Origin of the sequence: Streptomyces sp. NPDC046203 (assembly GCF_040646255.1) — a bacterium.
Classification (GTDB): Bacteria; Actinomycetota; Actinomycetes; order Streptomycetales; family Streptomycetaceae; genus Streptomyces.
This window is the reverse complement of record NZ_JBEYZX010000006.1, coordinates 55124-169446: the sequence shown is the minus strand read 5'-3', so window position 1 is coordinate 169446 and position 114323 is coordinate 55124. Positions and strand designations below refer to the sequence as shown.

The window sequence follows — 114323 nt, the reverse complement described above, 5'->3', positions numbered from 1 at the left end:
GTCGCGTCGGTGCGGGCCACGACCACCAGGTCGCGCCGGGTCTGGAGCACCATCTCCAGCTTGGTCAGGTACTCGTCCAGCGGCAGCACCTGCTTGCCGTCCGCGTGCCCGCAGCGGCGCGGCCGCTTCTGGTCCTCCAGGATCACGCCGGAGGCGCCGATCCGCTCCAGGCTCTCGACGACGTGGCAGGCGACCTCGGGGTCCACGTACCCGTCGTCGATGTCCACCAGCAGGTGGTGGCGGGGGAAGGCGCCGCGCAGCCGCTGTACGAAGCCGAGCATGTCGGGCCAGGCGATGAACCCGATGTCCGGCAGCCCGTAGTACGAGGCGGCGAAGCCGAACCCGGACACGAACATCCCGTCGTAGTGCTCGGCCGCGACGGACGCCGAGTACATGTCGTACACACCGATCAACGGGGTGGTCCCGGGCCCGGCGATCCGGTCGCGCAGGGCATTGCCATAACTCATGGTCCGACTCCTCAGCAGGTCTTCGACACAGGGGCTTTGCCAAAACCTGATCTTTTCTGGGGAGAAGGAGGAATGTCTCGTTACGTACGCTTTACTCACTCTCTCGGTGGACGGGATTCACCGCAGAAACGTCACTGGAGGGTCGCTGGAGGGTCACTGGAGGAAGGACAGCACCGTGGGCACGAGGAGCGGCGAGAACATCAGGTCGTAGTGCGAGGCCCCCGGGATGACACCGAGCCGGGAGGCGGGGCGGCCGGCGCCGTCCACGTCCGTGACTCCAAGAACGTCGACGGCCCCCAGCTCGCCGTCGCGACGGCGGCTTGGTCCGCCTTCGTGACCGAGGCCGCGTCCGCGTCCGCGTCCGTCTGACGATGACGCCGCCCACGGCAGCATGTGCTGCCGTGGGCGGGCAGGCGGCGGGGCAGGATTCTGCCGGGGTACGGCATGGCCCCGCCGGACCGTTGCTGCGAGCATGGTCGTAGCAACGGTTTTCGGGGGGAAACACCATGATGATCTACACGGCCGTCATCACGCTGATGGCGCTGATTCTCGCGACGATGGGTGTACTGGCGCTCGTGAACGACCGAGTGCCCGTCGCCCGGTTGGGCCGCTCCGTGAACCGGCCCCGCGTCTGGGGTGCAGGGGCACTGCTGCTGGCAGCGGCGGTCGGATCCGCCCGCTTCCTGCCCATCGACGTCGACGTCACCACCCTCATGCTCGGCCTCGCACTGATCGGAACGTCCCAGGTCCTGACGGCCCCGAAGGGCCGGCGGACGGCGTAGCCGCCGGGGAAGCCTGCTGGGGGTGGGCGGGGGCGTGTCATAGCGCGAGGTACGAGTGGGGTGTGGCGTGGTGTCCGCCCTCCTTCCGAGAGTCGCGCCTTCCACCACCGCGTCAAGGGCGCTCCTACGTCGCGTCGCTGCGCGATGGCCTTCGGCCACCCTTGACCCGGCGCTTCCAGGCGCGAAAAACACTCTCGGAGGGCGGCCCAGGGGAAAGGTCCACGCGGGAGCGGTGCTGTTTGCCGACCGCCGTAGGCGGGTGGAGGGCCGGTGGTCGGGGCCCGGGTATCGCTCCGGTCGGCCTGATGTCCGTCCGCCGGTGGGGTGGGGCTGAGTTCGCGGCCCGGGCCGGTGGGACCGTCTCCGCCAGCCGGGGTACGCACCAGTGAAATGGGGCGACCCGGCACGGCTCAGCGAATGACTGCCGTCGGCAGGCTGGGATTCATGCCCCGCTGGTCACTGCCCGTGGACTGAAGAATCGCCGAGCGCCCGCACGGGCACCACCCCCGCGTGCGCGGGGACCACCTCTACTAGGACCCGGCCAACGACGACACCCCGGGACCACCCCGCGTACGCGGGGGTGTTGTGAAAGTGCTGGTCTCCTTGCTGCGCGGCCACGCCGCCCAGCTCCACAGCCCCGCCGGAAGCGGCGCTGACCACGTATTCGATCTGGCCGTGGCCCGCCCCGGCCGGGCCCCGTGGCAATGAGCCGGGGCAGGTGCTCAGTACAGCTTCTTCACCGCGGTGTTCAGGGTGTTCTTCCACGGGATCACGGGCGGATCACCCCAGTAGCTCTGCCACAGGACCAGCGTCACCGTGTCGCCGTCGCGGCCCACGCCCCACAGGTAGTTGTAGTCGGGGCGCTCGGTGGCGTTGGAGTCGAAGGTGTGCATCCCCTGAAGGGTGGCGCCCTCCTCGACGTTGATCACCCCGTGGTCGCGGTAGGTCGCGGTCACGCCGGGCCGCTGCGGGGCGTGCGCGCAGGCGATGTAGTCCTGCCGGGCCTTGTCCGCGAAGGCGATGGCCTCGGCCTCCGTGTCGAAGACCGCCACCTTCTGCTGGGCGAGCGCGGTCTCCGCAGTGGTGAAGTCCCGGTGCCATACGTTGACTTCGGCCGGCTCGGCGGGCCAGCCCACCGGACAGTCGAAGTCGTCGCCCCACCCCCGGACGGTCGGCCTGGCGCGCCACGACTCGGTCTTCGGCAAGTCGGAGATGTACAGGGTCCCCGGCTGCGGCCGCCACTGGTCGGCAGCCGCCGCCTGCCCCGGAGCCACCCCGACCCCCAACGCCCCAACCGCCAACACCGCAACCCCCACCGCGACCGCGCCCCCGCGCAGCCGTGCACGTACCTCCATGGCGTCCCTTCCTCAGCGCTCTTCGACCACCGCGTTCCACCCCGAACTGGGACAGACTCCCCTCAACGGTGGGGCGTCCACGCCCGCACGGAGGGCCTTTCGATCGGAATGACCGAAAAATCCACGAATGTTGACCGAGAACATGGCCAGTGCGGCGATCGTCACCCGGACCGGGTGCGGGCCGACCAGGCGCACGACTCCCGCAGCAGCCGCGCCTACCTGCGCAGCCCCGGAATCGAGGCGACAATCCCGGTTCCGACGGACCGCCTGCGCGTGAATCACTCCGCCATGCCCTGACAGAAGACGCCAGAGCCGGCCCCACCCCGCGCGCGCGGGGACCACGCCTCCATGGCGGCGAGGGCTTGGGCGAGGTAGGGACCACCCCCGCGTGCGCGGGGACCACATGATCACTGGCTGGTCATCTCAGACCGAATGGGGACCACCCCCGCGTGCGCGGGGACCATGTCTCGTAGGCGGGCTCCAAGGCCGCGGACGCGGGACCACCCCCGCGTGCGCGGGGACCACCAGTTCGCCGGTCACCTCTTCATCACCCGCGGGGGACCACCCCCGCGTGCGCGGGGACCACGGCGTGGTGATGGTCATGGGGTTGTGCCCTTCGGGGACCACCCCCGCGTGCGCGGGGACCACAGGAGCCGACCTGCGGCTTCCCATCGTCAGACCCCGGATTTTACCCACTTTACCAAGGTGCGACTTAAGCCAAGATTACAGCCCAAAATAGGGCAATTATGAACTCCTGTGACTCCAAAGGCGATCCAGGCGGGCCCGGTCCACCCCACCCCCTACGCAGGCACGGCCCCGGTGCGGACCGCGAACTCTCTCAGCCCCTGCACTCGGGCCGGGCCGTAGAACAGGTTCGCCGTCAGCGCGCGCAGCGCGGGGCGTCGAACCTCCTGCGCCGCTTCCTGTTCGACGTGGCGCAGCGCGGCGAACGTCTGCTCGCCGTTGCCGAGCGTGTGCCACATGCGGGCCGTGTCGGTCCAGGCACGGGCCCGGCGTTCGGCGGTCGGCATGAGGTCGACGTTCAGGCCGCGTGCGATCTCGACGGCCTCGTCCGGGGTGCCGAGGGTGGTGTGGACACCGATGCGGTAGACAGCGGCCTGGTTCATGGTCGCGTCGACCGTGAACAGCCCGCCCGGGGTATGCGGGCGGCGCTTGATGTCCTCGTCGGCCTGGTCGAGCAGGGCGAGGGCTGTCGTGCGGTCGCCTCCGACGGCCGCCGAATAGGCGCCGGTCAGCAACAGCGTGGCCCTGACGGCACCGGTGCGGGCCTCGGACGGGTCAAGCCCGGCCGCCTCATGCGTGAGGAGCCGGACGGCGGAGGAACAGCGGCCGGACCGGCGCATGCTGATGGCGAGCACCCGGGCGGCTTCGCCGACGGGTACCGGCATGCCGCTGGCTCGTGCGGCGGCGAGGGCGCGGTCAGCCGCGACCCATGCCGCGTCGGAGTGCGTTTTCGAGGCCAGTTCGGCGGCCAGGACGTAGGCGCGGGCGAGGATGCCGTTCGCCTGTTGGCGGGCTCGGCCGCCGGCGGCGTCCCGGGTCGCCTCGGCGGCGGCCAGCAGGCTGGGCAGGACGGTGGCGAGGTGGCTGTAGCGGGCGGTGGTGAACGCCTCACGCGCGGCGGCGGTCCGGGCCGCCAGGGTCTGGAGCTGTGCGGGCTCGGCGGCCGGAAGGCGGAACAGCACGTCCTCCAGACTCGCGGACGCCGCTGCACCAGGACCGGCGGCAACGACCGACGCACCGACCGCGAGGGCTCCGGCCACTAGGTTCCGTCGACGCATTGCGTCCTCCTCGTCCGGCATCGGGGCGGTCACCACCGTATCGATCACAGGGTCCGCAGGAGCAGGAAACCCGCCCACCCTCTCGGGCGGAATGCCCAGGACTCGCGCCAAGCCCAGCCGCGTGTCGAGGTCTACCCACATCCGGGCACCACCCCCGCATGCGCGGGGACCACACCACGGCCACGATGCCGAAGAGGTTGATGAAGGGACCACCCCCGCGTGCGCGGGGATCACCAGGACCAAGCCCTGGCCGAGGGCCACAGCCTGGGACCACCCCCGCGTGCGCGGGGATCACCGCCGACGACGTACGGACGATGCTCAGCACCTTGGGACCAGCCCCGCGTGCGCGGGGATCACTCACTCCCGATCGTTCCGGAGATCTGTGAGCAGGGACCAGCCCCGCGTGCGCGGGGATCACAGGAGCCGACCTGCGGCTTCCCATCAACAGACCCCGGATTTTACCCACTTTGCCAAGGCTCGACGTAAGTCGAAATCCCCGCCGGAAATGGGACGAGGATGAACTCCTGTGACTCCAGAGGCACCCTCAGGTGCTCGCTGGCGCACTTACTCACCCAGCCCGGGGTGGAAGGCGCTACTCCGCACCCGCCGTGGGGCGGGTGTGAACTGGTGTGACTTCAGAGGCGATCCAGGCAAGCTCGACCGCCGCGCGAGCGGGGTTTCCCCCGCCCCCACCCACCGGGAGTGACCAGCGGGGCATGAATCCCCGCCACACGACGGCGGTCATCCGCCGAGACGGCCCGGGCCGCCCCACTCCACGACCGCGCACCCCGAACCGGCGGAACACCGTCCCTCCCACCCGGGCCACAAACCGAGCCCCACCCCACCGGCCCGCAGACAACGGAACCACCGGAGCGATACCCGGACCCCACCCCTCACTCCGCCACCGGCCGCCCCACCACACCCCCGGCCCCGGCCCCACCCTCGAACCGGAACACCCTGCCCGACTAACCGCCCTCCAGCACCCCGCCGTCGTCGAGAGCCTGGCCGATCGCCCGTTCCTCGTAGCCGAAGTGGGATTCCATGATCGCGGCGAGACCGTCCAGCTCCCCGCCGATCGCTTCCAGGGCCGGACCCTGCGATCCAACGGCCCGGTCGGCGAGTTCGCCGACGCGGGACAGGATCGAGGAGATGAAGCCGTGGTCCTCGACGAGCTTCTCGATCGTCGGGGCGAGGTCCGGCCGTGCCCTCACCAGCTCGGCGAACAGGCCCTCGTCCTCGCCCTCGTGGTGCGAGGTGAGGGCGGCGCAGAAGGCCAGGCAATGGGTGAGAAGCACGTCGTCGTCCAGCCGGCGACGGCCGAGGTGGGAGCGGATCTCGTGGAGCCGGCGCAGCAGTTCTTCATGCGCTTGGGAGAGTTGAAGGCTCAGGGCGACGACACGGTCGCCCTCGTTACGGGAGGCCACGGAGGGCAGTCCCTTCGGTTCCGCACCTCCATGCCTGACGCAGACCGTCACCGGCACGCGATGCTGCCGCCAGCAGACCACATCTCCCCGTGAACCACCAAGGAAATTGGGGACGGACAGCCGATAGCCCCGCAACCCGGCGCCCTCCAACCCTTGTTGGCAGGGTGGGCAACACATTATTGTCCACCCTGCCAACAACGGGGAGGGCTCATTCGGCATGACCACGGATCCACCGCGCCGCCGCAGGCGGCGCACCCCCGAGCAGGCCCGCGCCGAGATCCTGGACGCCGCCACCGAACTCGTCGCCCGCCACGGGCCCGACGGGGCCGGACTGCGCAAGGTCGCCGAGGCGGCAGGGGTGACGCACGGGCTGGTCACGCACTACTTCGGCACGTACCGCGCACTCGTACGCGCCGTGCTGGACCGTGAGAACGAACGCAAGCGGGACCTCGTACGCGACCGCATGCGCGCGGACGGGCAGGTGCCGTACGCGGACGGGATGACGCGGGTCCTCTTCGAGATCCTGGCCGACGAGCGGTACGTACGGCTGTGGGCGTGGTCCCAGCTCCACGACGGGGACACCGACCAGACCCCCGGCACCCCCACCCATCTCTCCCGGCTCGTGGACGCCATCGAGGACGGCATCCACACCGTGCTCCCGCCACCGGAGGGACCGGACCGGGCGCGGATCGAGACGGTCGTCCTGCTCGCCATGTCCGGTGGGTACGGCTACGCCCTCGGCCGGCGCTCCTGGCAGACCGACCTCGGACACGACCCGGACGAACCCGGCCGCGACGACGCGTTCCGTTCCGCCCTGGCCGCCATGCTCGCCGACTACCTCGAAGGACGCACGCAATGACCCTGCCCCAGCCCGGACGCCCCGACTCCGCCCCCGGCACCGACTACGCCCCCTCCCCCGGCCTCGACATCCGCGTCTCCGACGCCGAACGCGCCGCCGCCGAAGAACGCGTACGCGCCGCCGTCGAGACGGGCCGGCTCGACCTCGCGGAACTCGACTCCCGCCTCGACCAGATCCACACCGCCCGCACCCGCGGCGACCTGGAGACCGCCTGCCGGGGCCTGCCCGTCCCCGGCCCGCGCGACAGCCTCGTGGTCGACCGGCCCGCCACCTCCCGGGGCTTCGTCGCGGCCGTCTTCGGCGGCTTCGAGCGCGCGGGTTCCTGGATCGTCCCCGCCCGGATGACCACCTGGACCATGTGGGGCGGCGGCCGGCTCGACCTGACCAAGGCCCGTTTCACCAGCCACGACACGGTCATCCACGCGTTCGCCCTCTGGGGCGGCACCGCGATCGTCGTCCCCGCGGACATCGACGTCGACATCCGCGGCTTCGGCCTCTTCGGCTTCTTCGACAAGCGCGCCAAGAACCACGTCACCACCCCGGGCACCCCGCGCGTGGTGATCAAGGGGCTGGCGCTGTTCGGGGCGGTGGTGACGAAGACGAGGAAGTGAGGGAGTGGGGGAGTGGGGGAGTGGGGGCGGCGGACATCCCCGCACACGCGGGGAGCACTGGACCTCGGTCTGCGGCCAGTTCCCGACCCAGGGACCACCCCCGCACACGCGAGGACCACGCCGAAGATCACCTCCACCCCATGTCCCGCCCCGAACCCCGCCCCCGTCCCGCCTCGCACTCCCCCGGTGTGCCAGCACGCCGCCACTCCAGCGCGCTGGCACACCGACCGCGGCCCCTCCCTCAGCTCAGCACCGCCTCCGCGTACACCGTCATCGCCGCCCGCTGGTACTCCGCGAGCCCCGGGGCGACGCGGTCGAAGTCGGCACGGAAGCGGGGGTCGTCCACGTACGTCGCAGCAAGGCTCTTGTAGGCCTCGGCGTTCGGGGTCCAGAAGCGGCAGACGTCCTGGTAGTGAGCGGCGATCTCGGTCTGGACGGACGGGGCGTCGGACGGGGTGCCGGCGGTCATGAGGTCGGCCAGGCGGACCATCCGGGCGGTGGCCTCGCGCTGCCACTGCTCGGCGGTCTCGGGGGTGAGGGTGTCGAGGGTCTGCCGGGACCGCTCGTACTCCTCCGGCCAGCGTTCCCGGGCCTCCGCCTCCATGGCGGGGTCGGGGCGGAAGCCCTCGAAGAGGTTCTCGGGCCGGTTGATGCTCGTCATGTCCTTCTCCTCGTTCTCCTCCAGGTCGGCGAGGGTGCGGGCGACCGTGCGGGCCAGCGTGCCGAGCCGGTCCCGCTCCGCGAGCAGCCGGGTGTGGTGCTCGCGGAGGACCGCCGCGCGGTCGGCCCGGCTGTCCAGGACGGCACGGATCTCGCGCAGGCCCACGTCCAGTTCCCGCATGAGCAGGATCTGCTGGAGCCGGAACAGCTGGGACTGTTCGTAGTAGCGGTGTCCGTTGCTCGCGGTCCAGGCGGGCGGCAGCAGGCCGATGTCGTCGTAGTGCCGCAGGGTCCGGGTCGTCACCCCGGACATCCGGGCCACGTCCGCGATCGACCAGGCCATACCGGCCCCCTCCTCGCCGGGGCCGGTCCGTCCGACCCCATGTCCAAGACCGTAGGAGTTGACGCCGCGTCAACCGCAACCCCGATCCGTACCCCGCGCCCCGTACCCCGCGCTGCCCCGCACCCCGCACTCCGTGCCCCGTGCCCCGCGCTGTCGCACGCTCCGTGCCCCGCGCTCCGCGCCAAACCCCTCGACAGCCACCCCCCTCCCCGCCCATCCTCGCCCCATGGAATTCCTCTGCTACCACCACGACCGGCCCGGCTCCCTGCCGGTGCGCATGGATCTGCTGGAAGCGCACTGGTCGTACATGGACGGCTTCGAGAAGGAGCTGATCGCGCGCGGGCCGACCGTCGCCGAGGACGGGGAGACCCCGACCGGCAGCGTGCACATCGTCGACCTGCCGGGCGGGCCGGCCGCCGCGCGGGCGTTCGCGTTCGAGGAGCCGACGTACCAGGCGGGCGGCTACCGGGACGTACTGCTGCGGCGGTGGCGGAATCTGCTGGGGCGCACGATGTGGGAGTTCCCCGGCGGGCTCGGCAGTCTCGGTGAGGACAGCACCCTCTTCCTGGTCCTCGGCCTCGGCGTCCCCCTCCCGCTGGACGCGGAGAGGGCGCCTGACCTGGCCGTTCCGGCCGATCCGGGCGGGGATCTGATCGCGTACGGTCCGATGCTGTCCGACGACGGGACCACCTGGCTCGGCACGGCGGCGATCCTGCGGGCGCCGGACGCGGAGGCGGCGCGCTCCGTGCTGACGGCGTCGGACGAGCGGTACGCGGCGATCGAGGCGCATGCCTGGGGACCCGGCGGGCGTCGTTAGCCGGAGCGGGGCCTGAACACCGGCACCGCGAACTCCCCTTCCGCCCCCTCCGGGCGGAAGGTCAGCGTCAACTCCATCCCGATCCGCAGCCGTTCCTCCGGGCAGTCCACCACCTCCGTCATCAGCCGCGGCCCCTCGGCGAGGTCGACCACCGCCGCCACGTAGGGCACACGCTCGCCGAACGGCGGGAGGTCGTTGCGGTGGACGACGGACCAGGTGTAGAGGGTGGCGTGGCCGCTCGCCGGGTACCAGGTGACGGCTTCGCTCCAGCAGTACGGGCAGAACTCGCGCGGGTAGTGGTGACTCCGGTCGCAGTCCGCGCAGTGGCGGAGCAGGAGCCGGCCCTCGGCCGCGGCGTCCCAGTAGGTGCGGCTGAAGGCGTCGGCTTCCGGGGTGGCCGTCATGTGAAGAGTCCGATCGCGTGGTCGAGGGACCAGGTCTGCCAGGACACGGCGAAGAGGGCGACGAGCGAGATCAGCGCCATCATCGCGTTCTGCCCCTGCTCGGCCCAGTCGTGGATCATCAGGGTGAGGTAGAGCAGGTTGAGGAGCAGGCCGGCGGCGAGGGCTACGGGAGTGAGCAGGCCGCCGATCAGGCCCAGGCCGAGGGCGAGTTCGGCGTAGACGACGAGGTACGCCATGAGCCGGGGGCGCGGCGCCACCACCTTCCGGAAGCCCGAACCGACCACCGGCCAGCGGTGCTTGGCGGCGACGTCGGCGGCCCAGGCGATGCCCGTCCCGCGCTCGAACCAGCCCTTCTTGTCCTTGTGGCGCCAGCTCTCCAGCCACCACAGCCCGAGGCCGATCCGCAGGACGGCGAACCATTCCGCCCCCGTGAGTCCGATCGCGCGCATGGCCGCTCCCCCCTCCACCCACTCGATCTGACGTTACGTCAGATTCCCTCAGTGCAGCGGAAGGCGGCCCCGGCCGCAAGACCCCGGGGCCCGGCGCCCGTGATCGATTCGCAACCGAACCCCCTCGCGACCGCAACCCCAAGGCGTGTACGCGTCATTACGCTCGGCATTCATGACCACCCCCCTGCCCCATCCCGTCTACGTCATCGGTGGCGGCCCCGGCGGACTCGCCGTCGCCGCCGCGCTCACTCGGCGCGGTGTCCGGACCGTCGTGCTGGAGCGGGCGGACGCCGTCGGCGCGTCCTGGCGCGGCCACTACGACCGGCTGCGGCTGCACACCACCCGCCGGCTGTCCGCGCTGCCCGGACTAAAGATGCCGCGCTCGTTCGGCCGCTGGGTGGCACGCGCGGACGTGGTCCGCTATCTGGAGCGGTACGCCGAGTTCCACGACCTGGAGATCGTGACGGGCGTCGAAGTCGAACGCGTCGAGCGCACCCCCCAGGACGACAACGGCGCCGGCGCCGGCGACGGCAGCCGCGCCGGCACCGGTGCCGGCGCCAACCCCCAAAGCGGCAACGGCACCTGGACCCTCCACGCCACCGGCGGGCGGCAACTCGTCGCGTCCGCCGTGGTCGTGGCGACCGGGTTCAACCACACGCCCCGCATGCCCGAGTGGCCGGGCGCCGAGGCGTACGCGGCGACCACCGGGCGGGAGTTGCTGCACGCCTCCGCGTACCGCACCCCGAAGCCGTACGCGGGCCGCGATGTCCTCGTCGTCGGCGTCGGCAACACCGGCGCCGAGATCGCCGCCGACCTCGCGGAGGGCGGCGCCGCCCGGGTGCGGCTCGCGGTGCGCACCGCGCCGTACATCGTGCGCCGCTCCACGCTGGGCTGGCCCAGCCAGCGCAACGGCATCCTGGCGCGCCGGCTGCCGGTGTGGCTGGTGGACGCGGGGATGCGGCTGTTCGGCCGGTTCCTGACCGCCGACCTGTCGGCGTACGGCATGGCCCGCCCCGCCGGCGGGCTGTACGCGCGGGCGCGGGCGGGCGCGATCCCGGTGCAGGACGTGGGCCTGGTCGCGGCGGTACGGGCGGGCAAGGTCGAGCCGGTCGGCGCCGTGACCGGCTTCGAGGACGGCGAGGTGCTGCTCGTGGACGGCACCCGGATAGCCCCCGACACCGTGATCGCCGCGACCGGCTACCGGCGGGCCCTGGAGCCGCTGGTCGGGCACCTCGGCGTACTGGACGGGCGCGGCCGGCCGAGGGTGCGCGGCGGGCGGTGCGCGCGCCAGGCGCCCGGGATCTACTTCCAGGGCTTCACCAATCCGCTCAGCGGGATGCTGCGCGAACTGGGCCTCGACGCCGACCGCATCGCGCGCCGCATCGCCCGGACCGCCCACGCCCCCTCCCGCACGGGACAACCCCTGACGGCACAGAGGAACCTGAAGACCTCCAAGCCCCAAAGGCCCCCGAGGACCCAGAAGCTGCCCAAACCACCGAAGACCTCCAAGGCCCCGAGATCGCCCAAGGCATCGAAGGCGCGCGAGACGGGGAGCGCAGGGAACACGGGGAAGGCGGAGAAGGTGGAGAAGACGGAGAAGGCGCTGGAGCACGGATAGCGGAAGCCTGGAAGAGGGAAAGAGGGCAACGGAACGGGGTCGCGTCACAAGCATTCCTGACTCTCCGTCAGTTCTGTAATCTGACGGAGAGTCAGAGCGGTTCTCGCCACGATCGGCAGACGGGCGGAGCGACACGATGCTTGGATCGACCCACGGCACCTTCACCTCGGACCTCCACGCCCGCGTCGTCGCCTGCGGCGAACAGCCCGCCGGCGCCCGGGCGGCCGTGCACGGCACCGCCGCCGTCGAGGGCGACACCGACGTCAGCGGCCGCCCGCTGCACGCACCCGTACCCGATCTGGACCGGTTCTTCCGGCCCGAAGTCGTCGCCGTCGTCGGCGCGTCCGACACCGAGGGGCGGCCCCACACCGGGATCACCCGGCAGCTGATCGACTGGGCCGGGCGGGTCGGCGCGCGCGTGGTGCCGGTGCATCCGACCCGTACGACCGTGTTCGGGATCGACTGCGTGCCGTCGGTCACGGAACTCGAAGCACGCGGCGCGTCCGTCGATCTCGCCGTCCTCCTCGTCGCCGACCCGCTCCCCGTCGTCGAGGAACTCGCCGCCACCAAGGTGAAGTTCGCGGTCGCGTTCGCCTCCGGATTCGCCGAGACGGGCGCGGAGGGCGCCGCGGCGCAGGAGCGGCTCGCGGCGGCTGTCGCACGGACGGCCGAGGCCGGCTCCGGACTGCGGTTGCTCGGCCCGAACACCAACCTCAACGCCTTCGAGAAGTTCCGCGACGACCTCGAAGGACCGGCGATCGCGCTGATCACCCAGTCCGGACACCAGGGCCGGCCCGTGTTCGCCCTCCAGGAACTCGGCGTACGGCTCTCGCACTGGGCGCCCACCGGTAACGAGGCCGATCTGGAGACCGCCGACTTCCTCTCGTACTTCGCGCACCGGCCCGAGGTCGGGGCGATCGCCTGTTACGTGGAGGGGCTCAAGGACGGCCGTTCGTTCCTGCTCGCCGCCGACCAGGCCGCCCGCCGGGGGGTTCCGGTGGTCGCGGTGAAGGTCGGGCGCACCGAGACCGGGGCCCGGACGGCCGCCTCCCACACCGGGAAGCTGACCGGCGCGGACCGGGTCGTCGACGCGGCCATGCGGCAGTTCGGGGTGATCCGGGTCGACGGGCTCGACCAGCTCCAGGACACCGCCACCCTGCTCGCCCGCGCCCGCCGGCCGGTCGCCGACGGTGTCGTCGTCTACTCCATCTCCGGTGGCACCGGCGCCCACTTCGCCGACCTGGCCACGGCCGCCGGGCTGCGGCTGCCCACCCTCTCCCCGGCGCGGCAGGACGAGCTGCACCAGTGGATCCCCGAGTACCTGAACGTGGCGAACCCGGTCGACAACGGCGGTCACCCGGTGGGTGATTGGCGCGGCCCGAAGATCATCGACGCGATCCTCGCGGACCCCGAGGTCGGCGTGCTGATCTGCCCGATCACCGGGCCGTTCCCGCCGATGAGCGACAAGCTCGCGCGGGATCTCGTCGACGCCGCCGAGCGGACCGACAAGCTGGTCTGCGTGGTGTGGGGATCGCCGGTCGGGACGGAGGACGCCTACCGGACGACGCTGCTCGGCTCGTCGCGGGTGGCCACCTTCCGTACGTTCGGCAACTGCGTCGCCGCGGTCTCGGCGTATCTGGACCACCACCGCTTCAGCACCGGCTACCGCTCCCCCTTCGACGAGGCCCCGCGCACCCCGTCACCGTCGCTGCGCAAGGCCCAAGCGCTGCTGCGGCCCGGCGAGCGACTGAGCGAGCACGCGGCGAAGCAGCTGCTGCGGGCGTACGGAATCCGCGTCCCGCGCGAGCAGTTGGTGACCAGCGCGGCGGCGGCCGTCCGCGCGGCCGGTCTGGTGGGCTACCCGGTGGTGATGAAAGCGTCCGGCACCCGGATCGCACACAAGACCGAACTGGGCCTGGTACGGGTCGGGCTGACCTCCGCCAGCCAAGTGCGCGACGCCTACAAGGAGTTGACCGACATCGCGCGCTACGAGGAGATCGACCTCGACGGCATCCTGGTGTGCCAGATGGTCGGCCGAGGGGTCGAGATGGTGGTGGGCGTCGGGCGCGACGAACTCTTCGGGCCGACCGTGACGGTCGGACTCGGCGGCGTCCTGGTGGAGGTCCTGGACGACGTGGCCGTACGGGTGCCGCCGTTCGGGGAACGGGAGGCCCGCGACATGCTGACCGAACTGCGCGGCAGGACCCTGCTCGACGGGGTGCGGGGCGCACCGCCGGCGGATGTGGACGCCCTGGTGGAAGTGGTGCTGCGGGTGCAGCGCATGGCTCTCGAACTCGACGGCGAGCTGGCCGAGTTGGACATCAATCCGCTGATGGTGCTGCCGCGCGGGCAGGGGGCGGTGGCCCTGGACGCGCTCGCGGTGTGCCGCTGAGGAGGCGTACGGACATGACGGAGGCACAATCGGACGCGGCGGAGGAGCCGCGGACGCCGGACGTCCTGCACGCCGTCGAGAACGGCGTCTCCTGGATCACCCTCAACCGGCCCGAGGCGATGAACGCGGTCACCTGGGACCAGCGGGAACGGATCATCGCGCTGCTCGCCGACGCGTCGGCCGATCCGGGCATACGGGCGGTGGTCGTCACCGCGACGGGGCGCGGTTTCTGCGCGGGCGCGGATCTGCGCGGCGGCCCCGCCTCGGCCGGGGAGCGGGTGCAGGGGGACGTGGCGCGGATGATCGCGCGCGGCGCGCAGCGCTTCATCGGTGCCGTACTGGACTGCGAGAAGCCGGTGATCGCGGCGGTGAACGGGACGGCGGCCGGGCTCGGCGCGCATCTGGCGTTCGCCTGCGACCTGGTGCTCGCGGCGGACACGGCGCGGTTCATGGAGGTGTTCGTCCGGCGCGGGATCGTGCCGGACGGCGGCGGGACGTACCTGCTGCCCCGGCTGATCGGTCCGCAGCGGGCGAAGGAGCTGATGTTTTTCGGCGACGCCGTGCCGGCGGCCGACGCGGCGGCGCTGGGACTCGTCAACCGGGTGGTCCCGGCGGAAGAGTTGGAGAAGACGGCCCGCACCTGGGCCGAACGCCTCGCCCAGGGCCCCACCCGCGCCCTCGCCCTCACCAAGCACCTGGTCAACACCTCCCTGGACGCGGACCGCAGCGCCGCCTTCGCGGCGGAGGCCGCCGCCCAGGAGCTGTGCATGACGACGCGGGACGCGCGGGAGGGCGTGGCGGCGTTCGTGGAGCGGCGGACGCCGACGTACGAGGGACGGTGAGCGGGGGCCGGGGCGCGGGGGTCGGTTCCGCCGTGCGGGCGCGGGCGCCGGTTCCGGCCTGGGTTCGGGTGCCCGTACCCCCGGGCCCGCACCCCTCAGGTACGGGTCGGCATCAGGCAGGCGCCGAGCGTGGAGGCATTCCTGCTCCCCTTCCCTCCCCGCGCCAACGGCGTGGCGGCGCGGCGCGAGCATCTCATGCGCAGGTCAGAGGGGGTGCGGGTGAGGTTTCGGGGGATTGTGGACGGGGGGTCGCGCGGGCTCTCGAGCGGGGTGCGGGCGAGGTGTGGACAGGGCATGGGCGGGGTGTGGGCAGGACGCGAGCGAGGTTCGGACGGGCCCTTCGGGAGGCCCGGGGCGGTGTGGACGGAATCCCGCGGGGCCGGCACAGGACTAGTCATCTGACAGCACTGCAGTTTCAATGGACGGTGTGATGGGACACGCGGAAATGGCGGCCACCGCCGTTCGATACCTCAGGTCGGCCGGTGCGCCCACGGCCATGGACGCACCGCCGCGCCACCGGCGCCCCGCGCTGCGGACGGTACGGGACGACGAGCGCGCTCCGGCGGTCGACGGCGCCGAATTCCGGCGTGTGCTCGGGCACTTCGCGAGCGGCGTCACCATCGTGACGGCACTGGACGAGGACGGACCGACCGGCTTCGCCTGCCAGTCGTTCGCGTCGCTGTCGCTGGATCCGCCGCTGGTGGTGTTCATGGTGGCGCGTACGTCGACGACTTGGCCCCGGATCGCACAAGCCGGGCGGTTCTGCGTGAACGTACTGGGCGCGGAACAGGACGAGTTGTGCCGGGCGTTCGCGGTGAGTGGGGCCGACAAGTTCGCGGGTGTGACGTGGGATCCGGCACCGGCCACCGGCTCGCCGCGACTGCCGGACGCGCCGGCCTGGGTCGACTGCGTGATCTCCGCCGTCCATACGGGTGGAGACCATCTGATCGTGGTGGGCCGGGTGGAGGCCCTGGGGACGGCAACCGGCGGAGCCGGGACGGCCGGAGGGTCTGGGACCGCCGGAGAGTCCGGGACCGCCGAGGGTCCTGCGACCGCCGGGGGCGGACCGCTGCTGTTCCACCAGGGCCGGTTCGGGCGGTTCAGTCCCCGATGAGGCCGGTGGCCTCGCCGAGGCCGCCGAAGACCAGGACGGCGACGACGACGAACAGGCCCCACAGGAACACCCGGAGGGCATAACGCTCGCCGGGCCGCGCGCGCCGGGCGATCAGCGCCGCGACGGACAGGCCGGCCCACCCCACGAGGCACTCCCGCCAGTTCCCGAACGGCTCGATCACGAGCCCGGCCGCCACCGCCGTGAGCAGCAGCTGCCAGACGAGCGGAGGCCCTCCGGCACGCCCCGCGAACCGCTCGCCGAGGAGCACCGACGGGACCACCAGTGCCGCCGAGACCACTGCCGGCGGGACCATGACCACCCCCAGCAGCAACGGCAGCAGGACGACCCCGAACACGATCCCGAAGCCGCCCCCACCGGTGTCCGGCCCAGCCCCGGCCCCTGTACCTGTCCCCCGCACGTCCCCGAACAGCACGATCAGGACCACGGCGAGCGCGGCCTCCAGGGTCAGCACCAGCGTCGAGACCAGCCACATCTCCCGAAAGGAACGCCGAGTCCCCGTCTCCGTCACAGCCGCCATCGGCCTCACCCCCACCTTCATCACGCTCCGGCCGGGGCTTCGCGTTCCAGGACGTAGAAATCCATGGAGTCCGGATCGCCGATGCTGATGAAGAGCTTGGGGCGTTCGCCGGTCCCGAACACCGACCAGGCGCCGAAGTCGGGGCAGCTCTCGATGACCGCCTCCACCGTCTGATCCCACGGCCCGCGCCCCTGGGAGAAACTCCAGGACCCGGTTCCGTCACAGGGCTCACCCGTTTCCCTGAAGCCCCCGTACTCCCGCACGCCACGCGCCGTGGCCTTGCCGTCCGCCATCAGGGTGAGCGTGCCACCCTTGCCGTCGGAGTACGCGCCGACGGCACCCGCCCGTGTCAGTCTCGGCGGCTCGTACGCCATCCCGGCCCACAGACCGATGCCGCCGAGCGCGGAGACGGTGACGACGGCGAGCGTTCCCCACAGCCCCACCCGCAGGAACATCACGCCGCCGGTCAGGTGCGGGCGGCCGGGAAGCAGCAGACGGCGGGCCACCAGCGCCGCGATCGCGATTCCGGCCGCGCCCACGAGCCAGGTCACCAGTGCCGCGAGGAGACCGGCCCGCAGCCCCAACAGCGCGCCGGGGACCGGCAGAAGAACGACGGCTGCCACCATCGGCACCCAGTACCAGGACTCGCGTCCGCCGAACCGGCGGCCCGCCCAGCCCGCGAGCACGACCACCAGGGGCACCACCCCGGCCGACAGCACGACATGCCCCAGGGGCACGATCACGGCGACGAACACCATGAGCAACACCAGGAACACCCAGCCGAGGAAACTGGCCGTGAAGGGCGGGACCGGACTCTCCTGGGTCAGGCTCCACATGACCAGCCCGATCCCGCCGATCACCGTCTCGGACAGCAGAACGAGCATCGACGCCGAGAAGATCGCGCCTGCCCGCTCGTGCACCCGTGCCCAGGTCTGCTTGGGCGCGGGCACGGCCCCCGCCCCCGTCCCCCGCTCGCCCCACCGACTCCTCGAATTTTCTGAACGCATTCAAATCCCCCTTCCGCCCCGCATCCTCCCCCGTGCGGGACGGGCCCATGCGACCGGGGGCCCTTTGGCACGTCCGGGGCGACGTCGGAGCAGGTCATGGGCCCCGCTCACCCCTTCACGAGAGCGCGGCGCCTCAGGCGCCCGCCCCCCGCACCGCGGACGCCTCCGGCGCGGGCAGCGCCCCGTCCCCTGCCGGGCGGCGGATCACCAGGGCCATCAGGGCCGCCACCGCGCACAGCGCGCCGGAGGCGTACCAGACCACGTCGTACGCGCCGAAGACGTCCCTGACCAGGCCGCCCGCGAAGGCGATCGCGGCGGCGCCGATCTGGTGCGACGCGAGGACCCAGCCGAAGACGATGGCGCTGTCGGCGCCGTAGTGCTCACGGCACAGCGCGATCGTCGGCGGGACGGTGGCGACCCAGTCGAGGCCGTAGAAGACGATGAAGAACACCATCGGCGGGTGGACGGACGGGGCGAGCAGCATCGGCAGGAAGAGCAGCGAGATCCCGCGCAGCGCGTAGTAGACGGCGAGCAGCCGACGGGACTCGAAGCGGTCGGTGAACCAGCCGGAGGCGATCGTGCCGATCACATCGAAGACCCCGATGACGGCCAGCAGTCCGGCGGCCGCCGTCATCGGCATGCCGTGGTCGTGGGCGGCGGGCACGAAGTGGGTCTTGACCAGTCCGTTCGTCGACGCGCCACAGATCGCGAAGGAGCCGGCGAGCAGCCAGAACGGGCCGGTGCGGGCCGCGCGGAAGAGTACGGTGACCGCGCGGCGGGCGGCGCCGGGCACGGGTGCGGGCTTGGGGACGAACTCGCCGCCGTACGGGGACAGTTCCACGTCCGCCGGGTGGTCGCGCAGCAGCAGCCAGACGAACGGGACGACGGCGAGCGCGGCAAGTGCCGTGGTGACGGCGGCGGGACGCCAGCCATGATGCTCGACCAGCCAGGACAGCAACGGCAGGAAGATCAGCTGACCCGATGCGGCAGCCGCCGTGAGGATGCCGGTGACGAGACCGCGCCGGGCCACGAACCAGCGGTTGGTGACGGTCGCGGCGAAGGCTAGCGCCATCGAGCCGCTGCCGAGGCCGACCAACACGCCCCAGAACAGGATGAGTTGCCAGGCGGCCGTCATCCACACGGTGAGCAGCGAGCCGAGCGCGATCACGGTCAGGGCGCACGCCACCACCCGGCGGATACCGAACCGGTCCATGAGCGCGGCGGCGAACGGCGCCGTCAGGCCGTACAGCGCGAGGTTCACCGACACGGCGAACCCGATCGTGCCGCGCGACCACCGGAACTCCTCGTGCAGCGGTTCGATCAGCAGACCGGGGAGGGAGGCGAACGCCGCCGCCCCGATGATCGTGACAAAGGTGACGGCCGCGACGAACCACGCCCGGTGCACCCGCGCGGGGCGGCCGGGGGCGGGGGTGGGGGCGGGAGAACGAAGGGACGGGGAGGGCGGGGAGGACGGAGAGGACGGGGACGGCGAAGCGGAGGACGAAGAGGTCCCGGTTGTCTGGGTCACATCACACAGCATCCGGCCCCGCGCCCCCGCGATCCATTGGCCCGGATGACAGCTTTCCAAAGGATCGGGCCAACGGTTCCGACAACCGTCGCCCCGGAATCCCCGCCTCGGTCACCCGCCCCGCCTCAGACCACCCGCCGCAGCGTACGGATCGGTCGCACCAGGAGCAGTGCCGCCACCACCAGCAGCGCGACCCCGGACCCGGCGAGGAGCACCCGCTCCGTGCCGACCTGGGCCGCCACCGGCCCCGACAGGGTGCGCCCGACGCCCATCATGAGCAGCGAGCCGGCGACGTCGTACGCGTGCATCCGGTTGAGCGCGTCCTGCGGTACGTGGGTCTGCACCGTCGTCGACCACATCACCAGCCAGAACGCGAAGGCCGCGCCCTCGACGAGCGCGCCCGCGTACAGCAGCGGCACCGGGGCACCCGTACCGAGCAGCACCAGGAACACCGGCAGGCCGAGCAGCGCCAACGCACCTGCGGCGAGCGGATATTGGGGACGCAGCCGGACCGCGAGGAGGCCGCCGACCGCGCTGCCCGCGCCCTGGACGGTCATGAGGATGCCGTACGTGGTCGAGCCGTGGTCCCCGGTCACCAGCGTCGCGGTCAGCGGGACCATCGGGCCGCCGACCATCAGACCGTGCACCGTCCAGATGGCGATGACACCCCACAGCCAGCTCCTGGAGCGGAACTCCCGCCAACCGCCGACCAGTTCGCGCCCCAACGACTCGCGCCGCACGGAATCGGCGGGGACGGCCGGCAGCCGCATCAGGGTGAAACAGAGGGCGCTGACGGCGAAGCAGGCGCCGTTGACGGCGAACACCGGGCCCGCGCCGGACAGCGCCACGAGCAGACCGGCGGCGGCCGGTCCCGCCATCACCATCAGCGCCTCGACGACCCGGATGACGGCGTTCGCGCGCTGCACGTCGGGCGCGATCCGCGGAATGGTGGAGGCGACGCCCGGCTGGAAGAGGGCCGAGCCGACACCGCTGAGCGCGGACAGCGCGTACACCGCCCACAGCGGCGGGCTGCCGAGGCTGAAGGAGACCGCGAGGACGGCGGCGCCGGGCAGCCGCAGCAGATCGGCGAGGATCATCATCCGGCGGGCCGTGAACCGGTCGGCGAGGACCCCGCCGAAGAGGACGAAGAGCGCGAAGGCGGCCGTCCACGCGCCGAGGGTGTAGCCGACGGAGGCGTCCGGGTATCCGGCGCCAATCAGCGCGGCGGCGAAGGCCACCGGGACCATGCCCTCGCCGAAGACGGCGACCGCTCGGGCAACGAAGAAGAGTCGGAAGTTACGGCCCCAGAGGGACGCGGGCGCCACGCCCGGCTTCCCGCCGGCGGCCCCGCCGGATCCACCGACCCTGCCCGAACCACCGGCCCCACCCGAACCACCGGGCTCGGCGTGGTCGGAGGATCCGGAAAGAGCGGAAGGATCGGAAGGGGCGGCGAGGGAGGAAGGGGCGCCGGGCGGGGCGAGCGGGCCGGACCGGGCCGGAAAGGGTCCGGTGGCCTCAGACTGGTGGGTGTTGTCCGTCACGAACAGACACACGTACCAGCGCGTGGTCTGGACCACCACTGAATTACGGAGGCCGTCCGCCATGCGTCCGCACCGTGTCGTCGTCCTCGCCCTGCCCGGCCTGCTCCCCTTCGAACTCGGCATACCGCACCGGATATTCGGCCGGGCGAAGGACGCCCCCGAGCCCCACGGCCGCCCGCTCTACGAGATCCTCACCTGCGCCGTGGCCGCCGCCGGACCGGTCGCGACCGACGCCGACTTCGCCGTCCACGTCGAGCACGGCCCCGAGATCCTGGCCACCGCCGACACGGTCGTCATCCCCGCCTCCTACGAGCTGGGCCCGGTGTACGAGGAGGGCAGGCTCACCCCCGAACTCGCCGCCGCACTCGCCCACATCAGGCCCGGCACCCGGCTCGTGTCCATCTGCAACGGCAGCTTCGTACTCGCCGCCGCCGGCCGGCTCGACGGCCGTCCCGCCACCACCCACTGGGCCCTCGCCGACCACTTCCAGCGACTCTTCCCCCGGACCCGGGTGGACGCCGACGTCCTGTTCGTGGACGACGGCGACGTGCTCACCTCCGCCGGCGTGGCCGCCGGGATCGACCTGTGCCTGCACATCGTGCGCCGCGACCACGGCGCGGCCGTCGCCAACCGGGTGGCCCGCAGCACGGTCGTACCGCCGCACCGCGACGGCGGCCAGGCCCAGTACATCGCCCGGCCGCTGCCCGAACCCGGCAGCAGCGGTACGGCCGCCGCCCGCGCCTGGGCACTGGCCCGCCTCGACGAACCGCTCCAGCTCCGCGACCTGGCGGCCCAAGAGGCGATGAGCGTACGGACCTTCACCCGCCGCTTCCGCGAGGAGGTCGGCCTCAGCCCGGGGCAGTGGCTCACCCAGCAACGCGTGGAACGGGCCCGTCACCTGCTCGAATCCACCGACCTGCCCATCGACCACATCGCCCGCGACGCGGGCTTCGGCACCGCCCAGTCGCTGCGCACCCACCTCCAGACGGCCATCGGGGTGACCCCGCGGGCCTACCGGCGCACCTTCCGCACGGGCGCGCCGGTCGGCTGACCGGCGCGGTCCAGCGCCGGCCGCCCGGTGCCCAGCCGCCTCACCAACCCACCAACCCGCCAACCCGCCGTCCGGCTCCGCTCACGCGGTCGGACGCGGCTTCTCCTCCTCGTAGGCCCCCTCGTGGACCCCCTCGTAGGCCCCCTCGCGCCCCTCCTCTTGCGGCTCCCCGCTCGCCTCGCTCTCCCCTGCCTCCTCTGCCACCCCCGGCTCGCGCTCCCCGCGCTCCCCGCGCGCCGGAAGCCTGCGCTCGCCCCAGAATCCGAGGACCGTCAGGGTCACCGTCAGCGCGACGCCGCACAGGATCGCCGTCGAGGGGGCGACGACCTTGAGGAGGCCGCCCGCGAGGGTGCCGCTGGCCGCGTAACCGGCGCCGACGGCCGCGTACATCACCGAGTACCCGGCCGCGACGGCCCCGGGCGGCAGGACCGCGCGCAGGGCGAGGTTACGGGTCAGCATGGCCGGGGCCTGGAGCACTCCGGCGACGGCCAGGGCGACGGCCATCGCGGCGGTCCACGGCAGGACGGCGACGAGCGCGACCCCGACCGCGACGGCCAGCGTCAGGGCGGCCGCCTGGGCCGGCAGCCGCCCGGGCCAGGAACCGCGCAGACCGTAGAGGAAGGCGCCGACCGCCGAACCGAGGGAGAAGCCGGCGAGCAGGGGCCCGGACCAGCCGATCGTGATGGCGCGCTGCTCGAGCAGGGCGGGCAGGATCAGCTCGGCGAGCGCGAGCAGGCTGAGCCCGGCGGCACCGGTGACGTACACGGGCCAGGCGCGGGCGAGCAGACGCCCCAGGGAGCTGTCGCTCTTCTCCCCCCGGCCCGCGCGCTTCGCCATGCCCTCGTCCTGCCAGCCGGCCGGCAGCAGCCACAGCCCGGCACCCCCGAGGGCCTGGAGCACCGCCTGGAGCAGCAGCGGTACGGCGGGGTCCACGCCGAGCGCCAGACCGGTGACGAGGGCGGGGGCGACGGACCAGGTGGCGAAGGTCAGCATCGACTCCATGCTCATCGCCTGGGTGACGGCCCGCTCCGGCACCAGACTGGTGAGCAGGGCGCGCAGCCCGCCCGGCACCGCCGCCGGACCGGCCCCGGCGAGGAACGCGAAGACGCCGAGCAGCACCGGTTGCCCACCGCCGCCCAGCAGCCCGAGCCCGCCGAAGCCGGTCGCTCCGGCGGCGAGTCCGGCCGCCAGCTGGGGGCGCGCCCGCTCCGGGTTCATCCGCAGGCCGAACAGGGGCGCGGCGACGATCTCGCCGATCACGTACGCGGCGGCGAGCACCGCGCCCAGGCTGTAGCCGCCGGGCTGCTCGCGGACGAGGAAGACCAGCGCGAGCGGGGCCATGGCGACGGGCAGCCGGGAGAAGACGACGACGCCGGACCAGGAGAGGACGGAACGCGTGGCGAGCTGTCGGTAGGACATGGGTGCGACCGTAGGGGAGGTGCGCCGGAGCGCGCATGCCGGAAAGGCCGTTCCCGCCGGATGGACCGCGTATGTCCGACCGCCCGGACCTCACGGACCGCACGGACCTTACGGACCACGCGGACCACCCAGACCGCACGGACCTGCCCGGACCGCACGAGCCACCCGCCACCGCGCGCCCCGCACTCCGCCCCCGCACGCCCCCTCCCTCCTCAGAACGTGAGCACCGCGCGCGCCACCCTCCCCGCCTCCGCGTCGGCGACCGCCCGCGCGAACTCTTCGACGGGATAGACGGCCGTGACGAGTTCGTCGAGCAGCAGCCGCCCGGCCTGGTAGAGGTCCGCGTACAGCGCGATGTCCTTCTGGGGGCGGGAGGAGCCGTAGCGGCAACCCAGGATCGCCTTGTCGAGGAACATCGCGGCGGGCGCGAACGCCGCCTCGTCGGCGGGGGCGGTCATGCCGAGCAGGATGGCCTGGCCGTGCCGGTCGAGCAGGTCTATGGCGGTCCGGACGAGTCCGGTGTGGCCGACGCACTCGAAGACGTGGTCGGCGCCGGTGGGCAGGATCTCCCGGACGGCGGCGGGGTCGGCCGAGGTCAGGAAGTGGGTGGCGCCGAAGCGGCGGGCGGTGTCCGCCTTGGCCGGGTTGGTGTCGGCGGCGACGATCGTCGTCGCGCCCGCGATCCGCGCGCCCTGGAGGACGTTGAGACCGACGCCGCCGGTTCCGATCACGACGACGGTGTCGCCGGGCGCGACGCGGGCACGGTTGAGAACGGCGCCGACACCGGTGAGGACACCGCAGCCGAGCAGGGCGGCCGGGGCGAACGGGATGCCGGTGGGGATCCGTACGGCCTGGACGGCCCGGACGACGGTGCGTTCGGCGAAGGACGAGTTGGAGGCGAACTGGAAGAGCGGCACGCCGGCTTGAGTGAACGGACGGCCCGGCCGCCCGATCGCCTTCCGGCACATCGTCGGCCGGCCCCGGTCGCAGTCGGCGCAGGCCCCGCAGTTGGCGAGGGTGGACAGGGCGACGTGGTCGCCGGGCGCGACATGGGTGACGCCGGGGCCGACGGCCGCGACGACCCCCGCGCCCTCGTGGCCGAGGACGACGGGCACCGGGAACGGGATCGTGCCGTCGACGACCGCCAGATCGCTGTGGCAGAGCCCGGCGGCCCGGATCGCGACCGCCACCTCGCCGGGGCCGGGCTCGCGAACCTCCAGATCGTCGACGATCCGCACCTCCGCGCCATCGAACACGACCCCTCTCACGACCCGTTCCCCTCAAGGAAGTTCGTGTGACCACTGCCCTCCGCGCCCTCCGCGCCCTCCGCGCCCTCCGCGCCCTTCGCACCCTCCGATCGCTCCGATCGCTCCGTACGGCCTCCCCCACGTCCCGTACGGTTCGGCCGCGCCCCGGACGCCGCCGCGCGGGCCATCGCCTCCACCTGCCGCAGCAGGGGCATCGGGTCCGTGCCCACGGTCCCGGGCAGGAAGTCCGCGATCCGTTCCGGCGTCCATGGGCCGCCCTCCGCGTACCCCGCCCGCAGCTCCCTGGGCTGCGCCCACACCGCGAGCTTGGGCCCGGCGATCGTGTAGACCTGCCCGGTGATCGGCTCGCCCCCGGCGTCCTTCGCACGGTCGGAGAGCAGATAGACGACGAGGGCCGCCACGTCCTCCGGTTCGCCGATCTCGGTGAGTTCCACGGGTACGTTGGCGGACATCCGGGTACGGGCGACGGGCGCGACCGCGTTGGCCGTGACACCGTACTTGTGGAGCCCGAGCGCCGCGCTGCGGACCAGGGAGATGACACCGCCCTTGGCGGCTGCGTAGTTGGCCTGGGCGACCGAGCCCTGGTGATTGCCGCTGGTGAAGCCGATGAGGGTGCCCGAACCCTGGCGGCGCATCACGGCGGAGGCGGCGCGGAAGACGGTGAAGGTGCCCTTGAGGTGGGTGGCGACGACCGGGTCCCACTCCTCCTCCGACATGTTGAAGAGCATCCGTTCGCGCAGGATGCCCGCGACGCACACGGCGCCGTCGATCCGCCCGTACGCGGCGAGCGCGACGTCGACGAGCCGCTGTCCGCCCGCCATGGTGGAGATGTCGTCGGCGACGCCGACCGCGGTGCCGCCGGCCGCCTCGATCTCCTTGACGACCGCCTCGGCGACCGCGCTTGTCGGCTCGCCGCCGTCGATCGAGACACCGTAGTCGCCCACGACGACCTTGGCCCCGTGGGCCGCGCAGGCCAGGGCGACCGCGCGGCCGATCCCCCGCCCCGCGCCCGTCACGGCGACGACCTTTCCTGCCAGGAAGTTCCCCACGCCGACCCCTTTCCGTACTTTCTGACGGACCGTTAGATTCATGCGTGGGCTGGATTCTACGACCCGTCAGATACCGGAGAACAAGACCCCGGAGCCGCCCGATGTCCTCCCCCGCACCCTCTCCCGCCCCTTCTCCCGAACCGCGCCCAGCGACGCCGCCCACGCCACCGCCCGCGCCACCGCTCGCACCGCCGCCCGCGGCCCTCCCCGCCGAGTTCCACGAGATCGCCGCACGCGTCAACAACTGGGGCCGCTGGGGCCGGGACGACGAGATCGGCACGCTCAACCTGATCACCGACGAGGCGGTACGGGAGGCCGCCGCGACCGTCCGCCTCGGGCTGCGCATACCCCTCGCGCTGGAGCTGAAGCAGGACGGCGTCCAGACCGGGGTGATCCCCGGCCGGATCAATCCGCTGCACGTCATGGTCCAGGTCAATCAGGAACTCTTCGGCCCCGGCACCATCGCGACCAGCGACGACATGGTGACCCTCGGACTCCAGGCGGGCACCCACTGGGACGCCCTCACCCACGCCTCGCACTCGGGCCGGATCTACAACGGCCGCCCCGCCGCGACCGTCACCGCCCACGGCCGGTCCGCGTTCAGTGGCATCCACACCGCCCGGCATGTGATCGGCCGGGGTGTGCTGCTCGACGTGGCCGCGGCCAAGGGGGTCGACCGGCTGCCAGGCGGCCACCCCGTAACCCCCGAAGACCTGGACGAGGCAGCGGAGTTCGGGCGGGTCACCGTACGGCCCGGGGACCTCGTCCTCGTACGGACCGGTCAACTGCGGTCCTATCTGGGCGGCGACCGGCACGGTTACGCCTTCCCGTCCCCCGGCCTGTCCGTCCGTACGCCCGAGTGGTTCCACGCGCGGGACGTGGCGGCGGTCGCCAACGACACGCTCACCTTCGAGATCTTCCCGCCGGAGATCGAGGACCTGTGGATGCCCGTGCACGCCCTCGACCTGGTCGAGATGGGCATGCTCCAGGGGCAGAACTGGAATCTCGAAGAGTTGTCCACAACCTGTGCACAGGAAGGCCGTTACGCGTTCCTGCTGTCGGCGACACCCGAACCCTTCGTGGGCGGCACCGGTTCACCGGTGGCACCGGTTGCCCTGCTGTGAACCGGCCTCCGTAGCCGCACGCCCATGCGTCCGCCGGCGCGTCGGCGCGCCGTGAACTGTAGCGCGCACACCGGGCGCACGGGCCGGACTCGCGGACCGGACGCGCGGACCGGACGCGCGGGCCAGGCGGAGAGACCGCGGGTGGCGGCGCACTCGCGCGCGCCCCGAGCACGGCACGACAGCCGCCACCCGTCACGACCCGCGCTCGCCGAGGGGACACACCCCTCGACTCCCCTCGCACAACGAATCGCTCATCCCAGGGTGATCAATGCGCCACGGTCCGTCAACAGCGCACCCGACCGGGTGACATCCACAACGCCGGTCCCGCGCCCGTCCCCTGGGCCGTCCCCGCGCTGGGGGCCGGCACGGCGGGCCGCTCGTCGCGGGGACCGGCGACGGCGGGCCCCGCTACGGGTCCGGCGGCGGGCCCGGCGGACGACTCGGTACGGCCGGACCCGGCCACCTCACCCTCCTCCGTCCCGACGCGACCGGACTCGGCACCGGCGGTCTCGGTACGCACGGGCTCCACCCGGTCGACCTCGCACCAGATGCTCTTGCCCGCGCCCTCGCGCTGCCAGCCCCACCGGTCGGCCAGACCGTCGACCAGTTCCAGACCGCGCCCGTTCGTCGCGTCGCCGTCCGCGCGCCGGGGTGCCGGCGGCCGGTCGCTCACATCGACGACCTCGACCCGCACCCCCGCCCCGCCGAACAGCATCCGCAGCACGGCCGGGCAGCCCGTGTGCACCACCGCGTTGGTCACGAGCTCGGAGATGAGCAACACCAGCGTCTCCGCCAGCGGCTCGTCTTCCTCTATGCCCGACCGGGCGAGCCGCGACCGCGCCCACCGGCGAGCACGCCCCACCTCGGCCGGGTCCGCCCCGACCTCCAACTGAACCTGAAGCACCTGCACCGTTCACACCATCCGAACCGGCGTCACCGACGACCTAACGGAACGTGATTCCCTTGTGGGACAGCATGGTTGACGTACAGTCACCGCAACAAGCGCTTCGGGCATATTCCAGCGCGAAGGAGTACGCATGGTCCATACTGTGCGACGCACGCTGCGGGGAGTCGAACGAGGGCGCGTAAACCCCCTCGAAAGGGCGTGAATCGCGGGCATCCCGGGATCCGGAGCCGCCTCGGTGGCGGCACCGGTGTGATCCGGGCCCACAAGCACTCGCATCCAACGGAGCGTACCGGAGCACGCCGCCGACTCCAGGCCGTGACGGCTCCGGTACGGGCCCCGATCGGGCGCGGACGCTGCGTGACGCCCGCTAGGAGGTGCCCGGCAGACTCGCCGCCACCGCCTCCTCCGCCGCCGCGCCGCCCCCCGGACGGGCGGTCCGCACCCAGGCCCGTTTCAGATGCAGATGGACCTCTGCTTCCCAGGTGAAGCCCATTCCTCCGTGCACCTGGAGGCAGTCGCGGGCGCACTCCACAGCGGCCTCGTCGGCGAGCAGCCGGGCGCCCGCGATCTCGACCGGGTCGGCGGTGACGGCGGCGGCGTAGACGGCGGCGCGGGCTACTTCCGTTCGGACGAGCATGTGCGCGCACATTTGCTTGACGGCTTGGAAGGCGCCGATCGGCTGCCCGAACTGCTCGCGTACGCGCGCGTGGGCGACGGCGAGGGCGGTGGTCCGGCCCGCGCTCCCGAGTTGTTCGGCGGCGGTGAGCAGGGACGCCTCGCGTGCCCGAGTCTCCTCGGCACCGGACTCTTCCCCGTACACGTACCCGTCCCCATACCCATCCCCGCACCCGTCCCCGTTCCCGTTCCCGGCATATGCCTCGCCGCTCCCGCAGCCCCCACCGCCCCCGTCCCCGCCGCCCGGCAGTCGGTGCAGGGGCGTGAGCGGGTCGACCGAGCGGATCGGCACCGTCTCACCCGTCGCTTCCCCATCCCCCGCGTCCCCCAGCACCACGTCCGCCGCGTCCCGCCACTCCACAAGCCCGCCGGCGGCCCGGGTCACCACCACCGTCCCCTCCGCCGCGCCCGGCACCCGCCCCGCCGCCAGGTGGGTCGCGACGAGCGGCCCCGGCAGCAGCGCCCGGCCCGCCTCCTCGAAGAGCAGCACGGCCTCGGGCAGACCGAGCCCGACCCCGCCCGCATCCTCGGGGAGCCGCAGCGCGAAGAACCCGGCCGCGCCCAGCTCCCGCCACAGCCCCCGGTCCAGCGCCGCGCCACCACCGCTGCCCGCTCCGCCGCCCCCGTCTGCGGACGCATCGACGGCGGCCCGTAGTGCCTCCGGCCCGAAACGGCGGCCGAGCAGTTCCCGTATCCCGCGCACCAGCGCCCGCTGGTCGTCGGTGAGCCGGAAGTCCATGGGGTGGCTCACCGGCCCTTCGGCAGGCCGAGCACCCGCTCGGCGACGATGTTCCGCTGGATCTGCGAGGTGCCGGCAGCGACCGTGTACGACAGCGAGGACAGCCGGTCCCGGTTCCACTCGCGCCCGAGGTCGAGCGCGTCGGGGCCGAGGACGGCGGCGGCCGCGTCGTACAGCTCCTGACGGGCGTGCGAATAGCGCAACTTGAAGACGGAGCCGCCGGTCCCGGGCCCCCCGCCACTGGCGGCGGCCTCGCTCACATTCCACTGGATCAGCCGCCACAGGGCCTGGAACTCGGCGCCGAGCCGGCCGAGCCGGCGGCGCAGGACGAGGTCGTCCCAGCGGCCGTTCTTCCTTGCCGCGAGCGCGAGTTGACCAAGGACGCGGCGGCAGGCGACGACCTCTCCGACGAAGGCGGTGCCGCGTTCGAAGGAGAGCGTGACGAGGGTGACGCGCCAGCCGTCGTTCTCCGCCCCGACCCGGTTGCCGACCGGGACGCGTACCTCGTCGAGGAACACCTCCGCGAACTCGGCCGTCCCGGCGAGGGTGCGCAGCGGCCGTACGGTGATCCCGGGGGCGTCCATGGGCATGGCGAGCCAGCTGATGCCTCGGTGCTTCGGGGCGTCGGGGTCGGTGCGGACGAGGAGTTCGCACCAGTCGGCGACCTCGGCGTGCGAGGTCCAGATCTTGTGGCCGGTGACGACGTAGTGATCGCCGTCGCGGACCGCACGGGTACGCAGCGCGGCCAGATCGGAACCCGCCTCGGGTTCGCTGAAGCCCTGGCACCACACCTCGTCGCCGCGCAACACCGGCTCCAGCCAGCGGTCTTGCTGCTCGGGGGTGCCCTCGGCGGCGATGGTGGGCCCGGCGTGGAGCAGTCCGACGAAACCCGCGCCGACGTACGGGGCGCCCGCCCGTTCGGTCTCCTCCAGGAAGATCAGCCGCCGGGTCGGGGAGGCGTCCCAGTGGACATGGCCGTATCCGGCGTCGTAGAGCCGCCGTTGCCAGCCGCAGTCGTACGCGCGCCGGGCGGGCCAGTCCGACGGGTCGGGGCGGGGCGGGAGTTGGGGCAGTGCGCGGCCGAGCCAGCGGCGCAGCCGGACCCTGAACTCTTCTTCCTCGGCGGAGTAGGCGAGTTCCATCAGACGGCACCCATCAGACGGCGCCGCATCAGACGTGGCCCATCAGACGAGGTCCAGACCGAGCATGCGGATGGCGTTGCCGCGCATCAGCTTGTGGATCGTCGCGTCGTCCAGACCGCGGACGTGGTCGAGGGCGACCTGCTTGGTGTGCGGGAAGGTGGAGTCGACGTGCGGGTAGTCGGTCTCGAAGGTGGCGTTGTCGCGGCCGACGACGTCGAGCGAAGCGATGCCGTGCTTGTCGCGGAAGAAGCAGCAGAAGATCTGCCGGTAGTAGTACGTGGACGGCGGCTCGGGGATCAGCTCGCGCACCCCGCCCCAGGCGCGATGCTCCTCCCAGACGTCGTCGGCGCGTTCGAGCGCGTACGGGATCCAGCCCATCTGGCCCTCGCTGTAGGCGAGTTTGAGCTGCGGGAAGCGCACCAGGACGCCGGAGAAGAGGAAGTCCATCATCGAGGCCATGGCGTTGTTGAAGCTGAGCGACGCCTGCACGGCGGGCGGGGCGTCCGGGGAGGCGGCCGGCATCTGCGAGGACGAGCCGATGTGCATGTTGACCACGGTCCCGGTCTCCTGGCACACCGCGAAGAAGGGGTCCCAGTAGCCGGAGTGGATCGACGGCAGTCCGAGGTGGGTGGGGATCTCCGAGAAGGTGACCGCCCGGACGCCGCGGGCCGCGTTGCGCCGGATCTCGGCGACGGCGAGCCCGATGTCCCACAGCGGGATGATGCACAGCGGGATGAGCCGGCCGCCGGAGTCGCCGCACCACTCCTCCACCATCCAGTCGTTGTACGCACGCACGCAGGCGAGCGCGACCTCCTTGTCGTGCGCCTCCGCGAAGGTCTGGCCGCAGAAGCGCGGGAAGGTCGGGAAACACAGCGACGCCTCGACGTGGTTGAGGTCCATGTCCGCGAGCCGGGCGACCGGGTCCCAGCAGCCGCGCCGCATCTCCTCGCGGGTGATGCCCTCCAGGGTCATCTCGTCGCGGTCGAAGCCGACGGCGGCGATGTTGCGCTTGTACGGGAACCGGAGGTCCTCGTAGATCCACCAGTCGGTGGGCGGCCCGTCGGGGTCCATCGTGATGCGGTACGCGCCGCCGACGTAGGCGAGTTCGCCGATCCCCGCAGTGAGCGGCCGGGGGCCGCGATCGCGGTACCGGGCCGGGAGCCAGGTCGCGAAGAGGTGGGCGGGCTCGATCACATGGTCGTCGACGCTGATGATGCGGGGCAGTTCCGTCATGACCCCTCCCGGGATCTGATGGAGCGTCAGATGGCAACGAAGTCAGGCTAGCCCCGCACCCCTGGACCGACAAGAACCCTCCCCCTACGCTCTCCCTCAACCGATCTGACGTAACGTCAGATCGGATGGGTGTGCCGTACGTCCGGGGCGAGGGGGACGGATATGTCCGAGAGCGACGGCGAGGCGGCCGGGGTGGACGGCGTAAACGGGGCGGACGAGGCGACCGGCGCGGCCGAGGTGACCGGGGCGACCGGGGCGACCGGGGCGGACGATCCGGTCGCGGAGGCGTACGCCCTCGGCGCCTCCCGCACCCTGTGGGAACTCGCCGTACGCCGCGCCGAGCTCACCCCCGACCGCCCGGCCCTGCTCCAGGGCGACCGCGCCCTCACCTTCGGCGGTCTGTGCGACCGTGCCGAGCGCGTCGCGGCCGGCCTGTACGGCAAGGGCGTACGCGCCGGGACGGTCGTCGCCTGGCAGCTGCCCACCCGTATCGAGACGGCGGTCCTCGCCCTCGCGCTCGCCCGCCTCGGCGCCGTACAGACCCCGATCATCCCGTTCTCCCGCGACAAGGAGACCGGCCACGCGCTCCGCGCGTCCGGCGCCACGCACTTCGCCGTCCCCGGTGTCTGGCGCGGCTTCGACCACACGGCGATGGCCCGGCGGCTCGGCGCGCGCGGAGTCTTCGAGGTGTACGGGCAAGGCACCCTCCCCGACGGCGACCCGGCCGTCCTCCCGCCGCCGCCCGCGCCCGCCGACGGCACGGCCGTGCGCTGGATCTACTGGACCTCGGGCACCACCTCCGACCCCAAGGGCGTGCTGCACACCGACCGTTCACTGATCGCGGGCGGCTCCTGCCTCGCCCACGCGCTGCGCCTCACGGCCGGCGACGTCGGCTCGATGGCCTTCCCGTACGCGCACATCGGCGGCCTCGACTACACGGTGATGCTGCTGCTGTACGGGTTCCCCGCCGTCATGGTCGAACACTTCGCGCTGCCCGGCGCCCTCGCCGAGTACCGCCGCCACGGCGTCACCACGGCCGGCGGCTCCACCGCCTTCTACGCGATGTTCCTGGCCGAGCAGCGCAAGCGGCCCGGTGAACCGCTCCTTCCCGCCCTGCGGCTGCTCGCCGGCGGCGGCGCGCCGAAGCCGCCCGAGCTCCACCACGCGGTGGTCCGCGAGCTGGGCTGCCGGCTGGCCCACGGCTACGGCATGACCGAGGTCCCGATGATCACCATGGGCGACCCGGCCGACACCCCCGAGAACCTGGCGACGACCGAGGGCCGCCCGCCCGCCGGCATGGAGATCCGGATCACCGCCGGCGACGGCAGGCCCCGCGCGACCGGCGAGGTGGGCGAGGTCCGGCTGCGCGGCGAGGCGGTGTGCCGGGGGTATCTGGACCCGGCCCAGACGGCCGAGGCCTTCGACGCGGACGGCTTCCTGCGCACCGGCGACCTCGGGCGGCTGACGCCCAGCGGTCATCTCGTCCTCACCGGGCGCCTCAAGGACGTCATCATCCGCAAGGGCGAGAACGTCTCGGCGAAGGAGATCGAGGACCTGCTGCACGAACACCCCGGCGTCGGGGACGTGGCCGTGATCGGACTCCCGGACGCCGAGCGCGGCGAGCGGGTGTGCGCGGTGGTCGAGCAGCCGCCGGGCGCCGCGCCGCTGACCCTGGAGACGGTCACGGACTTCCTGCGCGGGGCGGGCCTGTCCCCCGTCAAACTGCCGGAGCAGCTGGAGGTGGTGGCCGCGCTGCCGCGCAACGACACCCTGCGGAAGGTGCTCAAGTACAAGCTGCGCGAGCGGTACGGGACGGGGGCGGACCGGTCGGGCTGAGGCCGGTCGGGCTGAGGCGGCCCTCTCGACGCGGACCGAGCCGGACCGAGACGGAAGAGGCGCGAGGGTCAGGCCGACATCGGCCGGGGCCGGTCCTCGACCGCGACGGCCGCGGGGACGTCCGCGTACACGTCGAACAGGCGGCGCACCCCGAGCGCGGCGAGCACCCGGGTGATCTGCGCGCCGTCCTCGATGCCCGGCGCGGGCAGGATCAGCCGGAGCCGGCCGCCGCACGAGCGCATCAGCCGGCGGGAGGCGATCAGCACGCCGACGCCGCTGGAGTCGCAGAAGCGGACGGCCGACAGATCGAGGACCACGTCGTGCCGGCCGCCGGCGACGGCCGCGTGCACCCGCTTGCGGATCAGCGGGGAGGTGACGAGGTCGAGTTCCCCCCGCACGCGCAGCACGGTCCACGGTTCCTGCTCGTCCTCGTCGAGCTGGATCGTCACGAGCGGCACCTTTCGGGGTGGGGCGGCGGGGGCGGAGAAGCGGAGGAGGAAGAGCCCGAACAGGGGCAAACGGAGGCGAGTCTTCCCGTCCCCTCCCGCTGCCCGCTCCCGGCCGTCCGAAACCCCTGCGGTCGCCCTTGACGCGTTCCTTACCACCCCGTACCCCCTCAAGGGAGCACTTGCGACAAACCGGAGTGCGCCGCCCCGGAGCGCATTACTTTGGAAGGGACCAAGGCCGGACGCGCTGTCGGGAGGGCATCGGATGGCGGCGAAGGACACGCCCCTGCGCTGGGACCGCAGGATGCAGCAGCGACTGGCGCGCGGGGAGGCGGCGGCGCTCGGCGAGCTGTACGACAAGTTCGCGAGCCTCGTGCACAGCCTGGCCCACCGCGTCCTCGACGACGACGAAGCCGCCGACCAGGTCACCCGTGAAGTCTTCGGCTACATCTGGGAGAACCCCGACGCCTACGACCCCAAGGAGGGCAACCTCCGCGCCTGGGTGGCCCGGCTGACCCAGCGGCAGGCCGTGTACCGGCTGCGGGAGGCGGAGGCGCGGGCGTACGCGGAGCGCGGCGAGGGATCGGCGGAGGAAGTGGAGCTGAAGGTGCGCCGGGCCTCGGTCGCGGCCCGCGCCGACTTCATCGTGACCTCCATGCCGACGCCGCTGCGCCAGGCCCTGGAGCTGGCGTACTTCCAGCGCCGGGACTATCGGCAGACCGCCGCCGACCTCGGGGTGACCGAGGACGAGGCGCGCCGCCGGCTGCGGCTCGGCCTCCAGCTCCTGTCGACCGCGAACACCAGGCCGCTGGAGGGCTCCTCGCCGCCCGGCCACGGTGGTTACGGGCGGGCGCTGTGAACACCGGGCGCGACGATCACGAAGGGGTCGCCCGCGCTCCGTGGATACCGGGGCCGCGCCTGGCGGCCGACGACCACGCGGATCTGACCGCACCGTCGGTGCCCGGGGTGGCGGCGCCTGGGTCGGAACCCTCGTCGTCACCGGGACCGGGACCGGCGACGGCACCGGCATCGGCGCCGTCGGGCACGCCGCCGGGGACGCACCCGGACGCGGAACCCGAGCCGCAGTCGGAACCCGAACCGGAGCTGCCGCACCGGGTACTCACCTCACTGCTCGGAGCCTGGGCCCTGTCGGCCTGCTCGGCCTCGGAGACCCTGGCCGTCGAGGCCCATCTGACCGAGTGCGCGCCCTGCGCGGACGAGGCGCTGCGGCTGCGCGACGCCGTCGGACTGCTGCACGCCGAGCGCGATCTCGACCTGGACCCGCTGCTGCGCTCGCGCGTCCTGGAGAACTGCCTCGGCCGCCGCCCGGCCCGGATCCCGGTGCCCACGTGGGCGACACCGTACGACGCGGAGACCGCGCGGCTCGACGCGCTGCTGCGGGACATCGGCGAGGCGGAGTGGCACGCACCGCTGCGGCTGCGCTGGTTCGAGGGCGAGCGGAGGGTGAACCGGAAGACGACGGTGGCCGGGGTGATCGGCCATCTGCTCGCCGTCGACGGACTGGTCGCGGCCTCCCTCGGCCTCGACGACCCGCTCGGTCCCGGCATAGGCGAGCTGTCGCCGGCCGAGCGGACGGAGGCGTACTGGGGCGGCTCCACCGAGCCGCCGACCCGCGCGGTCCGCGAGCCTTGGCGGGAGCAGAGCCATACCCTGATCCGTACGGTGTCGTTCGCGGGCCGCGGGATAGCGGACCTGACGGTCACCTACGGGGACTTCGCCATGCCGCTGCGGGACGCGCTCCTGGAGCGGGCCTTCGAGTGCTGGGTGCACGCCGAGGACATCGCGGACGCGGTGGCGTATCCGTACGAGCCGCCCAGCGGCGCCCATCTGCACGGCATGATCGACCTCGCGGCGCGGCAGCTCCCGGCGGCCCTGGCCGGGCGCCGGCGTTCGGGCCTCGCGGCACCGGCCCGCGAGCTGGTGGCGGCGGGCGCGCCGGGGCGTTCGCTGCATCTGGAGATCGAGGGCGCGGGCGGCGGGCACTGGTTCATCGCGCTCGACTCGCCGGCGGCGCGGGGCTCGCGCGAGCACACGGTGGCGCAGGTGGCCATGGACGGGGTCGAGTTCTGCCAGCTGGTCGCCGGGCACGTACCGCCGGAAGAGGCGGCGGTGGGTCAGGACGGCGACCGCGAGGCCATCCGCGACGTCCTCTCGGCGGCGGCCGCCCTCAGCCGTATCTAGTGCCGCGTCTTCCCACTGCCGCCCGCCGGACCTGCCCTTATCCGCCGTGTCCGCCGTATCTGCCGGCCCCTCCGTACCTGCCGTGCGGGTGAGGGCGCGCGCGGGTGCCGCGCGGCGGTGGCCCGGCCGGTCCCGCCGCGCGGCATAGTTCTCCGCGCACACGGCCCGGACCGAGGCTCGACCGAGGCCGGACCGAGGGGGACCAAGGGGGCAGACCAGGAAGGCACCTCGTGGACACCTCGACTCTGGCTCGGATCGAAGCCGCCGTCGGCGGCGGCAAGGTCGTCGTCGCCGCGGACGACGACACGATCGTGGCCCTCGTCCAGCAGACCATCCAGAGCGGCAGGACCGCTTCCTTCTACCTCTCCCGCGCGCAGGCCCGCACCCTCCGGGAGCTGCACTGGACGCCCGAACTCGTCCGGGCCTCCCACCTGGAGGAGGTGTCGGCGGAGGAGAAGGCGCTGATCGAGGCGGAGCTGGGGGTCGCGGACCTCGGTACGTTCCGGTTCGGCCGCTTCAGCTGCAAGAACGGCCATGTCTTCACCGCGCTCGACTTCCTCCGGCACGGCGTACGGGCGCACGGCAGGGACACCGTGAAAGCGATCTTCGAGCTGCGCGACACGGCCTTCGTACGCGTCAACCCGCACTTCTCCGTCCGCTGCGCCACCTGCGACGAGCCGATGGACGGCGGCATCACCTACGAGGGCGACACCTACGGCGGCTGTTCCTACCCGGACCCGCCGGTCTGCCAGTGACCGGCCGCCCCGCCTCCCGCCCCCTTCCCCCTCCGTACGCAGGGGGAAGGCGGCGGGCAGGGGGACGTCAGTCGAAGACGACGGTGCGGTGGCCGTTGAGCAGGATGCGGTGTTCCGCGTGCCACTTGACCGCGCGGGCCAGCGCCTGGCACTCCACGTCGCGGCCGATCGCCACCAGCTGGTCCGGCGTGACCTCGTGGCCGACGCGGGCCACCTCCTGCTCGATGATCGGGCCCTCGTCGAGGTCGGCCGTCACATAGTGCGCCGTCGCGCCGATCAGCTTCACGCCCCGGGCGTGCGCCTGGTGGTACGGCTTCGCGCCCTTGAAGCTCGGCAGGAAGGAGTGGTGGATATTGATGATCCGCCCGGTCAGCTGCTTGCACAGGTCGTCGGAGAGCACCTGCATATAGCGGGCGAGGACGACCAGTTCGACGTTCTCCGTCCGCACCAGGTCGAGGAGCTCGGCCTCGGCGCTCGCCTTGGTGTCCTTGGTGACGGGAATATGCCGGAACGGAATCCCGTACGAGCCCACCAGTTCGGCGAACTCGGTGTGGTTGGAGACCACGGCGACGATCTCGACCGGCAGCGCGCCGATCCGCGAGCGGAACAGCAGATCGTTCAGGCAGTGGCCGAACTTCGACACCATCAGCACGACACGCATCCGGTCGTCGGCACGGTGGAGCTGCCAGTCCATCGCGAAGGAGTCACCCACCGCGGCGAAGCTCGCCCGCAGCTTGTCCACCGTCACCGGCGCCTCGGCGGAGAAGTGGACCCGCATGAAGAAGAGACCGGTGTCCCGGTCTCCGAACTGCTGACTGTCCTCGATGTTGCAGCCGGTGATGAAGAGATAGCTCGACACGGCGTGCACGATGCCCTGCTTGTCGGGGCAGGAGAGGGTGAGGACGTACTGGTCGGTCATTGGCCCAGCCTGCCACACCCGGTGGGCCGCTTCACCGAACCGTCCGTCAGATGGACGGTTCGGACGGATGTCGGAGGGACGGTACGGGCGGACGCCGGAACCGGCCGGAGGTGCGCCGGCCCCGGCCGGGGGGGCCGGAGGGTCGCTCCCGCCCCGCTCACACCCGGCTCGCGTACCTCAGCCGCGCCTCACGCCGCCCGCGTCATGATGCGGATGACGTCGAGCGAGTGCGGCGGCGCGTCCGGCTCGTCGCCGTCCGCCGCGGCCATCCGTATGTGTGCCTCGCGGGCGGCCTGGACGGCCTCCGGCCACTCGGGGTGGTCGAGGAACGCGGAGACCGGGGCGTCCGTACCGACCTGGTGCATGATCCGCAGGACGCGCAGCACGACCATGTCGACCAGCGCCGCCTCGCCGGAGTCGCGGAATATCGCTCCCACGTATTTCTCCGCGGACCAGTTGTCCAGCCAGGTGTCCTCCACCAGTCGGTAGACGGCGTCGGTGACGTCGCCGTACCCCTCCTGGCCGGTCCGCCAGGTCGTCTCGTGGAACCCCGGGTCCGAGAGCATGTGCAGCGCCGAGCGCACGTTCACGCGCCAGCGCCACCACGGCATGTCGTTGAGAGGCATGCCGCCCATGGTGGAGGAGCGACGGCCGCGGCGGGAAGGGTTCTCGGAAGGGGAGGTGGAGCTGGACACCGGTCGATCGTACGTTCCGGGTCCGACAGTCCCGGTGCCGACTCTCGCAATTCACCCCATGGTCACCCTGCGTTGGGTCCGCCTCACTCCCGCGTTACCTATCGGGAGGAATGGTGCGTGTCCATGACCGGCAGGCGACTCACCTCACTTCTCGCATATGCGACAACCATGGCGGCAGCGGCGTCCCTGCTGACCGGCTGTGGCGTACTCCCCGGAGTGACGGCGGGCTCCAAGGAGCCCGTCACCGTCATGACCTGGGCCCCGGACCGTACGCGCGCCACGAATATGCCCGGCATGCCGGCCATGGCCCAGGCATATGCCCGTTGGGTCAACGCCAACGGCGGCATCGACGGACACGAGCTGCGCGTCCTCACCTGCAACGAACAGAACACCGGCGCCGGGGCCGCCGCGTGCGCCCGCCGGGCCGCCCGCGAGGGGGCCGTCGCCGTCGTGGGCTCGTACAGCCAGCACGGCAACTCCTTCATGGCGCCGCTGGAGGCCGCCGGCATCCCCTATATCGGTGGCTACGGGGTCTCGGAGGGCGAGTTCACCAGCTCGCTGTCCTATCCGGTCAACGGCGGGGTGGCCGCTCTGGTCGCCGGCCACGGCACCCAGCTCGCCGCGTCCTGCCGCGAGGTCGCCCTGGTCCGCCCGGACACCATCGCCGGCGACCGGCTGCCCGATCTGCTGAACGCCGGGCTGCGCAGGACCGGCCACGACGGCGCGTTCGACATCCCGGCGCCCGAGGACGCCGACGAGTACACCCGGCAGGCCGGCCAGGCACGCACCCGCGCGGGCGGCACGGACGGCTGTGTCGCCGCCGTCCTCGGCGAACGCACCCAGGTGTTCTTCGACTCCTACCGGCGTCTGCCCGCCGATGGGCAGGGGGCGACGGACAGGCAGGAGACGGCCGGGCAGGCGGCAAACGGGCAGGAGACGGCGGACGGGCAGGCGACGGCAGGCGACGGGAGCGTGCCGCCGCCGGGCGAGGGCGCCACGCGGATCTCCTCCGTACTCGGCAGCGTCGACCAGCCGCTGATCGACCGTACGGGCGGCGCGCACGGCCCGTTCGAGGGCGCGTACGTCACCGGCTGGTACCCGCAGGCCGACGACCCGGCGTGGCAGCCGATGCGGAAGGTGATCAAGGAACACGCCTTCGCCGACAACCGGGTCGACCCGACCGACGCCGGTGTGCAGACGACCTGGATCGCGTACACCGTGCTGCGCCGGCTCGTCGAATCCCTCGACAGCGACCGGATCACCCCGCTCCAGCTGTCGCACGCGCTCGACCAGGGCGCGCGGATCGAGACCGGGGGCCTGACGCCCCCGCTGCGCTGGCGGTACGACGATCTGCTCGGCGCCCCCGACTTCCCCCGGATCGTCAACCACGCGGTGACGTTCCAGGTGGTCCGGCAGGGCCGGCTCGTCGCGCAGCGTCCGGGTTTCGTCGACGTCGGCAAGACGATCGTGGCCGGCCCGTCCTGACGCCCGGTCCGCGAAGGAGCGGGCGGGCGGACAGACAGACAGACCTACGGTTGGTCAGCCGGCCTCCGTACTGACGGACCGACCTACGAACGGACGCCCCGCCGCCCGCCCCACCCGCTCAGAGCTGGGACCACTCGCGGCGCGACAGCTGGTACTTGTCGGCGGTCGGGTTCCAGAGCCCGGATGCCTCCTTCTTGGCCGCGGTCGCCTCGCCGCTCTTCTTGTCCCCCGCCTTGGACTGACTGGTGGCGCTGGCATGGCCGCCCTTGCAGACCTTGTGGTTCTTCTTCGCCTGGACCGCCCACCCGGCGTAGTAGTCGTCGGCCGCGGCCGACGCCTGCCACGCCTTGATGAGGGAGACCTTGAGCGCGGCGTTGTTCGGGATCTTGTCCACCGGCAGCGCCTGGAGGCGGGTGACGAGACCACGCCGCTGGGCGGCGGCGCCGCGCAGATCGGTGGCGGCCTGGTCGAGGTCGTCGCACCGCTTGATCAGCTCGACCGAACGGATCACCGCGTCACGGCTGCTGTTGCTGTCCGCGAGAAGCTTGTCGAGCCCTTCCGCCTGGGTCTTCACGGGGTCGACGGGCGCCGGCTCCGACGGCTTCTCCGCCGCGGTGGTGGGCGGCACGGAAGAGCCGGAGGCCACGTTCTGGCTGTCCTGGGCGGCGGTGTCCTTCTTGTCGCCGCCGCCCCCGCCGCTGAGCAGCGCGCCCGCGCCGAGCCCGACCGCGGCACAGCCCGCGACGACGGCCGCGATCAGCTTCACCGGCGGCTTGCGGCGCGGCGGTTGGGGCTCGTCGTAGTGCGGGGGCTGGTAGCTGTCCTGGTAGCCGCCGTACGGCTGCTGCTGCGGCGCCGGGGCCGCGGCCTGCGGATGCGGATAGCCGTAACCGGGCTGCTGTCGCGGCGGGCCGGCGGGCGGCGCGGCCTGCGGGTGCGGGTAGCCGTACCCCGGCGGCGGGGTCTGCGGCGCCTGCTGCGGGGTGTCGCTGCGGAAGAGGTTGTCGAAGTCGGCGAGCGGCGGCCGTTCCCGCGTCGCGTGCGGCGGCGGTACGGCGCCGGGCGGCGGGCCCTGCGGCGGCTGCCCCTGCGGGGGTCCCTGCTGGGGTACGGGCGGGAGGTACTGCGTCGCCGCCTGGTTGTTGTCCTGGGCCGCGGGGACCGGCGGCAGGTACTGCGTGGACTGGTTGTCCGGGGTCGCCGCGACCGGCGGCAGGTACTGCGTCGACTGCGCGTCCGGGGCGATCGGGGCGGCCGGGTGCGGGTAGCCGTACCCGGGCTGCGGAGCACCCTGCTGCGGAGCTGCGTGCTGCGGCGGGGCGGCGTGCGGGTGCGGATAGCCGTAGCCGGGCTGCGGCGGCGCCCCCGCGCCCGGTATCGGCGGCAGGTACTGCGTCGCCTGGGCGTCCGAGGAGCCACCAGGGGTCACCTCAGGGGGGAGGGGCTGAGCGGCCGGATACTGCTGCTCCGGCCCCTGTCCGCTGTGCGTCACCGGGACTCCTACTACTGGACTGTGTCTGCGTCGGCCTACCTACGGAACCGTCGGCTCACGCTACCGGGTGGGCCAGGGACCCCGCACACACGTCCGACCCAGGTGTAACGGAGGTGTGACGTCGGTGATCTCCGTCACGCCTCCTTCTTCACAGCGCCTCCCCGGGGCCGCCTTCTCCGTGTCCCGCTCCTTCACGCGGCCTCCGCCCCGGCGCCCGGTACCCGCGCTTTCACTCCTCTTCACACCTTTCACCACCCCGGCGCGCCCCCTCCGGACATCTCCGGACGCCTCCCGGCGCATCCCCAGCAGCCCCTGACCATCCCTGCCTCTTTCCTTCCCCTTTCTTGTCCCTTCCTGATACGCCCCCCGGCGCCTCCCCGGCGCCCCCCACGACCGCGCGCGCCCCTCACGCCGCGTACAGATCCAGCCGGGTCCCGAACTCCCGTACCACCACCTCCCCCGCGAAGGGCTCCAGACGCTCCTTCAGATCGCCCAGGTACTCCATCCCGCGCGAGGACCGCAGCGAGCGCAGCAGCTCCAGCGCCCGGCCCCCGGTGTGCACCGCCTGTTCCACCTCGCGCTGCTGCACCTGCGCGGCGGCGAGCAGCGCGAGCCCGATGGCGCGCCGCCGGGCCCGCCCCTCCGGGTGGCCGGCCAGCGACTTCCGGGCCGCGAGCGCCGCCTCCCGCCCCCGCCCGAGGTCCCGGTGACCGTGCGCCAGCTCGTCCGCGAGATACGCCTCGTCGAAGTGCGCGATCCAGTCCGGGTCGTCGCCCTGCTCCGGATCGGCCCGCTCCAGCGCTTCCTCGGCCCGCCCGCCGACCAGGTCGAAGGCGTGCCCGTCGCCCAGCAGCGCGTGCCCGCGGGCCTCGGCGGCCAGGAACATCGCCTGGGCGCGCGGCGGCACCTGCCCGCGCGCCCCCTCCTGCGCCGCCCGCGCGAGCTGGGCGATCTCGCGCGGGTTGCCGAGCTGGGCGGCGAGATGGCTCATCGACGCGGCGAGCACATAGCCGCCGTACGCCCGGTCCCCGGCCGCCTGGGCGAGCCGCAGCGCCTGGATGTAGTAGCGCTGGGCGAGCCCCGGCTGCCCGGTGTCGACGGCCATGTACCCGGCCAGCTCGGTCAGTCGCGAGACCGCCGCGAACAGATCGCGCCCCACGGCCTCCCGGTAGGAGCCGGAGAGCATCCCCGACACCACGCTGTTGAGGTAGTGGACGACCACCGGCCGCACATGCCCGCTGCCGAACTGCCGGTCGAGCCGGACCAGCGCGCCCGTCATCGCCCGTACCGCCGCCACGTCCGAGGCCCCGACCCGCGCCCCGGCGGCCCGCGCGACCATCGGGTCGGGCCCGGTGATCAGCCAGTCGCGGCTCGGCTCGACGAGCGCGGAGGCGGCGACCGCCGAGCCGGACAGGAAGTCCCGGCGGCCGACGTCGCTGCGCCACAGCTCGCACACCTGCTCGATGGCGCCGAGGACGGTCGGCGCGAACTGGAGGCCGACGCCGGAGGCGAGGTTGCGGCCGTTGGCCATGCCCACCTCGTCGATGGTGACCGTACGGCCCAGCTTGCGGCCCAGCGCCTCCGCGATGATCCCGGGCGCCCGGCCGCGCGGCTGCTGCCCGCGCAGCCAGCGCGCCACGGACGTCTTGTCGTACCGCAGGTCGAGTCCGCGCTCCGCGCCGACCATGTTGACCCTGCGGGCGAGGCCGGCGTTGGAGCACCCTGCCTCCTGGATGAGCGCCTGCAGCCGTTCGTTGGGCTGGCGGGCGACGAGTGGCCTGACTGCCATGGTTGTAACCCCCTGAGGCCGGCGTACGGTTCGGGCCTGCCTGGTCGTCCCGGCGGTTCCGGGCCGCGGTCCCGGCGCTTCGGCCGGGCCCGTCGGTCGCGTTCGTCGGTCACGTTCGTCGATCCGGCCGGTCGGTCGGTCGCCTTCGTCGATCCCGTCGATCGACTGGCTGATCACTGCCCGGCCGAATTCCGGTCAATGCAGATGTGAACACGCGAAACCGGACACGCCGGCCGCGACGGTCTCCGGGGCTCCCGCGTCGGTGCCCCAGCACTGCGTACCCGCCCCACCGCCCCCACCTCACCACGCGCCCCCGCCCGTGCACCCGTGCGCCCCGTGCAGGGGAACGATGCGCCACCCACCGGAGCGTGACGCCCGTAACCCCGGGTGACGGCGGCAGTTGAGTCCGGTGTGGAAGAGACCATCGGAGTCACGAAATCCGCACAGATCCCCAAGGAACGACGAGAGTCGCTTCTGGACAACGCCGTGCGGTACGCGGAAGAGCGGCACTGGGACGTGTTCCCGGGGACCTGGCTGGAGGCCGTGCCAGGCGGCCGCGTGCGCTGTTCCTGTGACGCGGAAGCGTGTCGCATGCCCGGCGCCCACCCGGTCAGGCCCGACTGGTCGACCCAGGCCACGGGCAGCGCCGGCGGTGCGCGCCGCTTGTGGTCGAAACATCCGACCGCGTCCATCCTGCTGCCCACCGGCCGTACGTTCGACGCCATCGAGGTCTCCGAGACCGCCGGGCTGCTCGCGCTGGCCCGGATGGAGCGGATGGACGCGATGCTCGGCCCGGTGACCCACACCCCCGACCGCCGGATGTACTTCTTCGTCCTGCCCGGCTCCGCCGGCAAGATGCCGGACCTGGTGCGCAGCCTGGGCTGGATGCCGTCCGTGCTCGGACTCGTCGGCTACGGCGAGGGGCGGTACGTGGTGGCCCCGCCGACCCGGGTCGGCGGCTACGGCCTCGTGCAGTGGGCGCGCAAGCCGACCCCGGCGAACCGCTGGCTGCCCGACGTCGAGGAGCTGATCGCCCCGCTCGCGTACGCGCGCGGCCGGGAGATGTCGGACGCCCGGGACCGCGACGAGGAGGAAGCGCGGCGCGTCGACCGGGTCGAGCGCGCCGGGCGTACGTACGCCGCCGAGCGGGCCGAACGCGCCGAGCGCAGGGAGCACGCCGAGCGCCGCGAACACGCGGAGCGCAAGGAGCGCATGGAACGGATGGAGCGGGTCTCGCGCGCCGACCGCCGGGAGCACGCGGACCGGGCGGAGCGCGCCGAGGCCGCGCGGCGCCCGGGGCCACCGGACCGGCCCCGGCTGCCGCAGCGCCCCGGACCCACGACCCGGCACACGGGGCCCGCGACTCCGCACCTGTGACACCGCGCTTGTGACGCCGCACCCGTGACGCCCGGCCGGAGACGGCTCCCCTCGCCCGTACTCCTCCCCGCGCCCCGCCGTATCGCCCCCGCGGCTCCCCCGCCCCTCCTCACTCTCACCCTTCGCGCACTTCTCGACAAAGTGGCTAAATAGCCTGATCACACCCCGCCCGTAAGGTTGTCCCGACCATTGGGGCAACGGAGGGGGTAGACGCATATGGCACCTGACCAGGCATATGACGGTTCGTTGGGTACGGAGGGTGGTGCGCCGGAGACCGGCGCCACGCCCGCCGTCCAGGTCGAGGGGCTGTGGAAGCGTTTCGGCCAGCAGATCGCGGTGAACGGGGTCGATCTGGTCCTGCCCGCAGGCAAGTTCATCGGTCTCGTCGGTCCGAACGGGGCGGGCAAGACCACCACGCTGTCGATGATCACGGGCCTGCTGCGGCCCGACGCCGGACGCATCCGGGTCGCGGGGCACGACGTCTGGGCCGACCCCGAGTCGGTCGCCCAGGTCAAGACGCGCATCGGCGTACTGCCGGAGGGGCTGCGGATGTTCGAGCGGCTCTCGGGCCGTGAACTCCTCGCGTACAGCGGGCGGCTGCGCGGGCTGCCCGGCGCCGAGGTCGACAAGCGCGCGACCCAGCTGCTCGACGTCCTCGACCTCGCGGGCTCGCAGCACAAGCTGGTCGTGGACTACTCGACCGGCATGCGCAAGAAGATCGGCCTGGCCGCCGCGCTGCTGCACAACCCCGAAGTCCTCTTCCTGGACGAGCCGTTCGAGGGAGTCGACCCGGTCTCCGCGCAGACCATCCGCGGTGTCCTGGAGCGCTACACCTCCTCCGGCGCCACCGTCGTCTTCTCCAGCCACGTCATGGAGCTGGTGGAGTCGCTGTGCGACTGGGTCGCGGTCATGGCGGCCGGACAGATCCGCGCGCAGGGCCCGCTGGAAGCCGTACGGGGCTCGGCGCCGTCGCTCCAGGCCGCCTTCCTGGAACTGGTCGGCGCCAACGGGCGGGACAGCGGCGAGTCCCTGGACTGGCTGGGCGGGCCGACCCGATGACCACCGCCACTCCTCCCGTGTCCGACTCGGTGCCCTCTCCGGCGCCCTCTCCGGCGTCCGCCGCGAAGGCGCCGTCGCTGACCGCGGTCTTCGTCCGGCTCAAGCTGTCGATCCTGAAGAACGGGCTGAAGCAGTCCGGCGGCCGGACGGTCGCGTTCATCGCCTCGGTCGCCTTCGCCGCGCTCTTCGCCGTCGGCATGCTGCTCGCCTTCCTCGGGCTGCGCGGCCACACGGACGCGAGCACGGTGGCGGTGCTGCTCACCGGCGTGTTCGCGCTCGCCTGGACGGTCATGCCGCTGTTCGTGCCGAGCGGCGACGAGACGCTCGACCCCTCGCGTCTGGTGATGCTGCCGCTGCGGCCCCGGCCGCTGACCCGGGCCCTGCTCGTGGCCTCGCTGGTCGGCATCGGCCCGGTGCTCACCCTGGTCCTGATACTGGGCGCGGCGATGGCGCTCGCGCACGGCGCGGTCGCCACGGTCGTCGCCGTGCTCGCCGTCCCGCTGGCGGTCGTCGGCTGCGTGGCCCTGTCGCGCGCCGTCGCCGCCGCGAACATCCGGCTCCTCACCTCCCGCAAGGGACGCGACCTCGCCCTGCTGTCCGGTCTGATCATCGCGGTCGGCATGCAACTGGTGAACTTCGGCGCGCAGCGGCTCAGCCAGGCGGGCGGGCTCTCCGCGCTCCGGCCCGCCGCCGAGGTGGTGGGCTGGCTGCCGCCGGCCTCCGCGCTCTCCGCGATCGACGCGGCGGCCGACGGCGACTACGCGATCGCCGTCGTGAAGCTGCTGATCGCCGGGGCCGCCCTGGTGGGGCTCGTCGCCTGGTGGCAGCAGAGCCTCGTACGGTTGATGACCGAGCCGGACGGCTCGACGATCGGCGCGGCCGGGGGCGGCGCGGGCGCCAAGGACGCGAAGGCCGGCTCGGGCCGGCTCGGCCGGATGCTGCCGGCCGGACGCACCGGCGCCGTGATGGAGCGCAGCCTGCGCTACATCTGGCGCGACCCGAAGACGAAGGCGTCGTGGGTGACCTCGCTCGCCGTCGGTCTGATCATCCCGGTGGTCAACGCCGTGCAGGGCGTCGGCACGCTCTACTGGGCGTGCTTCGCCACGGGCATGCTCGGCATGCAGATGTTCAACCAGTTCGGCCAGGACACCTCGGCGTTCTGGATGGTCGCGCAGACCATCTCCACCAAGGCCGACGCGTACGCCGAACTGCGGGCGCGGGCGCTGGCGCTGCTGGCCATCACCGTGCCGTACACGCTCCTGGCGTTCGTGATCACGGCGTCGGTCCTCGGCGACTGGAACGGCTTCGCGCGGATCCTGGGCGTGGCGTTCGGGATACTCGGCGCGATGGTCGGTCTCGGCGCGCTGGCGTCGGCGAACTTCCCGTACTCGATCCCGCAGGACAGCGCCTACAAGAACGTGGCGCCGGGGCAGGGCGGGCTCGCCTGGCTGTCCATCTTCGGCAGCATGATCGCGGCGTCGGTGCTGTGCGGGCCGCTGATCGCGGCGTCGCTCCTGCTCGACCAGGACGCCATGACGAGCGTGTGGCTGCTGCTCGGCGGCGCGCTGTACGGCGCGTTGATCGTGTGGGCCGGGTTGAAGCTGGCGGCCCCGCGCGTCGCGAAGCGGCTGCCGGAGATCCTGGCGGCGGTGAGCAAGGGCTGACGGCGCCGGAGGCTGCCGGGCGGGTCCCGGCGGCCCTGTCAGTCGGTTTTCAGGAGGCCCCCGCTTCGGCGGGGGCCTTCGCGCTGTGCGGGGCGGGGCGGCGCGGGAGCGGGGGCGGGGGCACGCGCCGGGGTACGGGCTCGGGGACGGGCAGCAGGGGTACGGGCTCCGGGGGCGCGCGCTGTGTGCGTACGCCCCCGGCCCTGGCCCTGGCCCCGGCCCTGGCCCCGGCCCCGGCCCCGGGCTCAGACGGCGAGGACGCCGTTCAGGAACGGTTCGACGACCTCGCGCCACGCCTCGGCGTGCTCGTAGTGCAGCAGATGGCCCGCGTCGGGGATCTCGGCGTACTCGCCCCGGGGCAGGACCCGGACCATCTCTTGGGCCTCGGCGCGGCCGAGTGCGCCGTCGAGCCCGCGGACGACGAGAGTGGGACAGGCGACCTGCGCCAGCGAGTCCCAGTGCGCCTCACGTGCCCAGATCTCGCGGGACGTGAGCATCTGGGAGGTGTCGAAGACGGGCCGCCAGCCGTCGGCGTGCTCGGCCATCACCTCGGCGAAGAACGCGCCCCGGGCCGGCCGGGGCCGCTCCACCCAGGGGTCGTCCTCGCCGAACCAGCGGTGCACGGCGTCGAGCGAGGGGAACGGCACCGGCCAGTGGTGGAACCAGTCCTGCCACTCGCGCTGCGAGGCCGCGCCGAGCGCGGAGGGCCGCATGTCGCAGATGACCAGCGCGCGGACCAGGTCGGGGCGCTCGGCGGCCAGCCGCCAGGCGGTGAGCGCGCCCATGGAGTGGCCGACCAGGGTCACCGGGCCGATGCCGAGGTCTTCGACGACGGCGGCGGCGTCGGCCACGTACGCCTCGCAGGTGTACGGGCCCGTCGGCTTCTCGCTCGCGCCGTGACCGCGCTGGTCCAGGGCGATCGTGCGATGCCGCGGGGCCAGCCACTCGGCGGCCGGCGCCCAGTGGGAGGCGCTGCCCATCAGCCCGTGCAGCAGCAGGACGCCGGGGCCGCTCGCGGGCGCGCCCGGTTCCGTGAAATCCCAGGCCGCCAGGCGTACGCCGTCGGCTCCCTTGACGTCGAGTCGTCGCACCATGCCCCTCGACACCCCCTCTTTCCCCATGACCCCGCCTGATCCGTGGAACTGCACCAGATTATCGAACCCGTATTCGAAAACACTCTTCTGCCACGTGACACCCCACCTTCGAGTGACAGCCCTCAAGGGTTGACGACCTCGGCCAGGGGGAGATCTTGAACGGGGGGCGGACCGCTCGGGGAAACCGGTCCGCGGGGAATGACCTTGAGAGCTCGGGGCTCCGGGTCAGCACAGGGGAGGACGAACCCCGGCGCCATGCGGCGCCGGGGTTCTCTGTTGCGTCCGTGTCCGTGTCCGTGGTCGGGAGGGCGGCCCTCATCCCCTCAGCGTGGCACAAAAAGGGGCGTACGCGCGGCCGTTCCGCCGTGAATCGTGGCGGGAAGCACCGGGGTCACAGGAAAAACACTCCCCGGGGGGGGGCGGGTCGGCGGACGGTGTCGAGGCCCGGGCACGGGGTCCGGGTCGGGGTGCGACTCGGCCGACTGGAGTCGGGGGCGACTCGGGGTCGGCTCAAGTCGAGGTGCGGCAGCTCCGGCGCCGGCTCAGCGCTTGGCGACGAAGACGTGCGCCGCGATCTCCGCGTCCAGCTCGGCCGCCTCGCCGCTGCTGCCCACGAGGACGCCACCGGGCGACTCCGTCACCGACACCACGGAACCGGGCTGCACGCCCGCGCGCCGCAGCGTGTACATCAGCTGCGCGTCCGTCTGGATCGGCTCGCCGATCCGCCGCACGATCACCGTCTTGCCGTCGACGCCGGCCTCCAGGTCCGCGAGCGACACCATCGACTCGTCCAGGAAGGACTCCGCCTCGGACCGCTCGCCCAGCTCTTCGAGACCCGGGATCGGGTTGCCGTACGGCGACTCCGTCGGGTGCCGCAGCAGCTCCAGGACGCGGCGCTCCACGGCCTCGCTCATCACGTGCTCCCAGCGGCACGCCTCGGCGTGGACCTGCTCCCACTCCAGGCCGATGACATCCACCAGCAGGCACTCGGCGAGCCGGTGCTTGCGCATCACGCGCGTGGCCATGCGGCGGCCCTCGTCGGTCAGCTCCAGGTGACGGTCGCTGGCGACGGCCACCAGGCCGTCCCGCTCCATGCGGGCCACGGTCTGGCTCACGGTCGGACCGCTCTGGTCCAGCCGCTCCGCGATCCGGGCACGCATCGGGACCACACCTTCCTCCTCCAGCTCCAGGATGGTGCGGAGATACATCTCGGTGGTGTCGATCAGTCCGGACATACGTGCCCCTTGATGAGTCGTGCGCTGGCCCTGCCCCAATTCTGACGCATCACACCGACAACCGTGGCGCACCGGACGAGGCGGTATTGACAGAGCAATGGTCCGGACCGCACCGTGATCCGCGACCACAAGGGAGAAGGAGCCGCCGCCATGGGCGAGAGCAAGCTGGCCGGGCAGTTCTTCGACGCCGCCATCGGCCTGCTGGAGAAGGTACGGAACGAGGAGACGGCGTCCGTCGCCGCCGCCGGAACCGCCATCGCCGACACGGTCGCCGCGGGCGGCCGGCTCTTCGCGTTCGGCGCGGGCCACTCGTCGCTGGCCGCGCAGGACGTGGTCTACCGCGCGGGCGGACTGGCCCTGATGAACCTGCTCGCGGTGCCGGGCACCGTCGGCGTCGACGTCGTGCCCGCGACCCTCGGCTCGGCCCTGGAACGGGTCGACGGCCTCGCGGGCGCGGTCCTCGACTCCTCCCCCGCCCGGTCCGGCGACGTCCTGGTGATCATCTCCCTGTCGGGGCGCAACGCCCTGCCGGTCGAAATGGCGATGAACGCGCGCGCCCTCGGCCTCACCGTGATCGGGGTGACCTCGTTGGCGTACGCGACGAAGACGCGCTCCCGGCACTCCTCGGGCACGTACCTCATGGACCACTGCGACATCGTCCTCGACTCCAAGATCCCCGTCGGGGACGCGGAGCTCTCCCACGAGGCCGTCGACGCGCCGTTCGGCCCCGCCTCGACGGTCGTCACCAGCGCCCTGATGCAGGCCATGACGGCGGCGGCGGTCGAGGAGCTGGTCCGGCGGGGCATCGAGCCGCCGCTGCTGCGCTCGGGGAACGTGGACGGCGGCCACGAGTGGAACGGCCGGGTGATGACGGAGTACGGGGACCGCATCTTCTACCGCCACTGAGGCGTCGGCGGGACCGGAGCGGCGGACAAGGGGCGGCCGGTACCGAGGCGCCGGTCCTGGGGCAGTACCACCGCCGGGGTCGGCCTCGGCGGGCGAAAACTTCAGCCGTACGGGGGTCGTGGCGAGTATCCGCCACGACCCCCGCTCCCTTGCTCCCTTGTTCAGGTCTCGTCGGTCCGCGCAGCCGTCCCGGCCGCCAGCCGCGCCGCGACCTGGGCCGCCACCGTTTCGGCATATGCCGTGTCCTCACGGCAGAAGGCCGGCCGGAACGCCGCGCGCAGGAAAGTGAGGACGCCGAGCGTACGGCCGCCGGCCCGTAGCGGCAGGCACAGGGCGCGCACCGTGTCCGCCGGCCAGAGGTGGTCGGCGGCCCAGCGCGACGCGTCGGCGGTGGAGGCGCCGGGGGGACCGGGGGCAGGGGTTCCGGAGGCGGGTGTGCCTGATCTGCCGGGCGTGGCGGCGACGGGCGCCTCGGCGCGGGCCGGGGCCGGGTGGGCGAGCGCCAGGAGCGCGGGATGGGCGGCGGGGTAGCGGGTCGGGATGCCGCCGGAGGAGACAGTCGCGACGGGCCCGGGGGAGGCCGTGCCGGATTGACCGGCGAGGATCCGTACCAGCCGTCCGTCCGGGGTCGCGCGGTCGACCAGGACGTGGTCCGCGTAGCCCGTGAGCACCGTGTCGAGGAGCGCGGCGGCGGCCCGCTCCGGGTCCTCGCACTCGGCGGCGGCTGCGCACGCGCGGTGCAGCCGGGCGAAGCGCAGGGTCAGCCGGTCGGCGTCCCGGGCGGCCCGGCGGGCGTCGGTGACGTCCTGGAAGATCCAGCCCGCGCCCAGCGGTACGGGGTCGTCGGCCTCGGCGAACGGCGAGGCGAGCCGGACGAAGCCGCAGCGCCAGCAGCGGCGGCGTTCGCCGTGCGGGCCGCGCAGGGTCACCCAGACGTCGGCCGGTTCGGGCGCGCCGCCGGTGGCGAGGACGTGCAGGAGGGCGCTCTCCAGTTCGTCGACCCCCTGGCCGACGAGATCGCCGAGCGGGCGGCCGAGCAGGGTGGCGCGGGGCGCGCCGAACGCGCGCGCGGCGTGGCCGTTCAGCACGGCGGGCCGCAGATCCGGGTCGACGAGGACGACTCCCCAGGCGGCGTCCGCGAGCAGTGCCTCGCCGAGCGCGAGCGAGCGTTCCAGGTCGATCTGGACGTGTGTCTCGCCGAAGGCGCAGTACACCCCGGCCGGGCGCTCGTCGGCGCCGCGCACCCCGGTGGTCTGGGTGCGGACGAGGACCCGTCCGCCGTCCTTGCGCAGCAGGGCGAACTCGTGGACCTGCCGGCCGGGCGCCGACATCGCGCACATCAGCCGCGCCAGGATCTCCTCGGCGTCGGCGCTGCGGGCCGCCCATCCGTCGAAACCGCGCCGTCCGACGGCCTCCCGGGCGCTCCAGCCGAGGATGCGTTCGGCCTCGCGGTTCCAGTGGGTGATGGTGCCGGTGGCGTCCAGCGCGCAGAGCGCCGCGTCCATCCCGTCGAGCAGAGCGGCGAGAAGATCGACGCCCGGAACCTCCGGGACGCTCGCCGTGTCGGTCGTGTCGCGCATAGAGCCACTCATCAGGCCACCCCCTGTCTCATTCAACTCGAAACGTGACCCAGGACACAGCCCCTTCGGTGAAAGTTCGGCGTAAGGAGGCCACAAAAAATCCGCCGCCGGATCCACGGGGGAGGAAGGCCGCGAAAAACCGGTTGAGCCGGCCGGCGGGCGCTTCCTAGAGTGGGGCTACACGCGAAAGGAGGTGATCCGGAAAAATGATTTCTTTTCGGACTCGTGAGGTGACTGCGGGCTAAGGCCTGCCGTCGCACTCCTGTGCGGTTCGGCAGGCCATCTGCCGACACCACCGCAGTCACCCGACCCGTGGGCCGCCGGTCAGTCCGACCGGCTCCCGTCCGAACCTAGGCGGACGGGACCAAGGCCCACGGGTCGTTCGCGTTTTTGGGGCGGTCGCCCAAGGCCCGGCCGGCGGTCGCCCGGCCCGGTCAGAGCCGGGCCCGACCCGAGTCAGGCCCGACCCGAGTCAGGCCCGGTCCAAGTACAGGCCCGGTCGGGCGAGCGGCGGACCCGGCCAGGGCGAGACCCGGCCGGAGTCGGACCCCGTACGTCACGGGGCTACATCACGGGGCTACGTCACGGGGCTACGTCACGGGGACAGGCGCTCGACCCGCCAGGACCCGCCCTCAGCCACGTACCGCAACCGGTCGTGCAGCCGGTTCTCGTGCCCCTGCCAGAACTCCACCGTCTCCGGTACGACCCGGAAGCCGCCCCACTCCGGCGGCACCGGCACCTGCTCGTCCTCCGGGTAGCGGGCGGCCAGTTCCTCGTACCGCGCGAGCAGTTCGGCCCGCGAGCCGATCACCGTGGACTGGCGGCTGGCCCAGGCGCCGAGCTGGGAGCCGTGCGGGCGGGTGCGGAAGTACGCGACGGTCTCGTCCCGGCCGGTGCGCTCGGCGCGACCGCCGACGATCACCTGGCGGGCCAGCGGATGCCACGGGAAGAGCAGCGAGACATACGGATTGGCCGTCAGCTCGCGGCCCTTGCGGGAGCCGTAGTTGGTGAAGAAGACGAAGCCGGCCTCGTCGTAGTGCTTGAGCAGCACCGTACGGGAGGAGGGGCGGCCGTCGGCGTCGGCAGTGGAGACGATCATGGCGTTCGGCTCGTGGATCGCCGGATTGGCGGCGGTCTCCTTGAACCAGCGGGCGAACTGTCCGATCGGCCCGGGTGCGAGGTCCTCCGCGGTCAGCTCCCGGGTCCGGTACTGCTCGCGCATGTCGGCGGGATCGAGCGGGTCGAGGGAAGCGCGAGAGTCGCCGGAGCCGCGGGAATTCGGGGCATCGCGGGAATCGCGGGCAGGGCGGGGCGCGTCGGCGGGATCGAGGGCGTCGGTCACGTGCCCATCCTGCCGCAGCGCTTCATTCTGCCCAGTGGCACGCAGTGCCAATCCTTCTCCGCTGGATTGGCGCAGTGTGCCGGATGTCACGCTTCCCCGCATCGTCGGAACCGTACAGACTCGTCCCCTGAATCGCCCCGAATCACTGTCGCTCTCCCCCAAGCCGGGGTGAGTCGACGATCGAATGATTGATCATCGATCAAACGTTCTCGGCTGTCCGGCCGTCCGACGGTCCGTACCGTCCGCGCCGCAGCCCCGCCCCATCAGCCAGACCACCAGCCAGACCATCAGTCAGACCGTCAGTCAGCACCATCAGCCAGCACCATCGATCGACCGAGGAGCCGCCCCATGTCCGACTTCGTACCCGGACTCGAAGGAATCGTCGCGTTCGAGACCGAGATCGCCGAACCCGACAAGGAGGGCGGCGCGCTCCGCTACCGCGGAGTCGACATCGAGGACCTGGTCGGCCATGTCTCCTTCGGCAACGTCTGGGGCCTGCTCGTCGACGGTGCCTTCAACCCCGGCCTGCCGGCCGCCGAACCGTTCCCGATCCCGGTGCACTCCGGCGACATCCGCGTCGACGTCCAGTCCGCGCTCGCCATGCTCGCGCCCGTCTGGGGCCTGAGGCCGCTCCTGGACATCTCCGCCGAGCAGGCCCGCGACGACCTCGCCCGGGCCGCCGTCATGGCGCTGTCGTACGTCGCCCAGTCGGCGCGCGGCCAGGGCCTGCCGATGGTGCCGCAGAGCGAGATCGACAAGGCGGGCTCGATCGTCGAGCGGTTCATGATCCGCTGGCGCGGCGAGCCGGACCCGAAGCACGTCAAGGCCGTCGACGCCTACTGGACCTCGGCCGCCGAACACGGCATGAACGCCTCCACCTTCACCGCCCGCGTCATCGCCTCCACCGGCGCGGACGTGGCCGCCGCCCTGTCCGGCGCGGTCGGCGCGATGTCCGGCCCGCTGCACGGCGGCGCGCCGTCCCGCGTCCTCGGCATGATCGAGGAGATCGAGCGCACCGGCGACGCGACCGCGTACGTGAAGCAGACCCTCGACAAGGGCGAGCGGCTGATGGGCTTCGGCCACCGCGTCTACCGCGCCGAGGACCCGCGCGCCCGCGTCCTGCGCCGCACGGCCAAGGAGCTCGGCGCGCCGCGCTTCGAGGTGGCGGAGGCGCTGGAGAAGGCGGCCCTGGAGGAGTTGCACAACCGCCGCCCGGACCGGGTGCTCGCGACGAACGTGGAGTTCTGGGCCGCGATCATGCTCGACTTCGCCGAGGTCCCGGCGCACATGTTCACCTCGATGTTCACGTGCGCCCGTACCGCCGGCTGGTCGGCGCACATCCTGGAGCAGAAGCGCACCGGTCGGCTGGTCCGCCCGTCCGCGCGCTACATCGGCCCGGGCCAGCGCGACCCGCGCGAGATCGAGGGCTTCGCCGACATCGCCGACTCGGTTCGCTGAGCGGAGGGGCTGCCAGGGCGGGGCTGCCCGTAGGGGTCCGGCGGTAGGGAAGTGCCCGTAGGGGCCTGTGCGTACGGCCTACGCGTGCGAGGAACCGCCGGTAGGAGTGCGCCCGTACGGGATTGCCCGTACCGGCCAGGCCGTACGGGTCAGCCGCTACGGGTGGCAGGTGCGGGGCGTCCGTCGGGGGCGCCCCGCAACGTCGTCCCTCGGCCGGCGGGGGCCTGTCGCTCCCCCGGCCCCGTCGCCCCTCAGCCCAGGGCCTCGTCCAGAAGCCGGGCCCATTGCGCGACGACCCGCTCGCGGCGGGCCCGGTCGTCGGTGAGGAGGGTGGCGAGGCCCAGGCCCCGGGCCATGTCGAGAAGGCCCTGGACGGACTCGCGGACGCCGGGGCGGGACTCGTCGGCGCCGAGCAGTTCGACGGCTATCCGGTGTGACTCGCGGCCCACCCGGGCCTCCAGTTCGGCGACCCGGGGCCGCAGCTGCTCCTCGTCGGAGGCGGCGACCCACAGATGGAGCGCGGCGCGGAAGAGCGGGCCGGTGTAGAGGTCGACGAGGCCCGCGACGACCGTGGGCCGGTCCTGGGTGGGCAGGGTGCGCAGGGCCTCGGAGCGCTCCTCTGCGACGTACTCGACGGCGGCCGTGAACAGGTCCTCGCGGGTGGGGAAGTGGTGCTGCGCGGCACCACGCGAGACCCCGGCGCGTTCGGCGACGACGGCGACGGTGGAACCCGCCCAGCCGTACTCGGCGAGACAGGCGACCGCCGCTTCCAGGAGCCGCTGGCGGGTGGCCCGGCTGCGGTCCTGCTTGGGCCCGGCACCGCGGCCGGCGTGTCCCGGGCCCGGGGTTCCGGTGGAGCCCTTACGGCCCGTAGGGCTCGCGGAGTCCTGAGGTCCCGTAGGGGCCGTGGAACCCGTACGGGCCGCAGATCCCCTAGGGGCCGTGGAACCCTCAGGGGTCGCAGATCCCGTAGGGCCCGCAGATCCCGTAAGGCCCGTAGGGGCCGTAGATCCCGTAAGGCCCGGGGAACCCGTACGGGTCGCAGGGGTTCCCGGCTGTCCGGTGGAGCCGCCGCCACTCACAGTCGCCACGCGGGGTCCCGTCGCTCGAGGAAGGCCGTCATCCCTTCTCTCGCCTCGGTGGAGGCGAAGAGCGTGGCGGACAACTGGACCAGTTCCTCCGCGTCGCGCTCGAAGGTTTCCAGGACTCTAGCCGTGACCAGTCGCTTCGTCGCGCGCAGCCCCTGTGGTGAGGCCCGCCGCAGCCCGTCGAGGACCGGTTCGAGGTCGGCGAGCGGTCCGGTCACCAGGCCCATCGCCCGCGCCTCGGCCGTACCGAAGCGCTCGCCGGTCAGGAAGTAGCGAGCCGCGGCCCGGGGTTCGAGCTTCGGCAGCAGGGTGAGGGCGATGACGGCGGGGGCGACCCCGATCCGTACCTCCGTCAGCGCGAAGTCGGCGCCGTCCGAGGCCAGTACGACATCGCAGGCGCCGAGCAGTCCGAGGCCGCCGGCCCGGGCGTGCCCGTCGACCACGGCGACCACGGGTTTGGGGAGTTCGACTATCTGTCGCAGCAGATCGACGAAGGCGTACGGGCTGGGCGGCGCCTTCAGGTCGGCGCCCGCGCTGAAGGTGGTGCCGGTGTGGGCGAGGACCACCGCGCGGACGGCCGGGTCCTTGCCGCAGGCGGCGAGGGAGTCGGAGAGTTCGGTGACGAGTGCCGCGGACAGCGCGTTGCGAGCGGCTGGGGAGTCGAGCGTGAGAGTGGTGATCCCGCGCTCGGACGCCGTGCGGACGAAGCTCATGCGTGGTCCCCCTGCTCGCTCGTCACTCTTGCTTCCTGTGGTTCATACCATTCCTACCGTGCGCGCAGCTCCCTGCGGAGGATCTTTCCCGACACCGCCCGGGGCACGGTGTCGATGAACTCCACCTGCCGGACCTTCTTGTACGGGGCGGCCCGCGCCGCGACGAACGCCGCGACCTCCTCCGCGCTCAACTCCGCCGCGTGCGGCTGGCGTACGACGAACGCCTTGGGGATCTCGGTGCCGTCCGTGCCGTCGACCCCGATGACGGCGGCGTCCGCGATGCCCTCGTGGGTGAGGAGCAGGGCCTCCAGTTCGGCGGGCGGGACCTGGTAACCCTTGTACTTGATGAGCTCCTTGACGCGGTCGACGACGTACAGCCAGCCGTCCTCGTCGACCCGCCCGATGTCGCCGGTGCGCAGCCAGCCGTCCGCGCCGATCATCTCCGCCGTGGCCTCGGGCCGCCCCAGATAGCCCTTCATGACCTGCGGGCCCCGGATCGCGATCTCGCCCTCCGCGCCGGGCGGCGCGTCCTTCGTGGGGTCGTCGAGGGAGACGATCCGCATCTCGGTCGACGGCAGCAGCTTGCCGACCGTGCCGGGCGGCGGGGCGACGGCGGCGAGCGGCACCAGGTGGGTGGCCGGGGAGAGTTCCGTCATCCCGTACGCCTGGCGGATCGGCGGCAGACCGAGCCGCGCGGAGCACGCCTCGGCGAGCGCCGCGTCGAGCGGGGCGGCGGAACAGACGATGTACTCCAGGGACGACAGGTCGTGGTCGGCGACCGCCGGGTGTTTGGCGAGGGCGAGCACGATGGGCGGCGCCACGTACAGGGCGGTGATGCGGTGCCGTTCGATGGCGGCGAGAAAGCCGTCGAACTCGAAGCGCGGCTGGACGACGACGGTGGCGCCGAGCCGCAGCGGGGCGTTCATCAGGGCCGTCAGGCCGTACGCGTGGAAGAAGGGCAGGATCGCGAGGATCCGGGTGCCGGGGCCCATCGGCACGAGCGGTTCGAGCTGGGCCAGGTTGGTGGCGATGGACGCGTGGGTGAGCATCACGCCCTTGGGGACGCCGGTGGTGCCGGAGGAGTACGGGAGCGCCGCCAGGTCCGTGGCCGGGTCGACGGCGACGTCCGGGACGGGCTCCGCCGTCCCCAGGAACTCCTGCAACGACCGCACGCCGGGCCCGCTCCCGGCCTCGTTCCCGGCCTCGTTCCCCTCGGGCGCGCGGTCGCAGACGAAGATCTCCGCGATACCGCCCGCGAGCCGGGCCGCCTCCCGCGCTGTCGCGAGCAGCGGTGACACGGTCACGATCCAGCGCGCCGCCGAGTCCCGTAACTGCTTGGCGAACTCCTCGGCGGTGGCGAGCGGATGCACCGTGGTCACGGCGGCCCCGGCCCGGGTCGCCGCGTAGAACGCCACGGGGAACAGCACGCTGTTGGGGCTGTGCAGGGCGACCACGTCCCCCTTGCCCACCCCGGCCCCGGCGAGCCCGGCCGCCACCTGCCGGTGCAGAGCGTCGAGTTGGGCATAGCTGAGACTCAAAGCCCCGTCCCCGCCGCTGCCGTCGACCAGCGCCGGCGTCTCCCCGAACTCGGCGGCGCGCCCGAGGACGACGTCGTGGATGGGGAGGGAGAGAACCGGGACATCCGCGTACTCGCTGCGAAACACCATGCGTGGCCCTTCGAATGGGACGGTGACGGTGGTGGCGAAGGAGGGATCGGGTTCGAGATCGAGATCGGGTGCTGCGGCGGCTCGGTGAGACCTTGGCACCGGCGCCAGAAACAAGCAAGCACGCATGCATGGTTTGCTGACGGACACCTGTTCCCGTGCCGCCCGACCGGGCCGGAGACCGACCGGGGCCTCCTCACCTCCGTCAACACCCCGAAGGTCTACGGCCTCTACGAGCGCGACCTCGGCACCCTCGCCGACCTGCGCTTCGAGTAGGCCGGCGCCGCGCCTTCCGGGCGAGTTCACCAGGTGAGCAACCCCATCGACCCCCGAGCGAGCCAGTCCGTGAACGACACAGGCCGACCGTTCAGGTTCAGAGGAAGGATCTTGTCGCAGGTGGCCCGGGCGTCGAACCACAGCGAGCCCCGGTGGGGACCGGTGACGACAAGCAGGGTCGAGAAGCCGCAGCCGTTCTCCTGGAGGACGACAGCACCGGACGTCTTGCGCTCCTGGAGCACTCCGAATTCGCTGTCCCACTGATCCCAGGCTGCTTGGTAGGCGTCGCGGTCAGGAAAGTCCCGCTCCTTCGGTTCCCGCGCGTCCAGCTCGTCCTCGTAGGCACGGTAGGAGTCCGGATGCGGGAAGTCGGTGGTGAGCAAGTCGTAATTGGTGAGCGAATCCCCGCTCCAGCCCCAGCCTGCCGCGGACCGGCACAGCCGGTTCACCGCACCGCCGGCGCTCTGCCGGAGCACATACTCTCGGTACTGGTCAGGGAACGTGACGCCCAGTTCCGCCTCCGCTTCGGAGATCTCCGCTTCGGACAACGGAGGTGGGACGGGAGTTCCGTGCGCGAGTGATTGGCTGCACTCACCAAGGCGCCGCCCGTGAACAACGCGTCGCCATTCCGCCACCCAATCGGTCGTCATGCAGGTGAGTGTAAAGGCGGGCGATCCGACAGAATTCCTCAGCATCAGGGAGGTTTCCCTCCCCGGTAATTGCTTCCTTGGGGAGGAAAACGCCGGACGGGGAGGGAACACCGGGACGGGGCCCGGGTGGCCCCCGCCACCCTGGTCAGCGGCCGCGGACCAGGCGGGTCAGTTCCGCGTCCCAGTCGACGGCCGCGCGTTCGGACTCTCGGCCGCGGGGGACGAGGGCGAAGCTGCGCCCCCGGAGCCAGGACCGCACCGGCTTGGCCGGGACCTCGACCATCGCGGTGCCGTCCTCGCCCTGGAGCATGATCCGCAGCCGGCGCAGGCCGTGGGTGGGGCACGGCGGCCAGATCCGTACGTCCCCGACGCCCGCCGCCGTGTGCAGGCCCTCCCACAGCAGGTCGCGGGAGAACTCCCAGGCCCCGACGGCCGCGTCGAAGCCGGGGAACTCCATCACGACGGAGTACGGCGCCTCGGGGAGGTAGAGGAAGCGCACCGGGAGTTCGATGAACTTCCCCTCATCCAGGAGCAGTCGGCCCTCCAGGACGGGGGTCGCGCAGTCAGCGGGCATGGCGGGCTCCGGTCCCGATCCCGGTTCCGATCCCGGCCCCGGTCCCGCTCTCGGCCCTGGCTCCGTCCCCCGTCGCCACGCGGGCGGCGTCGTGGATGAACTCGGCCACCGCCGTCGGCTGGGAGACGGCCACGGCGTGGCAGGCTTCGGGCAGGTCGAGCACGGTGGCGTCGGCGCGGTCGGCCGTGAAGCGCTGCAGCTGCGGCGGCAGCGCCTGGTCCGCGCCGGTCACCAGGGCCCAGGCGGGCTTGTGACGCCAGGCCGCCACGGTCGGCACATCGCTGAACACCCTTGTCGCCATCGGGCGTTGGACCGCCGCGAGAGCGCGGGCGACTTCCGGGTCGAGGTCGGCGGCGACCAGCTCGCGGAACGCGTCGGCGGGCACGGTGAGTTCCGCCTCCGGCAGGGCCGTCGAGTCGACTGCCGCATCGGCGGCCGGACCGGACGCCAAAGCCGTCTCGCTCCTCCCGAGCGGCGTGCGCCGCAGGCACGCGAGGATCGGCGCGGGGGCGAAACGGCTCGCGAGCGCCTGGTAACTCTCGCCCTCTGCCGGGAGGTACGCGGAGACATAGACCAGCGCGACGACGCCGGGGGCGGCTCCCGCCTGGGTGATCACCGCGCCCCCATAGGCGTGGCCGACCAGGACGACGGGGCCGTCGATGCCCGCGACGACGGAGGACACGTAAGCGGCGTCGTGGGCGAGGCCGCGCAGCGGGTTCGCGGCGGCGAGGACGGTCAGCCCGCGCCGGTGGAGTTCGGCGATGACACCGAACCAGGTGGTGGCGTCGGAGCAGCCGTCGTGGACGATCACGATCGTGGGCCAGGTGGAGGGCATGGTGGTCTTTCGGGCGGTGCGGAGGAAGAGCACGAAGGAGGAGAGGGGAGGAGGGCGCGGGGAGGAGGGCGCGGGGAAGGGGAAGGGCGCGGGGTCAGGAGGCCGGGCGGTCCGGGGTGCCGTCGGCCCTCGTGGCGTACATCTGCCACTCCCTGGGCGACAGCCCGTACGCCGCCCTGAACGCCCGGCTGAAGTGCGACGGACTCACGAAGCCCCAGCGCTGCGCGATGGCGGCGACGCTGGTCCGCCAGCGGGGCAGGCGTTCCAGCTCCCGACGGCAGGCGTCGAGGCGTCGTTGCCGTACCCACTGCCCCACCGTCGTCCCGTCCTGCTGGAAGAGCCGGTGCAGATAGCGCACCGAGATGTGCTGCGAGCGGGCGATCGCGTCGGGCGAGAGATCCGGGTCGGCGAGGTTCTCGTCGATGTGGGCGTGGACGCGCGCCAGGATCCCGGCCGCGGCGGTCGGCGCCTCCGGCTGTTCCTTTTCGAGGAGTTCGGCCACCAGGACGGCCACGATGTCGCACACACTGCGCGCGAGATGGCGGCACGGCGGAGAGAGATGGTTCCGGCTCTGGGACGCGAGAGTCTTGAGGAACTGGGAGGCCAGCGAACCGACTCCCTCGCTTCCCCGCGCCAACAGCCCGCCCGTGCGCCGGATTTCGCGGACCCGTACCCCCAAGTAGAAGCAGGGGACCCGGAATCGGAGCATCCGCGCCTCGGCGTCCTGGAGCAGACCCGCCGGGTTCGGGGTCGTACCGATCAGCAGGTCGCCGGGGGCGAGGGCGGTGCTGACGCCGTCGCGCCGGAGGGAGGCCGCGCCCTGCACGTGGAGGGTGACGTACAGGCAGTCTTCGGGGTCGGTGCCGGGCGGCGGGGAGAGGACGTCGATGCAGCCGTTGCCGACGTCGTGAGTGGCGACGGCGGCCCGGTCCTGCTGGGGGAAGTCGATTTCGGGCATGGGTGAGGCACCCGACGGGATCATGGGAGGCTCCGATCGGTTCTGAGCGCGCGAGGGGGTACGGGGGTCGCCAAAGAACGGCTCGTCGCTCGACGACAGGGGAAGGGGAGACGAAGGGGGAGATCGCCGTGACGGCGGCAGATCAGAGGCGGATCTTGTAGCAGAGGAAGGTCAGGAGAGGAACTTCTCCACGACGGCGTTGAACTCCGCCGGGTTCTCCAGGAACGGGAAGTGTGAGCTCGCGACGCTCGACGGGAAGACATGGAGCCGGGCGCCGGGGATCCGCTCGGCGATGAACCGCTGCGAGGCGGGGTCCACATGGCTGCCCTCGCAGCCGAGCACCAGCGTCGGTACGTCGATCCGGCCGAGCAGGTCGCGCCAGTCCTGGGCGCAGTGGTCGAAGAGCAGCGGCACACCCGCGTACGCCGGGGTGGCGCGGATCTCCTCGGTCACGAACGCCAGCAGCTCCGGGTCGGTGTCCCCGCTGAACATCGAGCGGACGAAGTCCTCGCGGGCCTGCTCGCCGTCCGGGCCGGCCAGCGCGGCCCCCAGTTCCAGGAGCCCCGCCACGTCGAAGATGGCCCCGCTCGCCCGCTGTTCGTCCGGCGTCGTCCACGGCACCGCCGCCACCGCCGCCGGCTGGTCGACGCAGACGAGACGGCGGATGCGCCCGGTGCCGTACTGGTCGGCGAAGCTCCACCAGACCGAGGCGCCCATCGACCAGCCCAGCGCGTCGAAGGTGCCGAGGCCGAGGTGGTCGACCAGTTCGAGGACGTCACGGGACAGGCGCGCGATGCGGTAGCCGTGCCGGGGCTTGGCGGAGCGGCCGTGGCCGCGGAAGTCGACCGTCACGACGCGCCGGCCCGGTGCCAGCCCCTCGATCTGGTGACGGAACATCTCCTGCGTCTGGCCCCAGCCGTGGAGCAGGACCAGCGGGACTCCGTCGCCCCCGCTGTCCCGGTAGGCCAGGGCCACACCGTCGTTGGTGATCAGTTCGCGCATGGTGCTCGTCGTCGTCCGTTCCTTGTCGAAGCCGGGTGGCGGCTCGTAAGAATTCTTGCCGCGGACCCGCCCCGTTGACCACCGACCACCGTAGGAATTGCCCACCGAAGCTTCCTCGCTCTGTAGCAACGGAGGTCGGGACGGAGGTGGGTGGACGGGTGGACGGGTGCGCGGCGGCTCGGGGCTCGGCCGCTCGGCCGCTCAGGCCCGATCGGCTTCCCTGGGCGCCTGGATCAGGTCCCACAGCCGCAGCCCCATGTGCAGGGAGAGCCGGTGCGCGCCGTTGTCCAGGTCCATGCCCGTGATCTCGTGGATCTGCCGCAACCGGTAGTACAGCGAGGTGCGGTGGACCCCCAGGGCCTCCGCGGTCTTGGGTACGGAACCGGCGTTCTCCAGGAAGCAGCGCAGGGTCTCCTCCAGCCGGGAGCCGGAACCGCCGCCGTTACCACCGCCGTTGCCGCTTCCGCCGCCATTGCCGTTGCCACTGCCATTGCCACCGCCGCCCTCGTCCAGCAGCCTCCGCAGCTGCCGGGGTACGAGGGAATCGCCGAGCGCGCTGTCGGGCAGTTGGAGGAACACCGTGTACTCCCCCAGCCGTTCCCAGTCCGCGACACCCCCGAGCCGGGGCAGCCGGCGGGCGGCCCGCACCGCCACCCGGGCCTGATCGTCGGAGACCCACGCGTCCAGCAGTTCCGTCCGCCGTCCACCCACGCCCACGACGGCCGTCGACTCCGCGTCCAGGAAGGTCTCCAGGGAGCGCAGGACGGCACGGGACTGGACCTCCAGTTCCTCCTCCGACGGCTCCCGCCGGAAGACCTGCACCAGTACCGCCCGGTCCTGTTCGATCCCGACCAGACCGCGGGCCGTACGGGTCTGCCGGTACGGTTCCAGCGCGCCGCGCAACGCCACCGCGCCCCGCCCGGAGGGCCCCCGCCGCCCGGCGACGACCACCCGGGTCACCACGACGTGCGGGCCCGCCGGGAGCAGCCCGTCGTCCAGTACACGCTGGTGCGCCTCGCAGCGCAGCGCCGCGTCCGAGCCGACCAGCCGGTGCACGAGGTCGCGGGTGCGTTCCTCGTCGGCGTCCGAGGCCAGGTGCTCGGCGTACATCTCGGTGGCCACGGCACGGGCGGTCCCACCGATGGCCTCGATCTCGGCTTCCGTGAGGGGGGCGCCGGTCGCCACGACCATGAGGATGCCCAGTACGTGGCCGCGCTCGCGGATGGGAACGCAGTAGCGCGGCAGCAGCCCGAGATCGTCGCGCCCCGGCAGGATGCCGGGGGCGGTCCACTCGGCGACGCCCTGCGACAGCACGTAGCGGATGGTCTCGTCGTCGGCGATCCCCTGGAGCAGGGTGCGGACGCGCACCCCGTCCTCGTCGCCGAAGTGCCGGCTGGAACAGATGAGCCGTACCAGCGGGTCGTCGAGGACGACGGAACGCCCCAGGTCCTCGGCGAGACCGTCCACCAGCGACTGGAGCACCTCGCCTCCCGAGCGGGCGCGCTGTATCCACCTCTTCATCTTCGAATGCCTCCTTCCGGCATTCATACAAGACGCGGAATGGAGCACGACCCCTTTCTACAAACCGTGAAATCGGGCCTCCGGGCGGTGGAGGACCGCTGCCGTGCGCGGGTCCGGGATCCCTGGAGGGAGGTCGACGGATCCGGCTCCCGGACTCTCAACTCCCTTGTAAATAAAGGGAATTGAGAGCCAGCGGCGATACGGGGCCGAGCGGGCCGCCGGCCGGGGTGCGAGCGACTCCACGGCGCCCGCAGGGTGCGGCGGGGCCCGTCACCCCACCCCCTCAATAGTTGAACGATGCACGGAATGGCGCATCTCCGTGCACCGACGGAACATCGGTGCCGCCCCCGCTCGCCCTAACCTGACCGTCCCCGGCAGCCCCCCGGGCCCCGCGCCACACCCCACGCATCACACCGCACGCGTCACACCCCACGTACGGGACGGCCGCCCGGCCACCCCACCCGTTCGACCGTCCCTGGAGACCCCATGTCCGCCCCTCACCCACCGCCCGGCCCCCAGCCCTGCCCCGAGGCCGGCGGCACCGAGATCCCCGGCACCGGGAACCGCAGCACCGGGAACCGCAGCACCGAGATCCGCCTCGACGCCCGGCTCGTCCTCGGCGAGCACGACTCCGCCGACGTCCCCGTGCGCCTCGGCTACAGCGGCGACGACCCCTTCTCCGTCACGCTCACCTTCCTGGGGGACGCGGCCGGCGCCGGCGTCTGGCGGTTCTCCCGCGACCTCCTGTGGGACGGACTGCACCGGCCCAGCGGCCTCGGCGACGTACGCGTCTGGCCGCCCTGCCCCTGCCAGGGCCGTACCTCGCTGCGGGTCATGCTCCGGGGGCGCGAGCGGACCGTACTGATCGATCTGCCGGTCCGGGAGGTACGCCGCTGGCTCCGCCGGGAGAGCTTCGCGCTGGTCCGCCCCGGCACGGAAGGCGACGTGATCGACTGGGACGGTGCCCTGCGGGGGCTGGCCGCCGACTGACGCGTAGACCCCGCCCCCGGCCACACACATCACCCATCCCCGCTCGCCGTCACGCCGCCCGCGCGCCGCCCTCCGTCTGCCAGTCGCGCGGCGTCACCCCGTACGCCGCCCGGAAAGCGCGGCTGAAGTGGCTGGAGTTGGCGAACCCCCAGCGCCGGCCGATCCCCGACACCCCGACCTCCTCCGCCAGCGGCCGCAGCAGATCCCTGCTGCACCGCTCCAGTCGCTGCGCCCGGATCCAGCCGCCGACCGAGACGCCCTCGTTCTGGAACAGCTTGTGCAGATAGCGGACCGACATGTGGTTCGCCTCCGCGATCACGGCCGGGGTCAGGTCCGGGTCGCGGAGATTGCGCAGGATGTGGTCCTTGACCCGCTCGAGGGTGGCCTCGGTGTGCTGCCCGCGCGGCCGGGCGTTCCCGGTGCGGTCGTCGACGAGCATGGCCAGCAGATCGAGCGCCGTGGCCGCGGCCCGGCGGCCCACCGTGTCGCTCAGGCTGGGCGCCTGGCGCGCCATCCCCGCGAGATACGACATCACCAGCGCGGCGCTGCCCCCCGTCGTACAGAACGCCGTCGCGGTCAGGGCCCGCAGATCGCTCTCCCGTACGTCCAGCTCCGCGCGCGGGAAGTGGAAGGACGTGAACGCGAACTCCTCGGTGATCGCCTTCCGGAAGGCCCGGGAGGAGTCGCTGAGGGAGAACTGGCCGGGCCGGACGACCGTCTCCCGCCCGTCCTGTTCCTTGAAGGCGGTGCCGTGTTCCTGGACGCTGAGGATGAGCGTGGAGCGGTCGTCGGCGGCGATCAGGCGTCTGCTCCGGGTCACCACCTGCGGGCCCGCCTGGACCCGCGAGATCCGCACCGGGCCGAGCTGGTGGCTGACGATCGTCCCGGCCGCCGGCTCGTCCTCCAGGAGCTCCACCGTCATCGGTACGAAGGTGTGGGACACGGCCTCGTGCCAGCTCTCCGCCCGGTCGGAGGCGGACAGCTCCACCGTGGAGAGCGATTTCGCCGAGGGTGCGACGGCGGAGGGCACGACGGAGGAAAGCGCGACGGTCACGGGGTCCTGTCCTCCCGGTTCGAGGGGTCGTCGGGCCCGGACCGGCGCCGGTTCGCTGGTGTCCTGACGCACAGGGGTCCTGACGTGCCGGTGCCCTGACACGCCGGTACGCCGGTGGCGGGGGACGTCAGCATAGTGATCCGGTCCGGCGCACCGGACCGGCACCGATCGCCTACGGCACCGGCCCCTCGGCCCTTATGGGGCGCCCCCGATACGCCCACAGGGGCGCCCGAACGAACACCCGCGCCCCTCTCAGGGGCACCTCAGGGTCGTCTCAGACCCCCTCAGGACTCCCGCCGGAACCGTCAACCCGTACCTCTCAGTACGATTTCGGCAGCCCCAGCGTCTGGTGGGAGACGAAGTTCAGGATCATCTCGCGGCTCACCGGCGCGATCCGCGCGACTCGCGCCGCCGTGATCAGCCGGGCGAGACCGAACTCGCGGGTGAGGCCGTTGCCGCCCAAAGTGTGCACGGATTGATCGACGGCCTTCACGCACGCCTCGGCGGCGGCGTACTTCGCCATGTTCGCGGCCTCGCCCGCGCCGAGGTCGTCGCCCGCGTCGTAGAGGGCGGCGGCCTTGCGCATCATCAGGCGGGCGAGTTCGAGTTCGATGTGGGACTGGGCGAGCGGGTGGGCGATGGCCTGGTGGGCGCCGATGGGGGTCTTCCAGACCTGCCGGTCCTTCGCGTATTCCACCGCCCGCGCGAGGGCGTACCGCCCCATGCCGATGGCGAAGGCGGCCGTCATGATGCGCTCGGGGTTGAGGCCCGCGAAGAGTTGGAGGAGTCCGGCGTCCTCGTCGCCGACGAGCGCGTCGGCGGGCAGCCGGACCTCGTCGAGCGTCAGCTCGAACTGCTTCTCGTGGGCGTCGAGTTCCATGTCGATGGCGCGCCGGCCGAAGCCCGGGGTGTCGCGCGGGACGATGAAGAGACACGCCTTGAGCTTGCCGGTGCGGGCGTCGGACGTACGGCCGACGATCAGGGTCGCGTCGGCGATGTCGACCCCGGAGACGAAGACCTTGCGGCCACTGAGCACCCAGCCGTCCGCCGTCCGCGTGGCGGTGGTGGTGATGCGGTGGGAGTTGGAGCCGGCGTCGGGTTCGGTGATGCCGAAGGCCATGGTGCGGCTGCCGTCGGCGAGGCCGGGCAGCCAGGCGGCCTTCTGCGCGTCCGTGCCGAAGCGGGCGAGGACGGTGCCGCAGATCGCGGGCGAGACGACCATCATCAGGAGCGGTGCGCCGGCCGCGCCCGCCTCCTCCAGGACGATGGAGAGCTCGGCCATGCCGCCGCCCCCGCCACCGTACTCCTCGGGCAGGTTGACGCCGAGGTAGCCGAGCTTGCCGGCCTCGGCCCACAGGCCGGCGCGGTCGAAGCCGGGTCCGTGGCGACGGCCGAGGGCGGCGACGGCGGCACGCAGGGCGGTGTGTTCGGCCGGTTCGATGAGGGTGCTCATGCGGACGGTTCCTCCTGTGCATCGGTCGAGGTCGAGACGACGGCGAGCAGGGTGCCGACCTCGACCTGGCGGCCGGGGGCGGCGTGGAGCGCGGTGAGCGTGCCGGAGGCGGGCGCGATGACCCGGTGTTCCATCTTCATGGCCTCCAGCCACAGCAGCGGCTGCCCGGCCTCGACCCGTGCGCCGACGGCCAGGCCCTCGGTGACACGGACGACGGTGCCGGGCATAGGAGCCAGCAGGGAGCCGGGCTCCCGCTGGTCGTCGGGATCGGGGAAACGGGGTACAGGGGTGAGCCGGTACGGTCCGGCGTACGCGACCTCCCGCCCGCCCTCGCCCTCTCCGTACCGCGCGATGTCGAAGTGTCGTACCAGACCGCCCACTTCGAGACTGACCCGGTCGGCGGCGACCGCCACCACCCGGACGCCGGGCGGGCTGGTCACCTGATGGCGGCCGTCGCGGGTCGGGCGGTACGCCACCTCGTACGCACCCTCCGCCCCGGCACCCACCCCGACATACGTCCGGCACTCGTCCTGCGAGCGCACATTGCGCCAACCACCCCCGAAGCTAGAGGGGTTGTGGACGGCATCGGCGAGTGCGGCGGCGACCGCCGCGTACTCCTCGCCCGAGGGCGGGACGGTCAGCGCGTCCAGGTGCTCGGCGTAGAACCCGGTGCCGAGACGGGCCGGTTCGGTGAAGCCGGGGTGGCGGAGGGAGGCCACGAGCAGGTCGCGGTTGGTCGACGGGCCGTGCAGACGGGCGCGTTCGAGGGCGCGGGCGAGCAGCCGGGTGGCGGCGGCGCGGGTCGGGGCGTGGGCGACGACCTTGGCGAGCATGGCGTCGTAGTGGACGCCGACGGTGTCGCCGGAGGCGTAGCCGGTGTCGATGCGCAGGCCGGGCCCGCCGGGCACCTCGAAGGTGTGCAGCGGACCGGTCTGCGGGGCCCAGCGGGCGGCCGGGTCCTCGGCGTACAGCCGGGCCTCGACGGCGTGGCCGGACGGCCGAGGCGGCTCGGGCGGCAACGTCTCACCCTCGGCGACGGCGATCTGGAGCGCGACCAAGTCGACTCCGAACACCGCCTCGGTGACGGGGTGTTCGACCTGGAGACGGGTGTTCATCTCCAGGAAGTGCGCACGGCCGTCCGCCACCAGGAACTCGACCGTACCCGCACCCGTGTAGCCGACGGACTTCGCCGCCGACGCCGACCGCTCGTACAGCGACTCTACGAGCCCGGGCGGCAGACCGGGCGCCGGGGCTTCCTCGATCACCTTCTGGTGGCGGCGCTGGAGCGAGCAGTCACGGGTGCCGAGGGTCCAGACGGTGCCGTGGGTGTCGGCGAGGAGCTGCACCTCGACGTGGCGGCCGTTCTCCACGTACGGCTCGACGAACACCTCGCCGTCCCCGAACGCGCTCAGCGCCTCCGCCGAGGCCGCCGCCAACTCCCCTGCCAGATCGTCCAGATGACGGACGACCCGCATGCCCCGGCCACCGCCGCCCGCCGCCGCCTTCACCAGGACGGGCAGGTCGGCCTCGGTGACGGCGCCGGCGGGGAGCGGCGGCACGCCGAGGAGTTCCTTGGCGCGGGTCTTCGACGCCATGGCCTCGATCGCGGCCGGCGGCGGGCCGATCCACACCAGTCCGGCGTCGGTGACGGCCCGCGCGAAGCCGGCGTTCTCGGACAGGAAGCCGTAGCCGGGGTGGACGGCGTCGGCCCCGGCCGCGAGCGCGGCCTTCACGATCAGGTCGCCGCGCAGATAGGTGTCCGCGGGGGTGGCGCCGGGCAGCCGTACCGCCGTGTCCGCCTCCCGTACGTGCAGGGCGTCGGCGTCCGCGTCGGAGAACACGGCGACGGTCGCGATGCCCAGGTCACGGCAGGTGCGGAAGATCCGGCAGGCGATCTCGCCCCGGTTCGCCACGAGAAGAGTCGACAACATGGCGCAATGCCTCACCTTCGGGTCACAGGTCGCAGGTCACGGTCACGGGTCGTGTGCGGGATGCGGGTCGCGGGTCACACGCGGGGCGCTCGGGTCACATACGGAAGACGCCGAAGCCGCCGCGCGCGCCCTCGACCGGTGCCGTGTGGATCGCGGACAGGCAGAGCCCGAGGACGGTGCGGGTGTCCCGGGGGTCGACGACCCCGTCGTCGTACAGCCGCCCGGACAGGAACATCGGCAGCGACTCGCTCTCGATCTGCGCCTCGACCATCGCGCGCAGTCCGGCGTCCGCCTCGTCGTCGTACGGCAGGCCCTTCGCCGCCGCGCTCGCCCGCGCCACGATCGACAGCACCCCGGCAAGCTGCTGCGGGCCCATGACGGCGGACTTGGCGCTCGGCCAGGCGAAGAGGAAGCGCGGATCGTAGGCCCGGCCGCACATGCCGTAGTGACCGGCCCCGTACGAGGCGCCCATGAGAACGGACAGATGCGGGACGCGCGAGTTCGCCACCGCGTTGATCATCATCGCGCCGTGCTTGATGATGCCGCCCTGCTCGTACTCCTTGCCGACCATGTAGCCGGTGGTGTTGTGCAGGAAGACGAGCGGGATGTCGCGCTGGTTGGCGAGCTGGATGAACTGCGCGGCCTTCTGCGACTCCGCCGAGAAGAGCACGCCCTGCGCGTTGGCGAGGACGCCGACCGGATAGCCGTGCAGTCGCGCCCAGCCGGTCACCAGGCTCGTCCCGTACAGCGGCTTGAACTCGTCGAAGTCCGAGCCGTCGACGATCCGCGCGATCACCTCGCGCGGGTCGAAGGGGGTCTTGAGGTCGCCGGGCACGATGCCGAGGAGTTCGTCCGGGTCGTACTTCGGCGGCTGGACGGCGCCGGTGTCCGGATCGGCGTGCGCCTTGCGGTGGTTGAGGCGGGCGACGATCCGGCGGGCCTGGCGCAGCGCGTCGCGCTCGTCGGCGGCGTAGTGGTCGGCGAGACCGGAGACGCGGGCGTGCATCTCGGCGCCGCCGAGCGATTCGTCGTCGCTCTCCTCGCCCGTCGCCATCTTCACGAGCGGCGGTCCGCCGAGGAAGACCTTCGACCGCTCCTTGATCATCACGGTGTGGTCGGACATGCCGGGGATGTACGCGCCGCCGGCGGTCGAGTTGCCGAACACGACGGCCACGGTGGGGATTCCGGCGGCGGACAGCCGGGTCAGGTCGCGGAACAGCGCCCCACCGGGGATGAAGATCTCCTTCTGGGAGGGCAGATCCGCGCCGCCGGACTCGACCAGCGAGATCACGGGCAGCCGGTTGGCGTACGCGATCTCGTTGGCGCGCAGCGCCTTCTTCAGCGTCCAGGGGTTGGAGGCGCCGCCGCGCACGGTCGGGTCGTTGGCGGTGATCAGGCACTCGACCCCCTCGACCACCCCGAGACCGGTGACCAGGGATGCCCCTACGGGATAGTCGCTGCCCCAGGCGGCGAGCGGGGAGAGCTCCAGGAAGGGGGTGTCGGGGTCGACGAGGAGCTCGATCCGCTCACGGGCGAGCAGCTTGCCCCGCTTCCGGTGCCGGTCCACGTACTTCTCGCCGCCGCCCGCGAGCGCCTTGGCGTGCTCGGCGTCGAGCGCGGCGATCTTGTCGAGCATGGCCGCGCGGTTGCCCGCGTACTCCGGTCCGGCGGTGTCGAGGGCGGAGGCGAGGACGGTCACAGCAGTTCCTCCGGGATGTCGAGATGGCGGGAGCGCAGCCATTCGCCGAGGGCCTTGGCCTGCGGGTCGAAGCGGGCCTGGGAGGCGACGCCCTCGCCGAGGAGGCCGGTCACGGTGAAGTTGACCGCCCGCAGATTCGGCAACACATGGCGCTGTACGGGGAGTTCGGCCGTCTCCGGCAGTAGGGCGCGGAAGCGGTCGACGGTGAGGGTGTGGACGAGCCAGCGCCAGGCCGGGTCGGTGCGGACCCAGACGCCGACGTTCGCGTCGCCGCCCTTGTCGCCGCTGCGCGCCCCGGCGATCCGGCCGAGCGGTACGCGACGGACCGGCCCGGCGCCTTCTGGCAGCGGCTCGGGCGGGGGCTCGGGCAAGGGTTCAGGCAGCGGCGGTTCCGGTACGGGCTCCAGGGGCCGGGTGCGTGCCGGTACGGGGACGGGGACGCGGGTTCCGTCGGGCAGCACGGCCGTGTGCGCGACCTCGTCCGCCGGGACGTATGCGGTCTCGAAGACCCCGTAGGGGGCGCCCCTCCCGGGTGGTGCGGTGACATGGAAACCCGGATAGCTCGCGAGCGCCAGTTCGATGGCGGCGCCGGTGACCGCGCGGCCGACGGCCTCCTGGTCCGGGTCGCGGACGACGAGGCGGAGCAACGCGCTCGCGGTCTCCTCGGTCGGCGCGTCCGGGCGGTCGGTGCGCGCCAGTTCCCACGTCACCTGGCGGGGCCGGGACGTGCCGAGCGCGTCCTCGACCTGGGCGCGGACCAGAGCCGCCTTCGCCTCGATGTCGAGGCCGGTGAGCACGAAGACGACCTCGTTGCGGAAGCCGCCGAGGCGGCACAGGCCCGCCTTGAGCGTGGGCGGCGGCGCCTCGCCCCGTACGCCGTCGATCCGTACCCGGTCCGGCCCCTCCCGGGTGAGCCGCACCGTATCGAGACGGGCGGTCGCGTCGGGGCCGGCGTAGCGGGCACCCGCCGTCTCGTACAGCAACTGGGCGGTGACGGTGCCGGTGTCGACGAAGCCCCCGGTGCCGGGGTGCTTGGTGATCACGGCGGTGCCGTCGGCGTGGAGTTCGGCGAGAGGGAAGCCGGGACGGCGGAACACGGCCGGGTCGCCGAAGCCCTCACCTAACCGCTCACCTAACCGCTCGCCTGACTGCCCGCCTGGCTGCCCGCCCAACCGCTCGGTGAAGAAGGCGTAGTTGCCGCCGGTGGCCTGGGTGCCGCACTCCAGGACGTGCCCGGCGACGACCGCGCCCGCCATCTTGTCGTGCCAGTCCGGGTCCTCCGGCCGCCAGCCGAAGAACCACTGCGCGGGCCCGGTGACGAGCGCCGCGTCGGTGACGCGTCCGGTGACGACGACATCGGCGCCGGCGGCGAGCGCGGCCGCGATCCCGCCGCCGCCGAGGTAGGCGTTCGCCGCCAACACCCCGGGGCGGGACGGGAGTCGGTCGCCTTCGACATGGGCGATCCGGGCGGGGACGCCGAGCCGGGCGGCGAGGGCGCGGAGGGAGTCGGCGAGCCCGGCCGGGTTGAGCCCGCCGGCGTTGGCGACGATCTTCACCCCGCGCTCGTGGGCGAGCCCCAGACCTTCCTCCATCTGCCGCAGGAAGGTCTTGGCGTATCCGGCCGAGGGGTCCTTGAGGAGGTCACGGCCGAGGATCAGCATGGTCAGTTCGGCGAGGTAGTCGCCGGTGAGGACATCGAGCGGGCCGCCCGTCAGCATCTCGCGGACGGCGTCGAAGCGGTCGCCGTAGAAGCCGGAGGCGTTGCCGATCCGCAGGATCACGCGCCCTCCCCCGCGTCCTCCCCCACGCCCTTCCCTGCACCCTTCCCCGCGCCTGTCCCCGCGCCACCGTTCTGGGCCGCCCCGCCGGGTGCGCGGCCCGGCCCCGCCGGTCCCGCGAACGCCTGCGCGATGTCCAGCCACCGGTCGGCGTCGGCACCGTGGGCGACGAGCGCGGTGTCGGCACGGTGGACGCGCTGGGCGACCAGCAGGCAGAAGTCGAGGGCCGGGCCGGTGACGGTCTGGGGTGCGCCCTCGGGGCCGTACACCCACATCTCCCCTTCCGGAGAGGTGAGTTCGAGGCGGAAGGGTTCGGCGGGCGGGGTGAGGCCGCGTACGTGGTACGCGTAGTCGCGGGAGCGCAGCCCGATCCACGCCACATGTCCGAGCCGGGCCGTCGGCACCCGGACGACCCCGAGGGCGTCGGCGATGTCCTGCCCGTGCGCCCAGGTCTCCATGAGGCGCGCGGTCGCGAGCGAGACGGCGCTCATGGCGGGCCCGTACCAGGGGAACCGGGTGCCGGACGGGGACTCGGCGAGGACCCGGTGGAGCTTCTCGCGGCCCGCGCGCCAGCGGGCGAGCAGTTCGGCGTGCGGCAGCGCCGCACCCTCCTCGGCACCGTCGTCCACGAACCGGTCGGGCGCGTCGAGAGCCTTCGCCACCTCTCCGGCGAACGCGTCCGGGTCGGTCGCCGCGAGCAGCGCGGCGTTGTCCGTCCAGGCGAGATGGGCGATCTGGTGCGCGATGGTCCAGCGTGGCGCGGGCGTGGGCGACGCCCACTCGCGCTCGCTCAACTCCCGCACAAGCGAGTCGACTTCCTCACTCTCGGCACGCAAGTCGTCGAGCACGGCGGCAGGGTCGGACACGGAGCGCTCCCCTCGGGTCGGGGCGGGGACGGGCGGGTCACGGACGTGCGTGAGGAGCATGGCAGCCGCCATAGAAACAATCAAGCGTGCTTGCTTTGAGTGTTCGGGCGCACGGAAGCACGACGGCGCGAGCCCGGCGCCCCACCGCGTCATCCACGCCGGGCCCCGCGCCGGACTCCGCGCCGGACTCCGCGCCGGACCCGTGCGCGCGCCTCCCATCAGGCCGTCCGACCCGGCCGTCCCGCCCGGCCCCGCACCCCGAGTCGTACCCCCGCTCATCCCCGAGAGGTACGCCCCTGACCCCGGACCGCCGACTCCGGGATGACCCCGAATCGTGCCTGATGGGGCCGCCCTCAAGGCCCCTGCTCCCTAGCGTTATTGCCATGCCGCCCTCCCGCTCCTCCCGCTCCTCCCGCTCTTCCCGCTCACCCCGCTCCTCCCGCTCGTCCCTCCTTGCCTTCACGCTCAAGGACTTCCGCGCCCAGCTGCGCCGGCTCGTCCTCACGGGCGCCGCCGTCGCCGTCGGCGTCGCGTTCCTCGTCCTGTCCGTCGGCGGCGCGGGCGCGCTCGTCCAGTCGTACGAGCAGTCGGCGGCGAGCGACGTCGGCGACGCGCCCGTCCAGGTCACCCCGCGCGGCAACGTCCCGGGCGCACCGCTCCCGGCGGACGCCGCCGCCAAGGCCGCGCGCGTCCCGGGAGTGGCGGCCGTCGCCCCGCGCGTCGCCGGCCACGCGAACGTCCTCACCCCCGCCGGCCGCCCGCTCGACGACCGCGCCATGGTGACCTCCATCGCCGCCCGCCCCGAACTGCGCTGGCAACGCTTGGCCACCAGCGCCTGGCCCGAACACCCCGGCGAGATCGCCCTCGACGAGGACAGCGCGACCCGCGTCGGCGCCCGTACCGGCGACACCGTCCGCATCACCACCGCCAAGGGCGGCACCGCCCGCGTCCGCGTCACCGGTCTGCTCGACACCGCCTCGTCGCAGACCCTCGGCGCCCACCCGGCGCTCGGCATCCCCGAGGCCGCCGTCGCCACGTACGCCACCGGCTCGCGCACCACCCACCTCGATCTCGCGCTGCGCCCCGGCGCCGACCCCCACGACGTCGCGAAGGACGTCCGGCACGCGCTCGGCGACGGCGTCGCCGCCCGTACCCACGCCGCGTCCGTCGAGGAGGCGAAGAGCAGCGGCCGGACGATGTACGCGGTCGTGCTCACCGCCGCGCTGTCCTTCGTCCTCATCGCGATGGCGGTGGCACGGATGGTCGTCACCAACACCTTCTCCGTCGTCCTCGCCCAACGCGCCCGCCAGCTCGCCCTGTTGCGCTGCGTCGGCGCCGACCGCGACCAGATCCGCCGGATCATCCGCCGCCAGGGCCTGCTCCTCGGCGTGCTCGCCTCCGCCGCCGGACTCGCGGCGGGCGCGGGCGCCTGCGCCCTCGGCACGGCGCTCCTGAACGGGCTCGCCGACCTCGGACCGATCGAGATCTCGCTGATGCCGGGCCGCTGGACGTTCCTCCTCGGCGGGCTGTTCGGCGTCCTGCTCACCCTGTGGGCGGTGCGCCGCCCGGCGCGCGCCGCCTCCGCCGTACCGCCGGTCGCCGCCCTCGCCGCCAGCGGCGCGGCAACCCTGCCCGAGCCGGGCAGCCGGTCGGTGCGCGAGGGCATGTCCGTCCTGATGCTGGTCGCGGGCGGGGGCCTGCTGGCCATCGGCGCGTTCGGCGGGTCGGCGATCGCGCTGCTCGCGGTGACGCTCGGCGCGATCCTCACCTTCTTCGCCGTGCTGCGGTACGCGCGCCACCTGCTGCCGCCGGTCGTCGGGCTGATCGGACTCGCCCTGCGCCGCCCGTTCGGCACGGTCGGCCGACTGTCCGTGCAGCAACTGCGCGCCAACGGCGCCCGGACCGCGGCCGCCGCCTCCGCGATGCTGGTGGGCGTGACCGTCGCCGTGTCGGCGGTGACGGCCATCGGGATCACCAAGGGCGGCCTGGAGGAGATGCTGACGGACCGGATGCCGGCCGTCTTCGCCCTCGACCCTGACGACGCCACGATCCCGGCGGGCGCGCTCACCGCGCTGCGCGCCGAACCGCAGCTGACCGTCACCCCCGTCCGTACCACCACCCTCACCCTCAACGGCCACCACACGGTCGTCGCCACCGCCGACCCGGCGGGCCTCAACCCGCGCGCCGACGGCGTCGCCCAGGCGCGGGCGCTGCGGGACGGCGAGGCGCTCGGGCCGCTGCGCCGCGCCGGGGCGGGGCTCACGGTCGTACGGGGCGGGGAGACGCTGCCGATGGGGATCCACCCGGAGGCGTCGCTGTACGTGACGGGGGCGACGTTCGACCGGCTGGCGGGTGGGGGCTCGGGCGGGGGTTCGGATGTGGCGGCGGGCTCGGGGTCCGGGTCGGGGTCGGGGTCGGGGTCGGGGTCGGGGCCGGGGTCAGGGTCGGGGCCGGGGCCGGGGTCAGGGCCGGGGCCGGGGTCAGGGTCGGGGTCGGGGTCGGGGTCGGCCCGGGTGTCGACGGTGCTGGTCAACCCGGCGGACGGGACCGGCCACGACGAGGCCCGGGCGGCGCTGGACCACGCGCTCGCCGCGTACCCCGGCATCGGCGTCGCGGACACCGGCTCCGACGCGCGGCTCGTCCGCGCGATGCTGGACCGGCTGATGCTGGTGGTCACCGTGCTGCTCGGCTTCTCGACGGCCATCGCCGCGCTGGGTGTGGCGGCGACCCTGATGCTGACGGTGGAGGAACGGACCCGCGAGTTCGGAATGCTGCGGGCGATCGGCCTGCTCGGCGAGCAGCTGCGCCGCATGCTGACCCTGGAATCCGTCCTGCTCGCCCTCTCGGGCGCGCTCGCGGGCACCCTGCTCGGCCTGGTGTACGGCACCGTCGCCGCCCGCTCCGTCCTGGGCGGCCGGATCTCCCCGCTGGCCGTCCTGGGTTCGTCGGGCGGTACGGCTCTGACGATCCTGGGGCTGCTCGCCGCCACCGTCCTCACGGGGGTCGCGGCGTCGGTGCTGCCGGCCCGGCGGGTACGGCGGATGGTGATCGTGGAGGCGCTGCGGGAGGCGTGAGCGGGCGGGTGTTACGGGGCGGGCGGCACGGGCAGGGCGGCCTGGGCGGGGCCGCCGTACGTCCGTACATCCGTACACGAGAGCGGCGGCGGAGGGGCATCCCCTCCGCCGCCGCTCGGCGTTCGGTGTCCGGTGCTCGGTGCTCGGTGCTCGGTGTCCGGCCGGTCCGCGGGCGTTACGGGGTGGCGCGGGCCACCTGGGTCCGTACCGCGCCCATGCTCGCCGCGATGACGAGCGCGATCGCGAGGGCGTCCATCAGGCCGAGTGCCTGGTGCAGGACGAGGAAGCCGGCGGTGGCGGCGATGGCCGGTTCCAGGCTCATGAGGATGGCGAAGGTCGCGGCGGGCATCCGGCGCAGGGCGACGAGTTCCAGGGCGTACGGGAGGACGGAGGACATCAGCGCGACGGCGAGGCCGAGGCCGACGGTCGACGGGACGACCAGCCGGTCGCCGGACGCGACGATGCCGAACGGCAGGCTGATGACCGCGCCGACGGTCATCGCGAGGGCGAGCCCGTCCATCTGCGGGAAGCGGCGGCCGGTGCGGGCGCTGAAGACGATGTACGCGGCCCACATGGAGCCCGCGGCGAGCGCGAAGCCGGCGCCGAGCGGGTCGAGCCGGTCGAAGCCGCCGCCGCTGAGCAGGGCGACGCCGGCGAGCGCGAGCCCGGCCCACAGGAAGTTGACCAGGCGGCGCGAGGCGAAGACGGAGAGGGCGAGCGGGCCGAGCACTTCGAGGGTGACGGCGGCGCCGAGCGGAATCCGGGCGACGGAGAGGTAGAAGAGGATGTTCATCGCGGACATCGCGGTGCCGAACACGACGACGGTTCCCCAGTCGGCACGGCTGTAGCCGCGGATCTTGGGGCGGCAGGCGATCAGCAGCACGGCGGCGGCGAGGACGAGCCGGAGCGTGACGACGCCGAGCGCGCCCGCGCGGGGCATGAGGAGGACGGCGACGGCGGAGCCGAACTGGACGGAGAGCCCGCCGGCGACGACGAGCGCGACGGGCCCGAAGCGGCCGAACCGCCCGAGCGGGCCCGCGCCGGGGGCGGCGGGGGCCTGGGGCTCCGTGGGCGTGGCGGACGCCACGGATATGTCCTTGACCGGGCTGTCCACCGGCTCACTCCTCTGCCTGTCACCGACCGTCACGACGATCATGAGTTCAGTGAGCTGAACTCACCAGTGCAGAGTAGTGCACCGGTTGCTCACTCCTCCATCCTTACCGGCGAGAAGGTCCCGGGCAAAGGGGGTGGATCACTCTCACGAGTGGTCATATGCCAAAAGCAACCCCGAGCGGGCCGTCGGCTCCTAGCTTCGGCCTCATGGTCACCTCATCCCATGAGACCGCGCACCGGATCTTCCAGGACCGCCCGGAACTCCTGCCGCCGGTCTTCGACCTCCTCGGCATGCCGCTGCCGACGAAAGCGGAGATCGATGTCATCAGCCCGGACACCACCGAGATCCGCCCGCTGGAACGCCGGGTCGACACCGTGCTGCGCGTCAACCTGCCCGGCAAAGACGGCTTCCTGCTCGCGATCGAGGCCCAGGGCCGCCGGGACCGGGCGAAGGCGTCGAGCTGGACGTACTACCTGGGCTACCTGCGCGCGAAGTACGACATGCCCGCCCTGCTCCTGGTGGTCTGCCAGGACCGCCCCACGGCCCGCTGGGCGGCGGGCCCCTTCCGCACGGGTTACGGCGACTGGTCGGCGCTCACGCTCCACCCGCTCGTCCTCGGCCCGGGCAACGTCCCGGTCATCACCGACCCGGACACCGCCGCGAAGAACCTCGCCATGACCGCGTTCTCGGCCCTGACACACAGCACCCAGCCGGAGGCCCCGGCCATACTGGAAGTGCTGGCGAAGGCGCTCGGAACGGCGGACGAGGACTCCTTCCGGTACTACTCCGAAATCATGGAAGTCGGCCTGGTCGAGAGCCCGGTCAGGGACAACTGGAGGAAACTGATGAAGAACGGAAGCTACTTCCCGGGCCGCGGCACCCTCGTCGAGGAGACGTTCCTGGAGGGCAAGGACGCCGGCTTGGCCGAGGGGAGGATTGAGGGTCAGGCCGAAGCCACGGCCAACGCGGTGGTCAGCGTCCTGAAGACCCGAGGCATCGATGTCGACGCGGAAGCTCTTGAGCGCATCAAGGGCTGCACCGACACCGCGACCCTCGACCGCTGGCTGACCCTCGCCGTCACCACCCCCCAGGCGGCCGACCTCTTCGAGAGCGAGGCCGCGGCGTGACCGGAGCGGGGAAGCGGATCGGCAGCTTTTTCCCGGGCCGAGGCACGCTGGTCGAGGAGACCTTCCTCAAGGGCAAGGCAGTGGGCGAAGCCGAGGGCAAAGCTGCGGCCTTGTCAGAGGCAGTAGTCCGAGTCCTGAAGACCCGAGGCATCAGCGTCCCCGCAGAAGCTCTCCAGCGCATCCAGAGCTGCACCGACTCCGACACTCTCGAACGCTGGCTGCCCCTCGCCGTCACCACCGCTACCCGGGTCGAGGACCTCTTCGACCTCACCCCCGAGGCGGAGCCGAAGGACTGACGAATAGCGGGGCGGTCGAGAAGGGTTGCCCCGCAGGGAGTGGGCGGGCACGCGTCATAGCGCGAGGTGCGAGTGCGCTTGACGTGGTGTCCGCCCTCCTTCCGAGAGTCGCACCTTCCAGCGCCGCGTCAAGGGCGCTCCCTTCGGTCGCGTCGCTCACGCGATGACCTTCGGCCACCCTTGACCCGGCGCCTCCAGGCGCGAAAGACACTCTCGGAGGGCGGCCCAGGGGAAAGGTCCACGCGGGGGTGATGCTTGCGCTGGCCGCCGGAGGCGGGCGGCGGGCCGGTGGTCGGAGGTCCGGGTATCGCTCCGGTCGGCTTGATGTCCGTCCGCCGGTGGGGTGGGGCTCGGTTTGCGGCCCGGGCCGGTGGGACCGTGCCCGCCGGCCCGGGGTGCGCAGCAGTGAAATGGGGCGGCCCGGCACGGCATAGCGAATGACAGCCGTCAGTTGGTCGGGATTCAGGCCCCGCTGGTCACTGCCAGTGGCACTGAAAAATCCACGAGCGCACATACGAGGATCACCCCCGCGTGCGCGGGGATCACAGGAGCCGACCTGCGGCTTCACATCGCCAGACCCCGGATTTTACCCACTTTACCAAGGCGCGACTTAAGCCAACATCCCACTTCAAATAGGGCAATTGTGAACTCCTGCGACTCTAGAGGTCCTCCCGGGCGCTCGCGAGCACACTAACTCGCACGGTCGGGCAGAAGGTGTTGCTCCGCCCCTCGGCGGGGCGAGTGTGGCTCGCGTGACGGCAGGGGCGAACGAGGTTGCTCGCGTGCGCAGTTCCTTCGTCCGGCGGGTGAGTAAGTCGAAATCCCCGCCGGAAATGGGGCAGGTGTGAACTCCTGTGACGACTGAGGCACTCCCGGACGCTCGCGAGCGCACTTACTCACGCGGCCCGGGGCGGAAGGCGCGACTCCGCTCCCGCTGTGGGGCGGGTGTGAACTCGTGTGACTCCAGAGGCGAGACCTGGGGCACCCCGGACACCCACACCGTCACCGACACGCGCCTCTACGGCACTGCCCGAGCACGCTCGTGGGACCGAGGAGTATCAGGCGGGCGTTGTGGAGAGGGTGACGAGGATCTGGCCCGAGTAGCCCGTCGTCGATCGGATCGAGTCCGCGAACACTTCCATCGCCCACGCCGCCACATCCGTGGACCACTCCGGCACACCGCAGCGGAAGGCGAGGCCCCGGCGGAAGCCCTCCGCCTGCACCACTCCCGCGAGCGGGAGAGCGAGCCCCGGAGTCTTCGCACCGGCCGGTCTGAGGGGCTCGACGGTCATATGCCCGTACGTGCGGTCAAGCGCCGCCTCGCGGATCTCGGCGGACCGCTTGGCGAGGTGCGCCGACGGCAGCGCCGACACGGTGACCGTGAGCGAGGCCGCGCCGGACGGGTCGGCAAGGGCGAACCAGTCGGCCACTTCTGCGAGTTCGACCTGGGCGTCCCCGGCGCGGTGCAGCGGCACCAGCGCGTGTGCGCCGGTGAGCCGGACCGTGCCGACGCGGTGCAGCGCGTCCGAGAGGACCGTGATCACCGGCAGGAGCGGGAGCCGGCGGGCACGCTGCTTTCTGCCCGGGATGTTGACGGGGCGGGGGAGCGACGACTGCAGCCAGGCGAGCTGGCGGACTTGGCCGTCCTGCGTCCAGTCGCCGTCCGCGTCGTTGTGGTCCCAGAGGTTGTCGGCGGGCTTGTCCGTCAGCGCGGTGGAACTCCAGGCGTAGGCCGACGCCCGCTTCACGGCGAGGCTGAAGACGTCCTCGTCGAGGTCGGACTCGGCGCTCACCCTGTCGATCCAGGGATGCCGGGTCAGTACCCCGTGCAGTCCCACGATGAGCGTGGGGTCCGGACCGGTGTCACTCATGGCCGTACTCCTGGAACGAGGGGAGGGGGAGGGGGAAATCAGGGGACTGCCCGGGCAGACCCTAGGGAATCAGACGCCGCACTTGACCGTGACGGTCTCCGTGTAGGCCTTCTCCGGCGAGTCGGGCACGCCGATGAGGTCAACGTCGATCATGGTGCGCCACTGGCGCTTCTTGCTGTTCGCACAGGTCTTGCGTGCGACGACCCGGCGGGCACTGCCGCCGTTGCCGGACTTGAGGTTCTTCGCGTTCTTGGCGACCGAGTGCCACTTGCTGCCGGACTTCATCTGCAGCCAGATGGTCACCCTCGCCTTGGTGCCGGGGCCGCTGACATGAGTCCACCAGGCGTGGGCGGACGCTGTGCGGGGCGGGGTACTCGAAATGTGGACGCGGTCGCCGTTGGTGACGAAGACGCCGGGGCCCTTCAGGGCGGCCGGTGCGGGCGCGGCAGAGGCGCCGAGCAGCACGAGGGTCAGGGTCGCTGAAGCCAGGACGCGGGTGTACATGGTGGAGTGCCCTCCGTTGCTCACGATTCCGATTCGGGAGCATCACCGTGATCCCGGATCTCCGTGGGTTGGCGGTGCGAGTGGCGCTATCCGTGCATACCGGACGTTAGCGAGGAGACAAAGTGTGTCGCAATCGCATAATGCGCCATCGGCGAGGCGGGGCAGGGTGGCCCGGGTGCGGGCGGTGACCGGCGCGAGTCACGGTTCCGCGCCCCGGCTGTCCGGAGGGGGCGCCGAGGGGGTGGAGGGGAGTATTCGGCGGAGCGAGTGGTCAATTGAGTTCCGGGGAGGGTGAGTTGACTCGTGCCCTGCGGGTTCGCGTGCCGGTGGGAGAGAGTGGCGGGTGAATGGCGTGAAGTAGTTCAGGGTCGCGAGGGGCGCGGACGGGTGACGTGGGGCACCGGATGCGTGTGCCCGTAGGGAGTCGGGGTGGTGGGGCGCGGCACCTGGGCCTGGTCCGCTGGGGGCGGGCCGTGCTCGGGGTAGCGGCTGCGGCGAGGCGCTGTTCGGCACCTGGTCGGCGTACGCGCTCAGCGTCGCCCGGGGCCTGAGCTTGAGTTGAGACGGCCCGGGCCGCCCCATTCCACGACCGCGCACCCCGGGTCGGCGGACACCGTCCCACCCGCCCGGGCCGCAAACCGAGCCCCACCCCACCGGCCCCCAGTCGACAAACCAGCCGGAGCGATACCCGGACCCCACCCCGACGGCCCGCCACTCGCCTACGGCGGTGGGCAGAGCATCGCCCCGCGTGGACCCTTTCCCCGGCCCGCCCTCCGAGTGTGAAAAGGCTCCCGTAGCCGGGCGGTCAAGGGTGGGCGCAGCCCATCGCGCAGCGACGCGACGAAGGAGCGCCCTTGAGGGCCCGGCGAAGGGGGCCACACTCGGAAAGAGGGCGGGCCACCACCCGAACCCGACTCGGACCTCAGCCCGTAGTGGCCTCGTTCACGAAGGTGGACCAGGCTTCCGGAGTGACGGCGAGCTGGGGGCCGGTGAGGTTCTTGGAGTCGCGGACGTGGACGGTGACGGGGTGGACGGCCACCCCGACGCAACTGCCGCCTCCGGCAGCTCCGTTCGGCGGATCGCGGATCCATCGGTATCCGCACTCCATCACCGGTCAACGTAAGACCGCAGCGACCGCCCGCGACATCGCCGCACCCCACTCCACCCCGCCCCACCTCGGCCTCACCCGTCCAGCGCCTCCGCCACCACCTCCGCCAGATGCCGGGGCCGCCGGTCCGGCGAAAGGTGGTCGATCTGGGTGCGGCAGGAGAAGCCGTCCGCGAGGACCACGGCATCGTCCGGCGCGGCCCGCAGCGCGGGCAGGAGTTGGTCCTCGGCGCAGGCGCGGGAGACGTCCTCGTGGCCCGGTTCGAAGCCGAAGTTGCCCGCCAAGCCGCAGCATCCACCGGCCAGTTCGCCCTCCATCCCGATCTTCTGCCGCAGCCGGCGTTCCGCCCCATCCCCCAGGACCGCGTGCTGGTGGCAGTGGGTCTGGCCGGTCACGGTGGTGGTGTGCCGGAGGCGCGGCGGAGCCCAGTCGGGGGCGAGCTGTTCCAGCGCCTCGGCGAAGGTGCGGACCGAGCCGGCGAGGCGGGCCGCGCGCGGGTCGTCCGGGAGCAACTCCGGCAGGTCGGTGCGGAGTGTCGCCGCGCAGGAGGGTTCCAGGACCAGGATCGGGCGGCCGTCGAGAGCGCTCGGGGTGCCCGCCATGACGTCGAGGGTGCGGGTCATCACCCGCCGCGCCGCGTCGAGGCGGCCCGTGGACACGTACGTCAGCCCGCAGCACACCCGCCCCGGCGGCAGCGCGACCCCGAGGCCCGCCGCCTCCAGGACCTTCAGCGCGGCCATGCCCACCTGGGGCGCGAGGTGGTCGGTGAAGGTGTCGGGCCACAGGGTGAGCAGCGGCGGGCGGCCCGAGGCCCGTTCGGTGAAGAGCGAGGTGAACGTGCGCTCCGCCACCCTCGGCATCGCCCGCTCCGGCGTGACCCCCGCGAGGCGGGCCGCGAACGGCAGCCGCATCGCCCCGTTCAGCCCCCGCCCGAACACGTCGAGCAGATGGGGCAGTCCGCCCATCGTCCAGTGCGAGCGCGGGCGCTTCCACGCCCGCCGCCCGGCGTAATACCCCTCAAGGAAACGGGACTTGTACGCGGCCATGTCGACACCCACCGGGCAGTCGCTACGGCAGCCCTTGCACGACAGGCACAGGTCCAGCGCTTCCCGGACCTCCTCCGACCGCACACCGTCCGTGATGACCTCACCGAGCGCCATCTCGTGCAGCAGCCGGGCCCGGCCACGCGTGGAGTGCCGCTCCTCCCCCGTCGCGCGGTACGAAGGACACATCACCCCCGGCCCCGAACTCGGGCCGTCCACGCGGCACTTCGCCACCCCGACGCAACGGGCGGCCTCACGCCCCAGCTCGTCCTCCACCACCTTCAATTCCGTACGCCGCAGCCCCGTGAACCGCAGCCCCGAGTCCAGTGGTTCCGGTCGTGCCAGCATGCCCGGGTTCAGTCCGCCGTCCGGATCCCACAGATCCTTCACCGCGCCGAACAGGCCGACGAGTTGGTCTCCGTACATCCTCGGCAGCAGCTCCGCCCGCGCCTTCCCGTCCCCGTGCTCACCGGACAGCGAGCCGCCGTGGGCCACCACCAGGTCCGCGACCGCTTCCGAGAACTCCCGGAAGCGAGCGACGCCCGCCCCCGTCCACAGGTCGAAGTCGATCCGTACGTGGACGCAGCCGTCGCCGAAGTGCCCGTACGGCGTGCCGCGCAGCCCGTACTCCTTCAACAGCCCCCGGAACGCGCGGAGATAGGAGCCAAGCCGGGCCGGTGGCACCGCGCAGTCCTCCCAGCCCGGCCAGGCGTCCGTCCCGTCCGGCATCCGGGTCGCCGTACCCGCCGCGTCCTCGCGGATCCGCCACAGCGCCCGCTGCCCCGCCGCGTCCCGTACGACCGCGGCGTCCAACGCGTCGGCCGCCCGCACCAGTTCGGCCGCCGGGCCCGCGCCGTCCATCTCGACGAACAGCCAGGCCCCGCCGCGCGGCAGACCGGCCGCCACCCCGTCCGGCACCAGATCGGCGGCCATGCCCTCCACCGTCAGCGGCCGGTACGACAGCAGGCCCGCCGCCGCGTCGGCGGCGGCGCTCTCGTCCGCGTACCCGAGCACCACCAGGACGGGATCGGCCGGCAGCGGCACCAGCCGTACCTCCGCCTCGGTCACCACCCCCAGCGTGCCCTCGCTCCCGCAGAAGGAACGGGCCACGTCGGCGCCGCGCTCCGGCAACAGCGCGTCCAGCGCGTACCCGGAGATCCGGCGCGGCAGCCCCTCCGGGTAGCCGGTCCGCAGCGGCGCGAGGTGGGCCGTGACGAGTTCGCGCAGCCCGGCGGGCGCGCCCTGCCAGTCCTGCCCGAGGCGCGCACGGCGCCCGTCGTAGGTCACGATGTCCAGCGCCCGGACGTTGTCGGCGGTCGTCCCCCAGGCCACCGAGTGCGCCCCGCACGCGTTGTTGCCGATCATGCCGCCGAGGGTGCAGCGGCTGTGGGTGGACGGGTCGGGGCCGAAGGTCAGACCGTACGGGCGGGCCGCCTCCCGCAACCGGTCGAGGACGAGACCGGGCTGGACGACCGCCGTGCGCGCCCCCGGGTCGATCGACACCAGCTCGCGCAGATGGCGGGTGAAGTCGAGGACGACGCCGGTGCCGGTGGCCTGCCCGGCGATCGACGTACCGCCGCCACGGGCGACGACCGGCACCCCGTACGTCCGGCAGACGGCGAGGGCCGCGGCGACGTCGTCGGCGTCGCGCGGGGCGACGACGCCGAGCGGGACGCGCCGGTAGTTCGAGGCGTCCATCGTGGTCAGGGCGCGGGCGGTGGCGGAGAAGTCGACATCCCCGGCGACGGCGGCACGCAGCGCCTCCGCCACTTCCCGACCCGCCACGAGATCCCGGCGCGCCGTGGCCCCCGCGCCTCCCGCACCCCTCACGCCCTTCGCGCCCTTCGCGCCCTTCGCGCCCTTCGCGCTTCCCCGCGCCCCGGCGCCGCTCCCCCTCACCGCCTCGCTGTCCGAATTCTTGCGCGAATTCCGGCCTGATTCCTCGCCCGCTCGGTGTGCTCCCACGATCTCAGGATGTCCCACTCCTCATCTCATCGGGCGGACGTGCCGCATCCCCGCCCCTCTGGACCCGATACGCTCCGCCTCGTGGCCGATATCCAGATTCCCGCTGACATGAAGCCCGCCGATGGCCGTTTCGGCGCGGGCCCCTCCAAGGTGCGTACGGAGGCGCTGGACGCCCTGGCCGCCACCGGCACCTCCTATCTCGGCACCTCCCACCGCCAGCCCCGGGTCAAGGACCTGGTCGGCGAGGTGCGTGCCGGACTCCGCGACCTCTTCTCGCTGCCCGAGGGCTACGAGGTGATCCTGGGCAACGGCGGCTCCACCGCCTTCTGGGACATCGCGACCCACGGCCTGATCGAGAACAAGTCGCAGCACCTCACCTTCGGCGAGTTCTCGTCCAAGTTCGCGAAGGCCTCGAAGCTGGCCCCGTGGCTGGCCGAGCCGACCGTGATCTCCGCCGACCCGGGCCAGTGCCCGCAGCCGGTGGCCGAGGCGGGCACCGACGTCTACGCCTTCACCCACAACGAGACCTCCACCGGTGTCGCCGCCCCGCTGAAGCGGGTCGCCGGTGCCGACGAGGACGCGCTGGTCCTGGTCGACGCCACCTCGGGCGCGGGCGGTCTGCCCGTCGACATCACCGAGACCGACGTCTACTACTTCGCGCCGCAGAAGTCCTTCGCCGCCGACGGCGGGCTGTGGCTGGCGGCGTTCTCGCCGGCCGCCCTGGAGCGGGCCCGGCGGATCCACGCGTCCGGCCGGCACATCCCGGAGTTCTTCTCGCTGCCGACCGCGATCGACAACTCGCTGAAGAACCAGACGTACAACACCCCGGCGCTCGCCACCCTCTTCCTGCTCAACGAGCAGGTGAAGTGGCTGAACGGGCAGGGCGGCCTGGACTGGGCGGTCGCCCGGACCAAGGAGTCCTCGCAGGCGCTGTACGGCTGGGCGGAGGAGTCGAAGTACGCGACGCCGTTCGTCACCGACCCGGCGCTGCGCTCGCAGGTCATCGGCACGATCGACTTCTCGGACGACATCGACGCGGCCGCCGTCGCCAAGGTGCTGCGTGCCAACGGCATCGTCGACACCGAGCCGTACCGCAAGCTGGGCCGCAACCAGCTGCGGATCGCGATGTTCCCGGCGATCGACCCGGCGGACGTGCGGGCCCTGACGGCCTGCGTCGACTACGTCATCGAGAAGCTGTAACGGCAGAGCTGTACGCGGAGGCCCGGCTGCGGAGCACACTGCTCCGTCGTCGGGCTTCTTCGTGTTCCGGACGAGCGGGCCGGGCCGGCCGGGCGAGTCAGTCCCGGCGGAACAGCCGCTTGAGGCCGAACCAGGCCGCGAAGGCGACGCCGAGGACGATCACCCCGACGCCGAAGTTCCCTTGCTCTTCATCGGAGTTCGGGGACGTGGACCCCGCACCGGGGGTCTTCGGGTCCTTGGCGGACGAGCCGCCGCCACCGCTCCCGCCCCCGTCGCCCTGCCCGGGTCCGCCGTCCGTACGGTCGACCCGCACCACGCGGCTCTTCTGGCCCTCCGAGCCGAACATGAAGGCCGAGCCGTCCGTCGTGTACGTCACGGACTCCGCCTGCCCCTGGAACGGCGCCGCCACCGCCGTGCCGTCACCGGCGATGCGGCCGTCCTTCCACGTGTACTCCTTGGCGGCGAAGTAGCCGCGCAGGACGAGCCGGCCGCCGTCCGGCGAGAAGGCGCCGTCGGTCACCCAGGGGACTTCCCCGATACGGCGGAAGACGTTTGTCCCGGAAGTGGTGAGGTGCGCCGGGCCCTCGTACAGGCCGCCGCCCTTCTGGTTCTTGCTCGCGATGTAGATCCGGCCGGTCTTCGGATGGACCATCAGGGCCTCGGCGTTGCGGGCCCCGTCGGCGTACTTCACGACGTACTGGGCGGCCTGGACGGTCTGGTCGCGCAGCGTCTTGGGCTCGGGGAAGCGGTAGATCCACACGTGGTCCCAGGTGCCGTCGAGGTTGTCGCCGATGTCGCCGACGTAGATGTCGCCGTCCGGGCCGATGGAGATGGCCTCCATGTCGCGCGGGGTGCCGACGCCCTTCATGGTCACGGTCGCGACCGTCTTTCCCGTACGGGAGTCGACGCCGTAGATCAGGGGCGCGTCCTGGTCGTTGTGCGTCCAGTAGATACCGGGGTGGAGGCGGCTGGCGGCGAGACCGCTGGACTCGGTGATCCGGGGGTCCTCGATGGTGAAGTCCCGGTCGGGGCGTTCGTCCGTGACCGCCGAAACCGCCGCCACCGCCGCGTGCGCGGGGGCCGCGACGGCGCAGGCGGCGAGGACGGCGAGGGCGGTGGCCCCGAGGGCGCGGCGCGGCGCGGCAGATCGCATGCCCTCCAGCGTGCCACGGGCCGCCGCCCGACCCGCCCGTTACCGCGAGGACGGGGTCGGTGATGATGTGCCCCATGCGTTTTCTGTTCGTCGGCGACAGCATGACCATCGGACGCGCCGGCGACTTCACCTGGCGGTACCGGATGTGGCAGCACCTGGAGCGCCTGGGGTGCCCGGGGCCTGCGAAGCACCTGGAGTGCTCGGAGCGTGTGGAGTCCCTGGGGCGCCTGGAGTGCTCGGAGCGTGTGGAGCGCTTGGAGCACTTGGGGTTCGAGGCCGCTCCTGCCGGGGAGGCTCAGGCTGGGGGCGTGCCCGCTCCGATCGGGCATATGCCGCCCGTGCCGACACCGGCCCGGCATATGCCTCTCGTCTCTCCCCGCTCTCCGCACCGTCCCGGTTCCCCTGGTGCGTACGAGATCGTCGGCCCGCGCACCACGCTCTACGAGCCGTGCGACGACGCCGCGACCTCGCACGCATATGCCGACCCGGGCTTCCCCGCCGCCGCCCGCCGTCATCTGGCCGGCTGGGGCGAGGGCTGGCTGCACATGGCGCCGCTCGCCGGACCCGTGATCGCCGAGACCGGCGCGGACATCCTGCTGATCTCGCTGGGACTGATCGACCTCGGCTGGTACACCAACAGCGACCAGACGATCGAGAACGTCCATGCCTTCGTGACCGCCGCCCGCGCCGCGAACCCGCGCGTCCGGATGGTGCTGCTGCCCGTCATCCCGAACATCCGGGCCGAGGCCGAGGCCCCCTTCGCCGCCGAGTGCGCGCGCTTCAACGAACTGCTCGCGCAGGCGGTCGCCGACCTCGATACGGCGGCCTCGCCGCTGCTGCTCGCGACGATCCCGGAGTCGTACGACATCCACACGGACACCTACGACGGCACGCACCCGGGCCCCAGCGGCGAGCACAAACTGGCGGCAGCGTTCGCGGACGCGCTGTACCGGTTCTGGGGCATCGGCGGCCCGTACCGCCCCGACCTCCGGCAGGAACCGGAACAGGAACAGGGAGCGGGCCTGGGACCGGCGCAAGGGCCGGGGCCGGAACTGGGGCTCGCCGGGGCCGCCGCCGCTGGCTAGGCTCCGATCATGAGCAGCCACGCGTTCACTGGGCCTATGACAGACCGGCATCCCGCCGGCGAGCCCGTCCTCCTCGGCGCGGAGGAACTGGCCGCCGATCCGGACCTCGCGGGCGGTTTCCCGGAAGCCGCGCACCAGGTTCTGGCGGAGCTGGTCGACGGGGGCGCCCCGCTCGGCTGGGTCGATCCGCCTTCCCTGGACGAGGTGACGGAACTCCTCGGCCGGGTGCTCGCCGCGGCGCGGACCGGTGATGCCGCGCTGCGCGCCGTCTACCTCGACCGACGACTCGTGGGCCTCGGGTACTGGGTCCGCTACGGCCGGCCGACCAACCGGCCGCACGCCGACATCGAGAAGATCGCGCTCGCCCCCGCCGTCCACGGCCGCGGCCTCGGCCGGGCCCTGACGACCGCCGTGGTCGCCGACGCGCGCGAGGCGGGGATCGAGGTCCTCACCCTGGACGCGCGCGCCGACAACGAACGGGCCCTGACCCTCTACCGTTCGCTGGGCTTCACCGAGTACGGCCGGCTGCCCCGCTTCGTCGCGGTCGGCGACGTCCGCTACGACAAGGTCTTCTACATGCTCGACTTCCGCGAGGAGGTCTGACCGCCCTGCCGCACCCTGGCCTCACCCCGGACCCATGAGCGCCCTCGCGGACGGTGCGGGTTAGACGGGACCGGTGGGGTCGGCGGCCATCAGGCCGCCCCGACAAGGCGGTTGGCGAAGGTGGAGAGCGTGTAGGTGCCGATGCCGAGCACGACTTCGAGGGCGTTCTGCCGGGTGTAACCGTGGGCGAGGAACGAATCGAAGTCGGCGTCGCTCACCGCGCCGGACGCGGCGAGGACCTGGAGGGTGAAGCGGCGGACGGCGTCGAGGCGTTCGGCGGACGGGGCGGCGGCCGGGTCGAGCGCGGCCAGTTTGGCCTCGTGCATGTCGACGCACAGATGGCACTGGTTGCGGGTGGCGACGGTGAGGATGACGGTCTCGCGGGCGTACGGGTCGAGGGTCGTGCCCTCGAAGAGCGCGCTGAGCTGGAGGAAGGCGTCGAGGGTCTGCGGGGACGCCTCCTTGAGGAGCGCGACGGCGGCGGCGGTACGGGCGGGCAGGTCGTGCGGCTGGGTGGCGAGCGGCATGGAAATCCCCCTGGGGCACACTTCGATAGACTCGACAACATGGTTGACCATGTCGGTGAAGGAAACGTAAACCAGGTTGTCGATACGGGCAAGGGGGTTCCCCCGAGCATGGGAGCCGAGCGGAACCTGCCCGAGGCCCCCGACGGCCCCGGCTCCGACGGCCCGGGCCGCCCCGACACCCCCGGATACGAGCTGCCGATCCTCCTCTTCGCCGGCTTCCGCACCCTCATCGACCGCGTCCACACGGAACTCGCCCGCCAAGGCCACCCCGACCTGCGCCCCGCCCACGGCTTCGCCCTCCAGGCCATCGGTGCGAGCCCGTACGGCGCGACCGCGAGCGACATCGGACGGCGGCTCGGCGTCTCCAAGCAGGCGGCGGGCAAGACCGTCGACCGGCTGCTCGCCCTCGGCTACGCCGAGCGTGCCGACGACCCCGCCGACGCCCGCCGCAAACTCGTCTTCCTCACCCCGCACGGCACCGACGCCCTGGCCCGCTCGGCCGCCGTCTTCGACTCCCTGCGCGCCGAATGGGCCGCCCGCCTCGGCCCCGACCGCGTCCGCGACCTCGAATCCGCCCTCCGCACCGTCGTGCCCGCCGAGACCGCCTACCGCCTGGACGCCACCAGCTGGCTCGGCGGCGCCTGATCGACCCCCACACCCGCGATCACTTTCGGGCAACTTCGTTGTGAAACAAGTGAGTTCCCCCACGACTGGCATGGGGGAACTCACTGGCTACGCACTACTCGCTACGTACCTCACCCCGCAGCGCACGGAGCGCGCACCGCTACGGGGTCGCCGTCACCAGGCGAAGGCCTCCGGGGTGGGGCCCGGGCCGGGGAGGATCTCGTCGAGGGCGGCGAGGAGTTCGTCGCTCAGCTTCGTCTCCACGGCGCGCAGGGCGCCCTGAAGCTGCTCCGGGGTGCGGGGGCCGACGATCGGGCCCGTCACGCCCGGGCGGGTGAGCAGCCAGGCGAGCGCGGTCTCGCCCGGGTCCATGCCGTGCTTGTCCAGCAGGTCCTCGTACGCCTGGATCCGGGCCTTCTGGGCCGGGTCGGCCAGCAGTTCGGCGGTACGGCCGCTGGCGCGGCGGACGCCCTCGTTCTCCTTGCGGATGACGCCGCCGAGCGCGCCACCGTGCAGCGGGGACCACGCGATGACGCCGAGGCCGTACTCCTCCGCCGCCGGGATCACCTCCATCTCGGCGCGCCGCTCGTACAGGTTGTAGAGGCACTGCTCACTGACCAGGCCGACCATTCCGCGCCGTGTTGCGGCCTCGTTGGCCTGCGCGATCTTGTAGCCGGGGAAGTTGGACGAACCGGCGTAGAGGATCTTGCCCTGCTGGATCAGGACGTCCATCGCCTGCCAGATCTCGTCGAAGGGCGTCGCGCGGTCGACGTGGTGGAACTGGTAGATGTCGATGTGGTCCGTGCCGAGCCGCTTGAGGCTGGCGTCGACGGCGCGGCGGATGTTCACGGCGGAGAGCTTGTCGTGGTTCGGCCAGGCCGGCGCGTCGTCGGGCGCCATGTTCGCGTACACCTTGGTGGCCAGGACCACCTTGTCGCGGTGGGCCGGGTCCTTGGCGAGCCAGGAGCCGACGATTTCCTCGGTGCGGCCCTTGTTGTCGCCCCAGCCGTAGACATTGGCCGTGTCGAAGAAGTTGACGCCCGCTTCGAGCGCGGCGTCCATGATCGAGTGGCTGGTCTGTTCGTCGGTGTGCGGACCGAAGTTCATCGTCCCGAGGACGAGCCGACTGACCTTGAGTCCCGTACGTCCGAGCTGCGTGTACTCCATGACCACCAGCCAACGCCTTCGAGTGGGCTCGAAGCAAGGGCACTTGGCCGTGCCACGCCGGGTTCCTCGGCGCGGTCCCGGGCGGTCCGGCGCTCGGTTCCGGCCACGGGACCGCGCCCGGGACGGGGACGCGCCGACGCCGGCGGTCCACGGCGCGGCGGGCGGTCACCACAGGACCGGGACGCGTTCGGGCACCCGCTTGCAGCCGCCCTTCGTGAGCTCCGCCTGCCCGGCGGGCAGGGCGAGCCGGAGCCCCGGAAGGCGTTCGATGAGCACCCCGAGGGCCTCCGAGGCGTGGACCCGGGAGAGCGCCGACGCGGGGCAGAAGTGCCGCCCTGCCCCGAAGGACAGGTGCGGGTTGGGCGCGCGGTCGAGGTCGAAGCGCTCGGGGTCGGTGAACTGCGCCGGGTCGAAGTTCGCCCCCTCCACGCACACCAACACCAACTCCCCTTCCCTGACGAGCACATCGCCGACCCGGACGTCCGTCCGCGCGATCCGGGGCAGCCCCTCGCCGATCGGGAGCGTGACCCTCATCAGCTCCTCCACCGCCAGCGGCACCTTCTCCGGCTGCTCCCGCAGGTGCTCCACGGCCCGCGGGTGCCGGATCAGGGTGAGCGTGGCGTGCAGCAGGAAGACGTACGTACTCATCACGCCCGCCATGAACAGCGTGGTGACGGTCGCCGCCAGCAGTTCGTCGGACAGGCCCGCGCCGGCCCGCGCCCGCTCCGCCTCGTCGCGCAGTTCGCACAGGGTCCGGATCAGCCCCCGCTGCTCCTCGCGCGGCGCACGCACGTGCCGCAGGACGAAGGCGAAGTCCTTGCCCCAGTTGGCCGCGGATCCCTCGGGCACGACGGGGCTGGTGAGGAAACCGAGATCGAGGCCGGACATCAGCCGCAGCCCCTCCTCGTAGGGCAGCCCGAGGATCTCGCAGATCAGAGCGGCGGAGTACGGCTCCGCGAACCGCGCGCGCAGATCGACCGGCGCGCCCTCCTCGACCATCGCGTCCACCAGGCCGTGCGCCCGCTCGCGCAGCCACCGCGCCGACACCGGACCCGACCGGGGGCCGAAGGCGCGCAGCACCTCCTCGTGCAGCCCCGCGTTGTTCATCGTGCCCATGGCGTTGACGATCTCGGGCGGGATCGTCAGCGCGTACGGGCGCGGCACCCCCGGCTTCGCCGCGTCGCGCAGGCTGAAGCGCTCGTCCTCCAGGACCTGCTTGGCCAGCGCGTAGCCGGTGACGAGCCACGCCTCGTCACCCGTGGGCGTACGGACGCGGGCGACCGGGCACTCCGCCCGCAGCCGCGCGCACTCGGCGGCCAGGGCCTCACCGTGCCCGGCGGGCGGCCACTCGACGGGGTCGGCGGAGGGGGCGGCGGCAGGGGTGGCGGAAAGCTCGGGCGAGGGTGCGGGCGGCGGTGCGGGTGGGGTCGCGTCGGCGGTGGTGGACATGGCGGACGTGCTCCTTCTGAAGGGAGAAGACAAACCAAAAGACCAACGAGGGGGGAGGGAGGAAGGAAAGGGGACGGCGCGGATCAGTCAGGGAAGGCCGTGGTCAGGTACCCCTGAACGGCGCAGGGGCGCGCCGACCGCTCCGGCTCGCGCCGCCCGGCGGCGCACCGGCGGGAGGGCCGGCGGGAGGGCCGGCGGAGGGGTCGACGGAAGGACCGGTGGAGAGGTCGACGGAGGGGTCGGCGGAAGGACCGGATCGGGACCGAGCCTCAGGTCCGGCGGAGGGGCGGGGTCGTGCGGTGACAGCACGGGGCCGGGCCCCTCGGCGGGAACGCGTGGCGACAGCGCGAGGCCGGGTCGATGCCCGGGATCGGCGGGCCGGGGGCCGCATGCCTCTCCGGCGCCGCGCACGTCCACCACGTCCACCACGCCCGCAGTGCCCGCAGTGCCCGCAGTGCCCGCGACGGCGAAACGCTTCGTCGCGCGGCTCGGAGGGTCCACCCATCCGTGACCACGCACGCGCATGCGCCGACGCACGCGCCGAGCGGCCGGGACGCCACAGGCATGACAGACACCGGCACCGTCCCATAAGGCGGTATCCGGCGGGTGAGCGAGCGCGCGGCGAGGCGCGCCGGAGACTCCGGCGCGAACGAGCGAAAGAGAACGAAGGGAAAAACGAAGGGAAAAGGGGCGGGCGTCGGTCAGGATCGGCCGCTTGGCGCACTGCTTCTGGTCGGACACATCGATCTCATGCCCACGCGCAGTGACCGTGAAGCCAGCAACACCCCAAAAGGATGACTCTGTGTAATCAAAGGCGACAACGGTACGCGCCGCGGCGCATCACAACGCCCCGACACGCCGCCCGGGGCATACGCCCGGGAGGGCGCCGCTCCGCTTCAGGGCGTCACCCCACCACGGAGGTCACCGCGATGATCGCGAACATCAGGACGAGCACACCGGCCATGATCCGGTTTCGGGTTTTCGGGTCCACGCTTCGAGGTTAACCCGACCCGCCCAGTGGCCACGCGTCGACCGTCTCGTAGCGCGGCTGCTCCCCCGGCGTACCGCCGCCGGGAAGGTGGCTGCGCACCAGCGCCAGCTCCCCGACCCGCCACCGGCTGCCCTCGAAGGCGTCGAGCGCGGCGACGTAGGGCCGCAGGTCCAGATCCTCCGTACGGCACCGGGCCACCGTGAGGTGGGCCTGATAGCGGCGGTGCCGGTCCATCGGCACCCCGGCCCGGCGAGCAGCCGCGTCGGCGCGCTCGGCGAGCAGGCGCAGCTCGTCCAGGCCGCCCGCCGCCCCCGTCCACAGCACCGCCTTCCCGAAATGGCCGCCGCCGTGCAGCCGGAGCGGGAACGGTGCCGTACGGCCGGCCGCCCGGCCGAGCCGGGCCCGCAGGTCCGGAAGCAACTCGTCGTCGGCCTCGCCCATGAACGCGAGGGTGAAGTGCCAGCCGGGTCGCGAGGTCCAGCGCAGCAGGCCGGATCCTGGCATATGCCCAAGCAGATCGATCTCACGGCCCAGCTCGGCCAGCTGCTCGGACGGCGGGATCACGGCGGCGAAAAGCCTCATGGGCAGAGTGTGGCAGTCCGGCAGTCGCCCGAGCCCCGCCGTGGATCACTCCGAGGGCCTGGCCTGACCGGCTTCCCGCCCCTAACCTCTCTCCGATGGACACCGGGATCAAGATCAGGCAGGGCGGGCCGGACGATGTCGCCGCCGTCCTCTCGCTCCTCGACAGCGCGGTCGACTGGCTGGGCGGCAAGGGCATCACGGCGCAGTGGGGCACCGAGCCCTTCTCCTCGCGCCCGAAGACGGCCGCGCTGGTCGAGCAGGTGGTGACCGAGGGCTCCCCGTGGATCGCCGAGATCGACGGCGTCCCGGCGGGCACCCTGACCCTCACCCCGCACCCGGGGTCGTACGTGGCCCCGGCCGACGAGCCGGAACGGTATGTGCGCTTCCTCGCCACCGGCTCCCGCTTCCACGGGCGCGGCGTGGGCGCCGCCCTGCTCGCCCACGCGGCCGACGAGACCCGCCGCCTCGGCGTCTCGCTCCTGCGCGTGGACTGCTTCGCGGGCAGCGAGGGCCGGCTGGTCACGTACTACGAGCGCCAGGGCTTCACCCGTACGGAGACCTTCGCCGTCGGCGACTGGCCGGGCCAGATCCTGGAGATGCGCGTCCGCTGACAGCGGCGGCACCTCGACGCCAGGCCCCACCCCGAGGCCCCGCCCCGGGGCCGTCGCCTCGCCGAGCCCGCCCGTAGCATCACGGCCATGCCTGATGTGTGGATCGTTTTCAGCCCGGCCGACCGGCGGCGGTACTGGTGGCGGACCGGTGTCGTGGTGACGGTGCTCGTCGGTGCGACGGTGGCCATGGGCCTGGCCGAGATCGGATCGGACCCGTGGTGGTGGGTCGGCGTCTTCGGGATCCTCTACCTGGTCGCGATCTTCGACCTGGTCAACCGGGTCTACGGCCGGACGCTTCTGACCTCGGCCGGGATGGAGCTCCGCACCCTCGTCAGCAGGCGCCGCGTCCCCTGGAGCGAGATCGCCGGGGTCGAGGAGCGGCGGCGGACGAACCGGAACGGAACCTGGACGGATCTGCGGATCACCAGGCACCGTGGGCGTCCGCTCGCCCTTCCCGGGACCCTCACCAAACGGAGAGGGGACGCGGAACTCGACCGCAAGCACGTCGCCATCCAGGAGTACCGGTCCCGCGCGACCGCCGCCGCCCCCACGAGCGCCCAAGCCGCCGGTTAGGGCTGTCCGGCGATACGAGGAAGGGGCGGAACCCTTGCCGGGTCCCACCCCCTCTCCGTACGTCCGGGCAAGCCTCCGTACGTCCGCACAAACGAGCCGCGAGGGGTCGCCCGGCATCAGACCGCCGCGACCAGCTCCCTGCCGCGGTGTCCGTTCGGGACGAAGCGGACCCTCGGATGGCCGTGGTGCCAGCCCACCGAGAGCTTCAGACCGCCCGCGCGGGCCAGGATCACCCCGATCACGACCGCCGAGAGCAGCGAGACCAGACCGCCGGTCGCGAAGCCGATCCGCGGACCGAAACTGTCGGTGACCCAGCCCAGCAGCGGCGCGCCGATCGGGGTGCCGCCCGCGAAGACCATCATGTAGAGGCTCATCACGCGCCCGCGCATGACCGGGTCGGTGGCCATCTGGACGGCCGAGTTGGCGCTGATGTTGACCGTCAGACCGATCATGCCGATCGGTACGAGCAACAGCGCGAACAGCCAGAACGCCGGCGACAGCGCCGCCGCGATCTCCAGCGCGCCGAACACGCCCGCCGCGATCACCAGCATCCGCAGCCGCGTCGAGCCGCGGCGCGCCGCGAGCAGGGCGCCCGCGAGGGAGCCGGCCGCCATCAGGGTGTTGAGCAGGCCGTACGTACCGGCGCCGACGTGGAAGATCTCCTCCGAGAAGGCGGTCAGCCAGATCGGGAAGTTGAATCCGAAGGTGCCGATGAAGCCGACCAGGACGATCGGCCAGATCAGGTCCGGCCGCCCGGCCACGTACCGCAGCCCCTCGCGCAGCTGGCCCTTGCCGCGCGGGGCGCGCTCCACCTTATGGAGTTCGTTCGTCCGCATCATCAGCAGGCCGACGAGCGGGGCGAGGAAGGACAGGCCGTTGAGCAGGAACGCCCAGCCACTGCCGACGGTGGCGATCAGCACACCGGCGACGGCGGGGCCGACCAGCCGGGCGGACTGGAAGTTGGCCGAGTTCAGCGAGACCGCGTTGCGCAGCTGGTCCGGGCCGACCATCTCGGAGACGAAGGCCTGCCGGGTCGGGTTGTCGATGACGGTGACCATGCCGAGCAGGAAGGCGATCAGGTAGACGTGCCAGACCTGGACGTTGCCGGTCAGGGTCAGAACGGCCAGGATCGTGCCGAGGACGCCGAGCGCGGCCTGGCTGACCAGGAGAATGGCGCGCTTGGGGTAGCGGTCGGCGAGAACGCCGCCGTACAGGCCGAACAGCAGCATCGGCAGGAACTGGAGGGCCGTCGTGATGCCGACGGCCGTGGCGGAGCCGGTGATGCTCAGGACCAGCCAGTCCTGGGTGATACGGGCCATCCAGGTGCCGGTGTTGGAGACGATCGCTCCGGAGAAGAACAGCCGGTAGTTGCGGATCGCGAGCGAGGAGAAGGTTCCCTTGCCCTCGCTCCGGCTCTTGCTCCGGGTCTCGCTCCGGCCCTGACCCTGGCCCTGAGTCTCGCTCCAGGTCTTGCCCCGCTGCTCGCCCTGGGCCTTCTCCGGGCCAGCGCCCGGGCGGTCCGCCCCAGGGGCGGAGGCGGGGACGGGAGCGGGTACGGCGGCCGGGGCCGCGGCGGCGACTTCGGCCGCCTCGCCGATACCGGCGCTGGTGCTGATGCCGACGCTGTCGCCGGCGCTGGTGGTGCTGGTACGGGTGCTGGTACTGCTGCTCGTGCTCATGGTGCCGGCGTCGTCGATGGTGTCGCCGGCGGCGCCTTCGGCGCCTGTGCCTATCCCTATGCCGCTACCTGGCTCGGTACCGGACTCGGTGTCGGTGTCGGGTTTTCGGACGGGGGCGGAGTCTGCTCCGGATCCCGTACTCAAAGTGCTTCGCCTCCTCGGCGCCTCGCGTGCGGTTACAGGTGCGCCAGCTTCTCGAGGACGGGGGCGGCGGCGCGCAGCTTCGCCCACTCCTCCTCGTCCAGGCCCTCGGCGAGGGCGGCCAGCCAGGCGTTCCGCTTCGTACGGGACTCCTCCAGCATGGCCTCGGCCTGCTCGGTCTGGCTGACGACCTTCTGGCGGCGGTCGTCGGGGTGCGGTTCGAGCCTGACCAGTCCCTTGGCTTCGAGCAGCGCGACGATCCGCGTCATCGACGGCGGCTGGACGTGCTCCTTGCGGGCCAGCTCGCCGGGGGTCGCGGAACCGCACAGCGACAGAGTGCCGAGCACCGACATCTCGGTGGGGCTCAGCGACTCGTCGACGCGCTGGTGCTTCAGCCGTCGGCTCAGCCGCATGACGGCGTTACGGAGCGCGTTCACGGCCGCGACGTCGTCGGCGGAGCCGTGGGACAGATCGGGCATGTCCTTAGCGTAACTCATTACTCTACCTAAAGACCAATTGGGAAGATGCGGCTCACATCTATCACTCGAACGGGTGAGAGCGGCCCGGAAAGTGACGCGCGCGGCCGTTCCTTAACGCAAACCTGACGGGCATGGATTCGACCGTGCTCAGCCTGCGTATCGAGGGGGAGCTGTTCGAGCGGCTCCGCGCCCATGCCGCCAAACGCGGAATGAGCGTCCAGGACTATGTCGTCCGGACGCTCATTCGCGAGGATTTCGACGAGCGGTTCCAGACCGCGGTCGAGGAGACGGAGAAGTTCTACGGGGCCTCCGACGCCCCCGGCGATCAGGTCAGGCCGAGCGCCGGCATCGCGTAGTAGAAGACGAAGACCGCCGAGACGGCGTACATCGCCACCGGGACCTCACGGCCTCGGCCGGCCGCGAGCCGCAGCAGGCTGAAGGAGACGAAGCCGATGCCGATGCCGTTCGTGATCGAGTACGTGAACGGCATCATCAGCATCGCCAGGAAGGCCGGCATCGCGATGGTGTAGTCGCTCCAGTCGATCTCCTTGATCGACCCGGCCAGGATCAGGAAGCCGACCGCGAGCAGGGCCGGGGTGGCCGCCTGCGAGGGCACCATCGTGGCGAGCGGCGTGAGGAACAGCGCGACCGAGAAGAGGGCGCCGGTCACCACGGAGGCGAGACCCGTACGGGCACCCTCGCCGACACCGGCCGTGGACTCCACGAAGCAGGTGGTGGCGGAGGAGGAGGTGGCGCCGCCGGAGGCGACGGCCAGGCCGTCGATCAGCAGGACCTTGTTGATGCCGGGGAAGTTGCCGTCCTTGTCCATCAGCTTGGCCTCGTCGCCGACGCCGAGGATCGTGCCCATGGCGTCGAAGAAGCAGGACAGCAGGACGGTGAAGACGAACAGGACACCCGTCAGCACGCCGACCTTGTGGAAACCACCGAACAGGCTGAACTCGCCGAAGAGACCGAAGTCGGGGGTGGCGATCGGGTTGCCCGGCCACTCCGGGGTGGTCAGACCCCAGGACGGGACCTTGGCGACGGCGTTGACGATCATCGCGACGATCGTCATGACGACGATGGAGATGAGGATCGCGCCCGGGACCTTGCGGACCATGAGGGCGAGGGTGAGCAGGGTGCCCACGATGAAGATCAGGACCGGCCAGCCGGTGAGGTGACCGTCGCCGCCCAGCTGGAGCGGGACGGTGGTGTGCGCGAGGTCGGGGATACGGGTGACGAAGCCCGAGTCGACGAGGCCGATCAGCATGATGAACAGACCGATACCGATGGCGATGGCCTTGCGCAGGCCGGCCGGGACGGCGTTCATGACCCGCTCGCGCAGACCCGTGGCGACCAGCAGCATCACGACGATACCGGCGAGGACCACCATGCCCATGGCGTCCGCCCAGGCCATCTTCGGCGCGAGCTGGAGGGCGACGACCGTGTTGACGCCGAGACCGGCGGCGAGCGCGATCGGCACGTTGCCGATGACACCCATGAGGAGCGTCGAGAGCGCGGCGGTCAGGACGGTCGCGGTGACGAGCTGGCCGCTGTCGAGCTGGTGCCCGTACATGTCCTTGGCGCTGCCGAGGATGATCGGGTTCAGCACGATGATGTAGGCCATCGCGAAGAAGGTGGCGAAGCCGCCGCGGACCTCACGCGCGACGGTGGAGCCGCGCTCGGTGATCTTGAAATAGCGGTCGAAACCGGAGACCGGACGCTGATCCTGCGGCTCCGGGGCGAGGGCCTCGGCGGTGGCCGTCGAACTCATGGGGGTTCCTCTTCGAGGGGGTCAAAGGAGAGAAGAAGTTCCTTTTGGCGGTTCATACGAAGGAAACCGGCCATAGGCAAACGTTTTTCAGTATGAACACATGAACGAGCGAACGTCTATCTCCGCGCGTAGACCCCGCTCCCGCAAGGGTTCATCGTCACCGAGCGCGGGCCGAACGCGTACGGACGGTGTGCGAGCCTCGGTGATTTTTAGAGCTTCACACAAGAGGCTCGGAGGGGCTCATGCGAAAACATGAAAACCAGCCTTACGGCCTGGCCGCCTAGACTGAGCCCATGGCGAAGTGGACACCGAAGCACGAGGCGCCCGAGCCCCTGGAGGGGCCCGTCGTCGCCACCATCACAGGCGGCACGATCCTTTGGTTCGCCCTCTTCCTCGTCCAGGTCCCCTTCTACGGCTGGTTCGACGACCGCGACCTGACCTGGTGGGTGTGGACCTGCCTGGCCGGCGCGGGGCTCGGTCTGATCGGCATCTGGTACGTGCGGAAGCGCGACGCGGCGATCAAGCGGTACCAGGCCGCGCGCGAGGCCGAGGCGGAAGCCGGAGCCGGAGCCGGAGCCGGGCACACCGCGGGTCAGTAGCCCGGACCGCGGCGACGGGCGGACCGGGTGTCGCGGAAGCGGCGGTCGGTGGCCGACGGTCGGCGGTCGGCGGTCGGCGGTCGGCGGGATCAGGAGCTCGGGCGTCGCGCCAGGGCCGTAGACCCTCTCTCTTCGCGGGACGGTGTCGTGCCTGAGGACCATCCCGCTCCTCCCCCGGTCTGATCTTCCGGCCTTTCGGTGGGTGGGGGGCCATAACCGGTCGTACCGTCGAAAACATGACTCAGCGGGCGAAGATCAACACCGGGGACGGCGGAGCCGACGACCACGGCTCCACCGGCGGCGGATCGGAACGACGATCCGGCGGTACGGAGAAGGGCGGCGACCCCGTGTCCGCCGAGCCCGGCCCGGATCGCGGCGCGGGTCCCGGTCCCGAGCGCCCGAATCCCGGCCCCGACCCCGCCCCGGGCCCGGGCCCCGGTCGCAGCCACGGTCCCGGTCACGACCCCGAGAACTCCGCCGCTGAGAACTCCGCCGGCGAGGACTCCGCCGCCGACGTCGTCGCGCCCCGGTCCACCGGTCTGACCGCCACCGAGGTCGCCAAGCGCGTCGAGCGCGGCGAGGTCAACGACGTACCCGTCCGCAGTTCCCGTTCCACCGCCGACATCGTCCGCGGCAACGTCTTCACCCGCTTCAACGCGATCATCGGCCTGCTCTGGCTGATCATGCTCTTCGTCGCGCCGGTCCAGGACAGCCTCTTCGGCTACGTCATCATCGCCAACACCGGCATCGGCATCGTCCAGGAGCTGCGCGCCAAGCGCACCCTCGACGGGCTCGCCGTCATCGGCGAGGCGAAGCCGACCGTCCGCCGCGACGGGGTCGCCGCCGAGATCTCGACCTCCGAGATCGTCCTGGACGATCTCATCGAGCTCGGCCCCGGCGACAAGGTCGTCGTCGACGGCGTCGTGGCCGAGGCCGACAGCCTGGAGATCGACGAGTCGCTGCTCACCGGCGAGGCCGACCCCGTCGTGAAGCACCCCGGCGACCGGATGATGTCGGGGTCGTTCGTCGTGGCGGGCGGCGGCGCCTTCACCGCCACCAAGGTCGGGCGCGAGGCATATGCCGCACAGCTCGCCGAGGAGGCGTCCCGCTTCACCCTCGTCCGCTCCGAGCTGAGCGGCGGCATCTCCACGATCCTCAAATACGTGACGTGGATGATGATCCCGACCGCCATCGGTCTGATCATCAGCCAGCTCGTCGGCGAGCACAACAACCTCAAGGACGCCATCGCCCGTACGGTCGGCGGCATCGTCCCGATGATCCCCGAGGGCCTGGTGCTGCTCACCTCGGTCGCCTTCGCGATCGGGGTGATCCGTCTCGGCCGCAAACAGTGCCTCGTGCAGGAGCTGCCCGCCATCGAGGGGCTCGCCCGCGTCGACGTCGTCTGCCTCGACAAGACCGGCACGCTCACCGAGGGCGGCATGGACGTCACCCGACTCCAGGTCCTGAACGGCGCCGACGAGCCGTACGTACGCAGAGTGCTCGGCGCGCTCGGCGCGTCCGACTCGCACCCGAACGCCTCCCTCCAGGCCCTCATCGACGCCTACCCGGACAGCGGGGGGTGGCGGCGTACGGCCACGCTGCCGTTCTCCTCGGCCCGCAAGTACAGCGGCGCCGCCTTCGAGGAGGACGGCGGGGCGCGCTCCGCCTGGCTGCTCGGCGCGCCGGACGTCCTGCTGCCGGCCGGCGACCCGGCCCTCGCCGAGGCCGACCGGCTGGGCGAGCAGGGCCTGCGGGTCCTGCTCCTCGCCCGCGCGGCCACCGCCACGGCCGGCGGAGACGGGGACGGGAACGGGAACGGGAACGACAACCCCTTCGCCGGGGCCACCACCCCCGGGGCCGGGGCCGGGGCCGACATCGCCGCCGGGGCCCGCGCCACCGCGCTCATCGCCCTCGAACAGCGACTGCGGCCCGACGCCGCCGAGACCCTCGCCTACTTCGCCGACCAGCACGTCACCACGAAGGTCATCTCCGGCGACAACGCCGTCTCCGTCGGCGCCGTCGCCGGCAAGCTCGGCATGCCCGGCGCCGCCGACACGGTCGACGCCCGCACCCTGCCCACCGACCGCGAGGCCATGGCGACGGTCCTCGACAAGAACGCCGTCTTCGGCCGGGTCACCCCGCAGCAGAAGCGCGACATGGTCGCCGCGCTCCAGTCGCACGGCCACACGGTCGCCATGACCGGCGACGGCGTCAACGACGTCCTCGCCCTCAAGGACGCCGACATCGGCGTCTCCATGGGCTCCGGATCCGAGGCCACCCGCGCGGTGGCCCAGATCGTCCTGCTGAACAACTCCTTCGCCACCCTCCCGTCCGTCGTCGCCGAGGGCCGCCGGGTCATCGGCAACATCACCCGGGTCGCCACCCTCTTCCTGACGAAGACGGTCTACTCGGTGCTGCTCGCGATCCTGGTCGTCGTCACCGGCGTCGAGTACCCCTTCCTGCCCCGGCACCTGACCCTGCTGTCCACCCTCACCATCGGCGTCCCGGCCTTCTTCCTGGCCCTCGCCCCCAACAAGGAACGCGCCAAGCCGAACTTCGTCCGGCGGGTCATGCGGTACGCCATCCCCGCCGGCGTCATCGCGGCGGCGGCCACCTTCACCACCTATCTGCTGGCCCGCCGCTACTACGCGGGCTCGGGCGCCCTCGACGCCGAGACCAGCGCCGCGACCCTCACCCTCTTCCTGGTCTCCATGTGGGTCCTCGCGATCATCGCCCGCCCCTACACGTGGTGGCGGATCGCACTCGTCGCATCCATGGGCGGCGCCTTCCTCCTCGTCCTCGTGGTGCCCTGGCTCCAGCAGTTCTTCGCGCTGAAGCTGGTCGGGGTGACCATGCCGTGGACGGCCGTGGCGATCGCGGCGGCCGGCGCGGCGGTCCTGGAGTGGGCCTGGCGGTGGGTGGGGCGGCGCTTCCCCGCCTGACGCCACCACCCCTCTCTTCACCCGCCACCTCGGAAAACCCCAACCCCCGCCACCAAGCGAGGAGTTGGGGTTTCTGGCACGATGGCGGCCGTGAATCAGGGACACGAGGGAACCACGGCCGAGCGGCGCGCTTTCGCCCGTCGCGCCTGGAAGATCACCGAACCGGCGCACGCCGTCACGTACTTCGCGCCGGAGAGCCGCGAGGCGAACCGGGCCCTCGGGCTGCGGGGCCTCTGGATGGGCTACTTCGCCGCCCGCGCCGCCCCGCTGGGCGCCGTGTCCGCCGGGGTGGTGGAGGCCGCGTTCCACAACTTCCACCCCTCGGTGGTACGCCGCACGCTCCCGGACGCCTGGACGTTCGCCACCCCCGAAGCCGTCCTCCGTGCCCGGAGGGAGGCGGCGGCCGCGGCACTGCGCCGGGTGGCGCCGTCGGCGGCGGACGCCGCCGGGGAACTCGTGCCGCTTCTCCAGCGGGTGATCACCGCCGCGGACGGCGCCGGACGGCCGCTGTTCGCGGCCAACCGCCCTCTGGCCCTTGCCGGTTCGGACGCGGCGGGAGTCGGCGATCCGGTGGCCGCCCTGTGGCAGGCCACGACGGCGCTGCGCGAACACCGCGGCGACGGCCACGTGGCCGTGCTGACGTCCGAGGGGATCGACGGCTGCGAGGCCCATGTCGTCTTCGCCGCCGCGGGCGGAGCACCCGAGCGGACCCTGCGCGACACCCGGGGCTGGACCGAAGACGACTGGCAGGCGGCCACCGGACGCCTCGTCGCCCGCGGCCTCATCGACCCGGCCGACGGCCGCCTCACCCCCGAGGGCCACGCCCTCCGTACCCACGTCGAAGCCCGCACGGACGACCTCGCCGGCCGGCCGTACTACGAGGCGCTGGGGCAGGAGGAACGCGAGCGGATCACCGAGCTGCTCGCACCGGTCGCCCGCGAGGTGACGGACTCCGGGACGATCCCGTTCCCGAACTCGATGGGGCTGCCGAGGGAGTGAGGCGCGCCGAGGACCGGCCGAACACCCCTTAGTCGTAGGAGGTGATGAGGTCGTGGTCCACGGTGAGGGTGGCGCGATCCAGTGCGGGAAGCCTCAGTTGCTCGCTGATCAATCGGGTCAGCCGCTCCTAGTAGTCCTCGCGCTCGGAGTCCTGGCCCTCGAAGTCCTCGCCCCCGGAGGCCAGTCCTGCGGCCGTGATGACGGGCGCCAGCTCGTTGGGCCAGTACTCGCCGACGTATGCAGGGGCCTCGTAGTCGACGCAGGACACGGCCCGGCCGTCCTTGAAGTGGTACGCGTGGGGACCGTGCGCCTGGGCGAGGGAGGGATTAGGGACGAACACCACCAGCTCGGCCCCCGGCGGACACAACTCGCGGTAGTCGACCGGGGCGTAGTCGTCGCGAGCCGGGTTGTACATGGGGTGCACGAGCACGCCCCACTCGCCAGGGGCGACCTCGCCGCCTCGGGCGAACGCCGGCCGGTGGCGCGCGTTCAGCGCCTCCGCCAGGTCCGTCAGGCCGACGCCCTTGACGTACAGCAGGACGGTCTCGTCCTCGCGCCGGTGCCCATCGATCCACGCGATGACACCGCTCTTGATCCAACCTGTCATGCCGCGCACCGTAACCGGCACCGCCGACAGCACCCCGTCCCGGCCGTCAGACGGACGCCACCGTCGTGGTGTGCACGACACCCGGGCAGATGCGGCAGGCGTCGGCGCCGCCCTGGGCCCACCAGCGGCAGGTGGAACGGATCGCGCACGGCGGCGGCGCGGGCGCGCCGGAGTCACCATGAGAGCCGTGCGAACCCTGCGTGGCACGTTTGGCACGGCCCCGGCCCGCCACCTCGTCGCCCACCGAGCACCGGCCCTCCGCCCACTGGCGGCACGCCGACTCGACGCACGGCCCGGCGAAGCGGAACCGGGCCTCGGGCGGGCGCATCCCCGGCGCCGCCGCGCGCTCGGCGAACGCGGCGGTCACCGGCAGCGGCGGGTGGAGCGCGGCCACGGTCCCGTCCGGCCGGACGATCCCAAGCAGCAGATGGCCGGTCGTACAGGAGCTGCTGGGGCAGGTCGCCGCGCTCCCCGCTCCCGGCCGAAGGGGGTCTCCCCCGGCAACTCCGGCCGCTCCGGCCACTCCGGCCACTCCGGCCACTACTCCTCCGGTTCGAGGATGATCCCCATGATCGGCGGACGGGACGGAGCGGCCTTCGGCTTCCCCGGTTCGCCGGGGTCCGCCTCCCGTAGCGGGGGCGCGAGATCGAGTTCGGCGACCTCGTCGAGGACCGTCCGCCGCACGGCGTCCGTGATCCGCTCCATCGCGTCCGCCGGCAGGTCGCCCTGCACGGTGACCCGCAGTCCTTCCTTGGCCATGCCCTGTCCCTCATCCGGTCGCGCCCCGCCGGTGCCGTCTCGCCCGGCCCACCGGCGACGCTGCCACCGGGCCCGGGGGCCCGCAAGCGCGGTCGGCCGGCCGGGGGAGGCGGGGCGGGCGCCCGGTGGCGGACGGTCGCACGTCCCCGCCGCACTCGCCCGGCCCCCTCACGTACGGTCCCGCTCCCGGCTACGGCTGCCGTACGACCCCCGGAATCGCGCCCCGAGCCCCGCCGGACCCGCCGAACGCCCCCGTCAGTCGAACCAGCGGTCCCGCGCCAACTCCTCCGTACGCGACGGGTCTTCGAGCAGCGCGGCCACCTCGAAGCGGCGCGGCCACTGTCCCGTCGCCCAGGCCAGGCCCGCGGCGACGCCCTCCAGGGTGGCGGCGTGGAGGGTGCCGTCAGGGGTGCGGCGCCAGTCGAGTTCGGTGCCGGCGGCGCGGAGTTCGTCGTGCTCGACGTACGTGGCCGGGGTGGCCGGGCCGAGGAGGGCGTGGACGGCGGGCGGGACCTCGTGCTCCTCGCCGTCCGTCGTCACCTCCGCCTCGACGGCCTCGCTCAGCCGGCGTACCTGGAACAGCTCCGCCAGATCGGCCGCCCGGTCGGGGGCGACCGGAAGCAGGGGCAGGCCCGCGGTGAGCGGCAGCAGGTCGGGGGCGTCGGCGACGAGGGCGTCCGCCGCGTCCACGACGACCAGAGTGCCGTCGACGACCGCGCGCAACTCGTCGGGCAGGGTGACCTGTTCCGGGTCGAGGTCGGCCAGGGCCGTGTACAGGGCGTGGAGTTGGGCGCCGGTGACCTCGCGGGACGGGTCGGCGAGGCGGGCAAGGAGTTCGGCGGCGCCGCCGGGCTCGTCCAGGAGGGCGGTCACGGAGGTACGGACGCCCAGGGCGCGCAGTACCTGCTCGTCCTCGAAGCCGGTGGCGTCGGCGGCGTCGTAGAGCCCGGCGAGCAGCGGGTCCGTACCGGCCGCGCGCAGACCGGCGGGCCGGCGCCCGTCGAGGACGGGGTGGTCGCGCAGCCACCAGGCGGTGTACGACCGTACGGTCTCGGTCGTGCCGTCCGGCAGCAGGACGCGTACGGGCTGGGTCAGCGCGTCGCGCAGCGGCGGCCGGGAAAGCAGGGCGAGCGCCCGGGGCCAGGCGTCGTCGTCCACGAGGTCGAGGTCGCGTACGGCGACGATCTCCGTCGCGACCGGCGGCACCGGGGTGTCCGGCAGCCGGTCGAGGACGTCCTCGCACCACACGTCGACGGCGTCGAGCAGCCCGGCGTCGTCGGGCTCCGCGAAGTCGCCCTCGCGGGGCTCCAGTTCGTCGGGGTCGAGCACGAGGTCGGCCGCGCGGACGAGCTGGAAGGAGGCGAGCACGCCACAGGCGGCGAGCGGCTGTTCGCCCCACCGGTCGGCCAGTTCGGCGTCCACGAGCGGGAGTTCGTCCTCGCGCATCACGGAGGCGAAGGCCGAGCCGGGCATCACCAGTTCGCCCGCCGGGGTCAGCTCGCCGTCCTCGTCGGGCAGGGCGAGCGCGCCGAGCCACGGCTCGTCGCCGGGCGCCAGATCGGCGTCCCGGACGAGGGCGAGGACGGTCTCGGCGAGCTCGTCGGCGTCCAGGGAATCGCCGTCCTCGTCCCAGATCTCGCCCGCGTCGAGCGAGGCGGCGACCGCCGCCCGTACCTGCGGCGTGGTCAGGACGGCGCGCGGGGTCGCCGGCACGGCGCCGAGCTTCTCCAGGATCGGGTGCGCGGCGTCCGGGTGGGCGACCTTCAGGCCGAGCCGGGTCAGATCGGCGGGGGTGTCCGCCTGCGGCAGCAGGACCTGGCGGGGGCCGATGGTGGTGCGGATCCGGGCCCCGGGCACGGGCACGGTCCCAGCGTTCGTGCCGGCGGCCGGGTCCGTCAGCGGGTCCGCCCACGCGTCCGCCGCCGGGCCCGTCCCCGGGCCCGTCCCCGTGTCCACCCGCGTGCCCGCCACCGTCAGGCTCGCCGCCGCCGCGTCCGCCGACAGCTCGTCGGCCGGCAGCCCGTCCGGCGATGGTTCGCCCGCCGGGCTCTGCAGCGGCACCGGCAGGCCGGTCAGCCGCTCCGGGTCGACGCCCGCCAGCGAGTCGTACAGCCGCCACCACCACTCCGGCGTCCGCTGCACGCCCGCGAGCCGGTCCACGGCCTCCGTCAGCGGCAGCCGTCCCACGCCCAGCGTGCGCAGCTCCACGCGCCGCTCCAGACCGGCCGGCAGCAGTGTCGGGAACACCTCGGCGAGCACCTCGACCGTCGCGGCGCCCGCGCCCTCCACGACCTCGGCCTCGATCGGCCGCAGCGCGGGCAGGTCCTCCGAGGCGAGGGCGGGGGCCAGGAACGCGATCCGCGGCAGCCGGTCCAGGATGGCCGCGCGCAGCGCGCCGTCGAGCGCGCCCTTGCCGAGCGGGCCGGGGACGAGGTCGAGCGTGCCGGTGGTGACGGGCCGCCAGCCGGCGAGCAGTTCGGCATATGCCTCACCGGCCCGGTCCACCAGGAAGTCGGTCAGCGGGCCCGGCGCCGGGTGGCGGCGGGCGGTGTCCAGCGGGAACGACGCGATGAGCAGGGCGGGAATGCCCAGCGGCTCGTCGGTCGGGGTCGGGGCGTGCACGACCGGCGTGGTCCGCGGGTAGCGGGGCGCGCCGTCCTCGTCCACGGGGACGGCCCAGGTGACCGACCAGTGCGGGCGGAGCCGTTCCTCGACCGGGCGGTCCTTGAGGAGGGCCTGGTCGAGCGGGCCGCCGTGGCTGACCGTCCGCCAGCGGTGGGCGCCGGTCGCGGAGTCCTGGATGTGGACGTAGCCGTCGCGCTCGGCGCGGGTGACGGTGCGGACGCCCTCGGCGGTCTCGACGACGACCTCGGTCAGGCCGGGCAGGGTGAGCAGCAGGGCGTCGTCGACGGCGGCGAGCAGCCGCTCGGCGAGGTCGACGGCCGCGGCGTCGCGCAGCGGCAGCACGACGACCGTGTCGTAGCCGTCGGGCGCGGTGCCCTCGGCGGGCAGCGGGAGCCGCAGCAGGGGGACGTGGCCCTCGCGGCGGCGCAGTTCGTCGCCGAGGCCGGGGCTGTGCCGGGCGACGTCGGAGGCGAGCGCGCGGGCCTCGGCCAGCGACCAGCGGACGCCGCCGTGGCGGCCGAGGACGGCCGGTTCGTCGGAGACGGCGAGGACGGCGGCGAAGCCGACGCCGAAGCGGCCGACGGTGCCGGCGGCGGCATCGGAGTCGTGCTCGGTGCGCTTGGCGGAGGCGCGCAGCGTCGACAGGGACTCGACACCCGTGGCGTCGAGCGGGGCGCCGGTGTTGGCGGCGGCGAGGACGGCGGGGCCGTCGGCGCCGGCCGGGTGCAGGGTGAGCCGGAGCCGGCCGGGGACACCGGCGCGGCGGGCGGCGTCGGCGGCGTTCTGAGCGAGTTCGACCACGAGCCGGTCGCGGTAGCCGCCGAGGACCAGGTCCTCCTCGGCGTTGGCGTCCTCGCGGAACCGCGCCGGGCCCGCGGCCCACGCGTCGAGCACGCCTCTGCGGAGCCGTGCGGTACCGAAGGGGTCGGCTCCGTCGGTCGACGTCCTGACGCTGACGACGCTCACGTCTGACTCCACTCTGCGGTGTGGGGGGCGGGTCGGATCGGGCCGGTCCGGGACTCCGGGCCCGGCCCAGGGCCGGGCGACTGCCCGGTGCCGGTGCCCGAAGGTACCGTGCCCGCGACCGCTCCGACGGCCGGGGCGCGATCGCTCCGGGAGGGCGCGCGAGGGGACGTACGCGCCCCTGAGGATCCGCCCGGGGAGACCCCGACAACCCCGGCCCCACCGGTTCCGTCCTCGGCCCCTACCCCGTCGGGGCAGGGGGATGCGGGCGCGCGGGGTGTGGGCTCAGGGCACGTACGGGACGCGGGTGGGACCCGTACGGGACGCGCGCGTACGGGCCGACACGCACGTACGAGCGGGACACGGTCGGCATATGCCGCGAAGCGGCACGTACGGCCGCCACCGCACGTCAGGGGGTACGGGCTCGCGCCTCACGGACGTACGTCCTGCCCCTGGAACCCCGGGCAGGACGGGCCCCGAACGCGACCCCCTACGGGTCGCGAAACGAACCGAGGGACGGGCTACGAGTGCCCCAGGTCCTCCGACGTCCCGTCCGGCTCCGACGTCGAGCCCGAGTCCTTCGCCGGGCGGAGCGGGAACTCGTCCGCCGAGACCGAGTCGAGGACCGGCGCCGCCGGGCGCGGCGGCTTCGGCATGACGGCCGCCTCGGAGTGCCCGCCACAGCCGTACGCGAGCGACACGACCCGGCCGTCGGCCGGCGAGAAGGCGTTGGCGCAGACGCCGAACCCCTGCTTCAGGGAGCCCGCCATCGGCACCAGGAAGGCGCAGGAGACACAGGTCGCGGGGGCGGCCTGGGCCATCGGCGTGTTCGGGCCGAACGCCTCGTCCCAGCGGTCGGCCGCGAGGTGCAGCCCGTACCGGGACAGCACCCGGGCCCGGCGCATGCCCAGCTCGTCGGCGACGGCCGCGACGGCACCGCGCGACGGGGCGCGGCCGGTGATCTCGGCGTCCTCGGCGTCCAGGTGGTCGGCCATCTCCTCGGAGACGGCGGAGTTCGGCGGCGGCGTGTCCTCGCCCGTGTAGCCCGGCTCCAGGCGCAGGTCGTCCTGGTCGGTCGGGAGCAGGTCGCCGGGCCCCATGTCGCCGGGGCGCAGCCGCTCGCTCCACGGCACCCACTCGGGTGCGAGGAGCGCGTCGGGGCCGGGCAGCAGGACGGTCTCGTCGAGCGTGACGTTCTTGGCGCGGGACGCGCGGGTCACGGTGACGGCCCAGCGCCAGCCCCGGTAGCCGGGCTCCTTCGACTCGAAGAAGTGCGTGACGACCCGGTCGCCCTCGGCGACGGTCTCCACGTGCTCGCCGACCACGCCGGGCGCGGCCGCCTCCTCGGCGGCCTCCCTGGCGAGGTCTACCGCCTCGGCGCAGAGACGGTCGGGGGTACGCGCGGCTCGCGGGGCACGCGGGGCTCGCTGGGTACGGCTTCGCGTCGTCGCAGCACTCACAGGTCTCGCTTCTCTCCTACGCCGTCTCACGGGTGCGCCGGCCGAGGAGCGGGAGCGAAGGCCTGGGCAGTGGGCGGAGCGGACCTGAGGGCCGCATCGACGTCCACGCCCGACGATCTCTCGCATGACTCGGGCACACCTATCGTCATCCATTCTGCGGGATGCCGAAGAGGCGCGCGGCCGAGCACATCCGCCGGTGGCGCGCTACGCACGCTACCCCGTTCGCCGCGCTCAGCCCACCTGCGCGCCCCAAGTGGCCCGCATGCCGGACGCCACGCGGCCCGCCGGAGCCGTGCGTGGGGCACTATGGCGAGGTGGCAGCCGCACGGTCTCCCGCACGATCCCACGATCATGCCGGACCGCTCAGCCGAGCGGGCCGGAGGGTCGGGCGCGCCCTGCGACTGCCGTTCACCGCCTCCGCGCGGGGCATTCGCCGCGTCACGCACGCGCACGGCGCGGGCGAGACGGGCCTGGGCAAACTGATCGAACTGCACGCCGTGAACGGCGCCGGCGACGTGATGATCACCGTCGCCCTCGCCTCCACCGTCTTCTTCGCCGTGCCCACCGACGAGGCACGCGGCCGGGTCGCCCTCTACCTGGCCATCACGATGGCCCCGTTCACGCTTCTCGCGCCCGTCATCGGCCCGCTGCTCGACCGGCTCCCGCACGGCCGCCGCGCGGCCATGGCGGCCTCCATGCTGGCCCGCGCGATGCTCGCCGTCGCGCTGTCCGTCACGATCGCGCACGGCGGGATCCAGATGTATCCGGTGGCGCTCGGCGTGCTCGTGGCGTCGAAGGCGTACGGAGTGGTGCGCAGCGCCGTCGTGCCGCGGCTGCTGCCACCGGACTTCTCGCTGGTCCGGGCCAACTCGCGGGTGACGCTCGCGGGCCTGCTCGCGACCGGCGCCGCCGCGCCGATCGCGGCCGGGCTCCAACTGGTGGGGCCGGGCTGGCCGCTGTACGGGGCGTGCGCCGTGTTCCTCCTGGGCGGGTACTGGGCGCTGCGGCTGCCGCCCGGTGTGGACTCCGCGAAGGGCGAACGGCGCGCCCGGCTGCTCACGGCCGGGGAGGACGCGGGCGGCGAGGACATCGGGAGCGGCGGAGAAGGCGGGGGCCGCGGAGACGGCTGGGAAGGCGGCGGAACGGTCCCGGGGACAGCGGGGGCTGGCGGGCCCTCAGGAGCCGTCGGGGCCGCCGGGACTGCCGGGCCTTCAGAGACCACGGGGGCCGGCGGGGCCGCCGAGCCCCACGCGTACCCCGCGACCTCCTCTACGGCTTCTGGGGCTCCCACGGCCTCCACGGCTTCCTCCGAGGCGGCTGCCGAGCCGCAGCCACTAGGGGCCCCTGGCGGCCCTGGGAAGGGCCCTGAGGCCCCTGGCGGGGGCATCCCCGGGATGATCCCGCCGGCGGCGCCCCAGGGCCCTCCAGGCCGCCGTTATGGGCGGAGCCGGACGCGCGGCGAGCGGAAGCCGAATCTGCGGACGGTCGGCCCGGCCGTCCTGCACGGCCTCCAGGCGAACGCCGCGCAGCGCATGCTGGGCGGCTTCCTGATCTTCTTCCTGGCGTTCCTGCTGCGCGTGCACCCGCTGCCGGGGCAGAGCGCGGCGGTGTCGCTCGGCATCGTGGGAGTGGCGGCGGGCGTCGGCAACGCCTGCGGGACCGCGATCGGCTCCCTGCTGCGCGGCCGGGGCCGGCGCCCCGAGGTGATCATCGCCACCATGCTGTCAGCCGTCCTCGCCACCACGATCCTCGCGGCGGTGTTCTTCGGCGGCCCCATGGTCGCGGTGCTCGGCGGGACGGCGGGTCTGACGCAGGCTCTGTCCAAGCTGTCGCTCGACGCGCTGATCCAGCGGGACGTGCCGGAGTCGGTGCGCACCTCGGCGTTCGCCCGTTCGGAGACGGCGCTTCAGATGGCGTGGGTGGTGGGCGGCGGCATCGGCATCGCGCTGCCGCTGAACGGCCCGCTGGGGATGGCGGTCGCGGCCGGCATCCTCGGCCTCGGCGCGCTGCTGTCCCTGCGGGGGCTGATCGCGGAGTCCCGGCGGCACGGGCCTCACGGGAACACTCCTCGGCCCCGGGTGGCATAGGCCGCTGTCTCGGACCGTCCAGCCGCCCAGCCGCCCGGCCGTCCGACCGTCCGGAGAACAGCCTTCGAACCGCCGCCGGGCTGTCGCGAAGGCCGTCGCGAAGGCCGTCGCGAAGGCCGTCGCGGGGCGGGCGTCACAGAGCCCTCGCGGGGCGGCCGCAGGGCCTCCCACGTGGCCGTACGCACGCGTACGCGCGGATGGCGGAGTACGTACGGCATATGCGGTACGGAGGGCGGCACCGCCCCGTACGGCGTCACGCGCGCCTCCCCGGGCCGCCGTTCCGGTGGGGCGAGGCGGGGGTCTGTCAGGCGGCACGCCGTACCCCCGCGTGTCGTGGACGCGGCGGACCGATAGCCTTCGGGCCATGACCGTTGCGTTCCTCACCCCCAAGCGCCGCCGGGCCGCCCTGGCCGTCGGGGCCGTCTCCGCGGGGCTCCTCGTCCTGTCCGCCTGCGAAAAGCCGACCCCGCTCGCGACCGTGACGGTCGGGACCAAGTCGGTGAACACCGGGGCTGCCTGCTACAACGACGGCAAGCCGCTCCCGGAGAAGGACATCCCGGGCTGCCTCAACAAGAAGCCCACCCAGTCCATCTCCGTGGACCCCGCCATGGACCAGGTCCGCTTCGGCGTCGATCCCGAGATCGCCGACATGGGCTGGACGATCTTCCTCGGGGGTCGGAACGCGGAGCCGGAGCCGTTCAAGGGCACCTTCCGCTCCATCCCGGCCAGCGCCTTCTTCTCCAGCCAGATGGGCCAGGCTCCGGAGGAGACCCAGGTGACCATCGTCGCGAACTCCGGCAAGAACGTGGCCGGGATCTGGCACTTCGAGCTCAAGAAGAAGTCCTGACCCTGTCCCCTCGCATTCTGGTCGTGACGGCCGTGGCGGCGGAGGCGGACTCCGTCGTCACGGGCCTCGGCCACCCCGCGGAACCGGCCGGCGCCGGTGCCGCGGAACCCCCTGCCGCCGCCACTGCCGGAACGATCCGGCTGCCCGGC

Annotated in this window: 97 protein-coding genes, 2 pseudogenes and 1 CRISPR repeat array (2 of these 100 running past the window's edge); of the genes and pseudogenes, 39 read left to right on the top strand and 60 right to left on the bottom strand. The window is 72.8% G+C overall.

The window, feature by feature from the left end; translation table 11 throughout:
* On the bottom strand, nt 1-467 hold the 5' portion of the coding sequence (locus tag ABZ990_RS07630; protein WP_361226819.1) for an isocitrate lyase/PEP mutase family protein. The gene continues 403 nt to the left of window position 1, outside the view; the window shows 467 of its 870 coding nt (coding positions 1-467); the start codon lies at nt 465-467; its stop codon lies off the left edge, out of view.
* A 288-nt stretch (nt 468-755) separates the two neighbouring features.
* On the opposite strand from ABZ990_RS07630, the pseudogene ABZ990_RS07625 reads away from it, so the two are divergent.
* Both ABZ990_RS07625 and ABZ990_RS07620 read left to right on the top strand, forming a co-directional pair.
* Nucleotides 756-836 (top strand): annotated as a pseudogene (locus ABZ990_RS07625) (hypothetical protein); the annotation flags it as partial.
* 137 nt (nt 837-973) lie between these two features.
* Complete coding sequence (locus ABZ990_RS07620; protein WP_361226817.1) at nt 974-1249, top strand: hypothetical protein; 276 nt, start codon at nt 974-976, stop codon at nt 1247-1249.
* Between the two features lie 722 nt (nt 1250-1971).
* On the opposite strand, the gene ABZ990_RS07615 is transcribed toward ABZ990_RS07620, so the two are convergent.
* The 3 genes from ABZ990_RS07615 to ABZ990_RS07605 form a co-directional block, all read right to left on the bottom strand.
* The gene (locus tag ABZ990_RS07615; RefSeq protein ID WP_361226815.1) at nt 1972-2604 is read right to left on the bottom strand and encodes a hypothetical protein; all 633 of its coding nucleotides are present in this window, start codon (nt 2602-2604) and stop codon (nt 1972-1974) included.
* Nucleotides 2605-3404: 800 nt separating this feature from the next.
* Entirely contained in the window at nt 3405-4406 is a 1002-nt protein-coding gene (locus ABZ990_RS07610; RefSeq protein WP_361226812.1) for an XRE family transcriptional regulator, read from the bottom strand.
* 152 nt (nt 4407-4558) lie between these two features.
* Nucleotides 4559-4824: direct repeats of the CRISPR family, unit length 21 nt; unit sequence CCCCGCGTGCGCGGGGATCAC.
* 547 nt (nt 4825-5371) lie between these two features.
* Nucleotides 5372-5830 carry a hemerythrin domain-containing protein gene (locus ABZ990_RS07605; protein WP_361226809.1) on the bottom strand — a complete coding sequence of 153 codons (459 nt, stop codon included), beginning with the start codon at nt 5828-5830 and terminating at the stop codon, nt 5372-5374.
* 217 nt (nt 5831-6047) lie between these two features.
* Here ABZ990_RS07605 and ABZ990_RS07600 point away from each other — a divergent pair, with 217 nt between their 5' ends.
* Both ABZ990_RS07600 and ABZ990_RS07595 read left to right on the top strand, forming a co-directional pair.
* Entirely contained in the window at nt 6048-6689 is a 642-nt protein-coding gene (locus tag ABZ990_RS07600; protein WP_361226806.1) for a helix-turn-helix domain-containing protein, read from the top strand.
* Entirely contained in the window at nt 6686-7300 is a 615-nt protein-coding gene (locus ABZ990_RS07595; RefSeq protein WP_361226803.1) for a DUF1707 domain-containing protein, read from the top strand. The genes ABZ990_RS07600 and ABZ990_RS07595 overlap by 4 nt, the downstream gene beginning before the upstream one ends.
* 241 nt (nt 7301-7541) lie before the next feature.
* Here ABZ990_RS07595 and ABZ990_RS07590 read toward each other — a convergent pair whose 3' ends face one another.
* A complete protein-coding gene (locus ABZ990_RS07590) occupies nt 7542-8303 on the bottom strand; it encodes a MerR family transcriptional regulator (protein ID WP_361226800.1) in 762 nt (253 codons plus the stop codon).
* Nucleotides 8304-8529: 226 nt separating this feature from the next.
* Between ABZ990_RS07590 and ABZ990_RS07585 the strand changes: the two genes are divergently transcribed.
* On the top strand, nt 8530-9120 hold the full coding sequence (locus ABZ990_RS07585; RefSeq protein WP_361226798.1) for a YciI family protein: 591 nt from the start codon (nt 8530-8532) through the stop codon (nt 9118-9120).
* On the opposite strand, the gene ABZ990_RS07580 is transcribed toward ABZ990_RS07585, so the two are convergent.
* Nucleotides 9117-9524 carry a Zn-ribbon domain-containing OB-fold protein gene (locus ABZ990_RS07580; protein ID WP_361226795.1) on the bottom strand — a complete coding sequence of 136 codons (408 nt, stop codon included), beginning with the start codon at nt 9522-9524 and terminating at the stop codon, nt 9117-9119. The two genes, ABZ990_RS07585 and ABZ990_RS07580, sit on opposite strands and share 4 nt — an antisense overlap.
* Complete coding sequence (locus tag ABZ990_RS07575) at nt 9521-9973, bottom strand: DoxX family membrane protein (protein WP_361226793.1); 453 nt, start codon at nt 9971-9973, stop codon at nt 9521-9523. Before ABZ990_RS07575 ends, ABZ990_RS07580 begins: the two co-directional genes overlap by 4 nt.
* Nucleotides 9974-10145: 172 nt before the next feature.
* On the opposite strand from ABZ990_RS07575, the gene ABZ990_RS07570 reads away from it, so the two are divergent.
* The 4 genes from ABZ990_RS07570 to ABZ990_RS07555 all read left to right on the top strand — a co-directional run bounded on the left by ABZ990_RS07570 (nt 10146) and on the right by ABZ990_RS07555 (nt 15939).
* Nucleotides 10146-11591 carry an NAD(P)-binding domain-containing protein gene (locus tag ABZ990_RS07570; RefSeq protein ID WP_361226790.1) on the top strand — a complete coding sequence of 482 codons (1446 nt, stop codon included), beginning with the start codon at nt 10146-10148 and terminating at the stop codon, nt 11589-11591.
* A 136-nt stretch (nt 11592-11727) separates the two neighbouring features.
* Complete coding sequence (locus tag ABZ990_RS07565; protein ID WP_361226787.1) at nt 11728-13983, top strand: acetate--CoA ligase family protein; 2256 nt, start codon at nt 11728-11730, stop codon at nt 13981-13983.
* A gap of 14 nt (nt 13984-13997) precedes the next feature.
* Nucleotides 13998-14825 carry an enoyl-CoA hydratase-related protein gene (locus ABZ990_RS07560; protein ID WP_361226784.1) on the top strand — a complete coding sequence of 276 codons (828 nt, stop codon included), beginning with the start codon at nt 13998-14000 and terminating at the stop codon, nt 14823-14825.
* A gap of 445 nt (nt 14826-15270) precedes the next feature.
* Nucleotides 15271-15939, top strand: coding sequence for a flavin reductase family protein (locus ABZ990_RS07555; protein WP_361227009.1), 669 nt, complete (start codon nt 15271-15273; stop codon nt 15937-15939).
* Here the strand turns inward: ABZ990_RS07555 and ABZ990_RS07550 are convergent.
* The 4 genes from ABZ990_RS07550 to ABZ990_RS07535 form a co-directional block, all read right to left on the bottom strand.
* Entirely contained in the window at nt 15926-16432 is a 507-nt protein-coding gene (locus ABZ990_RS07550) for a hypothetical protein (protein ID WP_361226781.1), read from the bottom strand. The genes ABZ990_RS07555 and ABZ990_RS07550 overlap by 14 nt on opposite strands.
* A 65-nt stretch (nt 16433-16497) precedes the next feature.
* Nucleotides 16498-17427 carry a hypothetical protein gene (locus ABZ990_RS07545; RefSeq protein ID WP_361226778.1) on the bottom strand — a complete coding sequence of 310 codons (930 nt, stop codon included), beginning with the start codon at nt 17425-17427 and terminating at the stop codon, nt 16498-16500.
* Between the two features lie 190 nt (nt 17428-17617).
* On the bottom strand, nt 17618-19024 hold the full coding sequence (locus ABZ990_RS07540; RefSeq protein ID WP_361226775.1) for an MFS transporter: 1407 nt from the start codon (nt 19022-19024) through the stop codon (nt 17618-17620).
* 113 nt (nt 19025-19137) lie between these two features.
* Nucleotides 19138-20337 (bottom strand): MFS transporter, encoded by a 1200-nt coding sequence (locus ABZ990_RS07535; protein WP_361226772.1) that lies wholly within the window; start codon nt 20335-20337, stop codon nt 19138-19140.
* 277 nt (nt 20338-20614) lie between these two features.
* On the opposite strand from ABZ990_RS07535, the gene ABZ990_RS07530 reads away from it, so the two are divergent.
* Nucleotides 20615-21604 (top strand): helix-turn-helix domain-containing protein, encoded by a 990-nt coding sequence (locus ABZ990_RS07530; RefSeq protein WP_361226769.1) that lies wholly within the window; start codon nt 20615-20617, stop codon nt 21602-21604.
* 81 nt (nt 21605-21685) lie between these two features.
* Here the strand turns inward: ABZ990_RS07530 and ABZ990_RS07525 are convergent, their stop codons facing one another.
* The 3 genes from ABZ990_RS07525 to ABZ990_RS07515 all read right to left on the bottom strand — a co-directional run bounded on the left by ABZ990_RS07525 (nt 21686) and on the right by ABZ990_RS07515 (nt 25340).
* On the bottom strand, nt 21686-23023 hold the full coding sequence (locus ABZ990_RS07525) for an MFS transporter (protein ID WP_361226766.1): 1338 nt from the start codon (nt 23021-23023) through the stop codon (nt 21686-21688).
* Nucleotides 23024-23235: 212 nt separating this feature from the next.
* Entirely contained in the window at nt 23236-24291 is a 1056-nt protein-coding gene (locus tag ABZ990_RS07520) for an alcohol dehydrogenase catalytic domain-containing protein (protein ID WP_361226763.1), read from the bottom strand.
* Nucleotides 24288-25340 carry an SDR family NAD(P)-dependent oxidoreductase gene (locus tag ABZ990_RS07515; protein WP_361226760.1) on the bottom strand — a complete coding sequence of 351 codons (1053 nt, stop codon included), beginning with the start codon at nt 25338-25340 and terminating at the stop codon, nt 24288-24290. The genes ABZ990_RS07520 and ABZ990_RS07515 overlap by 4 nt, the downstream gene beginning before the upstream one ends.
* 101 nt (nt 25341-25441) lie before the next feature.
* On the opposite strand from ABZ990_RS07515, the gene ABZ990_RS07510 reads away from it, so the two are divergent.
* The gene (locus tag ABZ990_RS07510; RefSeq protein WP_361226757.1) at nt 25442-26464 is read left to right on the top strand and encodes a cyclase family protein; all 1023 of its coding nucleotides are present in this window, start codon (nt 25442-25444) and stop codon (nt 26462-26464) included.
* A gap of 283 nt (nt 26465-26747) precedes the next feature.
* Here ABZ990_RS07510 and ABZ990_RS07505 read toward each other — a convergent pair whose 3' ends face one another.
* The 4 genes from ABZ990_RS07505 to ABZ990_RS07490 all read right to left on the bottom strand — a co-directional run bounded on the left by ABZ990_RS07505 (nt 26748) and on the right by ABZ990_RS07490 (nt 31160).
* Nucleotides 26748-27374, bottom strand: coding sequence for an ATP-binding protein (locus tag ABZ990_RS07505; protein ID WP_361226754.1), 627 nt, complete (start codon nt 27372-27374; stop codon nt 26748-26750).
* A 364-nt stretch (nt 27375-27738) separates the two neighbouring features.
* Nucleotides 27739-28785 carry an acyl-CoA dehydrogenase family protein gene (locus tag ABZ990_RS07500; RefSeq protein ID WP_361227007.1) on the bottom strand — a complete coding sequence of 349 codons (1047 nt, stop codon included), beginning with the start codon at nt 28783-28785 and terminating at the stop codon, nt 27739-27741.
* Nucleotides 28786-28793: 8 nt separating this feature from the next.
* Nucleotides 28794-29927, bottom strand: a complete 1134-nt coding sequence (locus tag ABZ990_RS07495) for an acyl-CoA dehydrogenase family protein (RefSeq protein WP_361226751.1) — start codon at nt 29925-29927, stop codon at nt 28794-28796.
* A 42-nt stretch (nt 29928-29969) separates the two neighbouring features.
* Nucleotides 29970-31160: an amidohydrolase family protein gene (locus tag ABZ990_RS07490; protein WP_361226748.1), complete on the bottom strand. Its 1191-nt coding sequence runs from the start codon at nt 31158-31160 to the stop codon at nt 29970-29972.
* A gap of 162 nt (nt 31161-31322) precedes the next feature.
* On the opposite strand from ABZ990_RS07490, the gene ABZ990_RS07485 reads away from it, so the two are divergent.
* Entirely contained in the window at nt 31323-32996 is a 1674-nt protein-coding gene (locus ABZ990_RS07485; protein ID WP_361226745.1) for an AMP-binding protein, read from the top strand.
* A 68-nt stretch (nt 32997-33064) separates the two neighbouring features.
* Here the strand turns inward: ABZ990_RS07485 and ABZ990_RS07480 are convergent, their stop codons facing one another.
* Entirely contained in the window at nt 33065-33445 is a 381-nt protein-coding gene (locus ABZ990_RS07480) for an STAS domain-containing protein (protein WP_361226742.1), read from the bottom strand.
* Between the two features lie 262 nt (nt 33446-33707).
* On the opposite strand from ABZ990_RS07480, the gene ABZ990_RS07475 reads away from it, so the two are divergent.
* From ABZ990_RS07475 to ABZ990_RS07465, 3 genes are all read left to right on the top strand, one after another.
* Nucleotides 33708-34301: a sigma-70 family RNA polymerase sigma factor gene (locus ABZ990_RS07475; RefSeq protein ID WP_361226739.1), complete on the top strand. Its 594-nt coding sequence runs from the start codon at nt 33708-33710 to the stop codon at nt 34299-34301.
* Nucleotides 34298-35644: a zf-HC2 domain-containing protein gene (locus ABZ990_RS07470; protein ID WP_361226737.1), complete on the top strand. Its 1347-nt coding sequence runs from the start codon at nt 34298-34300 to the stop codon at nt 35642-35644. The genes ABZ990_RS07475 and ABZ990_RS07470 overlap by 4 nt, the downstream gene beginning before the upstream one ends.
* A gap of 230 nt (nt 35645-35874) precedes the next feature.
* Nucleotides 35875-36399, top strand: a complete 525-nt coding sequence (locus ABZ990_RS07465; RefSeq protein WP_361226734.1) for a hypothetical protein — start codon at nt 35875-35877, stop codon at nt 36397-36399.
* 67 nt (nt 36400-36466) lie between these two features.
* Here the strand turns inward: ABZ990_RS07465 and purU are convergent, their stop codons facing one another.
* Nucleotides 36467-37318, bottom strand: coding sequence for a formyltetrahydrofolate deformylase (gene purU / locus ABZ990_RS07460; protein ID WP_361226731.1), 852 nt, complete (start codon nt 37316-37318; stop codon nt 36467-36469).
* Nucleotides 37319-37506: 188 nt separating this feature from the next.
* Nucleotides 37507-37953, bottom strand: a complete 447-nt coding sequence (locus ABZ990_RS07455) for a hypothetical protein (protein ID WP_361227004.1) — start codon at nt 37951-37953, stop codon at nt 37507-37509.
* A gap of 183 nt (nt 37954-38136) precedes the next feature.
* Here ABZ990_RS07455 and ABZ990_RS07450 point away from each other — a divergent pair, with 183 nt between their 5' ends.
* A complete protein-coding gene (locus ABZ990_RS07450; protein ID WP_361226728.1) occupies nt 38137-39498 on the top strand; it encodes an ABC transporter substrate-binding protein in 1362 nt (453 codons plus the stop codon).
* Between the two features lie 118 nt (nt 39499-39616).
* Here the strand turns inward: ABZ990_RS07450 and ABZ990_RS07445 are convergent, their stop codons facing one another.
* Entirely contained in the window at nt 39617-40990 is a 1374-nt protein-coding gene (locus ABZ990_RS07445; protein WP_361226726.1) for a hypothetical protein, read from the bottom strand.
* 406 nt (nt 40991-41396) lie between these two features.
* Nucleotides 41397-42779: a transcriptional regulator gene (locus ABZ990_RS07440; RefSeq protein ID WP_361226724.1), complete on the bottom strand. Its 1383-nt coding sequence runs from the start codon at nt 42777-42779 to the stop codon at nt 41397-41399.
* Between the two features lie 411 nt (nt 42780-43190).
* On the opposite strand from ABZ990_RS07440, the pseudogene ABZ990_RS07435 reads away from it, so the two are divergent.
* The 3 genes and pseudogenes from ABZ990_RS07435 to ABZ990_RS07425 all read left to right on the top strand — a co-directional run.
* Nucleotides 43191-43841, top strand: a pseudogene (locus ABZ990_RS07435) (bifunctional DNA primase/polymerase); the annotation flags it as partial.
* A gap of 531 nt (nt 43842-44372) precedes the next feature.
* Nucleotides 44373-45215 carry an ABC transporter ATP-binding protein gene (locus ABZ990_RS07430; protein WP_361226721.1) on the top strand — a complete coding sequence of 281 codons (843 nt, stop codon included), beginning with the start codon at nt 44373-44375 and terminating at the stop codon, nt 45213-45215.
* A complete protein-coding gene (locus ABZ990_RS07425; protein ID WP_361226718.1) occupies nt 45212-46879 on the top strand; it encodes a transporter in 1668 nt (555 codons plus the stop codon). Before ABZ990_RS07430 ends, ABZ990_RS07425 begins: the two co-directional genes overlap by 4 nt.
* Nucleotides 46880-47124: 245 nt before the next feature.
* Here ABZ990_RS07425 and ABZ990_RS07420 read toward each other — a convergent pair whose 3' ends face one another.
* Together ABZ990_RS07420 and ABZ990_RS07415 are read right to left on the bottom strand one after the other, a co-directional pair.
* The gene (locus ABZ990_RS07420; protein ID WP_361226715.1) at nt 47125-47973 is read right to left on the bottom strand and encodes an alpha/beta hydrolase; all 849 of its coding nucleotides are present in this window, start codon (nt 47971-47973) and stop codon (nt 47125-47127) included.
* Nucleotides 47974-48515: 542 nt separating this feature from the next.
* Nucleotides 48516-49208 carry a metal-dependent transcriptional regulator gene (locus ABZ990_RS07415; RefSeq protein ID WP_361226713.1) on the bottom strand — a complete coding sequence of 231 codons (693 nt, stop codon included), beginning with the start codon at nt 49206-49208 and terminating at the stop codon, nt 48516-48518.
* Nucleotides 49209-49358: 150 nt separating this feature from the next.
* Here ABZ990_RS07415 and ABZ990_RS07410 point away from each other — a divergent pair, with 150 nt between their 5' ends.
* Nucleotides 49359-50114, top strand: a complete 756-nt coding sequence (locus ABZ990_RS07410) for an SIS domain-containing protein (protein ID WP_361226710.1) — start codon at nt 49359-49361, stop codon at nt 50112-50114.
* A 161-nt stretch (nt 50115-50275) separates the two neighbouring features.
* Here the strand turns inward: ABZ990_RS07410 and ABZ990_RS07405 are convergent, their stop codons facing one another.
* Both ABZ990_RS07405 and pdxH read right to left on the bottom strand, forming a co-directional pair.
* On the bottom strand, nt 50276-51694 hold the full coding sequence (locus ABZ990_RS07405) for a PAS domain-containing protein (protein ID WP_361226707.1): 1419 nt from the start codon (nt 51692-51694) through the stop codon (nt 50276-50278).
* Between the two features lie 595 nt (nt 51695-52289).
* On the bottom strand, nt 52290-52916 hold the full coding sequence (pdxH, locus tag ABZ990_RS07400; RefSeq protein WP_361227001.1) for a pyridoxamine 5'-phosphate oxidase: 627 nt from the start codon (nt 52914-52916) through the stop codon (nt 52290-52292).
* A gap of 468 nt (nt 52917-53384) precedes the next feature.
* Here pdxH and ABZ990_RS07395 point away from each other — a divergent pair, with 468 nt between their 5' ends.
* Entirely contained in the window at nt 53385-54494 is a 1110-nt protein-coding gene (locus ABZ990_RS07395) for a citrate synthase 2 (protein ID WP_361226704.1), read from the top strand.
* Nucleotides 54495-54745: 251 nt separating this feature from the next.
* Here the strand turns inward: ABZ990_RS07395 and ABZ990_RS07390 are convergent, their stop codons facing one another.
* The 3 genes from ABZ990_RS07390 to ABZ990_RS07380 form a co-directional block, all read right to left on the bottom strand.
* Nucleotides 54746-55267, bottom strand: a complete 522-nt coding sequence (locus ABZ990_RS07390; RefSeq protein ID WP_361226999.1) for a helix-turn-helix domain-containing protein — start codon at nt 55265-55267, stop codon at nt 54746-54748.
* A 305-nt stretch (nt 55268-55572) separates the two neighbouring features.
* Nucleotides 55573-56295: an enoyl-CoA hydratase family protein gene (locus tag ABZ990_RS07385; RefSeq protein WP_361226701.1), complete on the bottom strand. Its 723-nt coding sequence runs from the start codon at nt 56293-56295 to the stop codon at nt 55573-55575.
* Between the two features lie 53 nt (nt 56296-56348).
* Nucleotides 56349-57962, bottom strand: a complete 1614-nt coding sequence (locus ABZ990_RS07380) for an AMP-binding protein (protein ID WP_361226698.1) — start codon at nt 57960-57962, stop codon at nt 56349-56351.
* Between the two features lie 84 nt (nt 57963-58046).
* On the opposite strand from ABZ990_RS07380, the gene ABZ990_RS07375 reads away from it, so the two are divergent.
* Entirely contained in the window at nt 58047-58235 is a 189-nt protein-coding gene (locus tag ABZ990_RS07375) for a hypothetical protein (RefSeq protein WP_361226695.1), read from the top strand.
* Between the two features lie 26 nt (nt 58236-58261).
* On the opposite strand, the gene ABZ990_RS07370 is transcribed toward ABZ990_RS07375, so the two are convergent.
* The 6 genes from ABZ990_RS07370 to ABZ990_RS07345 all read right to left on the bottom strand — a co-directional run bounded on the left by ABZ990_RS07370 (nt 58262) and on the right by ABZ990_RS07345 (nt 63775).
* Nucleotides 58262-58885, bottom strand: a complete 624-nt coding sequence (locus ABZ990_RS07370) for an SMI1/KNR4 family protein (protein WP_361226692.1) — start codon at nt 58883-58885, stop codon at nt 58262-58264.
* Nucleotides 58886-59030: 145 nt separating this feature from the next.
* Entirely contained in the window at nt 59031-59459 is a 429-nt protein-coding gene (locus tag ABZ990_RS07365) for an SsgA family sporulation/cell division regulator (protein ID WP_361226689.1), read from the bottom strand.
* The gene (locus ABZ990_RS07360; protein WP_361226686.1) at nt 59449-60294 is read right to left on the bottom strand and encodes an alpha/beta hydrolase; all 846 of its coding nucleotides are present in this window, start codon (nt 60292-60294) and stop codon (nt 59449-59451) included. Before ABZ990_RS07360 ends, ABZ990_RS07365 begins: the two co-directional genes overlap by 11 nt.
* A 94-nt stretch (nt 60295-60388) precedes the next feature.
* Entirely contained in the window at nt 60389-61252 is an 864-nt protein-coding gene (locus ABZ990_RS07355; RefSeq protein ID WP_361226684.1) for a helix-turn-helix domain-containing protein, read from the bottom strand.
* A 171-nt stretch (nt 61253-61423) separates the two neighbouring features.
* Nucleotides 61424-62254 (bottom strand): alpha/beta hydrolase, encoded by an 831-nt coding sequence (locus tag ABZ990_RS07350; protein ID WP_361226681.1) that lies wholly within the window; start codon nt 62252-62254, stop codon nt 61424-61426.
* Between the two features lie 201 nt (nt 62255-62455).
* Complete coding sequence (locus tag ABZ990_RS07345; RefSeq protein WP_361226678.1) at nt 62456-63775, bottom strand: helix-turn-helix domain-containing protein; 1320 nt, start codon at nt 63773-63775, stop codon at nt 62456-62458.
* A 486-nt stretch (nt 63776-64261) separates the two neighbouring features.
* Here ABZ990_RS07345 and ABZ990_RS07340 point away from each other — a divergent pair, with 486 nt between their 5' ends.
* Complete coding sequence (locus ABZ990_RS07340; protein WP_361226675.1) at nt 64262-64765, top strand: SsgA family sporulation/cell division regulator; 504 nt, start codon at nt 64262-64264, stop codon at nt 64763-64765.
* Between the two features lie 49 nt (nt 64766-64814).
* Here ABZ990_RS07340 and ABZ990_RS07335 read toward each other — a convergent pair whose 3' ends face one another.
* From ABZ990_RS07335 to ABZ990_RS07310, 6 genes are all read right to left on the bottom strand, one after another.
* A complete protein-coding gene (locus ABZ990_RS07335; protein ID WP_361226672.1) occupies nt 64815-65819 on the bottom strand; it encodes a helix-turn-helix domain-containing protein in 1005 nt (334 codons plus the stop codon).
* Between the two features lie 319 nt (nt 65820-66138).
* Nucleotides 66139-67272: an acyl-CoA dehydrogenase gene (locus ABZ990_RS07330; RefSeq protein ID WP_361226670.1), complete on the bottom strand. Its 1134-nt coding sequence runs from the start codon at nt 67270-67272 to the stop codon at nt 66139-66141.
* Entirely contained in the window at nt 67269-69203 is a 1935-nt protein-coding gene (locus ABZ990_RS07325; RefSeq protein ID WP_361226667.1) for a biotin carboxylase N-terminal domain-containing protein, read from the bottom strand. Before ABZ990_RS07325 ends, ABZ990_RS07330 begins: the two co-directional genes overlap by 4 nt.
* A gap of 94 nt (nt 69204-69297) precedes the next feature.
* A complete protein-coding gene (locus ABZ990_RS07320; RefSeq protein ID WP_361226665.1) occupies nt 69298-70902 on the bottom strand; it encodes a carboxyl transferase domain-containing protein in 1605 nt (534 codons plus the stop codon).
* On the bottom strand, nt 70899-72683 hold the full coding sequence (locus ABZ990_RS07315; protein ID WP_361226662.1) for an acyclic terpene utilization AtuA family protein: 1785 nt from the start codon (nt 72681-72683) through the stop codon (nt 70899-70901). The genes ABZ990_RS07320 and ABZ990_RS07315 overlap by 4 nt, the downstream gene beginning before the upstream one ends.
* Nucleotides 72680-73546 (bottom strand): TIGR03084 family metal-binding protein, encoded by an 867-nt coding sequence (locus tag ABZ990_RS07310; protein WP_361226660.1) that lies wholly within the window; start codon nt 73544-73546, stop codon nt 72680-72682. Before ABZ990_RS07310 ends, ABZ990_RS07315 begins: the two co-directional genes overlap by 4 nt.
* A gap of 383 nt (nt 73547-73929) precedes the next feature.
* Between ABZ990_RS07310 and ABZ990_RS07305 the strand changes: the two genes are divergently transcribed.
* Entirely contained in the window at nt 73930-76620 is a 2691-nt protein-coding gene (locus tag ABZ990_RS07305; RefSeq protein WP_361226657.1) for an ABC transporter permease, read from the top strand.
* Between the two features lie 175 nt (nt 76621-76795).
* Here the strand turns inward: ABZ990_RS07305 and ABZ990_RS07300 are convergent, their stop codons facing one another.
* Nucleotides 76796-77734 carry an EamA family transporter gene (locus tag ABZ990_RS07300; protein WP_361226655.1) on the bottom strand — a complete coding sequence of 313 codons (939 nt, stop codon included), beginning with the start codon at nt 77732-77734 and terminating at the stop codon, nt 76796-76798.
* A gap of 206 nt (nt 77735-77940) precedes the next feature.
* On the opposite strand from ABZ990_RS07300, the gene ABZ990_RS07295 reads away from it, so the two are divergent.
* The gene (locus tag ABZ990_RS07295) at nt 77941-78861 is read left to right on the top strand and encodes a hypothetical protein (RefSeq protein ID WP_361226652.1); all 921 of its coding nucleotides are present in this window, start codon (nt 77941-77943) and stop codon (nt 78859-78861) included.
* 110 nt (nt 78862-78971) lie between these two features.
* Nucleotides 78972-79157: a hypothetical protein gene (locus ABZ990_RS07290; RefSeq protein ID WP_361226650.1), complete on the top strand. Its 186-nt coding sequence runs from the start codon at nt 78972-78974 to the stop codon at nt 79155-79157.
* A 1058-nt stretch (nt 79158-80215) separates the two neighbouring features.
* Here ABZ990_RS07290 and ABZ990_RS07285 read toward each other — a convergent pair.
* The 4 genes from ABZ990_RS07285 to ABZ990_RS07270 form a co-directional block, all read right to left on the bottom strand.
* A complete protein-coding gene (locus tag ABZ990_RS07285; RefSeq protein ID WP_361226647.1) occupies nt 80216-81028 on the bottom strand; it encodes a hypothetical protein in 813 nt (270 codons plus the stop codon).
* A gap of 69 nt (nt 81029-81097) precedes the next feature.
* Nucleotides 81098-81556: a hypothetical protein gene (locus ABZ990_RS07280; protein ID WP_361226644.1), complete on the bottom strand. Its 459-nt coding sequence runs from the start codon at nt 81554-81556 to the stop codon at nt 81098-81100.
* 898 nt (nt 81557-82454) lie between these two features.
* The gene (locus tag ABZ990_RS07275; protein WP_361226642.1) at nt 82455-82640 is read right to left on the bottom strand and encodes a DUF397 domain-containing protein; all 186 of its coding nucleotides are present in this window, start codon (nt 82638-82640) and stop codon (nt 82455-82457) included.
* A gap of 74 nt (nt 82641-82714) precedes the next feature.
* A complete protein-coding gene (locus tag ABZ990_RS07270; RefSeq protein ID WP_361226639.1) occupies nt 82715-85468 on the bottom strand; it encodes an FAD-binding and (Fe-S)-binding domain-containing protein in 2754 nt (917 codons plus the stop codon).
* Nucleotides 85469-85729: 261 nt separating this feature from the next.
* Between ABZ990_RS07270 and serC the strand changes: the two genes are divergently transcribed.
* The gene (gene serC, locus ABZ990_RS07265; RefSeq protein WP_361226636.1) at nt 85730-86848 is read left to right on the top strand and encodes a phosphoserine transaminase; all 1119 of its coding nucleotides are present in this window, start codon (nt 85730-85732) and stop codon (nt 86846-86848) included.
* Nucleotides 86849-86945: 97 nt separating this feature from the next.
* Here serC and ABZ990_RS07260 read toward each other — a convergent pair whose 3' ends face one another.
* A complete protein-coding gene (locus ABZ990_RS07260; protein ID WP_361226633.1) occupies nt 86946-88001 on the bottom strand; it encodes a WD40 repeat domain-containing protein in 1056 nt (351 codons plus the stop codon).
* A gap of 143 nt (nt 88002-88144) precedes the next feature.
* Between ABZ990_RS07260 and ABZ990_RS07255 the strand changes: the two genes are divergently transcribed.
* Both ABZ990_RS07255 and ABZ990_RS07250 read left to right on the top strand, forming a co-directional pair.
* Nucleotides 88145-89086: a GDSL-type esterase/lipase family protein gene (locus ABZ990_RS07255; protein WP_361226996.1), complete on the top strand. Its 942-nt coding sequence runs from the start codon at nt 88145-88147 to the stop codon at nt 89084-89086.
* Nucleotides 89087-89122: 36 nt separating this feature from the next.
* Nucleotides 89123-89689 carry an N-acetyltransferase gene (locus ABZ990_RS07250; RefSeq protein WP_361226630.1) on the top strand — a complete coding sequence of 189 codons (567 nt, stop codon included), beginning with the start codon at nt 89123-89125 and terminating at the stop codon, nt 89687-89689.
* A gap of 89 nt (nt 89690-89778) precedes the next feature.
* Here ABZ990_RS07250 and ABZ990_RS07245 read toward each other — a convergent pair whose 3' ends face one another.
* A complete protein-coding gene (locus ABZ990_RS07245) occupies nt 89779-90216 on the bottom strand; it encodes a carboxymuconolactone decarboxylase (protein ID WP_361226627.1) in 438 nt (145 codons plus the stop codon).
* A 39-nt stretch (nt 90217-90255) separates the two neighbouring features.
* On the opposite strand from ABZ990_RS07245, the gene ABZ990_RS07240 reads away from it, so the two are divergent.
* A complete protein-coding gene (locus tag ABZ990_RS07240; protein ID WP_361226624.1) occupies nt 90256-90861 on the top strand; it encodes a MarR family winged helix-turn-helix transcriptional regulator in 606 nt (201 codons plus the stop codon).
* A 153-nt stretch (nt 90862-91014) separates the two neighbouring features.
* Here ABZ990_RS07240 and ABZ990_RS07235 read toward each other — a convergent pair whose 3' ends face one another.
* The 3 genes from ABZ990_RS07235 to thpR all read right to left on the bottom strand — a co-directional run bounded on the left by ABZ990_RS07235 (nt 91015) and on the right by thpR (nt 95029).
* Nucleotides 91015-92007, bottom strand: coding sequence for an aldo/keto reductase (locus ABZ990_RS07235; RefSeq protein ID WP_361226621.1), 993 nt, complete (start codon nt 92005-92007; stop codon nt 91015-91017).
* A gap of 165 nt (nt 92008-92172) precedes the next feature.
* Nucleotides 92173-93456 (bottom strand): cytochrome P450, encoded by a 1284-nt coding sequence (locus tag ABZ990_RS07230; RefSeq protein ID WP_361226618.1) that lies wholly within the window; start codon nt 93454-93456, stop codon nt 92173-92175.
* A 1000-nt stretch (nt 93457-94456) separates the two neighbouring features.
* Nucleotides 94457-95029, bottom strand: a complete 573-nt coding sequence (thpR, locus tag ABZ990_RS07225) for an RNA 2',3'-cyclic phosphodiesterase (RefSeq protein ID WP_361226616.1) — start codon at nt 95027-95029, stop codon at nt 94457-94459.
* 95 nt (nt 95030-95124) lie between these two features.
* Between thpR and ABZ990_RS07220 the strand changes: the two genes are divergently transcribed.
* Nucleotides 95125-95640, top strand: a complete 516-nt coding sequence (locus tag ABZ990_RS07220; protein ID WP_361226613.1) for a GNAT family N-acetyltransferase — start codon at nt 95125-95127, stop codon at nt 95638-95640.
* Nucleotides 95641-95727: 87 nt separating this feature from the next.
* Nucleotides 95728-96213 (top strand): PH domain-containing protein, encoded by a 486-nt coding sequence (locus ABZ990_RS07215; RefSeq protein ID WP_361226610.1) that lies wholly within the window; start codon nt 95728-95730, stop codon nt 96211-96213.
* A 116-nt stretch (nt 96214-96329) separates the two neighbouring features.
* On the opposite strand, the gene ABZ990_RS07210 is transcribed toward ABZ990_RS07215, so the two are convergent.
* Both ABZ990_RS07210 and ABZ990_RS07205 read right to left on the bottom strand, forming a co-directional pair.
* Nucleotides 96330-97892 carry an MFS transporter gene (locus tag ABZ990_RS07210; protein WP_361226607.1) on the bottom strand — a complete coding sequence of 521 codons (1563 nt, stop codon included), beginning with the start codon at nt 97890-97892 and terminating at the stop codon, nt 96330-96332.
* Between the two features lie 176 nt (nt 97893-98068).
* On the bottom strand, nt 98069-98512 hold the full coding sequence (locus ABZ990_RS07205; RefSeq protein WP_361226604.1) for a MarR family transcriptional regulator: 444 nt from the start codon (nt 98510-98512) through the stop codon (nt 98069-98071).
* A 131-nt stretch (nt 98513-98643) separates the two neighbouring features.
* On the opposite strand from ABZ990_RS07205, the gene ABZ990_RS07200 reads away from it, so the two are divergent.
* A complete protein-coding gene (locus ABZ990_RS07200) occupies nt 98644-98868 on the top strand; it encodes a ribbon-helix-helix protein, CopG family (RefSeq protein WP_361226601.1) in 225 nt (74 codons plus the stop codon).
* Here the strand turns inward: ABZ990_RS07200 and ABZ990_RS07195 are convergent.
* Nucleotides 98838-100286: an NCS2 family permease gene (locus ABZ990_RS07195; RefSeq protein ID WP_361226598.1), complete on the bottom strand. Its 1449-nt coding sequence runs from the start codon at nt 100284-100286 to the stop codon at nt 98838-98840. The genes ABZ990_RS07200 and ABZ990_RS07195 overlap by 31 nt on opposite strands.
* Nucleotides 100287-100579: 293 nt before the next feature.
* Here ABZ990_RS07195 and ABZ990_RS07190 point away from each other — a divergent pair, with 293 nt between their 5' ends.
* The 3 genes from ABZ990_RS07190 (at nt 100580) to ABZ990_RS07180 (ending at nt 104826) form a co-directional block, all read left to right on the top strand.
* Nucleotides 100580-100885, top strand: coding sequence for a DUF2530 domain-containing protein (locus ABZ990_RS07190; RefSeq protein ID WP_361226595.1), 306 nt, complete (start codon nt 100580-100582; stop codon nt 100883-100885).
* Between the two features lie 236 nt (nt 100886-101121).
* On the top strand, nt 101122-103827 hold the full coding sequence (locus ABZ990_RS07185; RefSeq protein ID WP_361226593.1) for an HAD-IC family P-type ATPase: 2706 nt from the start codon (nt 101122-101124) through the stop codon (nt 103825-103827).
* A gap of 90 nt (nt 103828-103917) precedes the next feature.
* On the top strand, nt 103918-104826 hold the full coding sequence (locus tag ABZ990_RS07180) for a hypothetical protein (protein WP_361226590.1): 909 nt from the start codon (nt 103918-103920) through the stop codon (nt 104824-104826).
* 127 nt (nt 104827-104953) lie between these two features.
* Here ABZ990_RS07180 and ABZ990_RS07175 read toward each other — a convergent pair whose 3' ends face one another.
* From ABZ990_RS07175 to ABZ990_RS07155, 5 genes are all read right to left on the bottom strand, one after another.
* Nucleotides 104954-105433 carry a hypothetical protein gene (locus tag ABZ990_RS07175; protein ID WP_361226587.1) on the bottom strand — a complete coding sequence of 160 codons (480 nt, stop codon included), beginning with the start codon at nt 105431-105433 and terminating at the stop codon, nt 104954-104956.
* A 46-nt stretch (nt 105434-105479) separates the two neighbouring features.
* Nucleotides 105480-105827 carry a hypothetical protein gene (locus ABZ990_RS07170; RefSeq protein WP_361226584.1) on the bottom strand — a complete coding sequence of 116 codons (348 nt, stop codon included), beginning with the start codon at nt 105825-105827 and terminating at the stop codon, nt 105480-105482.
* A 146-nt stretch (nt 105828-105973) separates the two neighbouring features.
* Nucleotides 105974-106192: a hypothetical protein gene (locus tag ABZ990_RS07165; RefSeq protein ID WP_361226582.1), complete on the bottom strand. Its 219-nt coding sequence runs from the start codon at nt 106190-106192 to the stop codon at nt 105974-105976.
* 255 nt (nt 106193-106447) lie between these two features.
* Nucleotides 106448-109783, bottom strand: a complete 3336-nt coding sequence (locus ABZ990_RS07160) for a molecular chaperone Hsp90 (protein WP_361226579.1) — start codon at nt 109781-109783, stop codon at nt 106448-106450.
* Nucleotides 109784-110301: 518 nt separating this feature from the next.
* Entirely contained in the window at nt 110302-111240 is a 939-nt protein-coding gene (locus ABZ990_RS07155) for a DUF3027 domain-containing protein (protein ID WP_361226576.1), read from the bottom strand.
* 314 nt (nt 111241-111554) lie between these two features.
* Here ABZ990_RS07155 and ABZ990_RS07150 point away from each other — a divergent pair, with 314 nt between their 5' ends.
* The 3 genes from ABZ990_RS07150 to ABZ990_RS07140 form a co-directional block, all read left to right on the top strand.
* Nucleotides 111555-113327: a hypothetical protein gene (locus ABZ990_RS07150; RefSeq protein WP_361226573.1), complete on the top strand. Its 1773-nt coding sequence runs from the start codon at nt 111555-111557 to the stop codon at nt 113325-113327.
* Between the two features lie 364 nt (nt 113328-113691).
* On the top strand, nt 113692-114174 hold the full coding sequence (locus ABZ990_RS07145) for a DUF2771 domain-containing protein (RefSeq protein WP_361226570.1): 483 nt from the start codon (nt 113692-113694) through the stop codon (nt 114172-114174).
* 14 nt (nt 114175-114188) lie between these two features.
* On the top strand, nt 114189-114323 hold the beginning of the coding sequence (locus ABZ990_RS07140) for a futalosine hydrolase (RefSeq protein WP_361226993.1). 840 nt of this gene lie beyond the right edge of the window; only the first 135 of its 975 coding nucleotides appear in the window; it begins with the start codon at nt 114189-114191; its stop codon lies beyond the right edge, outside the window.

Coding starts and splice junctions, on each gene's coding strand:
- ABZ990_RS07615 (WP_361226815.1), bottom strand. CDS start 2,604: ATGGAGGTACGTGCACGGCTGCGCGGGGGCGCGGTCGCGGTGGGGGTT.
- ABZ990_RS07485 (WP_361226745.1), top strand. CDS start 31,323: ATGTCCGAGAGCGACGGCGAGGCGGCCGGGGTGGACGGCGTAAACGGG.
- ABZ990_RS07345 (WP_361226678.1), bottom strand. CDS start 63,775: ATGAAGAGGTGGATACAGCGCGCCCGCTCGGGAGGCGAGGTGCTCCAG.
- ABZ990_RS07175 (WP_361226587.1), bottom strand. CDS start 105,433: ATGACAGGTTGGATCAAGAGCGGTGTCATCGCGTGGATCGATGGGCAC.
- ABZ990_RS07620 (WP_361226817.1), top strand. CDS start 974: ATGATGATCTACACGGCCGTCATCACGCTGATGGCGCTGATTCTCGCG.
- ABZ990_RS07195 (WP_361226598.1), bottom strand. CDS start 100,286: ATGAGTTCGACGGCCACCGCCGAGGCCCTCGCCCCGGAGCCGCAGGAT.
- ABZ990_RS07255 (WP_361226996.1), top strand. CDS start 88,145: ATGTGGCAGCACCTGGAGCGCCTGGGGTGCCCGGGGCCTGCGAAGCAC.
- ABZ990_RS07260 (WP_361226633.1), bottom strand. CDS start 88,001: ATGCGATCTGCCGCGCCGCGCCGCGCCCTCGGGGCCACCGCCCTCGCC.
- ABZ990_RS07540 (WP_361226775.1), bottom strand. CDS start 19,024: ATGCTGTGTGATGTGACCCAGACAACCGGGACCTCTTCGTCCTCCGCT.
- ABZ990_RS07370 (WP_361226692.1), bottom strand. CDS start 58,885: ATGACGACCGATTGGGTGGCGGAATGGCGACGCGTTGTTCACGGGCGG.
- ABZ990_RS07570 (WP_361226790.1), top strand. CDS start 10,146: ATGACCACCCCCCTGCCCCATCCCGTCTACGTCATCGGTGGCGGCCCC.
- ABZ990_RS07525 (WP_361226766.1), bottom strand. CDS start 23,023: ATGTCCTACCGACAGCTCGCCACGCGTTCCGTCCTCTCCTGGTCCGGC.
- ABZ990_RS07365 (WP_361226689.1), bottom strand. CDS start 59,459: ATGCCCGCTGACTGCGCGACCCCCGTCCTGGAGGGCCGACTGCTCCTG.
- ABZ990_RS07190 (WP_361226595.1), top strand. CDS start 100,580: ATGGCGAAGTGGACACCGAAGCACGAGGCGCCCGAGCCCCTGGAGGGG.
- ABZ990_RS07455 (WP_361227004.1), bottom strand. CDS start 37,953: ATGGGCGGCATGCCTCTCAACGACATGCCGTGGTGGCGCTGGCGCGTG.
- ABZ990_RS07415 (WP_361226713.1), bottom strand. CDS start 49,208: ATGTCCGGACTGATCGACACCACCGAGATGTATCTCCGCACCATCCTG.
- ABZ990_RS07590 (WP_361226800.1), bottom strand. CDS start 8,303: ATGGCCTGGTCGATCGCGGACGTGGCCCGGATGTCCGGGGTGACGACC.
- ABZ990_RS07165 (WP_361226582.1), bottom strand. CDS start 106,192: ATGGCCAAGGAAGGACTGCGGGTCACCGTGCAGGGCGACCTGCCGGCG.
- ABZ990_RS07585 (WP_361226798.1), top strand. CDS start 8,530: ATGGAATTCCTCTGCTACCACCACGACCGGCCCGGCTCCCTGCCGGTG.
- ABZ990_RS07550 (WP_361226781.1), bottom strand. CDS start 16,432: ATGTGGCTGGTCTCGACGCTGGTGCTGACCCTGGAGGCCGCGCTCGCC.
- thpR (WP_361226616.1), bottom strand. CDS start 95,029: ATGAGGCTTTTCGCCGCCGTGATCCCGCCGTCCGAGCAGCTGGCCGAG.
- ABZ990_RS07355 (WP_361226684.1), bottom strand. CDS start 61,252: ATGCCCGAAATCGACTTCCCCCAGCAGGACCGGGCCGCCGTCGCCACT.
- ABZ990_RS07385 (WP_361226701.1), bottom strand. CDS start 56,295: ATGAGCTTCGTCCGCACGGCGTCCGAGCGCGGGATCACCACTCTCACG.
- ABZ990_RS07405 (WP_361226707.1), bottom strand. CDS start 51,694: ATGCGCGACACGACCGACACGGCGAGCGTCCCGGAGGTTCCGGGCGTC.
- ABZ990_RS07565 (WP_361226787.1), top strand. CDS start 11,728: ATGCTTGGATCGACCCACGGCACCTTCACCTCGGACCTCCACGCCCGC.
- ABZ990_RS07425 (WP_361226718.1), top strand. CDS start 45,212: ATGACCACCGCCACTCCTCCCGTGTCCGACTCGGTGCCCTCTCCGGCG.
- ABZ990_RS07295 (WP_361226652.1), top strand. CDS start 77,941: ATGGTCACCTCATCCCATGAGACCGCGCACCGGATCTTCCAGGACCGC.
- ABZ990_RS07350 (WP_361226681.1), bottom strand. CDS start 62,254: ATGCGCGAACTGATCACCAACGACGGTGTGGCCCTGGCCTACCGGGAC.
- ABZ990_RS07490 (WP_361226748.1), bottom strand. CDS start 31,160: ATGACGGAACTGCCCCGCATCATCAGCGTCGACGACCATGTGATCGAG.
- ABZ990_RS07600 (WP_361226806.1), top strand. CDS start 6,048: ATGACCACGGATCCACCGCGCCGCCGCAGGCGGCGCACCCCCGAGCAG.
- ABZ990_RS07205 (WP_361226604.1), bottom strand. CDS start 98,512: ATGCCCGATCTGTCCCACGGCTCCGCCGACGACGTCGCGGCCGTGAAC.
- ABZ990_RS07330 (WP_361226670.1), bottom strand. CDS start 67,272: ATGAGCACCCTCATCGAACCGGCCGAACACACCGCCCTGCGTGCCGCC.
- ABZ990_RS07595 (WP_361226803.1), top strand. CDS start 6,686: ATGACCCTGCCCCAGCCCGGACGCCCCGACTCCGCCCCCGGCACCGAC.
- ABZ990_RS07215 (WP_361226610.1), top strand. CDS start 95,728: ATGCCTGATGTGTGGATCGTTTTCAGCCCGGCCGACCGGCGGCGGTAC.
- ABZ990_RS07305 (WP_361226657.1), top strand. CDS start 73,930: ATGCCGCCCTCCCGCTCCTCCCGCTCCTCCCGCTCTTCCCGCTCACCC.
- pdxH (WP_361227001.1), bottom strand. CDS start 52,916: ATGCGCGAGCAGTACCGGACCCGGGAGCTGACCGCGGAGGACCTCGCA.
- ABZ990_RS07340 (WP_361226675.1), top strand. CDS start 64,262: ATGTCCGCCCCTCACCCACCGCCCGGCCCCCAGCCCTGCCCCGAGGCC.
- ABZ990_RS07230 (WP_361226618.1), bottom strand. CDS start 93,456: ATGTCCACCACCGCCGACGCGACCCCACCCGCACCGCCGCCCGCACCC.
- ABZ990_RS07250 (WP_361226630.1), top strand. CDS start 89,123: ATGACAGACCGGCATCCCGCCGGCGAGCCCGTCCTCCTCGGCGCGGAG.
- ABZ990_RS07500 (WP_361227007.1), bottom strand. CDS start 28,785: ATGGACTTCCGGCTCACCGACGACCAGCGGGCGCTGGTGCGCGGGATA.
- ABZ990_RS07380 (WP_361226698.1), bottom strand. CDS start 57,962: ATGGTGTTTCGCAGCGAGTACGCGGATGTCCCGGTTCTCTCCCTCCCC.
- ABZ990_RS07275 (WP_361226642.1), bottom strand. CDS start 82,640: ATGGAGTGCGGATACCGATGGATCCGCGATCCGCCGAACGGAGCTGCC.
- ABZ990_RS07530 (WP_361226769.1), top strand. CDS start 20,615: ATGCGTCCGCACCGTGTCGTCGTCCTCGCCCTGCCCGGCCTGCTCCCC.
- ABZ990_RS07450 (WP_361226728.1), top strand. CDS start 38,137: ATGACCGGCAGGCGACTCACCTCACTTCTCGCATATGCGACAACCATG.
- ABZ990_RS07475 (WP_361226739.1), top strand. CDS start 33,708: ATGGCGGCGAAGGACACGCCCCTGCGCTGGGACCGCAGGATGCAGCAG.
- ABZ990_RS07420 (WP_361226715.1), bottom strand. CDS start 47,973: ATGGTGCGACGACTCGACGTCAAGGGAGCCGACGGCGTACGCCTGGCG.
- ABZ990_RS07285 (WP_361226647.1), bottom strand. CDS start 81,028: ATGAGTGACACCGGTCCGGACCCCACGCTCATCGTGGGACTGCACGGG.
- ABZ990_RS07440 (WP_361226724.1), bottom strand. CDS start 42,779: ATGGCAGTCAGGCCACTCGTCGCCCGCCAGCCCAACGAACGGCTGCAG.
- ABZ990_RS07410 (WP_361226710.1), top strand. CDS start 49,359: ATGGGCGAGAGCAAGCTGGCCGGGCAGTTCTTCGACGCCGCCATCGGC.
- ABZ990_RS07220 (WP_361226613.1), top strand. CDS start 95,125: ATGGACACCGGGATCAAGATCAGGCAGGGCGGGCCGGACGATGTCGCC.
- ABZ990_RS07240 (WP_361226624.1), top strand. CDS start 90,256: ATGGTTGACCATGTCGGTGAAGGAAACGTAAACCAGGTTGTCGATACG.
- ABZ990_RS07395 (WP_361226704.1), top strand. CDS start 53,385: ATGTCCGACTTCGTACCCGGACTCGAAGGAATCGTCGCGTTCGAGACC.
- ABZ990_RS07200 (WP_361226601.1), top strand. CDS start 98,644: ATGGATTCGACCGTGCTCAGCCTGCGTATCGAGGGGGAGCTGTTCGAG.
- ABZ990_RS07560 (WP_361226784.1), top strand. CDS start 13,998: ATGACGGAGGCACAATCGGACGCGGCGGAGGAGCCGCGGACGCCGGAC.
- purU (WP_361226731.1), bottom strand. CDS start 37,318: ATGACCGACCAGTACGTCCTCACCCTCTCCTGCCCCGACAAGCAGGGC.
- ABZ990_RS07245 (WP_361226627.1), bottom strand. CDS start 90,216: ATGCCGCTCGCCACCCAGCCGCACGACCTGCCCGCCCGTACCGCCGCC.
- ABZ990_RS07145 (WP_361226570.1), top strand. CDS start 113,692: ATGACCGTTGCGTTCCTCACCCCCAAGCGCCGCCGGGCCGCCCTGGCC.
- ABZ990_RS07235 (WP_361226621.1), bottom strand. CDS start 92,007: ATGGAGTACACGCAGCTCGGACGTACGGGACTCAAGGTCAGTCGGCTC.
- ABZ990_RS07210 (WP_361226607.1), bottom strand. CDS start 97,892: ATGAGCACGAGCAGCAGTACCAGCACCCGTACCAGCACCACCAGCGCC.
- ABZ990_RS07495 (WP_361226751.1), bottom strand. CDS start 29,927: ATGGAACTCGCCTACTCCGCCGAGGAAGAAGAGTTCAGGGTCCGGCTG.
- ABZ990_RS07575 (WP_361226793.1), bottom strand. CDS start 9,973: ATGCGCGCGATCGGACTCACGGGGGCGGAATGGTTCGCCGTCCTGCGG.
- ABZ990_RS07360 (WP_361226686.1), bottom strand. CDS start 60,294: ATGCCCTCCACCTGGCCCACGATCGTGATCGTCCACGACGGCTGCTCC.
- ABZ990_RS07555 (WP_361227009.1), top strand. CDS start 15,271: ATGGCGGCCACCGCCGTTCGATACCTCAGGTCGGCCGGTGCGCCCACG.
- ABZ990_RS07610 (WP_361226812.1), bottom strand. CDS start 4,406: ATGCGTCGACGGAACCTAGTGGCCGGAGCCCTCGCGGTCGGTGCGTCG.
- ABZ990_RS07430 (WP_361226721.1), top strand. CDS start 44,373: ATGGCACCTGACCAGGCATATGACGGTTCGTTGGGTACGGAGGGTGGT.
- ABZ990_RS07325 (WP_361226667.1), bottom strand. CDS start 69,203: ATGTTGTCGACTCTTCTCGTGGCGAACCGGGGCGAGATCGCCTGCCGG.
- ABZ990_RS07510 (WP_361226757.1), top strand. CDS start 25,442: ATGTCCTCCCCCGCACCCTCTCCCGCCCCTTCTCCCGAACCGCGCCCA.
- ABZ990_RS07185 (WP_361226593.1), top strand. CDS start 101,122: ATGACTCAGCGGGCGAAGATCAACACCGGGGACGGCGGAGCCGACGAC.
- ABZ990_RS07580 (WP_361226795.1), bottom strand. CDS start 9,524: ATGACGGCCACCCCGGAAGCCGACGCCTTCAGCCGCACCTACTGGGAC.